Raw genomic sequence first — 109458 nt, forward strand, 5'->3', positions numbered from 1 at the left:
TGCTTCCTGAGGCAACGCCATCACCAGCAGGGGTAGTCCCTCGTTTTAAACGCTTTAAAATCGTCGGTATTTTTAGTATTGGTGCAGAAGTGGATTCGATGATGGGCTATATCGCCTTGAACGATGCATCTACATTGCTGCGTTTACCTGATGGTGCCCAAGGTGTTCGTTTAAAACTAGATGATATTTTCCTCGCACCACAAGTTGCCGATGACATTGTTAAAGACTTGCCTTCAAACTTTTATGCATCGAATTGGACTTTTACCCACGGTAATTTGTTTAGTGCCATTCAGATGGAAAAAGCCATGGTGAGCTTACTGCTATTTTTAATTGTTTTGGTTGCGGCATTTAATATTGTGTCATCGTTGGTAATGGTGGTAACGGATAAAAAATCAGATATTGCGATTTTGCGTACACTGGGTGCTTCGCCTTCAACAATTACCCGAATTTTTATGGTGCAAGGCACCATCATTGGTGTGATTGGTACAGTCTCAGGTGCTATTTTAGGGATTATTTTTGCCTCAAGCATTAGTAGTTTTATTGGTTGGATCAATACCGCATTTGGTCTGAATTTATTTGATGCCTATTTCATTAACTACTTACCGTCTTATTTACGTTGGCAAGATGTGGTGGTCATTGTTTGCTTATCTCTACTTTTAAGCTTTCTTGCGACAATTTATCCAGCATTCCGTGCTGCCAAAACTCAACCCGCAGAGGCTTTACGTTATGAGTAATATTGTCCTCGAAGCCAAAAACATTTCCAAAAGTTTTACTGATGGTAAAACAACAGTAGAAGTGATTAAGAACTTGTCCTTGCAAGTCAAAGCAGGGGAGTTTGTTTCGATTGTGGGTTCAAGTGGTTCAGGTAAAAGTACCTTGTTGCATGTGTTGGGTGGCTTAGATTGTCCAACAGAAGGACAAGTCTTTTTAAATGACAAGCGCTTTGATATTTTGGGTGAAGCTGAACGTGGTTATTTGCGTAATCAGCATTTGGGTTTTGTCTATCAATTCCACCATCTTTTGCCTGAATTCAGTGCTTTAGAAAATGTGGCGATGCCATTGATGTTACGTGCAGGCACCAACTACAAACAATCTAAAGAACAAGCTGAATACTTGCTGAATCGCGTAGGGTTGTCGCACCGCATGACGCATAAGCCTGGTGAATTATCTGGTGGCGAGCGTCAGCGTGTGGCTTTAGCCCGTGCCTTGGTGACTAAACCTGAACTGATGTTAGCTGATGAGCCGACGGGTAACTTAGATCGTAAAACGGCAGTGAAAATTTTTGAGCTGCTCAGTGAGTTACGTCGTGAGTTCAATATGGCCATGTTGATTGTGACGCACGATGAACAATTGGCCCAAGCGGGTGATTCTATTTTGCATATGCAAGATGGGGTTTGGATTAACGATTAGACACTGATCGATAAATTAAAAAAATGATTGAAGCTCACTCCGGTGGGCTTTAATATTGCGCAAAATTAAAAAACTATAAAAATAATGATGCAATTAATCTGTTTAGGCTGGGTCATTGGAATTGCCACGATGGGAAAAACTTTCCCAATCTTACAGTCGTTGCTTATTCCAAGTATTGTTCTTTTTATTCTCGTATTGTTGTTAAAATTAACAGTATTAAAACATGTCCATTCATTGTATTTCAAATGCCTACAACTCTGTATCGGCTTTAGTCTTGGCATAGCGCTGGGCTATAGTTATGCCTATCATCAACTGAATGATCGTTTGCAGTTTCGGGAACAGCAGATAGAACAGGTTGAAGTGATTGTATATGTCAAAAATTTGAATGAATGGGGTGGTCAATCCATACAACAAAAAATTCAGGTGTTGAATCGGCATGCCGAAGCTGTGCAATGGCAAGCATTTCTAAAAAATGAAATGGATTCCAAGCCTCAATTTACACTTGAGCTGGGTCAATACTATCGCTTACAGGGCAACACACGACCTGCACATAGCTATGCAACGCAAGGTACTTTTGATCAAGAGCAATGGTATCTTCAGCAAAATATCATGTCGGGGTTTAAAGTTTCAGCAGTACAAAAGCTGTCTGAACAAGACATTTATGCTTTGGGTTATGCGCATTATTTAAGGCAACAACATTCAGTTTTGAATCAAATACAACTCTGGGTGGAGCAACAACGTCTTGCACTGCGGAATTTTATTGTTCAACAACCTGTACACAATAAAGGCTTACTTTTGGCTTTGTTGACCGGTGATCAAAGTCTACTTCAGCCAGAAACTGAACAATTGTTCCAACGCTTTGGGATGAGTCATTTATTGGCAATATCTGGGCCGCATGTTCTTATTTTTGCTTTACTGCTGTGTTGGAGTTTGCATCAACTGATTTGCCGTTACTGTCCGCAAATTTATTTGAAATACCCCAAGCAATATTTACTGATTTTACCTTTTTGCATGTGCGTATTGTTGTACTGTGCTTTTGTCGGTTTTGAAATTCCAGCACTCAGAACATTATTGACCTGTTTACTGATCAGTGCGTTTGTTTTATTTAAACAAAAAATCCAAGCCTTAAGTATTTTGCTGTTTAGTGCTTCAATTTTACTCATTTTTGATCCTTTTAGTATTTTATCGGCTGCTTTTTGGTTGTCTTATGGCGCGTGTTTTGTGTTGCTGCGTATTTACCAAACGGTGCAGCAGCAAAGTCATCTGGAAGAAATAAAGACTCGGACTCAGGCAATCAAAATCCAGCTGAAAATTTTAATTGAATCGCAGTGGAAAATATTTTTGGCTTTGTTGCCACTGATGCTGATGTTCTTTAAACAAATCGCATGGGTGACACCCTTGAGTAATTTGTTTGCCATTCCATGGATTGGTTTGCTGATTGTGCCTTTAGATATTATTGCGGCATTGTGCTATTTCATTTTTGAACCTTTGGGCGGGTTATTGTTCCAAATCAATGACCTCTGTGTTTCTGGATTACTCATTTTTATCCAAGTGTTAGATTGGATTTTTTCACCGACATTAAGACCGATTGCAATGAATACGTGGACATTACTCAGCTTATGTTTGGGCTTGATGATTCTATTTTTGCCGCGTGGTGTGGTGCCAAAATTTTGGGCTGTTGTGTGTTTTATTCCTTTGATTGCGGTTGATGTAGATAAAAATGATTTTGAATTGACGGTGTTAGATGTGGGACAAGGGCAAGCGATTTTTATCCGTGATCAAGAACAGACCTTAATGATTGATATGGGGGGAAATTATGATGAAAGTAAATTTAGTGTGGGGAAACAGATTATTTTGCCATTTTTATCGGTGAATGGTGTTTCGCAATTGAATCAACTGATTTTGACGCATTTAGACCAAGATCATCGCGGTGGATATGAGTCGATTAAGCATGATTTCCCCATCAAAAAGGTATATTCCAATGAACAGGTAGACGTCGAAAAGAAGAGTCAGTTTGATTATTGTCGTCAAGGGCAACAGTGGCATTGGAGCGAGCGCGTCAACATTACGATTTTATCACCGAAACCTGAGCACTTGGCAAAGGCTAAATTTGAAAAAAATGAAATGTCTTGTGTGGTTTATTTACAGGTAAAAAATGTTCAACCTTATCAAAACTTTTTGTTGATGGGCGATGCAGGCTGGGAAACGGAATATCACATTTTACAGGCCTATCCTGATTTAAAAGTTGATGTTTTAGTTTTGGGACATCATGGTAGTCGACATAGTTCAGCTTATCATTTTCTAAAACAATTGAAGCCAAAATTAACAGTTGCTTCAGCGGGTTGGAATAATCGCTATGGACATCCGAGTGTAATTGTTGAATCTCGTTTAAAAGAATTAAACATCCCATTACTGACCACCATCGAACACGGCAGTATTCGTTTTTTTAAGCAGCAAAACATCATGTCTATCGCATTTGAGCGAGACCGTCAGCAGTGGTTAAAGCACTAAATAATTTTAGTCTGCGCATCTTGGCGACGGATGTCTTCAACTAATTTAAGGGCTTCATTTGTGTTTAAATGATAGATATGATCTAAAGCTGGATTGGCTTTAAAACGCTTATAACTCCAGTGATAATGTTCTGGATAACGACGAATTAAGTTTTCGATGGCTGCTAAAATAACAGCAGTACCCTGATTGGGATTGCCTTGGTAAATTCGATCATCTATAGGTTCAATGTGCATATCAAAACCATGATTATCATTACGCATCGCATATAAAAATAAAGTTTTGGCTTTAGTTTTTTGAATCAGTTTGGCACTTAAATTACTGGTCGCGAGCGGTATGCCAAAATAAGAAATCATTTCTCCACCAAAGTTAGGTGTGTGATCTGGCAAAATAACCGTTGTACCACCTTGTTTTAAAGCTTTAAAAATTTGTCTGACACCCGATTCATCAGTCGGGACGAGGTTCGCTTGCTCACGACTTCGCGCTTCACGTACAAACTGATTGGCGGATTCATTTTTGACAGGTTTATAGAGAATGGTCATTTGGGTAAATTGAGCCAGATAGGCATTCATAATTTCCCATGTGCCAAAGTGCGGCACAATCAGTACCAAACCTTCAGCTGCTGTTACAGCATCTTTGAGTAGCTGCTCCCCAGTAACGGAATGAATACGAGCAATATTTTTATGGTTATCTGCACCCCAAATGCTAAAAAATTCGAAATATGAGGTCAGCTCATTACGAATCGCTTGCGGAATAATCTTCTCATGTTGTTCAGTTGTTAATTCAGGTAACGCAATTTGAAGATTAAGACGAATCGTATCTGACGTTTTTGATATTTTAAGTAAATTCACTAGACCTGCTAAACTTCGAGCAATAAATCTAGAAATTTGAATGGGTTGTCTACTTATAAATTTAAGTAAATGATACGTCGTATTCGGTGAAGTATGGTCAGTCATTGCCTATCGTCAATGTAGAAAAAGAGTCAAAAAGAAAAATATTATAGGGGAAAATATATTGTTTAGGCAGATTTCTATGATTCAGTGTATATAATGAGTTCAATTTAACTCATCATTGGATTATTTTCCATGTCCGATTGGCCGCCAAAACCAGAAAATGACATTCAGAATACACAACATAATACGCAAAATATAACTGGCAAAGAATGGCATATTTTAGAAAAAGCCGTTTTAGCATCGGTAGAAGAACAGCGCCGTGCACGTCGTTGGGGAATCTTTTTTAAATGTCTCACCTTTGCTTATATTCTTTTTGTTTTAGTGTTAATGGGGAAAAGTTGTAGCATATCAACCACCGATCCTACAGCCACCACAACTGCGCATATTGCGGTGGTTGATATTATTGGAACAATTGCTGCTGATAAACAAAGCGTGAATAGTGCAGATACGGTAAAAGCATTAAAGAAAGCTTTTGAAAGTAAACAAAGCCAAGCGGTAGTTTTAAATATTAACTCACCGGGTGGTTCACCAGTACAATCTGATGAAATCTGGCAAGAAATTCAATATTTGAAAAAGGCTCATACTGGTAAAAAGCTGTATGCCGTGATTGGTGATACAGGTGCTTCAGGAGCGTATTATATTGCGTCTGCTGCGGATGAAATTATTGTTAACCCATCCAGTCTTGTTGGATCGATTGGTGTCATTATGCCGAACTACGGTGTGACGGGTTTAATGCAAAAACTAGGTGTTGAAGACCGTACAATGACTTCTGGTGAGAACAAGGCATTACTTTCAATGACCCAGCCTGTCGATGGTGCACAAAAAGCACATGTACAGGGCGTACTGGATAATGTGCATGATCATTTTATCAATGCAGTTAAACAAGGTCGCGGTAATAAGTTGAAATCGCAAGATCCAGCAATCTTCTCAGGCTTGTTTTGGACAGGTGATCAAGCAGTGAAGTTGGGTATTGCAGATCGTACAGGTAGTTTAAATACGCTGAAACGTGAACTTAAAATTGATAAAGCTGTGAATTATACCATTGAATATAGTCCTTTTGATTCGGTACTTGGGCGCATGGGAAGTTCGATTGGTCAGGGCTTTGCTAGCTCACTTTCACAGCAAGTCCAATCTGAACAAACGACAAAATTACAATGAAGCCACTGATTCATTTTGCGCACGCCAATGGCGTGCCATCTCAAGTTTATCAAAAGCTATTTGATTTACTGAAAGATGAATATGAGGTTATTTATGTGCCACTGCTTGGAACTGATAAGCGTTATCCGATTGACAATCATTGGGAAAGCCTAACCAATCAAGTGATTGACAGTATTGTCCGTCAAGCGAAGGGTAGACCCGTCATTGGTTTAGGTCACTCTTTAGGTTCAGTGCTGACCTTTCAAGCAGCGTTGAAACGACCTGAGTTGTTTGAGCAAGTGATTATGCTTGATCCACCGATGATTATGGGTAAAGACGGTTTTGCATTGCATGTTGCTAAACTGTTGAAGCTCAAAGCGGTGGATCGGATGTCACCTGCGGCATTGTCATTGCGTCGTCGTGATCATTGGGATAGTCGTGAGCAAGCAGCAGAATTGCTGCGCCCAAAAGGTTTTTATAAAGACTTTGATGCCGACTGTTTTCAGGCCTATATCGACTATGCTTTAACCGAAGACAAAGTTCGCGGTGGTGTTGAACTCACTATTCCAAAAATGGATGAAGTGAAGGTTTTTAGAACCAATCCATCATTGTGGTGGTTACCTCAGAAAAAAATTCATCTGCCAATCCATATGTTGGTTGCAGAACAAAGTCCATTTTTACCGCGTCGTTTTCCACAGATGGTACAAAAGAAATTTGGGGTGCCTTTTAGCATTACCGCAGGTAGTCATATGTTCCCATTGGAGCATCCCGTTGAAGTTGTGAAATTGATTAAGCAGTTGATTCGGCAACAAGCCAAATAATTGCTATATGCATATTAATATCAATAAAAAACGCATCCGAGGATGCGTTTTTTGAATCTTTAAATCTACTAAAACTTGGCAAATTGCACAGGTTCAAGCATAACTTGACCACGATACAACACAGCCTTTTCAGTATGCTGAATTGCACCTGTACAAATCCATTCCACCACTTGCGGATAAATGACATGTTCAAGCACATGTACTCGGCTTGCCAGTGAATCGGCATTATCATGCACATTCACTTTCAGCACACCTTGCGCTAAAGCTTGACCTGCATCCAGTTCTGCCGTTACATAGTGAACAGTACAACCGTGGAAGACATCGCCCGTATTCAGTACGCGTTGGTGCGTATGCATACCTTTGTAGTTGGGCAATAGAGAAGGGTGGATATTGACCATTTTCCCTTCCCATGCTTGCACAAATTGAGCACTTAAAATACGCATAAAGCCGGCCAGAACCACTAAATCAACATCCCAAGCGAGCAATTGTTGATGCATCACATCATCAAATGCTTCACGGTTGGGATATTGTTTATGTTCAATTACCGCAGTGGCAATACCTGCTTTTTGAGCACGTTCTAAAGCATAGGCTTCAGGCTTGTTGGAAATGACCCCGACAATTTGCCCCGATAGATTGGCATCTATCAACGCTTGTAAGTTACTTCCACTGCCTGAAACAAGGACAGCAATTTTGATCATGCGAAACACATCATGCAAAGATTACGCGAATCTTTTCATCAGCACCGGCAACAGATTCAGCATTGTCGACAATGTGACCCATATTCCATGCTTTTTCGCCAAGGCTAGTCAATAATTCAACCGTTTTATCAGCATCTGCTGCATCAACTGCAATTACCATACCTACGCCACAGTTAAATGTGCGATACATTTCATGCTGTTCAACACCGCCTTCACGTTGAAGAAGTTTGAACAGTTCTGGCCATTCCCATGAAGATTCATTGACAATAGCCTGCGCGCCATTTGGAAGTACACGAGGTAAGTTACCCGGTAAACCGCCACCTGTAATGTGTGCCATTGCATGAACATCAACTTCTTTGCAAAGTTGCAATAATGATTTAACGTAAATACGTGTCGGTTCCATTGCCACATCTGCAAGTGAGCGACCATCTACGATTTGGTTTAAATCGACGTTTTTCACATCTAAAATTTTACGCAGTAAAGAGTAACCGTTTGAGTGTGCACCGCTTGACGCGACACCAATCAATACATCACCAGATTTTACTTTGCTACCATCAATAATTTTGCTTTGCTCAACTACGCCTACACAGAAACCTGCAAGGTCATAATCTTCACCTTCATACATGCCTGGCATTTCAGCAGTTTCACCGCCAACCAATGCACAGCCTGCAAGTTCACAACCAGCACCAATACCTGTTACTACATTGGCAGCAACATCGACATTTAAGTGACCCGTCGCATAGTAGTCAAGGAAGAATAATGGTTCAGCACCACAGACCAGAAGGTCGTTTACGCACATTGCAACCAAGTCTTGACCAATAGTGTCATGACGGTTCAAATTGAGTGCTAAACGTAATTTTGTACCAACACCATCTGTGCCAGATACGAGAACAGGTTCTTCATAACCTTTAGGGATTTTACAAAGAGCGCCGAAGCCGCCTAATCCGCCCATCACTTCAGGACGTGCAGTGCGCTTAGCGACTGATTTGATTCGGTCGACTAGTGCGTCTCCCGCTTCAATGTCGACACCCGCATCTTTATAGCTTAAACCAGTGTTTGGGGAAGTTGAGTTGCTCATATTGAAGTCTCCGCATTCGCGCCGCGATTATACCCGAATATACGAAACTCTTATGTTATTTATGCACCAAAATGCTATCTTTATTCAAATATTTTACTTTCTATAACGAATAAACCTAAAAAAGGCTCGAATCTATGGTTGATCGCACCTTACGTCGTATTTTTATACTCTCAGGGATTGCACTCATCCTCTGGGTTTTGTATTTGCTTAAGCCTGTGGTACTGCCTTTTATAGCCGCATTTTTAGTTGCTTATTTATTTAGTCCATTGGTGGATAAACTTCATAGAATAGGTTTGCCACGCTGGTTATCTATTGGCATTGTTTTTATCGGTATTGGTGTCATTGTTACTTTGGCAATTTGGTATGTTGTTCCATTGGTTTGGCAACAGCTAATCTATGCACGAGACAGTATTCCCGCAGGTATTCATTGGTTGAATTACACCTTTTTACCGTGGGTATCGCAGACTTTTAATGTTGAAGCAATGGAAATTGATACTGAACAGATCTCCAAAGTTGTTATGGAATATATTCAGACCAATTATAGTGCCGATAGTATTCAGAGTGTGGTGTTGCGTGTTGCGCAATCGGGCTTAAACTTTATTCAAATTGGCGGTGTTGTTGTTTTAATTCCAATTATTGCCTTTTATTTCTTGCTGGATTGGGATCGTATGCTGGATAGTTTACGTCGCCTGATTCCTCGTCATTATGAAAAAATCACCTTAGGTATTGTGGGCGAATGTCATAATGTACTGGGCGCATTTGTGAAGGGGCAATTTTTAGTGATGTTCCTGTTAGGTGTGGTTTATGCTGTTGGTTTACAACTGATTGGTTTAGAAGTCGGCTTGATTATTGGGATGGTTGCAGGCTTGGCCAGTATTATTCCTTATCTCGGTTTTGGGGTAGGTATTATTGCCGCAGTGATTGCAACGCTTTTTCAGTTCGGAATTGATTGGACACATTTAGCACTGGTTATTATTGTCTTTATGATTGGACAAGCCATTGAAGGTTATATTCTTCAACCTTTCCTATTGGGCGATAAAATTGGTTTATCACCCGTTGCCGTGGTTTTTGCAGTGTTAGCAGGGGCACAACTTGCAGGTTTCCTTGGTATGTTGATTGCCTTACCTGTTGCAGCTGTGATTGTGGTTTTACTTAGACATGCACGTGAGTCGTATGAAAAAAGCCGATTGTATGACTTATCCGCTGTGGTTATACAGCGTTCTTCATCAGGTGCAATGAGTATGCAAACTGGACAAATAGAGCTAGATATTGAAATTCAATCTGAGGCACTAAAAAATCAGCAAGGTGCTGAAAAATCGAGTAAGATTGAACCATTAGACAATAAAGAACCCTAAGGTCAAAACACATATATGCGTCAACTGCAGCTAGATATAGAACCTCAACTCGATGCTCGAATCAGTGATTTTTCGGGTCCAAGTTGGGGGCATGTTATTGATGCAGTTCGACAGCTACATGCAGGTTTGATGAATCGTTTTTATGTGTATGGTGGTGCAGGTTCGGGTAAAAGCCACTTACTTTCTGCCATTTGTGATTCTTATTTAGATGTTGGTAAATCTGCCATTCAAGTTTCATTACTTGAATTGCTTGATGCACCAACTGAAGCGATCACATCCTTAGACCGCTATGACCTTGTTGCATTGGATGATATTGAAGCGATTAGTGGCGTTCCACATTGGCAAAAAGCAGTTTTTCATTTAATTAATTATAATAATGAGGGTGGAGGGCAGTTGGTTTTCTCTTCCCGTATAGCACCTATAGAATTAAAACTGGAACTTCCAGATTTACAATCACGTTTAACCCAAGCAGTCAGTGTGAAAGTGCCAACGGGCAGTTTATATGCAGATCGCTATGCGCTCGTGACATCGGTATTAACACGTCGTGGTATTCATATTGATCAACAAGTTATAGACTATTTGCTCATGCAAGGACCGCATCAAACCTCTGTTTTATTACAAACCTTAGAGCAATTGATTCAGTTGTTAAAGGGCGAAAAAATTAAAATTAGTCATGCGAATTTAAGACAAATTTATGCCTTAATTGATGAATATCGGTAAACAATAAAAAATCTTGAGAAATTATTAAAGCTGTGACAAAGTACAGCAAAATAGTTCGATGTTGCAGGGAATTTGCAACTAAAGAATAAAAATATATAAAGAACACAAGGAGAAAGATATGCTCAAACGGAGCATAGGCATAGGCATGTTATGCGTTGCAGGACATGCTTATAGCGGCGAAATTAAAGTTACTACAATTGAGGATGTTTCTAAAGATGACACGGAGTGTTCTCTTCGTGAAGCCATTGAATATGTCAATAAAGACTTTGTGGATAGTGGTTATCAGGGTTGCGTGGGGCGTATAAAAGACACGGACTCCAGCATATTATTAGAGAGTAAATTAACCTATAAATTAAACACACACATTAAAATTTCAGCACAGCTCAATTTAAGGACACTTTATAACGATACAACAGGTTTTGATAAGCCTGCTGCTGGCATTAATAATGCCATGATAAAAATGTTGGGTAAGGACAATATTTTCGTTATCGATGATACAAAAAAAGAACTCATCAGCATAAAAATGACTGAAGTGACACTTCAAGGTTGTAATCAGTCTGTGTGTGCCGACCAAGGTGGACTGATTTATAACAATGAATTTCTGACTTTAGAATATGTAAAATTATCGGGTGGTAGCGCAAGACAAGGTGGAGCGATTTATAACTTTGCTGTGCCTGTGGGGCAAGATGCTAAAGAACGTAGTTTTGTAAATATTAAGTACAGTTTATTTGAAAAGAATACAGCAGCTGAAGGGGCGATTCTTTATAGTCAGGTTCCACAATTTAGAATATCAAATTCAGTTTTTCGTGAAAATGAGACGACAGTAGTAAGAGGGGCAAATATATATTCTGCTGCATCTTTAGATGATGCTGCAATTGCTGCTTTTCCTTTAATGACCCATAAAATCGTCAATAGTACTTTTTATAAAAACAAAGGTTTTATCATTAATGTCCGCGATGGCATTGGTTTAAATAATCTTACAGTGGTTGGGAATTCAGCGGGTATTCAATTTAATGCGCCCTTAAAAAAAGCATATCTTGCTAACAGTATTGTGTTGGGTAATCCATACCCAATGACAGAAGATAACAATTGTTATTTTAAGGCTGAGGATAAAAGTTTTCTACAAAACAACCTTGTCGCAAATAGTTGCACATCTGGTGATGGAAACTTCCCAAATAATATTTGGCAAGGGACTGAGCTTATTGCTGGCAATGATTTAGAAGGGAAATGTAAGACTTTAAGTGAAGATCCAAATGCGCTGTTGTGTCCTTATGTTCAATCGGATACTGCTTTTTTAGGATATTTCCGACCACGAATATTGATGAGTTATAAAACCTTATTTGAAAGCTTAATTATTAACAAAGGTAAATTACAGCTTGATTCAACTACAAAAATCGTGGCTTGCGAAACGTCAGATCAACGTGACAATATCCGAGATGACGATCAGCATACCTGTGACCGTGGGGCAATCGAAATTATTGTGCCGAATACGAGTCTAGTTGGTCAGGATTTAATTCTTGGTGATGTTGCCAAAATAAATATTGCCGACAAACTCGGAGATAGTGATTTAATTCCGAAAGAAGAATGTGAAGCACTAAAAGATAAATTAGATGAAAAAGCATTCGGTGAGTCATGGCAGGCTGGCTGTATGCAAGTGATACAAGTCAAGACACCATCAAAAGGTAAACTCACCATTGATGAAGCAGGAAATTTGGTTTATATCCCCCAAGGTTCGTGGGCGGGTGCAGATATTTTTAAGATTCGTTTAGTGACGTCAACCACTCGTTTTCATAAAACTAATCCATACCTTGAGATTAATGTACAAATTGTACAGCAACCCAAAAATGATATGGAAAGCAGCAAAGTGAGTACATCAGGTGGGTCATTTGGATTCTTCAGTCTATTTACAATATTAGGTCTTGTTGGACTGCGCCGATATAAAAATAAGCAAGGATGATCGATGAAAAACTATAAAAAAGGATTTCTCTGTAGCATGATATTGTCTGCAATGTCATTAATGGCGGCAGAAGACAGAACAATTTATGTCAATACTTTTGTCGATGAAAATGGTGATAATTTAAATAATTGCTCGTTGAGAGAGGCAATACAAACGGCTAAAGATAATAAATCACACGGTGGTTGTAATGCCGGTAATACGAGTAATGGTCAAAAAGATATTATTCAGCTTGAAGCGGGTGAATATATTTTAAAAAGTGAGTTAAAGCCAGAAACTGACGTTTTTATTTATGGTAAATCGCCAGCAGATCCTTCAACCAAAAATGCTTTGACGCATAGCTATCCAGCCCTTAAAGCGTTAAAAACCAGTATTAATGCAAATAATACTTCACGTATTTTTAATACTTCAGATACCAATGCAAATCTTAATCTGACTAACCTGATCTTAAAAAATGGTTATTCTGAAAAATTTGGTGGTGCACTATTTGTTGGTGCATCATTAAATATGGTGAATAGCGCAATTTTAAATTCTGAATCCACGCAAGAAGGTGGAGCCATTTATTTTGTTGCGCATAATGAAGGCAAGGAAATTAATCTATCTCAAGTGCTTATACAGGGCAATAAAGCCAAACAAGGTAGTGTTTTGGCTATGGATTGTGAGGCTAATCTGAAAGATACGCAAGCTGTTATTAATATTAGTAACAGCAGTATTGTGAAAAATCGATCAGCAAGCAGTCTAAGTATGATTGAGCTGTGTGGTAATCCAAATTTAAACCTCATCGCAAGCACAATTGCAAAGAACCAAGTCGACAGTGTAAAGGGTAGTATTATTCGTGCGGTAGGTGATAATCATCGCTTGAATTCAAATTACGCATTCACTGCAATAAGCAATACGATTGTGGAAAATGATGCTTATAGTACTTTTTATTATGATGATAATGGTGCAATTAACTTAAGGTTTAATCTTCTAGCGTTTAATAAGGGTAAATCTTGTCGCTATGCTTTAAATAATGGCGATTTAACAGACACAAAACGGACGATTACTGCGAGTCAAAATGCTTTTAGTTCAGAAGGGGTATGTGATTTACCGACAGCGTCAAATGCTGGAACGAATGATTCTAATACCAATGTAAATTTAGGTGCGACGAATATATTCACTGTATTGTCACCTTATCAAGAAGTTTCAGAATATAACTTATTTTTACCTTTGTACTATCCAAAAAACAATCAAAATGAATTGGATTTAGTCAATGTAAATAAGGGTGAGTGTAGTAAAACGGATCAACGAGGTATACAACGAGTTACTGATGGTACGCTGATGTTGAATCCAACCATGAAAAATATTTGTGACATTGGTTCAGTTGAATTGATGCGTTTAACTGCGGCAGATATTACCGATTTATTTAATGATTCATATGTACAACGAATTGATAAATATAAAGGATTGATTGATACAATTAAGGTGGATATTAAAGACCCTAATCGTAAGGACTACTTAATTCAAGATACAGAAGACTTAAAAATATTTGAAGACTTATTGAAATATACCACTGAAAATCAACAATATCGTGCGATTTATGTCGATCCATTTGCATTTGCATTGCCGAATGATGAAGAAGTGCTAAATAGTAATGGTGCGATGCAACCGAAAGCATTAAATGTTGATAATTATAATATTATCACGCAAGAACGTGGTGAGTTGGTTGAAAAAAATGGTGTAGTTGAGTTTGTGGGTGATCCTGATCCAAACTTTAAGTGTGTTTGGAATAGTGATTTGAAGCGAATTATGCTTTATCGCATAGATGGTAAATTGGCAGATTTAACAGGTGCTTCTTATTGTTCCTATACGATTCGCTCTAAGCAAGTCGCAGGTTTGGAATCGACAGGTGTTTTAAAAGCACAATTTAAGAATATTGCACCAATTGCCAAGTCGGATGAATACTCAATTACCCCAAGTTCAAACTCGGTATTGAGTATTAATCCGTTGGAAAATGATAGTGATGATGGTGATGGACCTACGACAAAGTTGAATGCTCCTTATAAAGGTGCATTTTATAAAAATGCAGCTGGTGTGGAGTTGCCAATCCGACTTGAAACCATTCCTGCGGGTTTAATTGTGACTGCCGACCATACTGGCCCCTGTCCTGGTAATGACATCCGTTTTACCTGTTATGGTGGTCAGTTGCATATGCAAGCAAAGAACAATTTTAGTCCATTTGATTATGAGCTGAATTATAATATTTATGATGCAGAAGGCTTAATTTCAAACCAAGCAACAATTTATTTGAAGAATACCGCAAAAAATACCAGTTCTACCGCTTCTGGTGGAGGGGGTGGCAGTATTGGCATCTATAGTATTTTAGGTTTAATGGGTCTTGGCTTGCATAGAGTTCGAAGAAAAAAACAGTAGTAAAGTTAAAATGCCTCATTGAATGAGGCATTTTTTTATAAAAAATTAGGATTTTAAAAATATATAGGTGTTTGTATCCAATCAATATTGGGTGCAAAGTAAGTTGTTTCTTTGGATTTCTATTGGAAATTTAAATTTAAAAAAAGTAACTGATTGTTGATTAGAGGTGAAATTCGAGCCTTTTATCAACAAGTCGTATGCTTGAGCAGGGTTAAATCTAAAGATAATGACCATCGTTTTGATCGTCATTATCTATATTTAATGGCTGATAGACTGAGGTTGTAAATATTTATTAATGTATTCATCTCGAATAGCAGGTCTTTCTTCATGCGTTGCTTTTTGCATGCGTCGACCTAAGTCTTTACGTTCTTGGCTACTCATTTTTTGCCAAGTCTCACGCATTTTTTGCTTTTCTTGTTCGGGAAGTTGGGTAAACCAATCCATACGCTGATGCAAAGCCGAGCCCTGTGCTTCAGGCAATTCCTTTAATGATTGGTAACGTTGAATAAGTGCCCGTTGTTCAGCATCTGATAGCGTTTCCCATGTTTCTGTGACTTGAGTGTCCGCATCTTTAGAAAAAATCCAAAAACGCTCAAAACCTGCAAAACTGGTTTGTAAAAATCCGAGTGCACAAAAAGCAAATGCTAATCTTTTAGCTGCCATGTGGAACTTTATCCTCGCCTAAAACCATCAACATTTCCAAATCTTCAACCATTTGTGGTGAAAGTTTTGGAGTAACAACCACTTGATTTTGCGGTTTTTCGGCCATGTCAATCGAGTTTGGGAATACCACGAACCCTGTAATTGCAGCGGCAAGTGCAAAACCTGACATTTTCCAAAGTCCGTAACGAGAGGCTGCTCGGTCTTGAATTTTTTCAATGACCTGATTCATCACAACTGGTTTGTCTTTATGATGTTGTGCCAGTGCATCGAGTTTGGAAGTAACTTGTTTTAAGAAATCATCTTGTTTCATTCGGATGACCCTCCACCATATGGATTTAAATGTGCTAAAGAAGACCTAAGCCCTTGAATAGCACGGTGATAATGCGTTTTTACACTACCTTCACTGCATTCCATAATTTGCGCAGTGGTGTGTGTATCAAAACCTTCCCAAGCACGAAGCATGAAAGCTTGTTGCTGTCGAACAGGAAGCTTGGCAATCGCTTCTTGTATTTCTTCAGCTGTTACGGCTTGATCAAGAAAATCAAATGGACTAGGCATATTTTCATCAACGATATCATTCAGTTCTATATCGTCGTCATCTAAGCTCACCTTTTTGAAAAAAGAAAAAGGTTGCGCTCGACGGACTTCTTTTCTGCGCCAGTCTTGTAGTTTATGGTTCAAAATGGTGTAAAACAGGGGATACCATTCATCAGTCGATTTCTCAGCATATGCTTTATGTAAGGAAATAAATGCTTCTTGCACTAAATCCATTGCGATGCCTTGTTGACCTTGAGTAGCACTTTCCATCATTACTAAAGCACGTCCAGTCACATCCTGCATAAAAATTTTCAGGCGTTGTTCAGCCGTACTCTTAAGAGTACTTAAGTTTTCCGACTGAGACTGTTTTGGTGCTGAATCCATAGAGATGGAAAATCCTGTCATTGGATACCCACCATTATTTCCATATTCATACATATATAACGTTGGAAATAATGGTTTGGTTGACAAAAAACTTATTATTTTTCTAGCGTAATCTATTTTTAAACATCAATGAACGATGGTTAAAATAAAGTAACGAAAGAACAGGCTTATAAACGTTGACGAACCATCTCAAAGAAACAAATAGAGCCTGCAACAGCAACATTCAATGATTCTTGTCCACCGGGCTGTGGAATAGAAACTGCTTCAGCATGCTTAAGTGCATAATTAGATACACCTTGACCTTCGTTGCCTAGAATCCAAACACATTGTTTTCTCAAACTTTTTGAGTAAAGGCTTTCAGATTGATGTGAACTGGTGACATAAACAGGTATGGTGAATTTTTCTAAAAGGTCTTCTAGTGCAATATTTTCATAGGTTTGCAGGGAAAAATGCGCACCCATCCCTGCACGAAGGACGCGTGGTGACCAAATAGATGCCGAACCTTTGGTGCATACAACTTGTTCAATGCCTGCCGCCGCAGCTGAACGGAGCAAGGTTCCCACATTACCCGGATCTTGGATATTGTCTAAAATTAAGGTGTCTTCTTTAAAATTCAAAGCTTCAGGTGAGCTTGGTAAGTCGACAATTGCCAAACACGCTAAAGATGTACCTAAAGTACTTAAATCTTTATATAAAGATTCACTGATAACAAAGACATAACCATCATAGAGCTCATTGATTTTCTCTAAATCAGGATGGCTCATTGCCACTTCAGTCGTGAAAATAGAATGAATTTTACGATTTTTTGCTAACCATGCAAGAGTTAGATGTGTGCCTTCAAGTACGGTTTGACGCTGTTTTTTACGAAAGGAGTTTTGTTCAATCAATCCACGTAGGTGTTTGATTTTTGGATTGTCTTTTGATTCAAGAAAAAAAGCTGGCATGGGAGAGTTATCCATGGAAGTAAGTGGATACACTCACTTCCATTTTTTAAATTAATGGTGGTAGCTGGTTGCTAATTCAACTTCGTTTTTAGAACCAATGATTACAGGTACACGTTGATGCATTTCAGTGGGTTGAATCTCAAGAATACGAACACGACCCGTCGTAGATGCACCACCGGCTTGTTCCATCAACATACTCATTGGGTTGGCTTCGTACATTAAACGTAGACGACCTGCTTTTTGCGGATCTTTAGTATCGTATGGATATAAGAAAATACCACTGCGGCAAAGAATACGGTGAATGTCACCAACCATACATGCGACCCAACGCATATTGAAATCTTTGCCACGCACGGCTGTTTTGCCATCTTGAAGTTCAGCAATATAGCGTTTTACTGGTTCTTCCCAATGACGTTGATTAGAAGCATTGATGGCATATTCCTGCGTGTCGGCAGCGACTTGCACATGTTCAGAAGTGAGTAGGAATTCTTGAGTTTCTGGATCAAAAGTAAAGAATACAACACCAGCGCCTACAGTCAGTGCCATCATCGTAGATGGACCATACAATACATAACCAGCAGCCACTTGTTCTGTGCCAGCTTGCATAAAGTCTTCAGCTTGGGTCACTGCATTTTTTGCAGGAAGGATAGAAAAAATTGTGCCTACACACATATTGATGTCGATGTTGCTTGAACCATCCAGTGGATCGAACAATACAAGGAATTTACCATTTTCTTGTGCAGGCGTGAATTCATCCAGCTCTTCAGAAGCCAAACCACCGACTTGTGGATGAGCTTTTAACGCATCAATTAAATAATCGTTTGAGATGACATCGAGTTTCTTTTGAGTTTCACCTTGTACATTTTCATGTTCTGCACTACCCAATACACCTGCTAAGGCACCTTTTTGCAATGCTTGATCAATTTTTTTACAAGTATTTGCAATTGTTTCAATTACTTGAGAAAGTTCTGGTGTTAAGTTCCCTGTTTTTTGTTCTAAGAATTGGGAAAGGGTGAGGTATGACATGCTAGGAAAGCTCCAACTAGAAAATGATAAAAAACTATCAAAAGAATATGCGGACTCATTTTAGATGAGAACGAGACAAAAGAACAATTAAACTCGACTATTTGTCGTGATTTTACCCTTGTAAGTTTTGTGGAAAATGCTATGTTGATGTGAGCAGAGGTTATTTAAAAACAGGGATAGGAGCACGGTTATGACAACACAAAAGTTTGATGCGACTCCAACGCCAAATGAAGCGATGAATTTAGACGATATTTCTGCCGAGAAAGTAAAAGAAGCATGGAAGGATTACGAAGCTAAACCTGAATATAAAAAATTCAACAAGCATGATCTGATCGAATCTATGCAAAACTCGCATGAAGAACCGGATACATCTGAAAAAGCTTAAATGCTAATCTAAGTAATTAAGTAATAAGAAAGCGCTCAATTTGAGCGCTTTCTTATTAAAAGTCATTATTTTAATAAGGGTGGAACGGCTTCGTAGTTAAGTTCTACGCGGCGATTTTCTTTCCAAGCGTTTTCATCATGCCCTGCATTAATCGGCATTTCTTTACCATAGCTTACGGCTTCTAATTGGGTTGCTGCAACACCATTGGTGATTAAGAAGCTTTCCACCGCTTTGGCACGACGTTCACCCAAAGCCATGTTGTATTCACGTGTACCACGTTCATCTGTATGACCCGTTAAAGCCACTTTCGAATTTGCATTCGCTACAAGAAATTGTGCATGTGCTTGCAATGTTTGGTAATCGTCATTGGAAAGATCACTGCTGTCATAGTCAAAATGCACCACACGTTTCGCTAAGAATGCTTTGTTTGCGGCAGTTACACCTTTTGAAGACGCACCCGCTAAGTTTTGGGCATTGAGTGCAGCATCTTCACTTAAACCTTCGGTACTTACTGTACCAGCACTGTTCGGGTTTTGACCTGTTTGAATTTCAGCAGCAGGTTTACGGCTTGCACAACCTGTCATAACTAAGGTTGTTGCAAGAACAGGAAGGACCAATAATTTTACTAATTTCATTTTCATCTCCATGATCATCATTGCTTTAAATTAAATTGTTATTTAGGTGCCCAAGCTGGCTCACGAACTTCACCTTGTTCACTGGGTAAATTCATGCGGAAACGACCATCCAGTGACATGATAGATAATAATCCACGATTACCTTCACGCGTTGCATACACCACCATTTGCCCATTTGGAGAGAAACTTGGTGATTCATCCAAACTGGTTGGGGTCAAAATGTTGGTAATCCCTGTATTGATGTCTTGAATGGCAACTTTGTAGTTGCTACCACTTGGACGATGGACCAGAGCGATTTTTTTACCATCTGCGCTTAAAGTACCACGTGCATTAAATGCGCCACGGAAAGTCAGGCGCTTACTTGAATCATCAGCAAAATTATAGCGATAAATTTGTGCTGAACCACCGCGATCCGAGGTAAAAATAAAGGATTTACCATCTGGGGCATAGCGTGCTTCAGTATCAATTGCACTATCATTGGTCATACGCTGTAGTGCGCGTGTCGTTAAGTTCATTTGATAGATTTCAGGATTGCCATGCAGGGATGCGGTAAACAACATGCTTTGACCATCTGGGGAGAAGCTAGGCGCACCATTTAAACCACGGAAGCTCGCGAGTTTTTCACGTTGTCCTGTGGCTAAATCTTGTACATAAATCGCAGGGCGCTTGGTTTCAAATGAAACATAAGCAATTTTTTTTGCGTCTGGTGTCCATGCAGGTGACAGAATTGGATCACGCGAAGTCAGAATAGTTTTGGGTTGTTCGCCATCAGTATCGGCAATTTGTAAAGTATAACGCTGTTCAGGTGTCGCTGGGTTGCGTAATACATAAGCAATACGACCACTAAAGTCACCAGCAATTCCTGTCAGTGCTTGATAAATGGCATCACTAATCATGTGTCCAGCTTGGCGAATACGTGAAGCTGGAACCGTAAGTAGCTCATTGAGTAGATATTGTTGTTTTTCTACATCATAGAGTTGATAGTGAACTTCAAAGCTGCCATTTTCAGTTGTTTTGACTGTACCTGTGACTAAATAGGGAACACCTGCCGTTTTCCATGCCTCTGCATTTGGAGCATTTATACTTGCAGTTGCAGGTAAATTTTTTGAAGCACTTGAAAATTTGCCAGAGCGGTTGAGGTCACTTTCGACAATCGGATAAATGCTTTGATCATTATTGAATGGAATAATGGCAATTTTAGGTGCTGCTTCTGGTGCTTTAGCAATTTCTAAATGCAGTTGGGCATAAGATTGGGTGGCTAAAACTGGGCTTAATGCTGTCAAAATGGTGAGGCAAAGTAGATGTTTACGCGTCATTTCCATCATCCGCTACGTACTCTAAAAGATGTGAATTATTGTGAATTCGGTTGTGTCACATAATGGCATGATTTTAAATTATTAAAAGTACATCATTATGTCAAAACTGTTATAAGACTGTGAAAAGTGAATGAAATTTTATCACCTTTACTGAGCTTAAAATTCAATGTTAAACAGCCATATCAAATTGAATTGATATGGCTGTTTTTTATTTCGCTGTAAAGCTAGAGGTAAATGTTCTGGCTTCACGTCGGGCATCTGGATCGGAAGGCATTGGATAAGGTGCCGCCGCACGTACAGCGGCCTCTACACTGGCTTTCATATCTGGGTCACTTGAGTTGACAATAACAGATTGAACCGATCCACTGTCACTTAAAGTCACACGAGCAGTGGCTTTCTGACCTGATGAACCGTTTGGAATATCCCAAGCGCGTTTAACTTTATTTTCAAAATCACGTTTTGCCGTGGAGGCAATTTTTTTCGCTTCAGCTTTTTTAGTGGCAGCTTCTTCTGTAGCTTGTTTTGCAGCAGATGCTTTAGCTTCCTCAGCAGCATCTGCTCTGGCTTTTTCAGTAGCATCAGCTTTGGCTTTATTTGCAGCATCGGCTTTAGCTTTATTTGCAGCATCGGCTTTGGCTTTATTTGCAGCATCAGCTTTGGCTTTATTTGCAGCATCAGCTTTGGCTTTATTTGCAGCATCGGCTTTAGCTTTATTGGCAGCATCGGCTTTGGCTTTATTTGCAGCATCAGCTTTGGCTTTATTTGCAGCATCAGCTTTGGCTTTATTTGCAGCATCGGCTTTAGCTTTATTTGCAGCATCGGCTTTAGCTTTATTCGCAGCATCCGCTTTAGATTTATTCGCAGCATCAGCTTGAGCTTTATTCGCAGCGTCGGCTTTGGCTTTGTTTGCTGCATCGGCTTTGGCTTTATTTGCTGCATCAGCTTGAGCTTTATTTGCAGCATCGGCTTTAGCTTTATTTGCCGCGTCGGCTTTGGCTTTGTTTGCTGCATCGGCTTTGGCTTTATTTGCTGCATCCGCTTTAGCTTTATTCGCAGCATCCGCTTTAGCTTTATTCGCAGCATCAGCTTTAGATTTATTCGCAGCATCCGCTCTGGCTTTTTCAGCAGCATCGGCTTTGGCTTTATTTGCAGCGTCGGCTTTGGCTTTGTTTGCAGCATCTGCTCTGGCTTTTTCAGCAGCATCGGCTTGAGCTTTTTCAGCAGCGTCAGCCTTTGCTTGATTTGCTGCATCTGTTTTGGCTTTGGCAGCAGCTTGTTGTTCTGTCTGACGCAATGCTTCTGCTTTGGCTTCTTGCACTGCTTTGTTTGTATCAGGTTTTTGGATTGGTGAAGGTGGTGTCACTGGAATAACAGGCGCGGGTTCTACACTTGGTTCCGCTGTTTGTTGGACTTGTTCCGCAACTTTTTCATGTGTTGTTTCTGCTGAATCTGTTTGTTCTAAAGGTACAGGTTCAGGTGGGATTAAATCTTCTGGTTTGACTAATACCATTTTAATTTGTTTAGGGGGCGGGGCAGGTTTACTCATACCTAACAAAAGTAAGCCAGTGATTGCGACCACATGGACAGCAACGGTAAATCCAAGTGCAATGCTTTTTTCTTTAGATGGTGGCTTTTGCATATTTTTCATAGCTTACTTTACAGGCTCAGTCAGTAAGCCAACTTGGCTTAAACCTGCATCTTGAAGTGTAGACATCAGTTTGATGACTTCACCATAAGGGCGTGATTCACTGCCATTAATCAATACAGTTAATTGCTTTTTATTGGCTAAAGCTTGTTCTTGATTGTCTGTAAGCACAGTTTTTAACTCATCAAGCGTCATCACATCATTTTGATGGACTTTATCTTCTAGTTTGATGGTTCCATCCGCATCTAAAGTAACAATAGAGGGTTTGTCTTCAGATTGAATAGGGTTGTTATTTGCTTGTGGTAAGTCAACTTTCACTCCTGTTGTGATCATGGGTGCAGTGACCATAAAAATGACTAAAAGTACCAGCATCACGTCAATATAAGGAACGACGTTCATCTCACTTTTTAGGGGTTTTTTGACACGCTCAAAGCGTCCAGAACGTTGAATTGCCATTAGTCATTTTCCTGTGTAGAACTCACAGTTTGACGTTGTAATAGCGCCACCATTTCTTCAGCAAACAATGCACGGCCTGAATAGACAGTTTCACCTTTGGCTGTGTAATGGTTAAATGCCAATACCGCAGGAATAGCAGCAAATAAACCAATGGCGGTTGCAATGAGTGCCTCAGCAATACCCGGAGCAACTGTTGCAAGTGTGACTTGGTCAACATCTGCCAGACCAATAAAGGCATTCATGATGCCCCAAACCGTACCGAATAAACCGATATAGGGTGCAACAGAACCAATACTGGCCAATGCGCCTAAGCCTTGTTCAAGTCCACCTTGGTCACGACTTAAACCGACACGTAAAATACGTTCAGTACCGTCAATGGTTTGTTGAGTGGTTGCTTGAAATTTTTTGAGTTTAAAAAATTCACCAATGCCTTGGTAGAAAATATCTTCTAAACCCGTACGTTTAGAATTGAGTTGTGCGTTGTTGTATAGCGTATTGAGTTCAGCCCCAGACCAGAAGATTTTTTGAAAATGTTCATCATCAGTCTGGGCTTTTTTATAACTCATATGTAACTTGGCAATCAGATACCAACTGTATAAGGATGCCAGTAGCAGTACCAACATGACCAGTTGAACCACAGGGCTTGCTTGTAAAATAAGATCTGATATGTGTAAAGAAGATTCTAATTGAGTTGCCATAGTTACAATGTGCCAATAAATTTTTAGTCTTGTCCTAACTCTTTTAGAATTAGTTGACGGATTTCCTCAGGAAGCCGTGTTGGACGCATGCCGTCTACACTGATACATGCCAATTCGACTTCACCAGATGCCAGCATGATTTCACCACGATAAATATTTTGTTGCAATACAAAAGATGTTGCTTTACATGAAACAACACTCGCTGTAACCGTAATCAGGTCATCCATAAGGATTGGACGTGAATATTTCACATTTATTTTATGTACTACAAAGTGATAATCTTTTTGATGCCAGTAATGCTCAACACCTGCCGCACGTAACCATTCAGTACGGGTACGCTCCATAAAGCGAATATGATTTGCATGATAGACAATGCCACCTGCATCAGTATCTTCAATATATACACGAATTTGAAATTCGAATTTATTCGCCATGATCTTGTTCCATTTTGGGTTCGGTTTTATGTTTTAAAGCCGTGCTTTTAGGGAGATTTTCATCTTTTGAGATGATGCTGTATTCGCTAAGAGTCAAGCTCTGTATAGCGTGGAAGTTTAGCACTCTGAGCTTTTCCTCCAATGGCACAAGGTTTCAAATACAATTTGAAGCTATATAAAATTATTGATGAACTGGATACACTCTTCTTGTTCTGGGGGAGAACATGCATGAGTCGATATATAAAGTGGTTGATGGCACTGGCAATAGGTTATGCGCTTTGGTTGTATTGGGCTGCACCTCATTCTGCTATTCAGGATTCAACCGATGATCAAGTGGTCGATGGTGTGCATCACAGTGATCAGTTTGTGATGACCAATTTGGCACCCTATGCAGGTGAGTTTCGAGTTTTGTCCAAAGAAAACTATAACTTTGGGCGTGAAGCTGAACTCAGTCCAGTCGATTTTGCTTTAGGCTGGGATCGAATGGCAGATCCTGCGGTTTATAAGCAGCTGTCCATTCGGCAGAGTAACCGTTGGTATTATTGGCGCTATGAAAATACACCACCTATTCCTGTAAATGAAATATCAAGTCAAAGCGCCAATACGCATTTAATTCCTGCAAGCAAAGCCATTGCCAAACAACTGGCGCAAATTGATCAAGATAATTTGATTTATTTAAAAGGGCAGTTGGTTGAAGTAAAGGCCCACGATGGATGGACATGGCGTAGTTCACTCAGCCGTGAAGATACGGGTAATGGTGCATGTGAGTTGATGCTGGTGGAAGAAGTTAGGGTGATTTCTAAGTCTTAGATCTTTTATTTGTTGAATTAAGCAAGAATATGATTTTGTGGAGAGGATAAGCTAATTGAACTTGGTTTCAGGCACTCTTTCTAATGTTGTATGTGATTAATTTTCTATATGGTTTGGTCTATTTACTTTTGACGGGACAAAAGTAACAAAATCCCTCTGTTGGATTGAGGGTATATCCTGAGCAAGCTTTAAGCACTGCTTTAAAGCGTAGCGCAAGTCAATCCAACGGGCGACATCCATGTCGCCTGTCATGTGATTTTTTAAAGTGATGAATTTTTAAAAATAAAATATAAATTTATAATCAAATATTTGGAAAGAAGAAATTAGACAGTTTAGGCATGAGTTATTTGAGTATTTTAAAGATGAATTTGAAAGAGTTACAAAGGGAGAATAAATCTCCCTTTTCTCATTTATCTTTCGGTTCAGGTGGTGTCATCCCAAACTGTAAATACGCCATATTGGTGGCAATACGCCCGCGTGCTGTACGCATCGCATAACCTTGCTGAATCAAATACGGTTCAATGACATCTTCCAAGGTGCCTGAATCTTCTGCCATTGCCGCAGCTAAAGCTTCCACACCAGCAGGGCCACCGTCAAAACGCTCTAACAACATACTTAAATAACGACGGTCTAAAGTGTCTAAACCATCTTTATCAACATTTAACATGTCCAATGCACGTTGCGCCATATCTTGGTTGACTTCGCCAGTCCCTTTGACTTGAGCATAGTCACGAACACGACGCAGTAAACGATTGGCAATACGGGGCGTACCGCGTGCACGCCGAGCAATTTCTTTAGCGCCATCGGCAGTCATGGGAACATCCATTAAACTGGCTGAACGTGACACAATGTGAGTTAAGTCAGCAACCGAATAAAACTCTAAACGCTGCACAATACCAAAACGGTCACGTAGTGGAGAGGTCAGTAAGCCTGCACGAGTGGTTGCTGCAACCAAAGTAAATGGAGGCAAGTCCAGTTTAATCGAGCGTGCACCTGGGCCTTCACCAATCATAATATCGAGTTGGTAGTCTTCCATTGCTGGGTAGAGAATTTCTTCAATCACAGGGGAAAGACGGTGGATTTCATCAATAAATAAAACATCACCTTCTTCAAGGTTGGTTAGCATGGCGGCCAAGTCACCGGCACGTTCCAGTACTGGGCCTGAAGTGGACTTTAAGTTACCACCCATTTCACGTGCAATAATATTGGCCAGTGTGGTTTTACCCAAACCGGGTGGGCCAAAAATTAAAGTATGGTCAAGTGCTTCACCACGTCCACGTGCTGCGCCAATAAAGATTTCCATTTGTTCACGCACCACAGGTTGACCCACATAGTCATCGAGTGAAGTGGGGCGAATGGCACGATCAAAATGATCTTCAGGTTTTTCAGAACCACTGATTAAACGGTCTTGCATAATGATTTAGATTTACCTTTAGGGGCATCAATTGAGTCTGTGATGATTCATACAGTCTCAGATAAATATTTGAGTTTAGATGCCATTGTGTCGGCATAACTTTACTTTTGACAGATGAGCAGTATACCGCGCAAGGTAACAAAACCCTTTTGTTAAATAGAGGACACGTCCCGTATCTCCTATTTAACTGGCGACATCCATATCGCTATTCGTGTAGTGTTAGATTTAAATCTTTTTATCTATTCATTGATTTTAGCGCAGCACGAATAATATCACTGGCTTCAGTAAAATCTGCTTTTACCGCATTAATCAGTTTTTGCGCTTCGGCAGGTTTATAACCCAGTGATTGTAACGCAGCTTCTGCTTCGGCAACGGCTGAATTGGAATTGAATTGAATTTGAGTTGTGGTTGAGTTTACAGAGGTTGAACCTGATGCAAGTGTTTTAAAGCGATCACGCAGTTCAATCATCAAACGTTCAGCGGTTTTTCTACCCACACCCGGGACTTTAATGAGTGTATTAATATCTTCATTTTCAACGGTATGAATCAGCAGGTCGATACTTAAAGTGGATAGGATGCCTAAAGCCATTTTAGGGCCAACGCCGTTGACTTTAAGGAGGGTGCGGAAAATGGTTTTTTCCTGTGCATCTAAAAAGCCATAAAGCAATTGCGCATCTTCACGTACGGTTAAATGCGTCCATAATGTGACTTTTTGCCCCTTTTGTAATTGGCAAAAGGTCGAAAGTGGGGTATCCACTTCATAGCCAACGCCATTTACATTTAATAATACCGTTGGTGCTTCCAAAGCAAACACTTCACCAATGAGACATCCAATCATTTTGATTTTTTCACTTATCTATCGTTCGTTGCATAGTAGTGAGCATTTGTCATAAAGGCAAAATGCTCGGTCATTTTTTTGCTGAAATGATCAGCAAAAGTATTCAATGAAGCTGCATTGTTTTAAATGCTTAGATTAAACCCGCTTTATTACCCTGAAGTTCTTGTGACAAGTTATAGGCCTGATGATCGGAAAACTTCGAGATAACGTCTAGTACCTGCATGATATTTTCATAATGGTTACTTTCAAAATTTACACCTGCGCGTTCTAGCATCGACATTAAGCGTTGTTCTTTGAAACTCAGGGTTTTGTGTGGCGTTGTTAGAGGAATAAAGGCATCCAAAATGTTTTGCAGACTTTGATGAGCAATAATCTCTAACCCTGCCTTTTGTGGATGTTCAAAAATTTTATCGCGGGCTAAATTTTTTGCCCGTTCAATCCCTTGTTCAATATCTTCAGAACAATATTGCAATAAGCTGCCTTTGAGCTGACCAGATAAAATTTCAAAGTGATGTTTGGCAAAGGCTGTAGTGACTTCATCCACCAAACGTTTCATCACACGGCCCCGCAAAGCGGCAATTTTTTGTTGCCATGTTGTGTTAGGTAGCGAAAGTTCTGATGGTTTGCCATAGTCTGCAATCAAATCAAGAAAAATAGGCTCTACTTCTTCATAAGACAACATATTTAAAATAATGCCATCTTCAAGGTCAATCAAGGCATAACAGATGTCATCTGCGGCTTCCAAAAGGTAAGTTAAAGGATGACGGCAATAATGGTATTCGCCCAGTTGAATTAAACCGAGTTGTTCTGCAATCTGTTTAAGGATTTCTTTTTCTGATTGATAGCAGCCAAATTTAGCACGCTGACTGGCAGGGCGATTGCCTTGAGATGCAATGGTTTTAGATAACCATGGGTACTTTAAGTAAGCGCCTAATGTTGCGTAAGTCAGGCGCATGCCGCCATCATTGGGATGATAATCAATTTTAGTCAGTAGACGTAAGCCTTGCGCATTGCCTTCAAATTGGCGTACATCGGCTTGTTCTTCTGCGCTGAGCTTTTCTAAAAAGTTACCGTGCGAAGCATCATCGAACCATTCACGAATCGCATATTCACCAGCATGTCCAAAAGGTGGATTACCAATATCATGCGCGAGGCAAGCCGCTTGAATAATCGCGCCAACATCGGCGGGGGAAATCCATACTGGCAGTTGATCTTTGATTTTTTCAGCCGCTAACATCCCCAAAGAGCGACCAATACAGGACACTTCAAGAGAATGGGTTAAGCGGGTATGAATACCATCGTGTTGTGTCAGCGGGTGAACTTGAGTTTTACGATTTAGTTGTCGAAAGCTCTGTGAAAAAATAATGCGGTCATAATCTTTATGAAATGGGCTACGTGCCTGTTCTGTACTTTGTTTTTTGCTACCAATACGAACTGTTGAAAGCAGTTCAAGCCAACGCATTTGAGTCATTTATCATTATTCAGTTATCGCTTATCAGCATCATGCCAAAAAACTAAAAAAAGCACTAGAGCAGGGCGACATGATTTGTCTTATATCTTGTCGTGTTTTTTGAAGATACTTTTAATTCGCGTTTATTTGGTTTTTTATGAGAGTGTGGCAATGTTAATGGTTATTGATATTGCATGATTTTTGGGCAATGATTCCTGTAATCAGCATTATTTTCTTGAATGAATAGATGAAAGGCGATGTATTAGAGTTCATATCATAGCAGTACAGCATTTTGATCCTAAGTCGCTGGAAATTGCAGCTAAAATAGTCGGGTATTGACTAGGAATATGGGCTTCACAATAGCCCGAAGTACGTTAAATAATATTTAGAAACAAGATATTTATGGATCAGATATAAGGAAAATTCAAAATTTTTAGCTGAAAATTAAAGTATTCTTAATAGATCTTGCTTGAATAGACGGCACATTCGTGAATTTCTATCTAGCTGATTTGGTCAATACGAAGTAGAATATGCGCTCTCTCTAAGTCACATTGGCGGTATGGTCCAAAAGACCTGCCCGTGGAGCCAAAATCAGCATGTTTATCGTGGCCGGTGCGCAAGCACACTCTTCTTTTAAGAAAACTCAACTCTTAAATCGCCTCGCGTCATTGAGTTCTGTTCAATCAATTGAAAGTCAATGGATTTATCTGTTTGATCAAGCGCTCAACGAGCAGCAGCATCAATCTGCATTACAACTATTAAATGACGGTGCTTCTTTTGAAGTTCGCCAAGCCGCAAGTGATGAAATTCAAATTCTTGTCACACCGCGTTTAGGTACGATCTCTCCGTGGTCGTCTAAAGCAACGGATATTTTTGCTAACTGTAATACGCCTATACACCGCCTTGAACGCGGTGTTTTGTTTACTTTAAAAGGTGTTTCTGAAATATCTGCTGAAGTGAAACTTGCGTTACATGACCGCATGACCGAAAGCGTGTTCAATCAAATTGATGATGCTGCTGCATTATTTTCTGAGACTGAGCCAAAACCTTTAAATTCAATTGATATTTTAGGTCAAGGCAAAGCAGCCTTGGTTAAAGCCAATTCTGAATTTGGTTTTGCACTTTCTGATGAAGAAGTTGATTATTTAACCGCAGCATTTACCAAAATGGGTCGTAACCCACATGACATCGAACTCATGATGTTTGCACAAGCGAACTCAGAGCATTGTCGTCATAAAATCTTTGGTTCTGAATGGACCATTGATGGTGAAAAACAACCTTTATCATTGTTCCAAATGATTAAGAACACCTATAAAGAATCTCCTACAGATGTTTTGTCAGCATATAAAGACAACGCTTCTGTTATCGTCGGTTATGACACACAACGTTTTTATCCAAAACCAGATGAAAATGGTCACTACGTTTATAAATATAAGAGCCAAGCTGCTCACATTTTAATGAAAGTGGAAACCCATAACCATCCTACAGCGATTGCGCCATTTGCAGGTGCAGCGACGGGTTCTGGCGGTGAAATTCGTGACGAAGGTGCAACAGGTCGTGGTGGTAAACCTAAAGCAGGTTTAACAGCATTTACCACATCTAACCTGAATATTCCAGGCTTCGAACAACCGTGGGAAGACAACTACGGCAAACCATCTCGTATGGCATCTCCGTTGCAAATTATGATTGAAGGCCCACTGGGTGGCGCTGCATTCAATAATGAATTTGGTCGTCCTGCGTTAAATGGTTACTTCCGTACTTTTGAACAAAATGTAAATGGTGACGTTAAAGGTTTCCACAAGCCAATTATGATTGCTGGTGGTTACGGTAACATTCGTCCTGATCATGTTGAAAAAGATGCAATCCAACCGGGTGACTTGCTCATTGTGTTGGGTGGCCCTGCAATGCTGATTGGTTTAGGCGGTGGTGCAGCATCTTCTGTAGACAGTGGTAAATTGGGTGAAAACCTAGATTTTGCTTCAGTACAACGTGAAAACCCAGAAATGGAACGCCGTTGCCAAGAAGTGATTGATACCTGCTGGCGCTTTGAAGATGCCAACCCAATCGTTTCTGTACATGACGTAGGTGCAGGTGGTGTTTCCAATGCAATGCCTGAGCTTGTGAATGATCACGAACTCGGTGCAGTGTTAAATCTTCGTAAGATTCCTTCATTAGAGCCAGGTATGTCTCCAATGGAAATCTGGTCAAATGAAGCACAAGAGCGTTATGTATTGGCGATTCGTCCAAGCTCGTTGTCATTATTTGAGTCGATCTGTGCACGTGAGCGTTGCCCGTTTGCTGTGTTGGGTGAAGCGACTGAAGCGCGTCATTTGACGGTTGAAGATCCATTGTTTGATAACAAAGCGGTGGATATGCCAATGCAAGTCATGCTGGGTGGTACACCTCGCATGAGTCGTTCATACGAGACAATTGAACGTCAAGGCGATGACTTTGATGCATCAAAAGTTGATTTGAAAGAAGCGATTTACCGTGTTCTTAAAAATCCAACAGTTGCCTCAAAATCATTTTTGATTACCATTGGTGACCGTTCAATTACTGGTATGGTTGCACGTGATCAAATGGTGGGTCGCTGGCAAGTTCCTGTAGCAGATGCTGCGGTAACCACCACAAGTTTAGTCGGCTTTACAGGTGAAGCCATGGCGATGGGTGAGCGTCCTCCTGTTGCCTTGTTAAATCCTGCTGCGTCTGCACGTTTGGCTGTGGCTGAAGCAATCTCCAACATCATGTGTGCCAACATCGAACAGATCAGCGACATTAAATTGTCTGCGAACTGGATGGCGGCAGCGGGTCAGCAAGGCGAAGATCAAGCCTTGTTTGAAGGTGTTAAAGCCATTGGTATGGAAATGTGTCCTGCACTTGGCATTGCAATTCCAGTCGGTAAAGACTCATTGTCTATGCGTACCACATGGAATGATGAAGGGATCGATAAATCGGTGACTTCACCAATGACCGGTGTGATTACCGCATTTGCACCAGTGGGCGATGTGCGTAAAACACTGACTCCTGAATTGAAAAATGAAGATTCAGTCTTGGTACGTATTGACTTGTCTAAAGGTCAGTTCCGTCTTGGCGGCTCGATCCTTGCACAAGTGTATAAAGCGATTGGTTCAATCACACCAGATGTTGATAATTTCGATGAGTTCAAAGCATTCTTTGCTTTAGTTCAAGACTGGAACAACCGTGGCTTAATCAAGGCTTACCATGACATTGGTGATGGTGGTTTGCTTGCAACTGTTGCAGAAATGATGTTTGCATCACGTTTGGGTGTAGCACTACAAGATCAATCTACAGACAGTTTATTTGCTGAAGAAATTGGTGCAGTGCTTCAAATTAGCGCGGCTGATTGGGAAACACTACAAGCAGAAGTTGCAGCATCGATCTTGAAAGATGCAATTGCTGTAGTGGGTACAGTTAATACAACGGATACTTTAACGGTAAATGGCTTGAACTTAGACCGTGCTGATTTACAACAAGCATGGACTGAAGTATCACATCAAATCCAACGTTTACGTGACAATGTTGAAACAGCAGATCAAGAATATAGCTTGATTGCCAACAAAGAACACAAGGGCATCATTGCATTACCAACCTTTGACTTAAATGAACCTGTTGAAGCGCCGTATATCAATTCACGTCGTCCAAGTATGGCAATTTTACGTGAACAAGGTGTCAACGGTCATGTAGAAATGGCTGCGGCATTCGACAAAGTGGGCTTCAATACTGTTGACGTTCATATGAGTGATCTAATTGCGGGTCGTGTTGATCTTGATGATTTTGAAGGTCTGGCAACGTGTGGCGGTTTCTCTTACGGTGACGTTATGGGTGCAGGGGGCGGTTGGGCGAAATCTGTTCTATTCAACCCTAAACTTCGTGATCAATTTGAGAAATTCTTTAACCGTGATGGAACCTTCTCTTTAGGTGTGTGTAATGGTTGTCAAATGCTATCGCAATTGGCTCCCCTTATTCCGGGTGCTGATAACTGGCCGCGTTTCCACCGTAATACTTCAGAAATGTTTGAAGCGCGTGTGGCGAATATCCGCATTGAAAAATCAAACTCTGTCTTGTTAGAGGGTATGGAAGGCTCGATTTTACCAATCGCAATTGCGCATGGTGAAGGTCGTGTCGTTGCAAGTAGCGAGAATATTGCTGCTTTAAATGCAGGCAACCAAGTCAGCCTACGTTATGTAGATAGCTTTGGTAATGCAACACAGCACTATCCATTGAACCCGAATGGTTCACCAGAAGCGATTACAGGTGTAACCTCTGCTGATGGTCGTGCAACCATTATGATGCCGCACCCTGAACGTAACTTCCGTGCAGTTCAGCATTCTTGGAAACCTGAAGAGTGGACTGAAGATGGTGCATGGTTACGTATGTTCCGTAATGCACGTAAATTTATTGGTTAATCTGAAGTAAATTTTTAAAGCCACCTTCGGGTGGCTTTTTTATTTGGTTGTATTTTTTTTAAAATTTTAAATTTTCCTGCTGGACTTGGTTTGGATTTTGCTTTTATATTGGAGTGAAATACATTTTGTATGTTTTATGCGCAATGATGATGCAATATAGACCAAAGATGGTGAACCCAATATAAGTTCAGGATTGAATCTCGAAGTGAGGTGACACAATGCTAAAAACGATGACATATACGAGTGTTGATAAAACAGCGCTGCGTAAGAAAGGCTGGAAGCTATTTGTGGTGGTTGTGAGTTTGCAATTGATCTTTCTAATTTTAGGTTATGCCTTACAGATGTAAAAGAAAAGCCACCGAAAGGTGGCTTTTCTAAAAACCATCTTCTCTGGGAGATAACCACATACTATATTTTTCTTTTAATTGCTGTCTGAAAGATTCATCCTGAATAATAAAATCTATACCTCCATCGTATGGTGAAACTATTATTTTTTTCTCAAAAGAAATGAGGAATGCTTCAACCTCATCATTTGCAATTTTTAATAATAAATCATCATGAAAATTTGGTTCCCATGTGGTTTTGAAATGTAGGGGTAAGTAGTTAAGATCGTTATCCTCACCATCATCAAAAATGATAGGGTCACTTTTATGTAAGTTTAGTATAGGTGATGTGATAAAACTATATGGAAGAGTTTTTCGCATATCGTACTTTGAATTATTTTCATTTCCATATAAATAATTCCCTGTAACAATAAAAATAGATGTTTGCGGATGGAAACAATCAGTAATGATTTGATTGTGTCGTTTCAGTAAGAGTTCATATTCTTCTTTAGTTTCAGCATATCGCTTTGAATCAGGTAAGCTATGAATGCGAAACCATTGCTCTGGAAAGTAATGTGGTAACAAGTGGGGAATAGGTGTTTTTTTTGGAAAAGAGTTATTCCATAGTTGTTCAAAAGTTTGGGTCATCTTTAATTTTTGTTTATTCATAATTAATTTAATATAGCTTAGTATCAGATAAATTTTCCACTTATTAAATCCAATGCTCAAACTGATCTACTACGTTCCAGAATCCCATCTTGAATCTACCAAACTTGCCATTTTTGAAGCAGGGGCAGGCGGTATAGGCAACTATGAACATTGTGCTTGGCAAGTATTAGGTACAGGGCAGTTCAAACCTGTAAAGGGTGCAAATCCATTTGTTGGTGAGTTAGATATTTTAGAACAAGTTGCTGAATGGCGTGTAGAAACAATTGTTGTTGAAGATAAAGCACCTGCCGTGGCAAAGGCTTTAAAAGTAAGCCATCCTTATGAAGAGCCTGCTTTTGAGTTTATTCAAATGATTGATGTTCAATACTAAAAAACTCATGGCGGAGTCTTGCTGTTATGAATTTAAAGTAGGTTTTAACCTTCGGTTCGACCTACTTTTCTTTCGGGAAAAGTAGGCAAAACCATTGTCATCAGCAAAACTCGGCAGAGTCCATCATTTGATTAAACTGATCACAGAAACTTTACGATGTATATTAATCCTGCCTCGAACAGTTGCTGATGACTTTACCGCGTATCGAATGGCCGTTATCTGTTTATATTATGAAATTCAAACCTTTTGAATAAATAAATTACGGTCAAAACGGTATTGCGGGAAGAAGACTCCATCTTCGGCACGTTCACCCGCAGCAATCACCATGACAGGGTATTGCTGATTATTCAGATTTAGAATTTTTTTCACCAAAGGCTCATCAAAACCTTCCATCATACAACTGTCAAAACCATAAGCACGTAAAGCCAGTACAAGGTTTTCACAGGCTAAAGCTGTGGTTTTACTGGCCCAAAGTTTGGCATCTGCTGGATTGAATGCAGTTACAGGCAATTGCTTGTCAAACTGACGTGCAACTTTGAAAGCTACCTTCTTAAAGTTACCTAGGGCATTGAAGTAACCCGTTTTATAGTTATAGGGAATAAAACGATAATACTTTTGTACAGTTGCAGGCGCTTCTGGGAAAGGGAACTCAGTAATGTTCATTTTCGCCATTTCATCTAAACGGTCGGTACGTGCCACACAAACTATCAATTCCGAAGCCGTTTTTGCAGCCAATTGATTCAAACAGGCTTTGACCAATTGCTTTTTTTTCGCTGCCGATTGCACCACATAAAATGTCCACGGCTGTAAGTTTGAGGAATTTGGTGCCAGTAAAGCCAAGTCTAAGCAGTCATCTAACACTTCCGCAGGAATGGCTTTGTCGGTAAATTTACGTACCGAACGACGACTGGTAACAACCTTTTTAAAATTTTCGACATCAATATCCTGCGGTGCAGGTTCGTAATAGCGTTTTTTTTCAGCGTTATTTTGAGACATAATGTTCGCCTAATAGGAATGTATTAAAAAAAATGCAAGGGTTGAAAGTATAAAACCACTTAGCAATTTAAATCACTAAGTGGTTTTTAATTTTTAAGTGCTTAAATTTAGTTAAATTGAGCAAAATCAGGTTTACGCTTTTGCATAAATGCAGCTACAGCTTCAGCCATTTCTGGTGAAGAAACGCGCTGCATAAAGATCACAGCTTCATCATCTACACAGTCTAAAATTTCTTGTAAATTATGTTTCATTAATGCTTTGGTTTGCTTAATAGAAGCCAATGGCAGTGCAGCTAAAGTTTGCGCTTGTTTCAATGCATGTGCATAAACATCATCTTCAATGCTGTTCACCAAACCTGCACTTAAGGCTTTTTCACTGTTAAATTTTTGTGCAGTGAACAGAAGCTCAGCGGCTTTATGGTAGCCCGCTTGTTGAATGAGTAATTTACTTGAAGCACCTTCAGGAGAAAGACCCAGACTGACAAATGGAATTTGGAATAGGGCAGTGTTGTCGCTATAGACTAAATCGGCATGTAATAAAATCGTGACACCAATGCCAATTGCAACACCACGAACGGCACAAATTAACGGTTTAGAGAATTTCGCAGCAGATTTTAACACGACAAATGGCGGTGCATCACCTGCTTTACCTGCCAGTGGCGTTTGAATAAACTGCATGAAGTCCTGCATGTCATTACCCGCACTGAAGTCAGCATCAGCACCACGTAAAATTACCACGCGAACTTCTTTATCTTGATCGGCTTCATCTAAGGCTTTGGCAATCCATAAATAAAGTTCGCCATATAAGGCATTTTTTGCTTTTGGTCGATTAATGGCTAAAGTCAGTACGCCATTTTCTAAATTCGCATCCAAATGTTCATGAGGTTGTTGAATACAACTAAGTGTCATCGTACTATCCTTGCTTTAAAACTTAATTTAATTTTATGGCGTTTATTATGTCGTAAATTGATTTGAGTGGCACAACTCATGAGTCATAAAAAATTTGATCCCTTATGAATTATACCTTTGATTATCTCGTTTTTATTGGTCGTTTTCAGCCTTTTCATTTGGCACATATGCAAACCATTAAAATTGCCTTGCAGCAAAGTCAGTATGTACTTTTGGCACTGGGTTCAGCGCAAAATGAACGCAATATTAAAAATCCGTTTAGTGCAAATGAACGCGAAACAATGATTTTATCTAACTTTTCAGCAGCAGATCAACAGCGAATTAAGTTTGTATATGTTGTTGATGTTTATGATGATAAAAAATGGCAAAAATTGGTGACATCATTGGTCGAAGATGCTGTTAATTTTGAAGATAAAGTGGGTTTAATTGGTCATTTTAAGGATGAATCTTCCTATTATCTTCAACTTTTTCCAGAATGGGAGATGGTTGAACTGGATAGTCTAAAAGATGCCATTTCAGCGACTCCGCTGCGTGAAGCCTATTATCGTGGGGAAATAGTCGAATCTGCTTTTCCACTCGGAACCAGTGAGTTTTTACACAAATTTCAGCAGACAGCGACTTATCAACAATTGCAGTATAAATACCTAACACAAGATAAAAGCAATCTTGAAGAATATTAAGTAAGCTTTTAGGTTGGGGCAAAAAATTGCAACGATCTAGGAGTGGACAGGATGAATATCACAGCCACAATAAAAAGTGTCTTAATTGCTGGCGCAATGAGTCTAAGCATCGTTGCGCAAGTCAATGCACAGGAGTGGACACTTACAGCACAAACCTATGTCGGTTTTGATATTAAGTCGATGGGTTTTTCTATAGTGAAAGGGAAGTTTGGGCAGGTTCAGTCCAGTATGATTTTTGACCCTAAAGCACCACAGAATGCTTCGGCAGCGTTTGTATTGGATATAAATAGCCTGAGCTTGAGTAAGCCGTCACTGAGAAATTTGATTTTAGGTGAAGATTTATTTTATGCAGAAAAATACACGACGGCGACTTTTAATAGTCAAGAATTTATATTCTTAGGCAATGATCACTACAGTATAAAAGGTGATTTAACTTTGCGTGGCATCACTAAACCCGTAATCCTAGATACGTTTTTAAAGCCCAATACAAAAAATCCGCAACTCATTGATGTTGAAGCTAAAGCAGTGGTTAACCGCAGTGACTTTGGCATGAAAAAAGCATTTGGTGGTATAGGAGAAAAGGTGAGCATTAAGGTATCTGGACAATGGCAAGTCAAATAACACAAGATTATTCAGCGCAAAATCATTCACCTCAAAATTAAAGAACCTTGTATTGCAGCTTTTTTATGCTTGATTCATTTTAAGATGTGCTTGTTGTAGTAAGGTCGTTGTTAGTTTTTCGAGCGCGACAGATTGTTGTTTCCAATGATGCCAGTACAACCTAATGTCAGTGCGAAATTGAGGAAGAATTTCAATGAGTTCAGCAGTTTCTAAGCGTGAACCGATTTGATAATCTGGTAGCATTCCAAAGCCAAGTCCAAGATAAATGGCTTCTGCAAAGGCTGCCGCAGATGGAATATAGTGATGTGGATAAGTTTCAGGGGTTAAGCCATAGTGCTTTAAAATAATATCGGTATGGATCTGGTCTTTATTATTATAAATAACGGCAGGGGTTATTTTTAGATTTTCACGGTTTATACCATTTGGAAACCATAGGTGTACAAATTGTGGCGTTGCCACCATCCGATATGTCATTGTTCCTAAGGGTTCTGCAAGGCAACCTTTCATTGCAGTAACTTCAGTTGAAATACAGGCATTTACTACCCCTGTTTCTAATAAATGATGGGTCTGTGTTTGGTCATCTACTTTTAGATGAAGCACAATTTTGTCAAGAATCAGAGTTTCTTGAATGGTGGAAAGCAGCCATGTTGTTAAAGAGTCATCATTGATTGCAATATTGAGCCGATAAAAATGCGAACTTGCTGATTGTCCTGTTAGTTCCTGAATTAGGTTGTGTTCCAGTAATCGGCTGTGTTGTAAGTAATGTAATAGCGATTGACCAGCTTGGGTTACTCGGCACGGGCGTTCACGTAGAATGAGCAAATGTCCTAAGGTCTTTTCGAGACTTTGCACGCGTAAAGTCACCGCAGATGCTGTAATACATAAGCGTTCTGCTGCTAAATCAAAGCTGCCTATTTCTGCGACAGCCAGAAAAGCATCACATTGTTTACTATTCAGCATAATTTTGATCTCGTTTTTTTCATTTGCAGTAACGAATATAAACTAAATAAAATTTAGTTAAATTGATATTTTCTTAATTATATTTAGTTTTGTGTGAAAGCATCGATAATGCATTTCAGCGAAAAAAGCATGGAAAAAGTGGATGCTACATACATATCTACAAGGTTTTGCAATAGGTTTAAGTCTTATTGTGGCTATTGGCGCGCAAAATGCATTTGTACTGAAACAAGGCTTAAAGAAACAAGCCGTATTCTGGGTTTGCTTTGTGTGTGCGCTTTCGGATTCTATTTTAGTGGTGCTAGGCATAACTGGTTTTGCGACCATGATACAGGTTTATCCTGATGTGGTTGGTTTTGCCAAATGGGCTGGAGCTGTATTTTTATTGTGGTATGGATTACAACACGCCAGACAAGCCTTTAACTCGAATCAGTCATTGCATGCTGGTTCGCAGAATGAAATGCAATTAAGTAAAATTATTATGGTGTGTCTGGCTTTAACTTGGTTAAACCCACATGTCTATTTAGATACGGTGGTTTTAATTGGATCTATTTCGACTCAATTTGAGCAAACCAAACTATATTTTGCTTTGGGGGTAATCACGGCTTCTTGGTTATTCTTTTTTAGTTTGGGGTATGGTGCTCGAGTATTAATCCCTGTCTTTGCAAATCCTAAAGCATGGAAAGTGTTAGATGTTGTTATTGCACTGATTATGTGGAGCATCGCAATTTCTTTAATGATGAGTAGCTAAAGCTAAAAGCCTAAAACGAGTTTAGACTTTTAGCTATGACATTTAACCAGCCTGTAAGACTTTTAAATCTTGCAAAACTTGTTCTGCATGACCTGCTGCTTTGACTTTACGATATTCTTTGACCAGTTTGCCATTATGGAAAATAAAGGTTGAGCGCTCAATACCCATCACTTTTTTACCATACATATTCTTTTCTTTAATGACATCAAAGAGTTTACATAAGACTTCTTCTTTGTCGCTAATTAAATTAATGCTCAGTGATTGCTTTTCAGTGAAATTTTGATGTGCTTTTACCGAGTCACGTGAGATACCCATAATTGTGGTATTTAATGCTTCAAATTGATCTTTCAAAGCAGAAAAATCGACTGCTTGTGTCGTACAACCTGGTGTTGAATCTTTTGGATAAAAATACACAATCAGCCATTCTGATGGAAGGGTAGATAAGTTCACTTCGCCAGTGGTTGCTGGGAAGTCTTGATTTGGCAGTTGAATATTTTCAGTCATGCTTTAATCCTTGATTAAAATGAATTGTTTTCTAATTCGAGTGCTAAAAAGGCATAATTTTCATGATATAGAATATCACCTTTGCGTACAGCAATTGGTGCTGTAAATAAAGGCCCATCAATTACGGTGCTGTGAAATTCACCGCCTTCACCACAAGGATCAATCCCTCGATTTTCTAATTCTTGAATATAATCCAAGGTTAAAATTTTTCCTAAATCATCAACTTTCATGCCTAAGTTAAGGTTAACAGTCACAATCATGGTCTTAAAACCAAGCTGAATGAATTCTTCAATCACTTCCCGATGTGGCCGTTCCCAAAGCGGCATACAGAGTTTCAACCCAGCTTGTTGAGTAATGCGATCATGCCAACAACCATGTTCAGGCATATCTAAATCACCTGTGACTAAAACGTCTGCACCTTGCTGTTTGGCATGTGCCAACAATTTTAAAAATTCAGTCTCATAGTCATTCCAACTTGAAGATGCAGTAATGATGGGTAAACCTAAGGCATTGGCTTGCGCTTGAATGATATCCATGTTCATGGCATGGGAACGTGAACGTAGTCCTTGCTCTTCAAGCATCACGATTAAGCCAATAGCTTTACCGACCTGCATCGCGTGATACAAGGCGAGGGTGCTGTCTTTGCCACCGCTATAAGACACGATAAATTTTTCTTGAGTCGCGTTGGTTTTCCATTGATGTTGCATACATTATCCATAGCTAAAAAAGCCTGCAATAGCAGGCTTTTAGGGGCATTAATAAACTTATTTTTTAGCTTGAGCAGCCTGTGCAGCTTTCATTGCTTCTTCAGTTAAGCTTTTAAGCTTGCTGGTTAGTTGTGGGCCAAAACAAGTCTGTAGATCTTTATTTTGCTTTTGTACAAAAGCTAAAGTAGCAGGGCTTTTCTTTTGGTTAATGGTACTTTGGATTTCCCATTTTTGAGCATTGGTTAATTTACCGTCAGCTTCAACCGCACAAGTACAATATTTACTAACTTCTGCTGCTGATAATTTTTTACTTTTACCAGTTTCATCTTTACAAACATTAATTAAAGCCGATTTTACATTGGTGCTTTTATATGCTTCCTGAAGTTTGTTTGATTCAGCAGCATGAGAAGCAGTTGCCATCATTGCAACAGCAGAAACGAATGTAGAAAGAATAATGTTTGATTTCAAATTTTTCATAAACTGTACCTTGTTAAGACGGTATATAACGTGTTGGATCTGTGATACCTGCATCAACAAAACCTTGCTTACGTAAGCGGCAACTATCACACTTGCCACAAGCACGCCCTAGGTCGTCTGCTTGGTAGCATGACACTGTTTGACTATAGTCTACGCCATGTTCTATACCTAAGCGAATGATATTTGCTTTGGATAAATGTAACAAAGGTGTTTCAAATTTAAGAGGTTTTCCTTCCACACCAACTTTAGTTGCAAGGCGCGCCATGGTTGCAAAAGCATCAATAAATTCAGGGCGACAGTCTGGATAGCCTGAATAATCAACGGCATTGATGCCAATGATAATTGCTTCTGCACCAAAAACTTCTGCGGCAGCAAGCGCGTAGGAGAGAAAAATGGTGTTACGTGCTGGAACATAAGTTACAGGAATACCCACTTGTTCTTGTTCAGGGACATCAATACTTAAGTCTGTTAAAGCAGAGCCACCTAAGTTACCTAAATCAATATTAATGACACGATGTTCTACACCCGCACGTTGGGTTAATGCACGAGCAGCATCAAGTTCAGTGGTCGAACGCTGACCATACATAAAACTGATAGCAATACATTCATAACGTGCTTGCGCCCAAGCCAAACAAGTCGTTGAGTCTAAGCCGCCAGATAACAAAACTATGGCACGAGGGCGCATATTAAAATCTCCATATAGATATATTTTAAGAACAGAAATAGATTAACGACCAGTTTCGTCATTCCAAAGCAATTTGTGTAATTGCAATTGGAAACGAACAGGGAGATGGTCTTCTAAAATCCATTGTGCTAAATCACGGGCAAGTTGCGGTAAGCGAACATTACCTTTCTCAACGGCAAAGGCAGGAGAGAACCAAACAGTGCTGACTTTATCCACCAATTGATACTGCTCAACTTGCTGTTTTGACCATTCATAATCTTCGCGATTACAAATCACAAATTTGATTTGATCATGCTGAGTTAAATGATCCAAATTACTGAGTAAATTTCTTTTTTCTTCACCAGAGGTGGGTGTTTTTAAATCAAGCACTTTAGAAATACGCGGGTCAACTTTAGAAACATCTAAAGCACCACTGGTTTCTAAAGAGACTTCGCAGCCTAAATCGGCAAGGCGTGTCATTAAAGGAAGAGCATTGGGTTGAGCAAGCGGTTCACCGCCAGTCACACAAATATAAGGGGTTTTAAAATCGAGCGTTGTTTGAATAATCTGCTCTAAAGATTGACGTTCACCACCTTCAAAAGAATAAGTGGTATCACAGTAAGTACAACGTAAAGGACAACCGGTTAAACGAATAAAAACCGTCGGTAAGCCCGCAGCATTGGCTTCACCTTGTAATGAATAGAAAATCTCCGTGATACGTAAACCCGCAGACGGATCAGAAACAGGAATAGTAGAAGATCGAAGAGTATTCATAACAAAAATTTACCGCACCAAACAAATGAGAGAGTATAAAAACAAAAATCTCTACGCTCATGTTTGACCGTAGAGATGAGGAGCGATAGCTCCGCAAGAAAATGAATAGAAAATTAGTCTTCGCGTAATAAATCGTTCAGGCTTGTTTTAGCGCGAGTTTTCGCATCAACTTTTTTCACGATAATCGCAGCATATAAGCTGTAAGTACCACATTTCGATGGAAGGCTACCGGCAACAACAACCGAACCAGCAGGTACGCGACCATAATGAACTTCGCCAGTTGCGCGGTCATAAATTTTGGTTGATTGACCAATAAATACGCCCATTGAAATGACAGAACCTTCTTCAACGATCACGCCTTCAACGATTTCAGAACGTGCACCGATGAAGCAGTTGTCTTCAATAATCGTTGGGTTTGCTTGTAATGGCTCAAGAACACCACCAATACCTACGCCACCAGATAAGTGTACGTTTTTACCAATTTGTGCACACGAACCTACAGTTGCCCATGTGTCAACCATTGTACCTTCGTCAACATAGGCACCAATGTTCACATAAGATGGCATCAAGATCACACTTTTAGCTTGGAAGCTGCCTTTACGAGCAACAGCAGGCGGTACTACACGTACGCCAGCAGCCTGAAATTGTGCTTCAGTCCAGCCTTTAAATTTAGTGTCTACTTTGTCATAGAAACGAAGATCACCAGACTCGATTGGTTTGTTGTCGTTCAATTTGAAAGATAACAAAACTGCTTTTTTAAGCCATTGATGAACAATCCATTCACCATCGATTTTTTCAGCTACACGAAGTGTGCCGTTATCTAGGCCAGCAATCGCTTCTTCTACAGCATTACGAATTTCTACAGCGCAATTTGCTGCTGTGAAATTTGCACGATCTTCAAAAGCTTGTTCAATGATTGTTGAAAGCTGAGACATGATCTTCCATTTCCAAAAAAATTTTCAAGATTTTACACTATATTGAGACAAGAATAGATGAAAAAGTCGCTTTAGATCGGAATTAATTATTAAAGGTGAATGGAGTGATATAAAAAAGGAAAAACAGATTATTTAACGAACAATAAAAAATTAATAATCAAAAATGAATTGTATCAAAAAATAACAAAAACTAAGCAAAATTAGAATAAAAGTTAATCAAATTTTATTTTATAGTCCAGATATAGAAAACATGATTAATGATGAAAATAATTTTTTAAGGAGATATACAATGAAGACTTTACACACGCTTCTTGCGGCAACTGTATTGACCGCTATTGCAGGAACAGCAATGGCTGATGAGACAGTCGTACAAGATGGTTATGCATTTGATCGAAATCAACTTGTGCCAACAGGTATTCGTGCTGAAGTGGGGACAACGGGCTATGGTGGTGCCTTACTTTGGACTGCAAACCCATATGTCGGTTTAGCATTGGGTTATAACGGTGGTGATATTTCTTGGTCTGATGATTTATCAATCAACGGTACAAAATATGATATGGAAATGGACAATAAGGTTGGCTATTTAAATGCTGAAATTCGTCCTTGGGGTGCGAGTGGAAATCGTTGGGCACAAGGCGTATATATGGCTGCTGGTGTAGGTTACATCGATAGCCAATATGATCTTGATAAGCGTAATAAAAATTCTGAAGGTTCAATTAAAGTTGATAATTCAACCTTTACTGGCCCTGGTGGTGTACAAGGTCATCTTGCTTATGAAAATGATATTGCACCATACCTAGGTTTTGGTTGGGCACCAAAAATTAATGAGCGCTTTGGTGTATTTGGTGAAGTGGGTGCCTACTACACAGGTAATCCAAAAGTTAACTTAACTGCATATGGGGACTTAACAAATGGTAGTGGCGTATTGATTGGTGATGCTGTTGCTGCTGAAGAGCAAAAAATTGCGAATGATAATAAATACGAGTGGATGCCAGTCGCTAAACTTGGTGTAAGTTATCACTTCTAATTTTAAAATCTCATTCTAAAAAAACGAGCTTCGGCTCGTTTTTTATTTTAAAGATCAAATATTTTACGTTAAAAACGATAGCCCATTTTTATGCCATAAGCTAAGGCATGGTTATTGTTCACGGAAGATAGCGGTTTAAACAAACTGCCTGAACCATTTGGGTCTTGTTGAACTTTGGCTTTGTTCAATTTGAAGTATTTAACTCCACCTGCAATAAATAAATTAGAGTGAATCTGATAAAAACTTCCGAGACCTAAGCTATAAAAACCATTTGAAGGGCTTAGGGTTGAAGCTGGATTACCAATGCCGCTATCACGCCCTATATCTATAGTGGATGTCCATTTATCGTTTAATACATGGGCAAGACCTAGCGTTGTTGCCCACTGGTTTTTTTGATAATCCACCAACATGACAGGGCTACTACTACTTGAACTGATCAAGGGTGAAGCAATTTTAAAATTTTGCCAATTGACCCAACGTAGTGAAGCATAAATTAAATTATGCGCTGTTATACCAGATTGAAACTCAAGGTTGACGGATTGAGGTGTTTCAATCGTGGTGTTTTGATTTGAGCTTAAATTAAGCAGAGGTATTGTTGGCGTGGTAGTCGTTTGTTCATTAAAGGGTTGTTTATGTCGAATTTTAGCGCGATAAGTGAGGGATGTTTTAAGTGCATATTCAGGAATTTGATAGCTCATTCCTAGAAGCCAACCATGAGCAGTATCTTTTTGAATGTCTCCTTTATAGTCAATTAATAAACCCGATGATTGCCCCGAAATTTTTAACTGTGTGGTTAAGGTTTGATAGCCTAAACCTGCATAAAAATTCAAAAAAGGATTGGGTTGATAACCTAAAAGAGAGGTTAGATTTTTGGTGTCTAATTTAAATTGAGTCGCATTGATTAAATCGGAGGGGCTGGTCGGAACAGGGGCTAAAGTGTAACTGACATTTGTCCCAAAGGGTTGGTCGTAAATGAAACCAAAAGACCAATTGGGATGGAGTTGTAATTTTAAGCCTGCGTTAAAAAGCACATATTGTTGGACAAAATTTGGGGTGGAAATTTCTGTCAATATAGTGGGATCATTAGCTTCTGGTCGGTAAATGTTGCCTGAAACATTGGCATCTACAATTGCGCTTGAAAACTCGAAGTAATTGTTGGATTCTAAAAATGAAGCAATACTTTGGTTAGACGTTTCAAGGGCAGCGGAAAATACTTGTGTTGGCAAAAAAATGCACATACTTATACAAAGTGCTGTAGCTTTCATAGAGAGCCCCAAATGAAAGAATAAATTTGCTTAGATCGTGGGTGTATGAAACTGAATTACACACGTTGTCATTGAATATTTTTTATTCAGTGTTGATACTTTATGCTGTTTTGTTTCATCTGGGCAAGCAGAGTTTTAACATTGTTTATACTAGGGGCTGTTGACATTTTATAATATTAACTGGTTAAGCCCATAACCAAATAAAAATATAAGCGAGAGTAAAATTTTTTCATAGCTCTGTCTAAGTTTGTCATATCGAGTGGTTATAGCGAGAAGTAGATGGGTTTGGTGATTCAATTCTACTTACTCGCTATTTTTTGCACAGCAAATGCCAATAGACCCTAATTTCAACAGGCTTTATTTATAGCCAATTTTAAATGTTGCTAAGAAGCGATTTGGTTGATTAGCATCAAAAGCCACGTGGTCGAGAGGGCTGGTTTGTGGGGCTTTTATAAAGGCATTATTTTTTAGTGTTGGGAACTGTGTTACTTGCATTTTCCCTTCATCAATTAAGGCTTGGGCCGCTTGTGTATAGATGTCTGGACGATAAGCTTGCTTAGCCGTTTCTAGATACCATTGATCTGTTTGGCTCTTGCTGATTTGACCCCAACGACGCATTTGGGTTAACCACCATACTGCATCTGAATAATAGGGGATGCCATACTGTCCAGCAAAGAAAGTATGAAATGATTTTGCTGGACGAACATCGCCTGGTTCATACTCAAATACACCTGTCATACTATTGGCAATAATGTCTTTATCAACACGGATATAATTATCTTGAGCAATAATTTCTGTGGCTTCTTTACGGTTTGCATAGTTGTTTTCATCTAACCAATGCGAAGCTCGGATTAAAGCTTTAACTAATTTAAGGGTCGTGGTTGGGTTTTGTTGTGCAAATGTTTTGGTTAAACCAAATACTTTATCAGCACCATTTTCCCAAATGGCATCTGAAGTAATTACCGATACACCAAAGCCTTTTTTAACTGCTTTTTGATTCCATGGTTCACCTACGCTATAGCCTGAAGTTACACCTTCGACCATCGTTGATACCATCTCTGGTGGAGGAATAACGGTTAAATCTACATCAGAGCCAATGTGACCACTTGTATCATTGTGTGCAGGATCATATGTTCCTGGATGAATTCCACCCGCAGCAAGCCAATAGCGCAGCATATAGTTATGTGTACCCATCGGAAAGGTCATGCCTAATTTAAACAATTTTTGTTGCTGCTTATATTGAGCAATGATAGGTTTTAAACTGCTGGCACTGATCGGATGTTTGGGTAGATTATGTTCCATCGCAACATTTTTTTTCATTTCATTCCAAACATTATTTGAAACAGTAATCGCGGCACCATTATAGGACAGAGTAAAAGGGGTAATGATTGGGGTTTTATGTGCTGATGGATCAATGAGTGATGCTAAAGGCATCGCAGCGAGCATATGGGCTGCATCTAGTTCACCTTTTTCTACACGCTGGTAAAGCACACCCCAACTAGATTGTGCTTCGAGTTTGACATTCAGACCTTCATCTTTAAAAAAGCCTTTTTCGACAGCAATGGCTAAAGGTGCCATGTCGGTCAATTTCACAAAGCCGATTGTGAGGGTTGTTTTTTCAATCGCTAAAGGGCTTGCGGCAGCTTCTTGATCAGGTTCTTTTTGACAACTGGTCAGTAAAAAACTGAGTCCCACTAAATAGAGTATAAGAAAAACTTTGTTTAATAATATTTTTTTCATTAATTTACCGAATTTTATAGTGGATTGAACGCCTTCAAACAGCAAGATAGATGCCAGATATTAGCTAAAGATAGAGAAATTGAATGTCGAGTTTTTTATGAAAAATAAACAGGAAATATTATTGGAAAAAGTGTGTTTAATTGGCTTGAGCGTATTTGCAGGCTAAAAAATTTAAATTTAGGATTATTTGATGATCTAAGTCTGTCAGGTTATGGAATAGACCCCGAACTTAATTTGGGCATTTTTAAACAATATGCACATTTTACGTTCGCTGAATATTTTTATGCGTAAAAAGAGAGCGCTAAGTTGTTTATAAATAAGGTGCTTTTGGATTTTACTTACGCGCTATTTTTTGCACAGAAAATGTCAATGACTCTATATTTGATAGCATTAAAATTATGCATCATTATTTTGATCAATACACCGTTCAAGAAAAATGGTCATTAGAATTAAAAAAGGGATATTTTTATATCCCTTATGTTAAACAATAATGTGACTTTTAATCTTCTGGGTAAGCCACTCTTTTTAGGGCTTTAATATCCGCTTCTGGTGAGCAAAGTGAAATAAACTCATAACCATAACCGCGGAGTAAATGACCTTTACGGACTGCAATCCAAGTGGTATTGACTCCAAAAATATCCGTTGGGATTTGTTTTAAACGGTAATCACGTTCAGTATCGTAAGCAACATTATTGACAATACCAACCCCCATATTCAGTTCGACATAGGTTTTAATCACATCGGCATCTAATGCTGACATAACGATATCGACATCAATGCCGGCATCTTCAAAGGCTTTATCAATTTTTGAACGACCCGTAAAACCGCCATGGTAAGTAATAATTGGATAGTGAGCTAAATCTTCTAAAGTAATATCAGTTTTATTGGCGAGTGCATGGTTTTGTGGAACGATAATGCTGTGTTGCCAATTATAGTAAGGCACACTGGCAAGGTTATCTTCTGTGGTTAAAGATTCAGTTGCAATGCCAATGTCAGCTTCGCCTTGAAGCAACATTTCAGTAATTTCAACTGGGCTGGCTTGTTGTAAAATGAGATGAACTTTTGGAAACTCTTTTTTAAATTGGTTCACAATAGGCGGTAATACATAGCGTGCTTGCGTATGTGTGGTGGCAATGGTTAGTGTGCCTTCATCGACACGGTTAAAGTCATCTGCAAGGCGTTTAATATTGTCAGCATCAACCAACATCCGTTCAACAATCCCCAGCAAAGACTGACCCGGTTCAGTTAAGCCTAATAGACGTTTACCTTTACGAATAAATAGCTGTACACCCAGCTCATCTTCTAAATCTTTAATATGTTTACTCACACCGGATTGTGATGTGTAAAGTGCTGCTGAAGCTTCCGTTAAATTAAAATTTTGTCTAACAGTTTCTCGAATAATTCTTAATTGTTGGAAATTCATAATGCTGTATACCTTAAAAATAGAATGGGGCTTTTTTGCCCCATCGATGTGCAATTAAGCAACGTCATTGGCAAATAAATGTAACGCTGTTGGGCTTAACCACACCGTTTGATTCGGTTTAAATTGATGTAATTTTACTTCATCTGAACTAAGTGAAATTTCAATTAAATTCCCTTGGCGATCTTGCAGTTCGGCAAGCACTTTACCCGCAATCCAGATTTCACGTAAAAAAGTGGCTTGGATGGCATTTTCTTGTGGAGTCGCATGAATGTGCAGTTCATTTGGACGGGCAAAAGCAATAATTTTACCTTGTGGTGCATCTTTTACTTGTGGCAACTGAAGACGATCTTCACCAATGTGAATAATACCTTGCTGGTTTTGACCTTCAAAGCGATTGGCTTGACCCAGAAAGTCGAAGACGAAAGGTGTTGCCGGCTTTTCATAGACTTCACGTGGTGAGCCAATTTGTTCCACATTGCCTTTATTCATCACAATAATTTGATCCGCAACTTCTAACGCTTCTTCTTGATCGTGTGTGACAAAAATTGAAGTAATATGCAATTCGTCATGCAAAGTACGTAACCAGCGACGAAGCTCTTTACGGACTTTAGCATCTAAGGCACCAAAAGGTTCATCCAGCAATAGCACACGTGGTTCAACTGCGAGTGCTCGCGCCAAAGCAATACGTTGACGTTGTCCGCCAGATAACTGTGCAGGGAAACGGTCAGCCAAAAAGCCCAATTGAACCAGATCAAGTAAACGTGTAACACGTTTTTTAATTTCGGCCTCAGAAGGACGAGTCGCGCGTGGACGGACACGCAAACCAAAAGCAATATTTTCGAACACAGTCATGTGGCGGAAAAGTGCATAATGTTGGAATACAAAACCAACTTGACGTTCACGTACATGCACATCAGTAGCATCTTCGCCTTCAAGGATCACTTGACCACCATCTGCCGATTCTAAACCTGCAATAATGCGCAGTAGCGTGGTTTTCCCACAACCTGAAGGGCCCAGTAATGCAACCAATTGACCTTCTGGAAAATCCAGTGAAATGTTATTTAGTGCATGGAATGCACCAAAGTGTTTTTCAATATTTTTAACTTGAATACTCATGATGTCATTCCTTAAGAAACTGTTGCATCTTTATTACGTTTACTTTGATTTTCTTGGCGAATCTCAACCCATGCTTTTAAAATAAGGGTCACAATGGCGAGCAGAGCCAACAGCGATGACACCGCAAATGCAGCACTAAAAGTATATTCGTTATAAAGGATTTCAACGTGTAAAGGTAGCGTATTGGTTTCGCCACGAATATGTCCAGAAACCACAGATACTGCACCGAATTCACCCATTGCACGTGCATTACACAGAATCACGCCGTAGATTAAACCCCATTTAATATTTGGTAAGGTCACTTTCCAGAACGTTTGCCAGCCTGAAGCACCCAGTACAATCGCAGCTTCCTCTTCCTCTGTCCCTTGTGCTTCCATTAACGGAATCAGTTCACGTGCAACAAAGGGCACAGTAATGAAAATGGTGGCGAGCACAATTGCAGGTGTTGCATATAGGACTTTAATATCATGATCCATCAGCCAGCCGCCGATCCAACCTTGAGAACCGAAAATTAATACCAACATTAAACCTGCAATTACAGGTGAAACTGAAAATGGCATGTCAATAATGGTGGTTAAAAGAGATTTTCCACGGAAGTTGAATTTCGCAACAGACCATGCTGCCGCAACTCCAAACACCACATTTAAGGGCACAGCAATTGCCGCCGTAATTAAGGTCAGTTTTACCGCAGACAAGGTATCTGGATGCACCAACGCTTGGAAGTAAACGCCAACACCTTGTTTAAAGGCTTCAACGAACACCAAAATCAAAGGTAAGATTAAGCAACTCATAAAGAAAATCAGTGCAATGGTGATGAGCGTGTAACGTACCCAAGTGGGCTCACGGGTCGCATCACGAGATTGCAGCTTTTCTGCTAAGGCATTGCTATTGGTCATTAAGCTCATGGCGCAGTTCTCCCTGTACGACGGCTTGCCCATGCTTGTAGCAAGTTAATCAGGAATAAAATAGCAAATGAAAGAACCAACATGACTACGGCAATGGTGGTTGCACCGGCGTAATCATATTCTTCTAAACGAGAAATAATCATCAAGGGGGCAATTTCCGTTTCAAACGGTTGGTTACCCGCAATAAAAATAACCGAACCATATTCACCGACACCGCGCGCAAAGGCCAAAGCAAAACCGGTGAGTAATGCTGGAAATAAAATCGGCATAATGATTTTGGTCACAATTTGCAAACGGTTAGCACCCAATGCTGACGCAGCTTCTTCAAGTTCAGTTTCTAAATCGCTTAAAACGGGCTGTACAGTACGCACCACAAACGGTAAGCCAATAAAGATCAATGCCAATGTGATACCAATAGGTGTATAAGCCACTTTAATCCCAATTGGTTCTAAGTATTGACCAATCCAACCTGTTGGTGCATATAAAGATGTGAGTGCAATACCTGCTACTGCTGTAGGTAGGGCAAAAGGTAAATCGACTAATGCATCAACAATACGTTTACCAGGGAAGGTATAACGCACCAAGCACCATGCCAGTAATAAACCAAACACCACATTGATTAAGGCTGCAATAAGTGCAGCACTAAAACTTAACTGCAAAGATTTTAGGATACGTTCTGAACTGAGAATTTCCCATAGACCATCCCATCCAATCCCCAATGATTTAATAAACACCGCGGACAATGGAATAAGAACAATTAATGATAAATACGCTAGGGTAAAGCCTAAGGAAAGACCAAATCCTGGCAGCACTCGGGATCGCTGCGACATGACTACTCCTTAAAAGAGCGAAAGCTGACCAATAAAGTCAGCGAAAATAAAAGTTTAATTGGCACAAGCATAATTTGCAGACTTCAAATTGCAAATTTAAAAAAGCACTTGCTATCATCAGTAAAATTGATGTGTTGCAATACATTTTCTGAAATTAAGTAATCATAGATTTCAGGAAAGGCACCAAAGCCAGAAGCAACATTAATATGTCCGACTTGACCTAAATTAATCGGATTGAGTTTCCATGCTTTGGCTAAGCATTTTGCATCTGCAAAATTTAACCAAGGATCATTTTCACTAATGAGTAATGTGGTTGGAACAGCAAGTTTGAGTTGATGAAAATAGCGTTGATAATCTTGCTGGCTATCACGTGAAAAACCAGCTTCACCAAAACGTGCAGGATTAGCAGGAGCCACCAAAATCAAATTTTTAATTTTTTGATTGAGTTCAGGATGCTGAGCCAGTGCTGCAACTGTGGTGAGACAGCCAAAACTATGTGCAACAATTTGAATGTCATTTTGGATCGGGCGCACTGTATTGACAAATTCGCTTATCCAGTCTTGCAAGATGGGTTGATTCCAATCTTGCTGTTGTACACGTGAGCAAGACATGAGTTGTCGTTGTAACCAAGATTGCCAGTGGGCAGGTTCACTGCCTCCAACGCCTGGCACAATAACGGTATGAATCATGTCTTTGCTCCAATGAATACTGTTGAATCAATAATGGCTTATTGCGTATTGTTTGCTTTTACAATTTGATCGAAAATTCCGCCAGTTTCGAAGTGTTTTTTCTGCACTTTGCTCCATCCACCAAATTCTTTATCAATAGTCACCAGCTTTAATGGCTTAAATGTGGTGCTGTATTTTTTCAACACTGCTGCATTACGTGGACGGTAATAATTTTTGGCTGCAATGTCTTGACCAAGAGGTGAATACAAGAAATTCAAATAAGCTTTTGCAACATTGGCATTGCCATCTTTCTGAACATTTTTTTCAACAATTGCCACGGGTGGCTCAGCTAAAATAGATAAAGAAGGCGTAATAATTTGGAATTTACCCGGTTGTTCGCGGACAGCTAAGTAGGCTTCATTTTCCCAAGCCAGTAATACATCGCCAATACCGCGTTCAGCAAAGGTTGTGGTTGAACCGCGAGCACCTGAGTCCAAAACTTTAGTTTGTTTATAAATTTGACGTACAAAGTCATGTGCTTTTGCTTCATTACCACCCGGTTGGTGTTTAGCCCAAGCCCAAGCTGCCAAATAGTTCCAACGTGCACCGCCGGAAGTTTTTGGGTTTGGGGTCACAATTTCGACGCCCGGTTTAACTAAATCACCCCAATCCTTGATCTTTTTAGGGTTGTCTTTACGCACCAAGAAGACAATGGTTGAGGTATATGGGGTTGAATTTTGTGGGAATTTTTTTTGCCAATCTTTAGGGAGTAAATTGGTTTTTTCTGCAATCGCATCAATGTCTGCTGCTAAAGCCAGTGTGACAACATCTGCATCTAAACCATCAATCACTGCACGCGCTTGTTTACCTGAACCACCGTGTGATTGTTTGAAATTAAGCTCTTGTCCAGTCGATTTTTTCCAATATGTACCGAACTCTTTATTGAAGTTTTCATAAAGTTCACGGGTTGGATCATAGGACACGTTTAAGAAATCTTTGGCTACAACATTCAATGATGAAACAGAAAGCAGTGCAGCAACGATCCCAAGTTTTAATTTTGAAAAGCGCATGTGTTTTCCTCAATAATTTTTAGATGTTTGGAACATGGGCTGAGAATAGCGCTATCTTTTATGCGTAAAAAATAATAAAAAATGAACTTTATATGAATAAAAGAGATATTAAACAGATTAAGCTGTTCTTAAACTAGGTCATCATTCACAGGATGTTTTGAAATGCTCAGTTTTAAGAATGCGCAGGAAATAAGCGAGGTCACATTATTGGATCGTGCTTTTCATTATGGTGATGGTTGTTTTAGTACAGCACGGATTAAGCATGGCAAAATTGAACTTGAACATTTGCATATGGCACGGTTAGGTTTAAGTTGCGAACGTCTGCTGTTACAAGCCGATTTAAAGTTAATTCAAAAAAGTTTAGTTTTACTGCAACAGCAATATTTAACCGTGAATGGCACACTTAAAATTGTGATTAGTCGTGGTGATGGTCAGCGTGGTTATAGCTTGCCTGATCATCCTGCTGATGTATGGGTATTTTTTTATCCCAAAGCGGTGGATGATTTTCAAGTTGAAAAAATTAAATCGGGTCTATTACAACAAGTTTTAGGTTTAACCATGCCCAGTTTGGTTGGTTTAAAAAGTCTGAATCGGTTGGAACAAGTTTTGTTAAAACATGAGGCAGATCAGAAAGGCTGGACTGAAGCATTGGTCACTGATGTACAAGGTTCGGTGGTTGAAGGCGTCAGCAGTAATTGCTTCATTCGTTTAAACAATACATGGATTACCCCAGAACTTCGTTATAATGGTGTGCATGGTGTGATGCGTGCCGAGATTTTATCTCGTATGCAGCAACAGGGAATTGCATGCGAACAGCGCTTTATTGATCTGGAAGAAATTTCAAAATTTGAAAGTCTGTTTTTCTGTAATGCCTTAAGTCCAATGAAAGTCGTGACTGAATTTCAGCAGCGACCTTTGAATGTTCAAGCCTGTATTGAACTCTTTAATATCCTTCAATTGAATCAGATTCGTTAATATGTCCACCACAAAGCAAAAATCAAAAAAGAAAGCAGCAAAAGTATTTCCTTTGAAAGGCTTGGTTATTTTCATTGTCGGTCTTATTGTGCTGGCTTCAATCATCCTATGGTCAAGTTTATTTAAGTCCTATCCTATTGAAGGCAAAAAACAGATGCTCGCGATTGGAGCAGGTGGCACTTATTCAGGTTTTATTGATCGTTTAGCCAAAGAAGATAAAATCAGTTTTCCAATTATTCTAAAGCTTTATCAAAAAATTATGATTCATGACACCTTAAAAGCGGGTGTTTATGAAGTTCATGCAGGAATGTCAGTGCGTCAAGTCATGGAGATGCTGTCGAATTCTGAAAATGCACAAATGAATCGTATTTTGGTGATTGAAGGCACGACGTTTAAACAGTTGATTGAAAGCTTAAAAAAAGATGATTTAGTCACGAAAGAAGTTTTGAATCTTCCTCAAGATCAAATGCTGAAAGCCTTAAATATTCCGTTTAGTCATCCTGAAGGGTTGTTTGCGCCAGATACCTATTTCTTTGCCAAAGGTGAAACAGATAAAAAGATTTTGACTGATTTATATCACCGTCAAATGAAAGCATTGGATGCAGCATGGGCAAATCGTGCAGCTGATTTACCGTACAAAGATAAATATGAAGCCCTAATTATGGCTTCAATTATTGAAAAAGAAACCAGTCTTGATCGTGAGCTAGAACAAGTTTCTGGCGTGTTTGTGCGCCGTTTAAAAATGGGCATGCGTCTACAAACTGACCCTACCGTAATTTATGGTATGGGGGATCGTTATAATGGCAATATCACCCGTACAGATTTACGTACACCTACCGCCTATAATACCTATACCATTAATGGCTTACCGCCAACCCCAATTGCGTTACCAAGTCAAAAAGCAATTGAAGCAGCCATGCATCCAGATAGCTCAAATAATATTTACTTTGTGGCAACGGGCAATGGCGGACATACATTTACGGCAAGTTTAGATGAGCATAATCGTGCAGTGCAGGATTACTTATCCGTTTTAAAATTGAAGAAGGAATGATGGATGTTTATTAGTTTTGAAGGCACTGAAGGTGTCGGGAAAACCACACTCATTCGTAAAATTTATGAATATTTAGAACAGCAAGGTCAAGCGGTGCTGTTGACGCGTGAGCCGGGTGGGACACCGATGGCAGAACAAATCCGTTCGCTGTTGCTGTCGGTCAATCATGAAGAAAGTATGTCCAATGATACTGAGCTGCTTTTAATGTATGCCGCACGTGCACAACATTTACAACAAGTGATTATACCCGCCTTAGTGGCAGGGAAAACTGTGCTATGTGATCGTTTTACCGATGCCAGTTTTGCTTATCAATGTGCAGGTCGAGGCTTAAGCCGTGAAAAACTGAATGTGTTGAATCAAAATTTTGTTTCGCATATGCCAAATATTACTTTCTGGCTTGATGCACCAATTGAGTTGGGGATGACCCGTGCAAGAGAGCGTGGTGCATTGGATCGTTTTGAACAAGAAAAAGTCACTTTTTTCGAAAAAGTCAGAGCAGGTTATCAGGAATTATTTGAACAGTATCCTGAGCGCATGAAACGGCTAGATGCAACTCAAACGCCTGAACAGGTGTTTGAACAGGCTGTGGCTTATCTGAAGTAGCTTGTTTTAGACTAAAAAAAGATCAAAAAATCAGTGCTTAAGGTGAATGATTCTTTTATATTCAGAGTCATCATGGATGAAGATGAAACGTAAATGAAAAGTACCAAGGCAGAGATTGTTTCTTTTTTACAGGCTGAATTTCCACAAAGTCTTGAGAAATGTGAGATAGAAACCGTGACTGAAAAAGGAGCATCCATTATTTATTATGTGGGTGCTGCTGATTTACGACCGGGCGGAACGGTGTCAGGGCCAACGATGATGACCGCTGCCGATTATGCGCTTTATATTGCAATATTGGGTGAGATAGGCATAGTGGCTTTGGCGGTGACCACCAATTTATCAATCCATTTTTTAAGAAAACCGTCAGCAGAACAAAATATTCGTGCAGTTTGCCAATTAATGAAAGTTGGTAAAGCGCTGATTGTGGGTGATGTCTGGTTATATTCTATGGATTTAGATGAGCCAATCGCACATGTTGTCGGAACATATTCCATACCACCACAGCGATAAATATATTCTATATAGACTTAAAAAGCCGAACAAAAATGTTCGGCTTTTTTATGGATTTTATCAGCGCTTAAATTTACGTTTCTGCATTGACCAAGGGAGTTTCTGTTTGAAAGTTTGGTGGCAGTAATATGGTTTTACGTAGCTCAGCGGCAAGTTCAGGATAGTCTAAGGTAAAATGTAGACCGCGTGACTCTTTACGTTCCATGGCGCAGCGTACAATCATCTCAGACACCAGAACTAAATTACGTAGTTCAATCAAGTTCTTACTCACTTGATAGTCATGATAATACTCATTAATTTCTTGTTTAAGCATTTCAATACGGTGCAAAGCACGTTCTAGGCGCTTGGTGGTACGAACAATGCCGACATAGTTCCACATGGTCTGACGTAGTTCATCCCAGTTTTGCAAAATGACCACATCTTCATCTGGATTAGTGACTTGAGAATCATCCCAAGCAGGCACATTGGGTGAGACATAGTCGGAGTTAAACTGGCTTTCGATATGTTTAGCCGCACTCATCCCATAGACAAAACACTCTAAAAGTGAGTTGCTTGCCATTCGATTCGCACCGTGTAAACCTGTATACGAGGTTTCACCAATGGCATATAGTCCTTCGAGGTCGGTCTGACTGTGTTTGTCGACCACAACACCACCACAGGTATAGTGAGCGGCAGGAACGACAGGAATCATCTCTTTGGTGATATCAATGCCCAATTCTAATAAGCGAGCATAAAGAGTCGGGAAGTGCTCTGTGACAAATTCAGCAGATTTATGCGTAATGTCGAGCCAGACATGACGAATCCCTAAGCGCTTAATTTCATAGTCAATGGCACGTGCCACAATGTCGCGTGGCGCAAGTTCAGCGCGTTCGTCAAAACGCAGCATGAAACGTTCACCATCTGGAAGGCGTAAATAGGCACCTTCACCGCGCATGGCTTCAGTAATCAGAAATGAACGTGCTTGAGGATGGTAAAGGCACGTTGGATGAAACTGGTTAAATTCCATATTGGCAACACGGCACCCAGCTCGATATGCCATGGCAATACCATCACCCGTTGCGATATCAGGATTTGAGGTATAGAGATAGGCTTTCATCGCCCCACCACAGGCCAAAGCAATGGAGGGAGCTAAGAAGGTGTGTATTTTTTCAGTTTTCTCATCTAGAACATATAAGCCGAGTGCACGATTCTTTACCTCTTCTAAGCCCAGTTTTTGTGAGGTAATGAGATCAATCGCAATGTAGTTTTCAAAAATGGTAATATTTTTCTTTTCTTCAGCGCGTTGTACTAAGGTGGTTGAAATAGCACGACCAGTTGCATCTGCTGCATGAATAATGCGTCGCTGTGAATGCCCACCTTCACGGGTTAAATGCAATTGTTCTTGTTCATCTAAGGTGAATTGAACGCCATGCTTTAACAGGAAATCAACCGAAGGTTTTCCACCCTCTACCGTTTGTTTGACTGCTTCTAGTTCACATAAGTGCGCACCTGCGATCATGGTGTCATCAATGTGCTGTTCAATTGAATCGGTTTCATCTAGAACCGCAGCCACACCGCCTTGCGCGTAAAATGTACTTGCATCTGTTAAAGCCGATTTTGCCAAAACTGCAATGTTGAAATGATCAGGAAGTGACAAAGCCAGACTTAAACCTGCGCCGCCACTTCCCACAATGATCACATCAAAATGATGCGTTAAGTTTAAATTAGACATGTCCATCAGCTAATTTGAAAAAAAGTTTGCTAATGACAACGCTTTTTTGATCAAAAAACAAGAGCTAATATGCTAATGTATGATGAGAAAAAGCAATAAGCCAACACAATTTTAAGCAATCTTTAAGCTGTTGTTTATACAAATATAATCAAACATATTATTACTTAAGATAGACAATTTTTATGCTAAAAACTATTTACAGACATTTATAACGCAATGGAGCACATGCTTTACATGAAAAATCGCTATGTACAAAAAGGAATATATGCTGCTGTTTTTACAATGGCAGCGGTGCAAACACAAGCAGCATCTACAGTCGACTTTTCTAATTTAGTTGAGCAAGTGAGTCCTGCTGTTGTGAGTGTAAATGTCGTTAAAAAAATGACACAGGAAGAATTATTACAGCAGCAAGTTCCTGAAATTTTGCGTCGTTTCTTTGGGAATCAAGTGGTTATTCCGCAACCCAAAGCACCACAAGAAAAAACAGCGTATGGCAGTGCATTCTTCATTAGCAAGGATGGTTATTTGTTAACTAATCATCATGTGGTGGAAGATGCATCAAAAGTCACCATTATGTTAAGCGATCGTCGTGAAATTGATGCGACAGTGGTTGGCAGTGATGAACGTACAGATGTTGCGCTCCTTAAAGTAAAGGGTTCAAATTTTCCTGAATTACGGACGGGCAGTGTTGATCGACTTCGAGTAGGAGAACCTGTACTTGCCATTGGTTCGCCATTTGGTTTTGATTATTCTGCTTCTGCCGGCATTGTCAGTGCCAAAATGCGTAACATGATGGGTGAAACTTCCGTACCGTTTATTCAAACTGACGTTGCTTTGAATCCGGGGAATTCAGGTGGCCCATTGTTTAACCAAAATGGTGAAGTGGTTGGGGTCAATTCACGAATCTTTAGTGGAACTGGCGGATATATGGGCTTGTCTTTTTCCATTCCGATTGATGTGGCGATGGATGTCGCAGACCAATTGAAAAAGAATGGTAAGGTCACGCGTTCATACTTAGGTGTGATGCTGCAAGATATCGATCGTAACCTTGCTGAATCTTATAATTTACCAAAACCAGAAGGTTCATTGGTTACACAAGTGACGCCAAACTCACCCGCAGCTAAAGCTGGCTTTAAGTCAGGTGATGTGATCTTAAAATATAATGGTTCAGCAATTTCAAGAACATCTGATTTATTGAATTATTTAAATCGAACTTTGCCAAATCAAGTCATTCAGTTACAAGTTCTACGTGATGATAAAATACGTAATATTTCAGCCACATTAACCACAGCTCCAGATGATACTCCTGCAAAAGCAGAACAAACAGCGCAACAAAAAGGGCCTGTTTTAGGGGTCACGATTCGTAATTTAACAGCCAATGAGCAATCACAGCTGGATGTTAAGGGCGGGATTCTGGTACAAGAAGTGAAGTTAGGAGGGATTGCTGCGCAATCACGCATGATCGCAGGGGATATCATTACTCAAATTAATAATAAAACCATTCTCAATAGTGATGATTTTATTAAGTCTGTTTCTGAATTGAAGAAAGGTTCAATTGCCCGTGTTTCGATTATTCGTCAAGATCAACATGCAATGTTGGGCATGCGTATTGAATAACAGCATGTGTGTTCTGATTTGGAATTGCTACAGCTTAAAACCACTCTAAAAATGAGTGGTTTTTTTATATTTTGCAATTTTACTCGATCTCAAAATTACGTAGACTGTTTAGCTTGAACGAAATTTTCCAAAGAGTAAGGATCGTAAAAATAGATGAGTACAGTTTTTGATTTAGAAATGACCGTTCAAGCAGAACATATTGATCGTTTGGGGCATGTCAATAATGTCGTCTATATGCAATGGATGCAGGAAGTTGCCACGGCACATATTGATTCCTTAGGTTTGGGGTTGCAGGAATATCTTGAATTGAAGCATGCGATGGTGGCTGTGGAGCATCATGTGCAATATCGTAAGGCTGCGTTTGAAGGCGAAACAATTATTTTAAGAACATGGTTGAATGAGATTAATGCACTGTATTCATTCCGCCAATATGTTTTCTATCGCCCGCAAGATCAGGCTGTTTTATTTTCAGGAAATACCAAATGGGCTTGTGTCGAAATTGCAACTGGTCGACCAAAAAGAATGTCTCCGACATTTACTCAAGCTTATCAACCGCTGGCTGTGGATATTAATCCCTTAGATTTTACCCATATTGATTTGAAAAATGAGTAGCTAACTCGATTTGAATTAAAATCAAAAAGCTTGGATTCAATAGATGTCCTGCGATTTAGCCATCCATACTTTGATGGGTATAATTTGTGGGATACTTTTGTAGAAGAATCGGACTATTTTTAAAAGCTCTATGTATTTTTGACTATCTACTGCTTATACTGTGCAACATCTTCGGAATATCCTTTTTTGCACGTCATAAATACTGTGTTCATTTATAAGTATGTGATTGTGTGTTTTGATTTAGAGTAGTTTATGGCAGTTGCTAAAAAGTCAGTTAATATCAACAATATACGAAATTTTTCGATTATTGCGCATATCGATCATGGTAAATCGACGCTTGCCGATCGCTTTATTCAAACCTGTGGTGGTCTGCAAGCTCGTGAAATGCAAGCTCAAGTTCTTGATTCTATGGATATTGAGCGTGAGCGTGGTATTACCATTAAAGCAGCTTCAGTCACGCTTTATTATACCCATCCCAATGGTGAAGAGTATCAACTTAACTTTATTGATACTCCAGGACACGTTGACTTCTCTTATGAAGTGTCGCGTTCATTGGCTGCGTGTGAAGGTGCATTACTTGTTGTCGATGCTGCACAGGGTGTAGAAGCGCAATCGGTGGCTAACTGCTATACTGCAATTGAACAAGGATTGGAAGTTCTTCCTGTCTTGAACAAAATTGACTTACCTCAAGCTGAACCTGAGCGTGTCATTCATGAAATTGAAGAAATTATTGGCATTGAAGCAACAGATGCACCAACCTGTTCGGCAAAAACAGGTTTAGGTGTTGAAGGTGTTTTAGAAACGCTAGTCAATGTAATTCCTCCACCGGTGGGTGATCGTGACGCAGCATTACAGGCCTTAATTGTTGACTCTTGGTTCGACAACTATTTAGGCGTTGTATCTTTAGTTCGTATCAAACATGGTCGTATCCGTAAGGGCGACAAGATGTTGGTAAAATCGACAGGTCAAACCCATATTGTGACTTCTGTAGGGATCTTTAACCCTAAACATACTGAAACGGGTATGTTGGAAGCCGGTGAAGTTGGTTTTGTGATTGCTGGGATTAAAGACATTTTTGGTGCGCCAGTGGGTGATACTTTAACGCTGTCAACCACGCCAGATGTTGCTATTTTACCTGGATTCAAAAAAGTTAAACCGCAGGTTTATGCAGGTCTTTTCCCGATTGATGCCAGTGATTTTGAACCATTCCGTGAAGCATTACATAAACTACAAATTAATGACTCTGCTTTATTCTTTGAACCTGAAAGCTCTGATGCTTTAGGTTTTGGTTTCCGTTGTGGCTTTTTAGGCATGCTGCATATGGAAATCGTACAAGAACGCTTAGAACGAGAATATGATTTAGACCTTATTACGTCTGCACCGACTGTAATTTACGAATCATTAATGAAAAATGGTGAAACGATTTATATCGACAGCCCATCAAAAATGCCAGATGGCTCGATGGTTGAAGATTTACGTGAACCGATTGCTGAATGCCATATTTTAGTACCACAAGAGTATTTAGGTAATGTCATGACGTTATGTATTGAACGTCGTGGTATCCAAAAAGAGATGAAATTCTTGGGCAATCAAGTGTCTTTGACCTTTGAAATTCCGATGGCTGAAGTTGTGATGGACTTTTTTGACCGCCTGAAATCATGTTCGCGTGGGTTTGCATCTTTAGATTATAGCTTTGTACGTTTTGAAAGTTCGTCATTGGTCAAAGTTGATATTCTGATCAATGGTGAAAAAGTAGATGCTTTGGCCATGATTTGTCATCGTAATGATGCGCGTCACCGTGGTATTGCACTGGTGGAAAAAATGAAAGAGTTGATTCCACGTCAAATGTTTGATGTCGCTATTCAGGCTGCTATTGGCGCACAAATTATTGCGCGTTCTACAGTGAAAGCCATGCGTAAAAACGTATTGGCGAAGTGTTATGGTGGTGACGTTTCACGTAAGAAGAAACTATTGTCTAAGCAAAAAGAAGGTAAGAAACGCATGAAGCAAGTGGGTAGTGTTGAAATCCCACAAGAAGCGTTCTTGGCTGTATTGAAAGTCGACAGATAATAAGGTTGAGGATATAAACCCATGGATTTTGATTTTAATTTAATCCTTGTACCAGCGACATTAATTTTCTTTTTGGTGTGGTTGTTGGATAAGTTTGTTTTTAAGCAAAGACAAACTCTAGGCAAGGGTAATGAAAACTTCATTATCACATGGGCGTATGACTTTTGGCCGGTGTTGGCTGTCGTCCTGATCTTACGTTCATTTTTATATGAGCCGTTTAATATTCCATCCGATTCTATGGTGCCGACTTTAGAAACAGGTGATTTTATTTTGGTCAATAAATATCAATATGGTGTACGTTTACCGATCGTGAATAAAAAAGTGATTGATGTCAGTGAGCCAGAGCGTGGGGATGTCATCGTCTTTCGTTATCCACCACAACCGACTATTAGTTATATTAAACGTGTAGTGGGTTTGCCAGGGGATCATATTGTTTATGATCACGGTCAATTGACCATTAATGGACAGAAAGTTGCTAAAGTTCCTGTTGAATTTAGTCGTGAAAAAGATATTTTAGATACACCAACATCGATTTATCATAAAGAAACACTGGGTAAGCATACCTTTACGATGCGTGAGCTTGAGGGTGTGAATGTTGCACGCCAAGCGCCATTTATCAATTATCTTGAAAATGGTAAATACTCGGCTGAAAATGGTTTATATTGGGAAGTCAAAGTTCCAAAAGGTCACTACTTTGCGATGGGGGATAATCGCGATCAAAGTGCTGACAGTCGTTTTTGGGGCTTTGTACCAGAGGAAAACTTAACAGGTCGTGCATTCTATATTTGGATGCATAAAGAGCCTGGGTTTAAATTGCCGTCATTTAGTCGTAACGGTAAAATTGATTGAGCATGATTGGAAAAATAACAAATGCCTAGAAATCAACAAGGTGCATCATATATTGGGGTTTTAATTGCAATTATTGGTTTTGCTTTTTTAGCAAAAATTGTGATTGCTGTTTGGGCACCCTATTGGGATGATCGAGTGATAGATGGTCAGATTGCAGAGTTGCTGCAAAGTAGTCCAAAAGATATTTCACCTTCTGAATTTGAATCTAAGATAGCGCAGCGTTTCGACATGAATGGGATACGTGATATCAAGTTTAAAGATATTGCGCAAGTCATGAATACTGATGGGCTACAAGTGAAAAAAGATTATGAGATAAGAAAGCCTTTCTTACTCAATATAGATTTAGTGTTAAAGTTCGAGAAAAGTTTTGATCAAAGGTCAGTCCAAACTAAGTGATATGCACTTAGTCAGCCGTATCGGTTATCAGTTCAAACAACCTGAATTATTGCAGCTTGCACTGACACATCGATCGGTTAGTCATAAATCTAACTATGAACGTCTAGAGTTTTTAGGTGATTCATTGTTAGGCATGATCATTGCCCATTATTTGTATCAAGCCTACCCTCATGAAAATGAAGGACGTTTAACGCGTATGCGCGCCACATTGGTTCGCCAAGAGGCATTAGGTAAAATTGCAAACGATTTGAAACTTGGCCCATGTTTGATCTTAAGCACAGGTGAGTTGAAATCGGGTGGACATCATCGAGAATCTATTCTTGCTGATACTGTAGAAGCGATTATTGGTGCAATTTATGTCGATTGTAATGATTTAAAAGTCCTGCAAGCGATTGTACTAAAATGGTATGTACCATATTTAGACCATATTGAGCCTACAGACCAACTCAAAGATCCTAAATCACGCTTACAAGAATATTTACAAGCACGTAAAAAGCCACTTCCTGTTTACGATGTGGTGGATATTCAAGGTGATGCTCCCAATCAGCATTTCAAAGTGGAATGTATTATTGATGGCTTACCTGTGTTGTATGGTGAAGGATCAAGTCGTCGCTTTGCTGAACAAGCAGTAGCGGCAGATATTTTAAAACAATTGGAGCAGTAGCTTAAATGACTACACATTCTGATCACAACGATGCTGATCACGAGCCGCAAAGCAACGGCAATGACCTAATTAATGATTTTTTTAGTTCACAAGGGACAACGATTCCAACAGATTTTAAAAGTGGATTTGTTGCCATTGTTGGACGACCAAACGTTGGTAAATCAACGTTAATGAATCATATTTTGGGTCAGAAACTTTCGATTACTTCACGTAAACCACAAACCACACGTCATAAAATTGTGGGGATTGATACACGTGAAAAATCTCAGGCTGTATTTGTTGATACACCAGGGATGCATAAAAAAGAAGTCCGTGCCATCAATAAAATGATGAACCGTGCAGCAAGTTCGGCATTGCGTGATGTCAACTTGGTATTGTTTGTTCTGGATGCTGATAAATGGACTCAAAATGATGAGCTCGTTTTGGAAAAACTGAAGAATGCTGAAATGCCAGTGATTCTGGTCATCAATAAAATTGATACACTTGAAAATAAAAACCATGCATTACCGTTGATTCAAGAGCGCGCAAAATTAATGAATTTTGCCGAAATTGTTCCTGTTTCTGCACTTCGTGGTGCGAATTTAGATCATTTACGTGACACGATTGAACGTTACTTGCCGTTCCAGCCACCTTTATATGCGCTAGATCAAATTACTGACCGTTCAGAGCGTTTCCTTGCTTCTGAAGTGATTCGTGAAAAAATTATGCGTCAATTGGGTGAGGAATTGCCGTATGATTTAACCGTGCAAATTGAGTCATTCAAGACTGAAGAAGCCACGATTAATGAAAAAACAGGTCGCCCAAAAGCAGCATGTACTTATATCGATGCGACTATTTTTGTGGATCGCCAAGGTCAAAAGGCCATTGTGATTGGTGAAAAAGGTGCGAAGCTGAAAAAAATCGGTATGGATGCACGTGCTGATATGGAAAAAATGTTTGAACAAAAGATCATGCTGACACTTTGGGTGAAAGTGAAAGGCGGTTGGTCTGATGACGAACGTGCATTGAAAAGTTTAGGTTATAGCGACATCTAAATTTTATTCGGTAATTTTTTATAGGAAGAGTAATGATGAAAGTATTGGCAGTTATAGCATGTGTTTTATTCCTGCAAGGCTGTATTCATAAACTTGTTACTGTTCCTGTAAAAATTGCTTATAAAACCACGAAGGGTGTAGTGAAAGGCACTGCTGCTGTTGTGGGTGCTGTCATTCCAGATGGTGATGACGAAGATACCGATACAGACTCTAAAAAGAAAAAAGATTAGATTTTATTATTCATGCGCAATGAAATATTGCATGGCTATTTAATCCATCATCGTAAATATCGAGAACGAAGCCATATTGTGCATTTGTTTACCCAAGAGCATGGGCGTATCGATGGTATTTTAAGACAAACTCCACCGCCACAATATCAACCGATTTGTTTGCAGGCATCGGGTAAGTCGGATCTTAAAAATTTTACCAAACTTGAAATTGTCAATCAGCCCGTTTTTTTCTTTGGTGATGCGTTTTTTTCTGGATTTTATTTGAATGAAGTCATTCTTCGTTTATGTCCAGCCGAAGTGGAAATGCCACAGACTTTTGTGCTTTATCATCAAACTTTACAACAGTTACAATTGCTGGCACAGCAGGAAAATCCCAATCTTTTTCTTAGACAAATTTTACGTCAATTTGAACATGCGCTTTTAGAAGAACTCGGTTATGCACTCGACTTTACGACTGATGCTCAGCAACATGATATTCAAGCAGCACAACATTATTTATTTCAGCTCAATGATGGTTTTATTCCGACAGCACAGCAATCACGTGCAACCTTAACGGGGGAGCAAATTCTCTCAATGCGTGATTATGAAAAGGGTAGGGATTTTAACCGAGAGCAGTTACAATTGTTGGCTCAACTGTATCGGCAGATGATCAGCTCTCTTTTGGGAGATCGACCGCTTAAAAGCCGGCAATTGTGGATTCAAAATACTCAATCCCAATCTTAATCTCAATTTTAATCATCGTTAGGTAACTGTTATGGCTGCATTGCTTGGTGTAAATATTGACCATGTGGCGACATTGCGACAAGCGCGCGGAACCACTTATCCAGATCCAGTGAATGCTGCATTGATGTGTGAACAAGCGGGCGCAGAAGGAATTACCTTACATTTACGTGAAGATCGTCGTCATATTCAAGATGATGATGTCCGTCGTATGCGGCCGTTATTGAAAACGCATATGAATCTGGAAATGGCTGTGACCGCTGAAATGGTGGAATTTGCCAAAGAAATTAAGCCGCAACATGTTTGCTTGGTTCCAGAAAAACGCCAAGAAGTCACCACCGAAGGCGGTTTGGATGTGTTGGGGCACTTTGAAGAAGTCAAAGCAGCGACACAAGCCTTAACGGCAATTGGTTGTGATGTGTCTTTGTTTATTGATGCGGATATTGCACAAATTGATGCGGCGATTGCTTGTGGCGCACCAACCATTGAATTGCATACTGGTGCTTATGCGGATGCAACAACAGTTGAAGCACAGCAACATGAACTTGAGCGTATTGTTCAGGGTGCAGAATATGCAGCAGCCAAAGGTTTAGTGGTAAATGCAGGACATGGTTTAAACCTTGAAAATGTCACGCCTATTGCACAAATTGCACAAATTCATGAACTCAATATTGGTCATTCTATTATTGCCGATGCAGTATTTGTGGGTTTGGCTCAAGCCGTTCAACAAATGAAAGCTGTTATTAAAGCAGCAAGATAAGTTTTTAGAATTATGTCATTAATAAATTATGATGATCTCATGAAGCCAGTTTTGGGCTTCTTGGGATGTGAAACACCTCAAGCATGGCTCGATGAAGCGCTGAATAACTTAGAGTTACTTATGCAAGATCATGCCAATTGTGAAAAAAAAGCAGCAGGTACAGCGATGAATCTGATGTTTCGCTACACATTTTTTACAGATTTACAGGTTAAATTGGCACAGCTCGTGCGCGAAGAAATGTTGCATTATGAGCAAGTGCTTGAATTGATGACCAAGCGTGGGCAGGAGTGGCAATCGATTAGTGCAGGTCGTTATGCGGGTGGACTACGTAAAGAAGTCCGTACTTATGAGCCTGAAGCTTTAATTGACATTATGATTATTGGCGCTTTTGTGGAAGCACGTTCATGCGAGCGTTTCTATGCACTCGCACCGCTGGTAGATCAAGACTTAGGTAAATACTACCGCTACCTTCTCAAGTCTGAATCTCGTCACTTTGAAGATTATTTGGCATTGGCATTGGATGTTGCTCAAACGTCAAAGTTAAAAAATCCTAAAGAGGATATTCAGCAGCGTATTGCGCACTTTCGTGAAGTTGAAAAAAATCTGATTTTAAGTCCAGATGATTTATTTCGCTTCCATAGTGGTGTGCCGAGTCAAGCAGCTTAGTCTATAGTTGTTCAAAAAATCCTCTATTTGAATAGGGGATTTTTTATATCTGGGCATTTTTTTAGTCTTAAAAAAATGCCAACCTAAATGAATTAGATTGGCATCGGTGATTTTGCTTATTTTTTAATCTGGTACAAATTAAGCTTCGATGGTTTGTATGGCAATTTTTTTCGCAGGATCGGCTTTGCGACGTACCGCTGGAACGGGCTCACCATAATATTGACGATCAGCAAAGTAGCTTGAACGCACCATAGGTGCAGCCCAAATATTTTTGAAACCGAGTTTTTGACCGTGTGCGGTATAGCGTTCAAATTCTTCAGGGGTTACAAAACGGTCAAGCGGTGCATGCTGTTTAGACGGTTGTAAATACTGACCGATGGTGATGTAGTCCACATTATGTGCGCGAAGGTCATCGAGCAGTGCCAGAACTTCTTCTTCAGTTTCACCTAGACCAACCATCAAACCACATTTTGTTGGAACATCAGGGCAGTATTCTTTAAACATTTTCAGTAAGTTCAGGGAATGCTGATAATCTGAACCTGGACGCATTGCCTTATACAAACGTGGCACGGTTTCAATATTATGGTTGAATACGTCTGGCGGACATTCGGTCATAATACGCAGCGCAATATCCATACGACCACGGAAATCGGGTACTAAAATTTCTAATAAGGTTGTTGGACTAAGGGCACGTGCTTCTTGAATACAATCGACAAAATGTTGTGCACCGCCATCGAGTAAATCATCGCGGTCTACCGAAGTAATGACCGCATATTTCAATTTAAGATTGGCAATGGTTTCAGCCATATGGCGCGGTTCATCAGGGTCTAATTTATTTGGGCGACCATGTGCAACGTCACAGAACGGGCAACGACGGGTACAGATATCACCCATGATCATGAAGGTTGCTGTACCACCACCGAAACATTCAGGTAAGTTCGGGCAAGCTGCCTCTTCACAAACGGTATGTAATTTTTGTGCGCGTAAAGTGGTTTTAATGCGTTGAACTTCATCTGGAGCCGCCATTTTGACGCGAATCCAATCCGGTTTACGTGGCGTTTCAACCGTAGGTATAACTTTTACAGGTATACGAGCGACCTTTTCTGCGCCACGAAGTTTAACACCCTGTTCAGGTTTACGGTTTTCAGACATAGTCAACTTTTCCACTGTTTTAGACGGGGAGATGCTAAAAAAAGCTCTTTTATTATAGCGAATTTGAGTCTAAATAGGGTGAAAACGGTATTCATTTAATAAATGTGGTTATCATGCAATATATGCTAGGTAAATACACCAAATGAGTTGTGTTTCAGTCATAATATGCAGAAGATTGGCGACAGAATTGATTAAAGGAGCGTTGAATGCCACGTAAAAAAGAGGTCGTTAGCGGAACTTTCGTTAAATACGATGCGGTAGTTCTCGGTTCAGGCCCTGCTGGTGAAGGCGCGGCAATGAAACTTGCTAAATCAGGCAAGCGTGTTGCAATTATTGATATGCGTGAGCAGTTAGGTGGTAACTGTACGCATGTGGGTACTATTCCAAGTAAAGCATTGCGTCAAACAGTATCGAGTATTATCCGTTACCAACGTGATCCAATGTTCCAAAAAGTGGGCGACTGGAAACAGTTCACCATGAAGCAAGTATTACGCAATGCCCATAAAGTGATTCAACAACAGGTTGATACACATTCACGTTTTTACGACCGAAATAAAATTAATATTTATCATGGCCGTGCATATATCCAAGATAAAAACACAGTACTGATTTTTAGTGATGATGGGATTAAAGAAACCATTATCTTTAAACAGTTGGTGATTGCGACAGGTTCGCGTCCATATCGTCCATCTGTACTTGATTTTAATCACCCACGTGTATTTGATTCGGATAAAATTTTGGATTTGGATTTTCCAATTCAAAAAATCATCATTTATGGTGCTGGTGTTATTGGTTGTGAATATGCATCGATTTTTATTGGACTCGACCATAAAGTAGATTTGATCAATACTCAGCCTAAATTGTTAAGTTATCTTGATGATGAAATTTCAGATGCCTTGTCTTACCGTTTGCGTGAACAAGGGGTATTGATTCGTCATAACGAACAAATTGATCACCTTGAAACATTTGATGATCACGTGGTCATGTATTTACAAAGTGGTAAGAAAATTAAAGCCGATGCTATTTTATGGTGTAACGGTCGTTCGGGTAATACCGATGGTTTGGGTCTGGAAAATGTTGGTATTACGCCAAACAGCCGTGGTCAAATTACGGTGAATGATCAATACCAAACTGAAGTGGAAAATATTTACGCTGCGGGTGACGTAATTGGTTGGCCATCCCTTGCTTCTGCTGCTTATGACCAAGGTCGTTGCGCAGGTGCAAATATGAGTGGTGAAGAAGGCGTTAAACCTGTAACAGACATTCCGACGGGTATTTATACCATTCCAGAAATTTCTTCTATTGGTAAAACTGAACAACAATTGACTGAAGAAAAAATTCCTTATGAAGTCGGTCAAGCATCTTTCCGTCATTTGGCCCGTGCACAAATTACTGGGGATACTGTCGGTGAATTGAAAATTTTATTCAACCGTGACACTTTGGAAATTCTAGGTGTGCATTGCTTTGGGAATAATGCTTCAGAAATTATTCACATTGGTCAAGCAGTGATGAATAGTGGTAACAATACAATTAAGTATTTTGTTGAAACCACGTTCAACTATCCAACGATGGCAGAAGCGTACCGTGTTGCAACTTTAAATGGTATGAACCGTTTATTCTAAGTCTGATTTAAGTCTTAAATTGAAAACCCGTAAGTAAATGCTTGCGGGTTTTTTTTATGAATCATAAAAATTAACTTATCCTGAGGTGAGATATTCAGATTGGCTTTGCTTGTAATTAGATCAGGGCATCTTGAGGTTAAGTTGTTTTTATTCTTCTAAGATGCCCATTCTGTAATGAAAGGAAAAGGATTAGAAAGGTCGCCCACCAGCCAAACTAATGCGTTTAAGTAAACGACGCTGATCTGAAGGGAATGGTTGTCGTGAGTGAAGGGTGACTTGGTTATCCCAAAACACGATATCACCTCCCTCCCATTGATGTTCATAACGGAACTCTGGTTTGAGTAAGTGTTCACGTAGCTTTTGAATTAAAGCATTGCCTGCCTGATCTTCATAATTGACTAATTCTACTTCTGAACGTGTATTGAGCCAAAGTGCTTTACGTCCAGATTCAGGGTGAGTGCGCACTAGGGGATGTGGATAAGCATGTCCAATAATGGGTTGATCTTTAAAACGGTAATAGGGTGTGTCGCCATAACCACCCGTACCTTTATTGTTTTGTGAGCGGGCAAAAGGGTTGTAAGTAATTAGTTGTAATTGATCAATCTGGTTTTGGGTGTCCTTACCTAAAGCGTTATAAGCTTTAATGGTATTGAACCATGCGGTTTGTCCACCATCTTCGGGAAGTTCTATCGCATAGAGTAACGAGCCGAAAGAGGGTTGCGGTGTCCATTGGTGATCTGCATGCGGGGAAAGTTCACCATGTCCCGTGTAATCGCCTTGGCCAACAGCATTCGAGACTGGAATCACATCGGGTGGGGTGCCAGTATCAGACTGTGTTGCCAGTACAGGATTATCTGCGCTTGGGCGGAAAATAGAGCCAAAATAACTGGCAAAAGCTAAGTATTGAAAATCATCTAAGCTTTGCTTTTTAAAGATTAAGATTAAATGCTCAGCAAGGGCTTGTTTCAGTCGGTGAATGGTTTCACCTGCTTGAGCTTTGCGTGCATCTAAACCGAAAACCACTGCACCTAATGCTTCATCGTGGAGAGGGATAATAGTGATTTCTTCTGGATTTTGAAGTTGTTCTGCCTGATGCCAGCGAGGAGCATCATGAATGGCTTGTGATAGTTGGGTCAGGCTGGTCATTTTTTTCTCAAGTTATTTTACTGTGAAAAAAATTTAATCAAAAATGATGCAAATATAAAATCAAAAGAATTGCTAAGCTTATGAAATAATGAATAAAAAATCTAAATAAATGATTTTAAAACTTTTAATATAAACAGCAAAATAAAGTCATTTTTTTGCTGTTTTAGCTGCTGATTTTGAAGCATTAATGTGGGCAGAAAGCTTGATTGAAATATATAAAGAGTTGTGGGGTTTTGAACCACAACAGAATAGCAAGGCTGAGTAAGCCAATAACGGCTAGCGCAATGATGCTTTTTAAACCGAATAGAGAATCAGTCATGAATCACGGCCTCTTCATTGACAAAGAAATGTACCAGTACACCCAGTAAACTCAACGCGATTGAAAACATCCAAACTGCATTATAGTTGCCAGCCATATCATGATTGACACCACCTAGCCAGCCACCAAAAAATGAACCGATTTGATGAGTAAAAAAGATTAGACCACTGAGCATGGAGAGGTATTTAACCCCAAACATATTGGCCACAATGCCGTTGGTCAGCGGTACGGTAGACAACCACAATAAGCCCATGATGACACCAAAAGCGTAAACTGTCCAAACGCTCAAAGGCAACAGTAGAAAAGTAATAATGGTAATGCCACGGAGACCATATAACCACATGAGTAGATGTGGCTTGGAGTATTTTCCACCGAGCCAACCCGCACTATATGTTCCGACAATATTAAACAAACCGACCAAGGCAAGGAAAATTGTACCTGTGGTGGCATTAAAACCATGATCGATCAAATAACCGGGTAAATGTATGCCAATAAAAACCACTTGGAAACCACAAACAAAAAAACCCAAGGCCAAGAACCAAAACGGCTGATGATTTTTGACAATAACCAAGATCTGTTTAAAGCTTAAACTGGCTTTATTACTATGAGCCGAGGTATGCGGAGCGACATACATTGGTGCTTTTAACATCCATGCCAATGGGATAATCAAGGCAATTAAAATTGAACTGACCACTAAGGCTGCTGACCAACCAATGTTTTGTAACAGCAATAAGGTCGAAGGCAGCATAATAAACTGCCCAAAAGAGCCTGCTGCACTGGCAATACCCATGGCAAGGCTACGTTTATCTGGGTGGGCTGCACGTCCAACGGCTGAGAGTAAAACAGGAAATGAGGTTGCAGATAACGCTAACCCCAGAATTAAACCGACACTTAAATTTAACAGTAAGCCTGTGGAGCTGAAGGCCATCAGCAATAAGCCTAAACTATATAAAGCACCGCCCACAGCAACGACAATTTTACTACCATATTTGTCAGCAAATGCCCCTGTGATGGGTTGTACAGCGCCCCAAACTAAGTTCTGCATGGCAATGGCAAGACTGAAGACATTATGCCCCCAACCAAATTCATGACTCATTGGAACCAGATATAGACCAAAGGCATGACGTACACCCAGTGATAACGCCAGAATGAGCGCGCTTCCAATTAACATGTAAATAAGAGGTTTGGAAAAACGTGTATCTGACATAACTCATCCATGATGTAAATCTAATGTCGCTATGTTATTAGATTATGAATAGGGAAGCGATTAAATAAAATTTAAACAAACGATAAAATTAAGTTATAGAAAATTTGAGTCAGATAAAAAAGACGATTTGAAATCATCTTTTAATCAATAAAAACTTAGAAGCGAATACCAACGCCTGCATAAACCAATAATGGGTTAATTTCAATATCGGCTTGAGATCGAATTAACTCACCATGAGTTGCATCTGTGACCGTAATTGTAGTTTCATTTTTCATGTGCGCATACGACACTGAACCGACTGCAAACCATTTATCATTAAAGTCATAAGTAAAACCAACAGTGGCGATAGGGGTAATCACATCGGTTGTTTCTAGGTCAACTTGAGGATTGGCTTTACTCTTTTTCCCTTCTAAGGAAGCTCCAGCATTGCCTTCTTTAATATTGGCAATCATGTGACCCGCCGCAATTAAGTCTTGTTCTATTTGTGGGTTAATTTCCAGTGCATTGAAGTATGCATATATGACACCTAAGCCCACATAAGGACGGAATTTATTTACACCCGTTTTACCAAAGTGATATTGGAATTCAAAGGCTGGTGTCCAAGCACGTGCGGAAGCCGCAGGGCCATGTGCTTCTAAATCGGTAATAAAAATATTATTTTTAAGATCAATGTTCAGAAATTCTAGAGGAAGCTTGCCAATTTGTGGCGTGGCAACTGCTGAAAAAGGAGCATAAATTTTTCCTTTACCTTGTAAGTCAACTTTTGGTGGAATGCCTGCTTTAATTTCAAATGAAACATGATCGCTAAAGAAGTAATTGGTCATCATGCCCAATGTCGTAACATCATCTGCTTCAAGTCCTGTTCCTTGTGCTTCCCAACTTTCTAAACCACTAATTTTAGAAGAGCCACTCAGATCTGCGGGTAAGTTGCCGCTTGTAAAAAATCCCAAAAATTTTAAGGCGGCTGCAAGTCCTGCTTGGTCAACATCTGGATTTAGATTGTTTAATACGGTATCAACTTGAATGTCCCCATTTTTGGACACTTCACCATTCTTAATGGCTGTATTCACTTGGAAGGCTTGAGCTTTACCTTGCGGCATAACATGTAGCGCACCTACAGAAACTGAAAAGCGTTTAAAGCCATCACCATCTTTTAAGCTAAAATAAGGGGAATCGGCATGACTAATTACAGGTAAGGACGCAAGAGATGACATAATATAAAGTAACGATTTTTTCATTCAGGGACTCCATGTCCATTTTGTGTTTATAAGTTTTTTCTTTGATTTTTACGATTATATGAACGGAAAAAAAGTGAACAGTTATTGAAGAATATAAATATAGTTGTGTTCATGTAAAAAAATAGATTATTTGTTTCAATAGCATAGAAAATAATAATTTTATGTAACTGCATATTTTTAATTTTTGGTTAAATTGCTATACGTTTAATATTGAAATAATGATTGTTTTATTTATATATTTTTAACGTATTTTGAGGACTGATATAGGTTGTTATCACAAGGTCAGAAAATCTGATTAAACCAATAATACAGCCATGTTGGACTTTAGCGTAAAACGAGGTCTAAACAATTTGACAATCCGATCTCGCACTTGAGGGCATTTTTCCGTACAATACGGCTCATAAATTATTGAGTGAATCACATGAGCACCCAAAATACTCCCAAGAAAAAACCATTAGTCAATTTGCCTTTTCCTGTTAAAAAAGAAAATGAGCAAAATCTTGATGAAGTGTTAGATGAAGTGCGTCCCCGTCCAAAACGTTATGCGGATCGTACATGGATGCCACCTCGCGGTACACGCCGTTCGATGGGAAAGCGTTAAGCTTTCAAAGAAAAAGCCATGGTGTGACCATGGCTTTTTCTTTGAGTGTTTCTTGAGTTTTAAAATATTATGGCGTGTTTGTTCTGCGGTTGTTGTTAAGATAATACGCTCTTTTTTCTTGATACATTGCCATATCAGCACGTTTGAGCATGTCTTCCATGCGTTCCCCATCTTTGTTGGTTGCATAACCAGTGGATAGGTTAAGAGGCTGAAGAGAATAAAATTGATTATCGACAAATAACAGTTCTTGCAAACTTTGCAAACAATTTTGGAGCGCAGCTTCATCGGCACCAGGCAAAAGAACCACAAACTCATCTCCACCAATGCGACATGCAGAATAAAGCGTTTGCTGAACCAATTGGGTTAAGATATTGCCCATACGTTGTAATAAACTATCACCAACATCATGTCCTAAAGTATCATTGAGTTCCTTTAGTCCATTCATATCCATAAAAATGCAGGACACAGGGCGTAGCATATTGCGTTCTAAACGATTTATTTCCGTTGTATAAAAAGCACGGTTATAGAGTTTGGTCAGTACATCGTGCTTGCCTAAATATTCAAGATAGTTCTCAGCCTTTTTTCGAGCGGTAATATCGGTAAGTGCAACTTGAACCATTCCCCAGTCATTAAGATAATCTGGAAATACGGTAAATTGCAGCAATACATGGCGGATACTGCCATCGAGTGCATAATTAATGGCTTCACGATGATGATGAATATTGCCATTCCAAAGCTCAATTAATTGTTCTCGAAAGGTTTTAACCATTTCTTGAGCAAAAACTTTGTGTATATTTTTATATAAAACATCTTTATTCGGAGCACCAAATAAATCGAGTGTTGCCTGATTGACATCAATAATTACAATATCTTTAATACACTCATTGATAAAATCATTATGCACATCCAAAAAAGTCTTAAAGTCTTCAATCCCTAAAGCACGGACGTTATCTAATTTTGTTTTGATACGACTAAAATCCTCCACCCAGAGAGAGGTCGGTGAATACATAAAGCGTGCTTCTGCCAAATGGCGGCTTTTTTCTTCAAGACGACAGGCTTCAGTGTAGGGTGTGATATCTTCAGTGGTAATCAATAACAGCGATAAATCATGTTCATGCCCTGGGAGTACGATCCCTTTGAGCTGAATATCAAGACGTTCACCCGTTAGGGTATAGTTCACCGCAGAGTTGGAAAAATGCGTTTCACCATTCCACAAAGCCATCAGTTCTTTGATATGGCTTTTGGTCATGTCACCTTTAAACACCAAACTAAGATTTTGGGATAAATGTTCAAAGTCTTTGGCTTGATAGAGTTCAAGTGTTTTGGAATTTACTTTTAATAATTTAATTTTCCTTGCACAGTCAAGAATACGAGATTCATCTTCTTGTAAAAAACTGAAAAGATCTTGGACACCCTGTTCACGCCAAATATCAAATTGTTTTTTTATGTCGCTATAGTCTTCAAGCCACATTGCAATTGGCGATAGTTCAAAAAAAGGCGAATCCAATATTTCCATTGAAGGAGCTCATCATTTTTAGATCAATTTAGGCGTTGAGTATAAAACGAAAAAAATATTTTTTTAAAAGAATGTGATAATTAAAATGTAATTTTTAACAATTGAGGTATTGGTCATTGAATCTTAAATATCAATATGAGCCAATGTAGACATTGGCTCATATTGATTGATGTTGTGTAGCTGCTATTTAGCGACTTTGCTTCCGCGCTTTATTTTCAGCTTTGGGTGCAGGGATTTCTCGTTCACCTTGCCAAACATCAATAAAATCTTTTTCGTTGATGTTGTAAAGTTCCAATAAAGCTAAAATAACCCCACCAAATAACATCGCACCTTCAGATTTACTTTGCCACTCGAAAATTTGACCGTTTAAGGTGTGCAAAATATCTGAAATTTCAAAAATGCGATCACGTCCATTACTGTCCGTTGGGTACATTTGAGTATGTAAAATAATTCTTGCCGCACTTTTTTCACTTTCGGATAAATCGAGTTGATTGATCACATCTTCATCAGCAGTTGAAAAAATAATTGCATCATTAAATACCGTTCTTAAAAAATGGCGTGTCAGTTTTGGCAGTGCTCTTTCTACAAAAGGACGGAAGGAACTTGGGAAAATGACATTATGTGAAATGCCTTTAAACATTGGCGCAATTTCTTCAGTTTTATAACCCGCAATGCCACAACCAATCGAGGTAATGAAATAGGTCATTTTGGGATGATTTTTGGTGTAAATCTTAAAATCATCAATATAATGCTGAATTTGCGACAAGGGCATTTGTTGTAAATGTTCATTCATGGTCGGAATAGCATAGCTTTGACCTGACCAACCTCGACCCACACCTTGCATGGCACCAAAGTGCGCTAGAGCCGTATGTGCTGCACCATCTGCATGGTTGCCTGCCATATTGCTGCCGAAAACAAACACAGTGTCCTCAGGTAAGCTTTTTATAATATTTTCATCGTGATAGAGATATGACATAGGCGGATGCAATCGTGATGGTCTTTCTTCATGTTGCAATTGAAATGACAGATGGTCAAGCGAAAGATCAGCATTTTTAAAATTAGCATAAAGGATGGCGTATTTAGGGCGATATACATCTGATTTTGCACTAAAAATAGAGCTAATATTTCAATTGAATTCATCTGGGTTGCATACAAATGGTTAAATGCAATATCAACCTGATTTCGTTCTCATGGTTTTGTTGAATGGGCTAAATACAGAAATATAAGGCGACTGATATTGCATGTAGATTTTTAGCCCTCATACTATCAACGTTATGTCGTTGAAGATGGATACTATGCAGGATAGTCAGCAACCTTTTGAATTAGTGACCAGCTATCAACCCGCTGGGGATCAGCCACAAGCCATTGAAAAATTAGTCAGTGGCATTGAAAAAGGCTATCACGATCAGTTGTTATTAGGAGTCACGGGGTCGGGGAAAACCTATACCATGGCCAACGTGATTTCCCAATTACAACGTCCAACGATTGTGATGGCGCATAATAAAACCTTGGCTGCACAGCTTTATGGCGAATTTAAGTCCTTTTTTCCCAATAATGCGGTTGAATATTTCGTCAGTTACTATGACTACTATCAGCCTGAAGCTTATGTTCCATCGTCCGATACGTTTATCGAAAAAGATTCTGCCATTAATGATCACATCGATCAAATGCGTCTTTCAGCAACGCGTACTTTATTAGAACGTCGTGATGCCATTATTGTGGCATCCGTTTCTGCTATTTATGGTTTGGGTGATCCCAATGCTTATATGAGCATGTTGCTGCATATTGTACAGGGCGATCGTATTAGCCGTGACGACATTATTCGTCGTTTGGTCGAGATGCAATATACCCGCAATGAACTGGAATTCTTGCGCGGTACGTATCGTATTCGTGGCGAAATTATTGATATTTTTCCTGCCGAATCAGATCAAAATGCCATTCGTATTGAACTGTTTGATGACGAAGTGGAGTCGATCCGTTGGTTTGATCCGTTGACTGGAAAACTGGTGCGTAAAGCGCCACGGGTGACAATTTATCCAAAAAGTCACTATGTCACACCGAAAGATAATTTACACCGTGCGATTGGCACCATTCGTGATGAACTGAAAGAGCGTTTGGCATTCTTTAAACAACACGACAAATTGCTTGAAGCACAACGTATCGAACAACGTACCCGTTACGATTTAGAAATGATGCAGCAGTTAGGCTATACCAATGGGATTGAAAACTATTCCCGTCATTTATCAGGTCGTCCATCGGGTGAAGCACCGCCTACCTTATTTGATTATCTTCCTGATGATGCTTTATTGATTATTGATGAATCACATGTGACTGTTCCGCAAATTGGTGCCATGTATAAAGGTGACCGTTCGCGTAAAGAAAATTTGGTCAATTATGGTTTTCGTCTGCCCAGTGCCTTGGATAACCGTCCCATGCAGTTTGAAGAATGGGAGCGCATTATTCCAACGACCATTTATGTCAGCGCAACACCTGCAAAATATGAGTTGGAAAAATCAGAGCAAATTGCAGAGCAAGTGGTTCGTCCTACAGGTTTGATTGATCCAGAAATTGAAGTTCGTCCAGTACTGACGCAAGTCGATGATGTGCTTTCAGAAATCAATCTGCGTAAAGATTTAGATGAACGTGTTTTAGTCACGACCTTGACCAAACGTATGGCGGAAGATTTAACCTCTTATTTAAAAGAATATGGGGTGAAAGTCGCGTATTTGCATTCAGATATTGATACGGTTGAGCGTGTGAAGATTATTCATGAATTACGCTCTGGTGTGCATGATGTTTTGGTGGGGATTAACTTATTGCGAGAAGGTCTAGATATGCCAGAAGTCTCTTTGGTGGCTATTCTAGATGCAGATAAAGAAGGCTTTTTGCGTTCAGAGCGTTCACTCATTCAAACCATTGGTCGTGCTGCACGTAATGTGAAAGGAAAGGCGATTCTGTATGGTGACCGAATAACTGACTCCATGCAAAAAGCGATTGATGAAACAGATCGTCGTCGTGCTAAACAAATGGAATTTAATCGAATTCATGGTATTACCCCACGCAGTACCAAGCGTCAAAATAAAAAAGACATTGATACCGGTGAGGTACTGACGGATGATCAAATTGATGGCAAAGTTTCTGATCAAGCCCGTGCTTTAAGTGCCGATGAACGGCATATTTTGGCCGATCCTAAATTGCTGGCAAAACACATGTCTAAACTGGAAAAAGAGATGTTAAAAGCATCGAAAGAATTACAGTTTGAGCAGGCAGCACGTTTGCGTGATGAAATTGTGCGTTTGAAAGCCCAAATGTTGACCTAGATTGAAATCATGATTTTATCTTCAAGAATCATTACATAACGCTACAGTACGGCTGAAAAATACTCGTTATTTTAATGGATATTCATCATTAAATAATATGATTTTCTTAATCAGGTATTTTTTATGGTTGCTAAAAATCTTCCAAAGGCAGGTTTTACACTTGCTAAAATTGCAGTGGGTGGGGTTGTGTTGATTGGTCTGGGTGCTGCAACACTGGCATATGCACAGACCAAACCATTGCAAACTGTAGACAAAGTTCAGTTAGACCGATATCTGGGGGTTTGGTATGAAATTGCGCGTAAGCCGATGTACTTTGAAAATAAGTGCAATCGTGATGTTACAGCGACCTATACTTTAAATGAAAATGGTAATGTCATCGTAAGCAACCGTTGTTTGAGTAAAGATGGGCAGTTACAGCAGTCGATTGGCGAAGCCTTCGTGCAAAATGCACCTTTTAATACCAAGTTAAAAGTTAGTTTTTTACCTGAGGCAATTCGCTGGTTATCTGTAGCGCGCGGTGATTATTGGATTTTAAAAATAGATGATGATTATCAAACCGTATTGGTTGGTGAACCACGGCGTAAATATATGTGGGTATTGTCACGTTCAGCACAGCCAGATCAAGCGGTGGTCAATGAATATTTAGAATATGCAAAATCAGTCGGCTATAACTTGACCGATCTTATTCATACCAAGCAAACGCACAATAATCTTAAAATATTAAATTAATCGGTTTTTGCATGAGTGGTTTATGCGGCATTAGATGTACTTTGTAAAGCCTAAATAAAACCACGCTTATTTTAAAAAATAAACCATGTACAGGTTTATTAAGTGCTGTCAGTGATCTTATAAAAAACCATGTTTCGGCATTGTTGCCAGCCAGCTAAAGAGTTTTGTAATAAACTCCTTAGCTTTTTAGTTCTTCACAACGGAGTCTTATATTTTTGAAATCAAGTATTTGGAGCTCATTTATTACTTTGGATAAGCCCAAATGAGAAGCCTCAAAATATATTTTGAGTTCGCAAGAAAGGCATCTTGCGGCGCAGTGCGCCTCATCCGCAAAACTCGCCAAATACCTTTTACTAATTAATAAATCGCAGAAACTTTACTTTTTCAATCTTGCGGTGTATACACCTCATGCCTCGAACAGTTGCGGATGACGTTTCCGCGTATCAAATAACATTATGAATTTAAAAAATAAAAAACCAGTCAATTTCTTAATTGACTGCCATTAATTTTTCCGCATGGTTTTTTATTGAATAGTCAAATTGAAAGGTGAATGATCAAGTTTTATCAGAGTGAAATGTTTATAATATACATGACATAAATTTAGAGGTGAAAGATGTATAAAGGCGTAGCATTGTCTGTATTGGCATCTATCACTTTTGGTGTTCTGTATTTTTATACCCAATTTTTAAAACCACTCGATAGTGAACAAACTTTTGCTTGGCGTATGTTAGCAACACTGCCATTCCTGACTTTATTTATGTGGTGGACGGGTGATTTAAAATATATCGCCGAAATTTTTAAACGTATTTTTAAGCAACCTGCTTTGTTTATTTGGTTGATCATCAGTTCAGTAATGTGTACCTCACAGCTTTGGCTGTTTTTATGGGGGCCAATGAATGGACGCGGTTTAGAAGTCTCATTAGGCTACTTTTTACTGCCCTTGGTGATGGTGCTGATAGGTTGTGTGATTTACAAAGAAAAGTTGTCCAAATGGCAACTTGCCGCAGTGCTATTTGCCTGCATGGGGGTTGGACATGAATTATGGCGTATCGGCAGTATTGCATGGGAAACTGCTTATGTTGCGGTGGCTTATCCTGTTTACTTCTTCTTAAGACGTGCTTTTAAAACGGATCATTTAGGTGGTTTCTGGTGGGATTTATTTTTAATTCTACCTGTTGCGATTTACCTAGCAACGCTTTACAGCGACTCATTTAACTTGATTGCACAGTTTCCCCACTTAATTCTGGCGATCTTGGGCTTGGGTTTTTTAAGTGCATTTGGACTGGGGAGTTATATGCTGGCGAGTCGTTATTTACCTTTTGTCATCTTTGGATTATTAAGCTATTTAGAGCCTATATTGCTTGCTTTTTCTTCCATTATTCTAGGTGAAAGAATTAAAGCAGCTGAATGGTTTACTTATATTCCAATTTGGTTTGCGGTGTTACTGCTTATTGTTGAAGGTTCGATTCACCTAGTTAAACAGCAGCAAAAACAAAAAGCCTTGTCTAAAAATCTTGAAAATTACCAAGAGCGCTTAAAGTAATCGTTTTTATCTTTTGGGTGTTGTTTGATAAAACAACATCTGAGCTTAATTGAGCCTTTTCATCAGAAATAAAACTTTTAAGTGCTTTTGATATGAGAATCATGAAAATAATTACAACTATTTTTTCAATTTATAATGAATATGTAGGAAAATAGCCAAGTCTGGATCAGCTTTTGATTCAAACTTCTCGATAATTCCTTTACAATTGTCGGGTTTTGAAATTTATGCCTAGATATACAATTAATTAGAGGACGTATCTGTGAGCAAAGACACTATCATCGCCCTACATGCAGAGCACCAAGGTCGCTGGAAAAACCGTGAAGAAATCGCGGAACATATGATTGCCTTAATTGGTCAGTTATATCGTGAAAAAAATATCGTGACTTCTGTATTCGGTCGTTCTTTAGTTAACCGTTCAGTAATCCAAATTTTAAAAGCGCATCGCCGTACACGTGTTATGGACGTTGAGCTTTCAGTTGTTCATACTTTTCCAATCTTAGAAGCATTGGCTAAAGTTGAAAATATCGGTTCTGCTGAAATCGATTTAGGTAAACTAGCCGTTGAATTTAATGAAAAAGGCGGCGATATCGACGCTTTTGTTGCGCAAGCAGTAGAATCGTTAAAAGGCAATGCTGAAACTGTTGAACCTAAAGACGTTGTTCTTTATGGTTTTGGTCGTATCGGTCGTATCCTTGCACGTTTAATCATTGGTCAATCTGGTCTTGGTCGTGGTTTAAATCTTAAAGCCATTGTGGTTCGTAAATCATCTGATGGTGATTTAGAAAAACGTGCGTCTTTATTGCGTCGTGATTCAATTCATGGTCCATTTGCAGGCACAATTTCTGTAGATGAAGCCAATGAAGCGATCATTGCCAATGGTAACTTTATCAAAGTTATTTATGCATCTAGCCCAGCTGAAGTGGATTACACTGCTTATGGTATTAACAATGCTTTAGTCATTGATAATACTGGTAAATGGCGTGATGCGGAAGGTCTTGCTCAACACTTGAAATGCCCAGGCGTTGCTCGTGTGGTATTGACTGCGCCAAGTAAAGGCGAAATGAAAAATGTCGTTTATGGCGTAAACCATACTGATATTTTAGATGAAGACAAAATCATCTCTGCTGCAAGCTGCACTACAAATGCAATTACACCAGTATTAAAAGTGTTAGATGACAAATACAAAGTGATCAATGGTCACGTTGAAACTGTTCACTCTTTCACTAATGACCAGAACTTAATCGACAACTATCACAGTGCAGATCGCCGTGGTCGTGCTGCGACTTTGAACATGGTTATTACTGAAACTGGTGCTGCTAAAGCGGTTGCAAAAGCACTTCCTGCACTTAAAGGTAAGTTAACAGGTAACTCTGTACGTGTTCCTACACCAAACGTATCATTGGCTATTCTTAACTTAACCCTTGAGAAAGAAGTTGATCGTGAAGAAGTGAATGAATACATTCGTCAAATTTCAATCAATTCAAGCCTTCAAGGTCAAATTGGTTATACAAATTCGACTGAAGTTGTATCTTCTGACTTTATTGGTTCACGTACTGCGGGTGTATTTGATGCGCAAGCAACCATCACTTCAGGTACGCGCTTAACGGCTTATGTTTGGTACGACAATGAAGTCGGTTATAGCTGCCAAGTATTACGTATTGCTGAACAAATGTGTGGCGTAAGCTACCGCAAAATTCCTGCTGAAAAAAATGCATAATTTGTAAAGCAGTAAAAAAAGAGCCTCATATGAGGCTCTTTTTTTATATCTGATCTTTAAGGAGGGCTTTGTCTTTTTTGTAGCAAGTCAGCTTTCAAAAAGTTTCCCTCTTGAAAAAGAACAAGGGACTTATGAATGGAACAATTACGATGCCGTTAAAATTGCAGCAACTTGTGCTTTAATCGGTGTAGTTGGATGCCCAATCAGTTGTTCTAAGTCTTTACTGTTACTAAACATAGCGCCTTTTTCAGTTTGTATATCTGCATCGACAATCACATCGACCAAGCCAGCAGGTAAGCCAGCTTGTGTTAAAGCTTGAGTGTAATCTTCAGCACTGAGGTTTTGATAAGTGATTTCTTTTCCTGAAACATCAGCAATATCACCTGCTAAATTTGCCAATGTGAAGCTGGTTGAACCTGCAAGTTTATAGGTTTTATTTTCATGTCCAGATGTAGTGAGCACTTTTGCTGCGGCTTCAGCATAGTCTGCACGTGCTGCTGAACTAATTTTTCCTTCGCCTGCTGCACCATATAGCGTACCGATTTCCACGGTATGATTGACACCCGCTAAATAGTTTTCACTATACCAATTGTTACGTAAGAACGTGTACTGCAAGCCGCTGGCTTTAATGAGGCTTTCAGTTTCACGGTGTTCTTGTGCTAAACCGAGCGGAGAATGATCGGCATTCAGCAAACTGGTATAGGCAATATAAGGAACGCCTGCCTGTTGAGCCGCATCAATGACCGCTTTATGCTGCGGTGTACGACGACCCACTTCATTGGCTGAAATAAGCAACAGTTTATCAATGCCAGATAATGCCGAAGCTAAAGTTGCAGGTGTGTCATAATCAAAGAGACGCAGTTCAATTCCTTGTGCTTTTAAATCGGCAGCCTTGGATTCATTTCGAACCAATGCCACAATATTGCTTGCAGCGGTATTTTTTAATAGTGCATGAATAACCAATTGACCGAGCTGACCAGTTGCACCTGTGATTGCGATTTTCATTTGACTCACCTTTAATTTGTTTGTTTTGCATACTTGATGTTTTTATCTTAATATACTAGCTTACCTAATGTAAGTACGTACCTAAAAGTAAGTTTATTTCGGTTTGGAGAGAAATGATGAGTAACTATGCAACGAGTAATTTACTTGGACAAGTTTTATCCAGTGAGTGTCCTTCACGTGAAATATTAGAACACTTAACCACCAAATGGTCTGTGTTGGTTTTGCGCTGTTTAAGCGATGGTATCCATCGTTTTAGTGAGTTAAGACAGCGTATAGACGGGGTCAGTGAAAAAATGTTGGCTCAAACTTTGAAGGTTTTAGAGAAAGATGGCTTTCTCATTCGTACTGTTTATCCTGTTGTGCCTCCAAAAGTTGAATATCAGCTGACTCTTTTAGGCTCACAAGCCGCGGAAAAGCTGAATCATTTGATTGGCTGGATTGAACATAATTTGCCTGAAATTATGGAAAACAAACAGTATGCTACGCCATCATTGTAAATATTGCTTGAGATGATCATGCCTGAGTTTTGCGAAGATGTATAAGCTCTAAAGATCTTCTTGAATCCTATAAAAGTTAAAATACGCATGACAAGAAGAATAAAAAAAGACTTTATTTTTACGAGCAGATTTGGAAAAAAGGTTAAGTCGGATTTATCGCACAGCGAAAATCTATCAGGGTGTTTCGGGTCTATAGCGTAAAGATGGATAAACTTATTGTTTCTCCAAAAGGCTTATCTTTAACCTGATTTTTAATTTTTACCTCATCTTAAAGTGAAGGTGTAATTGAAGTGCAGCTCAATAGAAAAATCAAAATTGGCGTGATCTATGTTGGGGCAGTGTGTATAGCAATACGCTGCTAGTGTGCTTTAAATTGGTCGCGATTTTTTCAAGTGAAGTCCGAAATATAGGCTGAGCTGTAGAAGGATGGTCTAGGCATGACTAAAAATCATGTAATGCTGAATAATACTATTCGAGAAATTCTTTAAAATATGGCAGAATATGCGGTTTTAAAGTATTTAGAGGATTGGCAGTATGCGCTTTGTTGATGAAGCAGTCATTACCGTAGAGGCTGGCGACGGTGGCAATGGCGTAGCCAGTTTTCGCCGTGAAAAATTCGTACCATTTGGTGGTCCAGATGGTGGTGATGGTGGGCGTGGTGGCTGCATTTATGTTGAAGCAGACAATGACACCAGTACACTCGTAGATTATCGTTATACACGTAGATTCCGTGCGGAACGTGCTAAAAATGGTCGTGGTGCGAACTGTGCAGGCCGTGGCGGTGAAGACACCATATTAAAAGTTCCAGTAGGAACAACCATCGTCGATGTAGAGTCTGGCGATATCATTGGCGATTTAGTCGCTGATGGCCAACGCGTCATGGTTGCCGCGGGTGGTCAAGGTGGTTTGGGGAATACTCACTTTAAATCATCGACGAACCGTTCACCGCGTAAATGTACTCATGGTATTAAAGGTGAGTTCCGTGAAATTCGTTTAGAGCTTAAAGTTCTTGCGGATGTTGGCTTACTGGGTATGCCAAATGCAGGTAAATCGACCTTTATTCGTGCTGTATCGGCTGCGAAACCAAAAGTTGCAGATTATCCGTTTACTACAATGGTGCCTAACTTAGGTGTGGTGGATGCCGATAGCCATCGTTCATTTGTAATGGCCGATATTCCAGGTCTGATCGAAGGTGCTTCTGAAGGTGCGGGTCTTGGTATTCGTTTCCTTAAACATTTGGCACGTACGCGTATCTTGTTGCACATTATTGATGTTCAACCAATTGATGGCTCAGACCCAGCATATAACGCGAAAGCAATTGTGGAAGAATTGAAAAAATTCTCTCCAACTTTAGCGAAATTGCCAGTGGTATTGGTGTTGAATAAAGTCGATCAACTTGAAGAAGCAACGCGTGAAGAATGGTGTCAGCACATTCTTGATGAAATTCAATGGGAAGGTCCTGTATTCCAAACTTCTGGCTTGATGTCGGAAGGTACGAAAGACGTTGTGTATTACTTAATGGATGAAATTGAGCAACAACGCGAACGCGAAGTTGAAGATCCTGAATACGCTGCGGCAATGAAAGCATTCCGTGATCAGCTTGAAGCTGAAACACGTGAACAAACCATTGCAGCGAAAGAAGCCTATCGTGAAATGCGTCGTCAACAACGTCTTGAAGGTCTGTTGGGAGACGACGATGAAGATGATGAAGATGGCGATGATAGCGATATGGAAGTGTTTTACGTACGTTAAGCTCTGAAATACGAGTAACTGAGGACAAGATGATAGAAGTGGTGGATGGGCAACGTCAGCTCAAGGATTGCAAACGAATCGTTGTTAAAATCGGATCATCTTTACTTACAGCAAATGGGCAAGGTTTAGATATTGCAGCAATTTCGCATTGGGCGAAACAAATTGCAGATCTACACAATGCAGGACATGAGATTATTCTCGTGTCTTCAGGTGCTGTGGCTGAAGGTATGGTTCGAATGAAATTGACCAACCGACCCACTGATTTACCGAGTCTTCAGGCATGTGCTGCTATTGGGCAAATGGGCTTAATTCAAACATGGTCGAGCGTATTGGAAAACCATGCTATTCAAACGGCACAAGTTTTATTGACCCATGATGACTTAGCAGACCGTCGTCGTTATTTAAACTCTTGCGATGCTTTACAGCATTTAATTGATTGGCGTGTGATTCCTGTCATTAATGAAAATGATACGGTGTCGACGGATGAAATTCGCTTTGGTGATAATGATACTTTGGCTGCGATGGTTGCAGGTCAAGTGCACGCCGATTTGCTTATTATCTTAACCGATCAGCAAGGCATGTTTGACTCCGACCCGCGTTCTAATCCAAATGCGAAGCTGTTCCATACGGTTCGCGCATTGGATGAAAGCCTATTTGATATGGCTGGCGGTGGTGGTAAATTTGGTCGTGGTGGTATGTTGACCAAAGTTCGTGCCGCACGTTTAGCAGCCAAATCAGGTTGTCCAACGCTGATTGCGAGTGGTGAAAGTGCTCAAGTACTTGCTCGCTTAATGTCTGGCGAGTTGCTCGGAACATTATTTATTACCGACAATGATCGTATGACTGCACATCAACAGTGGTTAGCAGCGCATTTACAAACAGCTGGTCGTTTGGTCTTGGACGATGGTGCGGTAAAAGCGATTAAAGATAATCACCGTAGCTTATTACCAGTCGGGGTAAAAGCGGTGGAAGGACATTTTGATCGTGGTGATGTGGTTGAGTGCGTTGATAGTCAAGGTGGTCGTGTCGCAGTGGGTCGAGTCAACTTTAGTTCTCGTTCTGCTGAAATTGTGAAGGGTTTATCCTCAGATAAAGTTTATCAAGTTTTAGGTGAAGCGCGTTCTTTAGAAATGATTCATCGTAACCATATGGCCATTTACTAAAAATTTCGTTATTAAAAATCCCGCTTTCGAGCGGGATTTTTTATGTGAGTTGAAAATTATTTGACATAACCTTTTTCAATCAGCGGTTTAAACAGCGAATGATGTATTTTTAATACAAATGGCATAATTATCATTTTGTATCGATTCCATAAGGCTAAACCGAAATAATTTAATATAAAGGCTAGGAAAAAAGCTCCAAGCATATCTAAAGGGAAGTGCACGCCCAAATAAACCCGAGACCATGCAACCAGCCATGCTATTACAATCAGGATTACACCAATGGAGCGTTTTGCAGAGAAAAAATATGAAAAGGCAATACTACTGAAAATCAGCATATGGTCACTCGGGAAAGAGCCATTGGGCGAATGGTAAATAAGGGTACGCCCAACATCCATCATAAAAGGACGTGGATGATAAAAACTATGAGAAATGATTTGGCTGATCGATAGTGCCACACAAGTAAAAATGAAGGCTTTAATGATTTGTTTTTTAACTTGAAAATTCCCTCTTAGCCAGAAAAATGCAAAAAACATGATCATGATATAGAACAAATCATTGGCGATGAAAATTGCAAAATTAATCATCCAATCGCTGGCATGATTCGATGCATTAATCCATTCAAAAAGGCTAAGATTTAATTCGGTGAGAGACATAATGAAAATTGATGCAAAGAGAAAAATAACGGGTTAATTTAGCAGAATCACTTAATTAGGACATAAAAAAAGACCACAGATTTGTAGTCTTTTTGGGAGAACTGGTCTAAATGCTTATTTAAACTGAATTGTACCGTTTGCATTTACAGTTATTTTAGATTCACCCGCAGCAACATCTTGAGCATCTGCTGCTTCAGCGCCTGAAAATTTTGCCATACTCGCACGCATCATGATGGGTTGTGGGTAAGTATTATTGGTATTTAAATTTAGATTAACGAGGTTATATCCTGATTTATTCCACGCTTGACTTAAGGTTAGGGCACGTTGTTGGAAGTTTTTAGAAGCTTCTACCATTAACTCATTTTCAACTTTTTTGCGTTGGGTATCAGAAACACTGAAATTAATGGATTGTGTTTGAAAATTTTGTTGCAGTTCACTGACCAATTGGCTAGCAGCTTTAAAGTCAGTACTTTCAATTTGAATTTCGGCACGACCACGCCATTCTTTGAGTTTACGGCTATCGTTGTCATAAATTGGATAGGTGGTTTGAGAACCCGTTTCAACCTTCACTTGCGGGTATTTCTTGGCTGAAGCCATGGCTTGATTCATTAATTGTGTAATTTGTACAGCCAGTTCAGCGGGTTGTTTATTGCTTTTTTCAATGTATAAAACAGCATGCATTTCATCATTAGAAACTTTGCGAGCTGCTTCTGCTTGTATGTTGACTAGATTATAATTGAGTTGTTCGTTTTGTTGAGCAAAAGCAGGTGTCGTTAAAGTAGATGCTAAAATTAAAGATGAGAGAGTTAAGTAACGCATTTTTTGACCTATTTTTTGTAAGTAGAGTTGGAATCTAGATTGATGATCTTAAAGTGTGTTTATGTTGGATTTGAGCAGATTTTGTGGTGGCTTTGTAAAAACAGATAAAATTAAATAAATTGCATTGCTCAATATAACTAAAACAAAATTATATACTTATGAGTTAATTTACATGAAATTTAACTGCATTATAATTTATTTTCAATAAAAGCATAAAAAAATGAGGTTTTCTTTCTCCTGTCACAATGTAAGATGAGAATTCAACTTATAGATTAGCTTGATTTTTTTTAATGAAATAGGACGGATAAAGTGCCGAAAGTTGTTTATTTTTCAGAAAAATTCGGTATCATCCGCCCTCTAGTTATGACAAACAAATTTAAGTCTAACTAGATTCTATAAAGCACCGAGTCAAAGGACCACAAGTCACCCGACTTATTTCTTTCAACCCATATCAGAGATGGTAATTCGATATGAGCGTTTCTTCTGTAAATCCTGCCCCTAATTCTACTAACGAATACTATTTGACTCGCCAAAGCCAAATGGAATCCAATGTTCGTAGCTATCCACGTAAATTACCGTTAGCGATAGCAAAAGCTTTAGGCTGCTGGGTTACTGATGTTGAAGGTACAGAGTACCTCGATTGTTTGGCTGGGGCAGGGACTTTGGCTTTAGGCCATAACCATCCTGCGGTTATTCAAAGTATTCAAGATACTTTAACGAGTGGTCTCCCATTACATACTTTAGATTTAACAACGCCTTTAAAAGATGCATTCACTGAAGCATTACTTGAACAATTACCTGGTGGTAAAAAAGAGTATTGTTTACAGTTCTGTGGCCCATCTGGTGCAGATGGTACAGAAGCAGCAATTAAATTGGCGAAGACCTATACAGGTCGTAGTTCCGTGATTAGCTTCTCAGGCGGCTATCACGGAATGACGCATGGCGCTTTAGCCATGACAGGTAACTTATCTGCGAAAAATTCGGTAAATGGCTTAATGCCAGGCGTACAGTTTATGCCATATCCGCATGAATACCGTTGCCCACTGGGTCTTGGCGGTGAAGCAGGTGTAGATGCCTTAACTTACTTCTTTGAAAACTTTATTGAAGACGTAGAAAGTGGTGTAACTAAACCTGCAGCCGTGATTCTTGAAGCTATTCAAGGTGAAGGTGGTGTAGTTACAGCACCAACCAAATGGTTGAAAAAGATCCGTGAAGTCACTGAAAAACATAATATTGTGTTGATTCTTGATGAGGTTCAAGCAGGTTTTGCCCGTTCAGGTAAAATGTTTGCTTTTGAACACGCAGGCATTGAACCTGATGTTGTGGTGATGTCAAAAGCAGTAGGTGGTAGCTTACCGCTTGCAGTTCTTGGTATTAAGCGCAAATTTGACGCTTGGCAACCTGCGGGTCACACAGGAACTTTCCGTGGTAACCAATTGGCGATGGGTACTGGTCTTGCAACAATCAACACCATTAAAGAGCAAAATCTTGCGCAAAATGCACAAGAACGTGGTGATTTTTTACAAGCTGAATTTAAAAAATTAGCTGTAGAATTCCCATGTATCGGTAACGTACGTGGCCGTGGCTTGATGTTGGGTGTTGAGATTGTAGACGAACGTCAAACAGCAGATCACATGGGTTCATTACCAGGTGATTCTCAATTGGCAGCTGCTATCCAGACCGCTTGTTTCGATAACAAATTGTTGTTAGAGAAAGGCGGTCGTAACGGTACTGTAATTCGTTTACTTTGCCCATTGATTATTACGCATGAAGAATGTGTAGAAGTTATGGTTCGCTTTAAGAAAGCCATTGCTGAAGCACTAGTTGCTGTACGAGGCGCATAATGGTTGATTTTGCAGAACATCGTAAAGCATTACTCTGCAATGATGCTCAATCCATTGCTGACTACGAGTCAGCAATGGGTGAGGCGACTAAAGCAGTCGCAGCATGGTTGCACAATGACAAAATGTACACAGGCGGTAGCATTAAAGAGCTACGCAGTGCAATTGCGTTTAACCCTTCAAAAGAAGGTTTAGGTGTACACAAGTCGCTTGAACGTATGGTGGAGCTTTTCCTCAATAAAAGCTTGAAAGTACATCATCCGCACTCACTTGCACATTTGCATTGCCCAACGATGGTTACTAGCCAAATTGCGGAAGTGCTCATCAATGCAACCAACCAATCGATGGATTCATGGGATCAAAGCCCAGCGGGTTCATTGATGGAAGTTCAATTGATTGATTGGCTTCGTCAAAAGGTTGGTTATGGTGCGGGTCAAGCAGGTGTGTTCACTTCTGGCGGTACACAGTCTAATTTGATGGGTGTATTGCTGGCACGTGACTGGTGCATTGCGAAAAACTGGAAAGACGAAAACGGCAAGCCGTGGTCTGTTCAGCGTGATGGTATCCCTGCGGATGCAATGCGTAACGTCAAAGTTATTTGTTCTGAAAATGCACATTTCTCTGTGCAAAAGAACATGGCAATGATGGGTATGGGTTTCCAATCGGTTGTGACTGTCCCTGTGAATGAAAATGCACAGATGGATATGGATGCCTTGGAAAAAACCATGGCTGATCTTCAAGCAGCGGGTAAAATCGTGGCATGTGTGGTTGCGACGGCAGGTACAACCGATGCTGGCGCGATTGATCCATTGAAGAAAGTACGTGAAATCACCAACAAATATGGCGCGTGGATGCATATTGATGCGGCATGGGGCGGTGCACTCATTCTTTCGAATGACTACCGTGACATGTTAGATGGTATCGAATTGTCTGATTCAGTGACTCTTGATTTCCATAAGCATTATTTCCAAACCATTTCTTGTGGTGCGTTCTTGTTGAAAGACGAAGCGAACTACCGTTTCATGCATTATGAAGCTGAGTACTTAAACTCGGCTTATGATGAAGAACACGGTGTGCCAAATTTAGTGTCGAAATCACTACAAACGACGCGTCGTTTCGATGCGTTGAAATTGTGGATGACCGTTGAATCATTGGGCGAAGAGCTTTATGGTTCAATGATCGACCATGGTGTGGTTCTAACGCGTCAAGTTGCTGATTATATCAATGCAACGGATGGTTTAGAGATGTTGATTGATCCACAATTTGCTTCTGTATTGTTCCGTGTGATTCCTGAGGGTTATCCAACAGAATTGCTTGATACATTGAATCAAAACGTCGCAGATGAATTGTTTGCGCGCGGAGAAGCGAATATTGGTGTCACTAAAGTCGGTCAAGTTCAATCCTTGAAAATGACCACTTTAAGTCCAGTAGCGACTTTAGATAACGTGAAGAATTTGCTTAACCTTGTGTTAGTAGAAGCAGATCGTATCAAAGGGCCAATTCAAGCTGGTACTTATGTGACAGCAATTGACTAAGCGCATGTAAGCATTTTAAGTTAAAAGAAAAGCCAGTTTTATAACTGGCTTTTTTGTATAAGTTAGGGGGAAAAGCATAAAAACATCTCTTTCTACGCTTTGATCATTGCAATAGCATTCTCTAAAGTAAGCTGTTGATCATAAAATTTGTATATAAAAACCCTTATTCATATGATTATTCATTAATTTAAAAGTGTTAAATCAATCAATTTTACATGATCAGTGGATGATAATATTGCTTTTTTAAATTGCTTTAATGGATGGGTTTTTGCGCTTAAGTCATTACTTTTATTCTGTATTAACTTGATTAAAAACAAGGTTAGTCACACTGCTAAAAATTTATAATGAGCAAAAATGAGGTTATAAATATTGCAGCATACATATTTTCCAATGTTGAGCGAATTTATAGATATGTATTTAAAAACGGTAGGCTGGTGACTTTTTTAATTTTAAAATTAAGCTGCCCAGATTGGGCTGAAGCCAATTTTTCCAAGTAATTTTCGATACATATTCGGGTGGTGATCTGTCAGAAAATATGCTTTTATAGATTAATTTATAGTCAAATATTCGGTGTGGTTTACAGTAAATAGGTGCAAATAATCATGTTCGCCAAGTCATCATAGCTAATATTGCATTGATCATGAGCTGTATAAAACATTGTAGAATGATCTTTTGTCATAAACATCCTCTTTGAATCTGTCTCTAAATTTTTAAGTCAAAACAAAGTTTTATGTATTTTTATAAAGTGCGTGAATATGCTGAGTAGCTGCATAAATTTACTTAAAATATACAGATCATTAAAGTGTCATAAAGCTGTAACTTCATTGTCATATTTTAAACTCAAAATGCAGAGATCGAAAAAGTACAAAACTTTATAAAAAAGTAGCGTACTTCAAAATTGCATCTAATGAAGAGAGAAAAGAATGCGCTTAAATCACCTCGCACTTGCTTTAGCAGTTTCAGGAGCAGTTGTAGCAACAACAGCAAATGCAGCTCGTGACACAATCCAAATCGCTGGTTCTTCAACTGTTTTGCCATACTCAAGTATTGTTGCAGAAGAGTTTGGTAATACTTTCCCACAATTTAAGACACCTGTTGTTGGTTCTGGTGGTACATCTGGTGGTTTAAAGCAATTCTGTCAAGGCGTAGGTGATAACACGATCGACATCGCTAATGCATCTCGTAAAATTAAAGATACTGAATTAGCGGCATGTAAAAAAGCTGGTGTGAACCAAATTATTGAAGTAAAAGTCGGTTATGACGGTATTGTGTTTGCATCTAACTCAAAAAAAGCCGCTTATAAACTTCGTCCACAACATGTATTTGCAGCACTTGCAGCACAATTACCATCAAATGGTAAGTTAGTTGCAAACCCATACACGCATTGGAATCAAATTGACAAATCACTTCCGAATGAACCAATTACATTGGTTATTCCAGCTTCTAACCATGGTACGCGTGAAGTGTTCCAAGAAAAAATGGTTGAAGCAGGTTGTGAATCTTATACATATTTCAAGAATTTAGACAAAGATGCACAGAAGAAAGCATGTTCTACTTTCCGTAAAGATGGCAAAGTGATTGAGATTTCAGGTGACTATACTGAAACATTAGCACGTTTAAAGACTTCTCCAAGTGCAGTTGGTGTATTTGGCTTAGGTTTTTATGATCAAAACCGTGACAAATTACGTGTAGCGACAGTAAACAATGTTGTACCATCAGAAAAAACAATTCTAAATGGTTCTTACCCTGTATCACGTCCATTGTTCTTTTATGTGAAAGGTGAACACCTTAAATCAATCAAAGGTTTACAGCAGTACTCTGAGTACTTCTTAAACAAAAAAGTTTCAGGTAAAGGTTCTAAATTAGAAAAAGCGGGTCTTATTTCAATGTCTGATAAAGAACGTGCAAAAGTTCTTGCAGATTTTAAAGCAGGCAAAGCTGTTAAGTAATTAGGATGAATAAGCTGGTGCTAGGAGAGTTCTTAGCATCGGCTTTTTTGCAAAAATAAGGTTTTTTCAAAGCATGAAAATTGAAAAAATGCCGGAGAATACATGAATCTGCTACTCATAGGTGTGTTATTGGCATTGGTTGCCGTAGCCTATCAAATCGGGTTATCTAAAAGCCGTAACCTAGCAGGTAAGGGAAATAACTCTGCGAAGTTGCACTCTCGTCCCGGATATTACGGTGCACTGGTTGCTTTATGGTGTGGTATCCCTGCTTTTTTAATTTTACTTGTTTGGAATCTAGTTGAAGCCAATGTTTTACAATATTTAATTTTACAAAATGTTCCAACAAATATTACCGCAAATTTAGATGTCGCGGGTATAGATGTACTGATTGATCGTATCAAAGCAATTGCTTCTGGTTTTGGTGTGAGTGACACACCTGCAGCTTATGAAGTTGCAGCAGCAGAGCATTTGGCTAAGTTCGAAAAAGTAAGTGAATTGGCCAAGTTTGCTGTCGTCATTTGTGCTGCAATGCTCGGTTTGGTTTGGGCGAAGAAACGGGTCAGTCAAAATTATCGTGCACGTAATCAAGTAGAACGTACCATCAATGTTATTTTGATTTTATGTTCAGGGGTTGCAATTCTGACAACGATTGGCATTGTGATGTCAATGTTTAAGGAAGCGGTTCATTTTTTCAATTTTGTTTCTCCAGTTGATTTTTTCTTCGGAACAGAATGGAACCCTGGTTTTAGTACATCGGGTAATGCTGAAGGAAGTTATGGTTTATTGCCACTGATCTGGGGCACACTGATGGTCAGTGGTATAGCCTTACTGGTTGCCGTACCATTGGGTTTAATGATTGCGATTTACTTGGCGGAATATGCATCGCCAAAATTTAGATCTTGGGCAAAACCCGCCATTGAAGTATTAGCAGGTATTCCGACCATCGTTTATGGTGTATTTGCACTGATGGTGATTGGACCCGCTTTAAAATTAATTGGTGAAGTGATTGGTGTTGAAATTAATGTAACCAGTGCTTTAACAGCAGGTTTTGCAATGGGGATTATGATTATCCCATTTGTATCTTCACTTTCAGATGACATTATTACTCAAGTCCCACGTTCACTACGTGATGGTTCTTTAGGTTTAGGCGCGACAAAATCTGAAACGATTCGTCAAGTGGTACTGCCTGCCGCATTACCTGGGATTACAGGTGCATTTTTATTGGCTGTATCCCGTGCTGTCGGCGAAACCATGATTGTGGTGCTTGCGGCAGGAAATAGCCCACTACTGCATGTTAATCCTTTTGAGGCCGTATCGACAGTTACCGTAACGATTGTGAAGCAATTAACGGGTGATACAGATTTCGCAAGTCCTCAAGCCTTGGTGGCATTTGCACTCGGTTTGACCCTGTTTGTAATTACGCTGTGTCTTAATATTGTAGCACTCTATATTGTGCGTAAATATCGTGAGCAATACGAATGAGTACATCAAATACATCTCCAGCGGATCAAAATGTATTTGATCCTCGTGCAGCTGCGGAATTACGCGAAAAACGTAAAGCTAAAATTGCAAGTTCATTGTCAAAGCGTCATCGTAAAGAAAAAACATTTCGCTTTGTCGGTTTCTCTTCCGTGGTCATCGGACTTGCTTTTGTCGCTTTATTGTTTGGTAGTATTTTGTATAAAGGCCTTCCAGCATTTTGGCAAGCCAGTATGACGGTTCCTGTTTATTTTGATCCTACATTGATTGACACTGGCCCTAGACCAACTCAGAAAGTTGGCGAGTCTCCAGCACTCTACCAAGAGCGTTATGTAGAATGGCAAACTAAAATGGGGATGGTTGATTGGGATGCTTTGATTGCCAATGGTTTAATCACCAAAGATCCATCATTAGCCAATTATCGTGATGAATTGGGTAGTTTATATACCAGTTCAGAAGCTTATCGAATTCGAGATATGGTCTTTAAAGATCCATCTTTAATTGGTGAAAAAGTTGAATTGAATTTATTAGCAGATGCCAATATTGATGTCTGGTTAGCGGGGAATATTGATCGCTCATTACCAGATGATCAGCAACAATTAAGCCCAGAAATCCGTCAGCTTTCTGATGATCTTGCTGCAAAAGGAATTATTCAGCGTACATTCAATACGCAACTTTTTACCAATCCAGATTCGCGCAGTTCACCTGCAACAGCAGGTTTGGCGGGTGCATTCATGGGCTCATTGTTCATGATGCTAATCGTGATTTTTATCTCGATTCCATTGGGAGTGGCAAGTGCGATTTATCTAGAAGAATTTGCACCTAAAAATTTCATTACCGATATTATTGAAGTGAATATCAATAACCTTGCGGCTGTACCATCCATCGTCTTTGGTTTGTTGGGGGCTGCAATCTTTATTGGTTGGATGCATTTACCTATTTCTGCACCGTTGGTGGGTGGCTTGGTTTTAAGTCTAATGACACTGCCAACCGTGATTATTACGACTCGAGCTTCGTTAAAAGCAGTGCCGCCATCTATCCGCCAAGCAGCTTTGGGAATTGGTGCATCACGGATCCAAACAGTTTTCCACCATGTTTTACCTTTGGCTTTGCCTGGAATCATGACGGGTTCTATTATTGGTGTCGCACATGCTTTAGGTGAAACCGCACCATTGTTATTGATTGGGATGAGTGCATTTGTTGCCAATATTCCCGTATCACCTTTAGATCAATCAACGGCTTTACCCGTCCAAGTTTATTTGTGGCAGGGCAATGAATTACGTAACTTCTTTGAAGGACGTACTGCTGCTGCGATTATTGTCTTACTGGCGCTAATGGTAGGTTTAAATAGCCTTGCGATTTGGTTACGTAAGAAATTTGAAGTGCGCTGGTAGAGAGGGCAATATATGAATACTGTAACTGCATCAAAAACAAATTCCTTAGAACAGGACGAATCAGTGAATCAAGAACAGAAACAATTTATCTCTCCCGAAGTGGATAAAAAACGTCAAGGGACTTCATTTGTTTCTCAATTTGATACCCAAACTTCGGCAAAAAAAGACGCAAAAACGGCTAATGTGAAAATTAGTACTTCAGATGTACATGTATATTATGGCGAAGCAGAAGCAATCAAAGGGATTGACCTAAATATTTATGAAAATGAAGTGATTGCTTTTATTGGCCCATCAGGTTGTGGTAAATCGACTTTTTTACGTACTTTAAACCGTATGAATGACACGATTGACTCGTGTCGTATAACCGGTAAAGTGATGTTAGATAATCAAAATATTTATGATCCAAACCTTGATGTAGTTTTACTGCGTGCACAAGTGGGGATGGTATTCCAAAAGCCAAACCCATTTCCGAAGTCCATTTTTGACAATGTCGCTTATGGTCCAAAACTTCACGGTCTAGCACGTGATAAATATGACCTTGAGGAAATTGTTGAAAACAGTTTGCATAAAGCGGGTCTTTGGAATGAAGTGAAAGATCGTTTAAATCAGCCAGGTACAGGTTTGTCTGGTGGTCAGCAGCAGCGTTTATGTATTGCACGTACCATTGCGGTGAGTCCAGAAGTGATTCTAATGGATGAGCCATGTTCTGCGCTTGATCCAATTGCAACGGCAAAAATTGAAGAGCTGATTTCAGATCTTTCTACACAATACACCATTGCAATTGTGACTCACTCAATGCAACAAGCAGCGCGTGTTTCTGACCGTACTGCTTACTTCCATTTAGGTGATTTAATTGAAGTAAATGCAACTGAAAAAGTCTTTACCCAGCCAGATCATCAATTAACAGAAGCGTATATTACAGGTCGTTTTGGTTAAGACTTGGTTTCGTTAAAAAAAGAGCCTTATGGCTCTTTTTTTATGTCATAAGATTAGAAAATATTGATGAAAATCGTAAAGATGAATTTTAAAATTAAGAACCAAACTAAAGCTAAAGTGATGGCATTGTAGTGCTTACTTATTTTAATGGTAACTAAGATAATTAAGCCATAACAGATTAAAAAAATTAAGCTATCAATATAGTGTCCAGTTACTTTGGCTGTCATCAATCCATAAGGAATGAGCAATAACAGATAAATACTAAAAAGGGGCATCCAAATAGGGAGGATTTTAATCGCTTGTTGCCAGTGTTTTTGCTGAATTAGTTTAAAAGCATATTTGAGTGTACTTATACGGTTATCTTGAATGCTAAGTGAGAAAATTATTGCTATGCCGTAAATTAAGGTCATATAAAATAATAAAGATTGAACATTAACGAACCATAGACTTTGATAGGTCCAGAGAATAATAGGCAATAATAAGGTGGAAATGAACCAGTATAAATTGCTCGATTTTAAATGTAATTTATACGCGCTACTTTGCCAAACACCTAAACTGATATAGATCGCGAAAATAATAAATAAGCCAAGTAGAGGGTTTGAATTTAATGAAATGAGGCCAGCATCTGAATCGATCAAGGATAAAAGTTGCTTCCCAAGGTGTAGCATATTGCCCACAATAAAGGTATTTATGACCAAATATAATAAAATACAGTGCAGTAATGAGCCTTGCCATTCAGATTGTGAACGATTGAATTGTAGATAATTGATTAAGAAAATACTGGCAATCATCCAACTATGTAAAATATAGAGGCTCCATTGCAAAAGTGGAGATGAAAAAAAGTCTGAAAATCTAGAATCACCGTAAATGATGCCAATACTAATGAGGGTGGTGCTTACTAGAATGCTGATCCAAGCTAATACAGGTGCAGTGATTAAGCGTGTCCACGTCATTTGCCAAGCACTAAGGGAAGACATCCTCAATTGATCCCAAACATGCGATTTAATATCGCTGCTGATACTACGTTTGATTAAAATAATGAGCACAAAATTTGAAATAATATAAGCAATATTTCCGACGATAAATAAGTAATTAAAAAACTGACTCGGATTGGTTCTAAAATTATTAGAGTTATATCCCCAGAAAATAAAAAAAGCATAAAGTGTCATGACGCCAAAGATTAAGGCGGGGCTAAAATTGAGCCATAAAAGGCGTTGATGTTCAGCATTAATTCTAATTTTAGGGACTTTTATCGGTGGTTGATTCATTTTATTGTTCTCCCTGAAATAAACTATTGCGGTAACTTTGTAATAAAGATTCTTTCAGTGGTTCTAGTCCAATTAAAGGCAACTGTTGTTGTACTAAATAACGTATAAGCTCAACTCTACATTGCGCCTGACTAGAAATAGTGGCCGTCACTTGAAGTTGATTAAATTGTAAGTTTTGGATATGAGGTGCTTGTTCAATCAGTATTTTAGCTTCAGGGCTAATTTCTGAAAAACGTAAAAGAATGGGAAGCGTTGCATCAAGGATTGAATGATGCATGATTTGTTCATAAGACTCTAAAGTCTTATGCTGCTTAATTTGCCCCTCTTGAATTACCAGCATATGCGTACAATATTCATCAAGTTCAGATAAAATATGACTGGAAATTAAGAGCGTCATGCCTTCATCACGAAGTTGCTTGAAGAGTTGTGAAAGCTCATAACGTGCTTCTGGGTCTAAGCCACTGGCAGGTTCATCTAAAATTAATAATTTGGGACGATGAATAATCACTTGCCCGATTCCAACACGTTGTTTTTGTCCCCGCGATAAATGTGCGACTTTATCATTTAATTTATCGGTTAAATTTAACAACTTCGCAGTAGAAATAAGGGTGTCTTTTAATTGCTCATCTTGAATGCCTCGAGCCGATGCAGCATATGTCCAACATTGTAGAACAGTTAAATTTTCAGAAAGTCCAAAAATATCAGGTAAATAACCAATTTTAGTATAACTTTGTCTCGGGTTATCTAAAATGCGCTGATTGTCGAGTAAAACAGAACCTTGTTGTGGGATTTCCAAGCCTGAAATACACCGCATTAATGTTGATTTTCCAGCCCCATTAGGTCCAATTAAACCTGTAATAGTGTTACTGTCTAGCTGAAGGTTTATGTCATATAAAACTTGTTTATTTTCATAATAAAACTGTAAATTTTGAATATTGATCATTCAATGACTCATTAGATTTGTTTAGGACGTTTTTAATTTTTATCATCATAATAGATTTACTTTTTTATTTCATGCCTTGTTGAGGGGGGAAGAAATCTATTAATTAGAGTAAAGGATGCAATCTGCTGAGGTCTTAGTGATCCTAAAGTATGGCTGAGAAAATTTTGCTTGAAGAAAATACAGTTGAGCTATTGAATTTTGCCTTAAAAGACCACATCTTAAGAACATAAATATGAATATATGAGTTTGATACCTTTATGTTATTCCACACCCCGAAATTACCTGCTGAAATTCGAATCAGTCATTTAAATGCGCGTGTAAATGAACAACGTAAAAAAATTGCGCAAACCACAGCGTCTAAATTTGAACTATTACAACTTACTCAACAGCTTTCAAAAGAAGCACGCTTACGTAAAAAGAATAATCAAAAAGTTTATGTACTTGATTTTAAGGGCGATACAGCGGCATCTGCTGTAGAAAGTTTACGTGAAGAAATTACCTTAATTTTAGCAACTGCAAAAGTGGGACGTGATCGAGTGGTACTTCGCTTGGAAAGTCCAGGTGGTATGGTGCATGGTTATGGTTTAGCGGCTGCACAACTGGTACGTTTACGTGATGCTGGGTTTAACTTAACCATTTGTGTGGATAAAGTTGCAGCCAGCGGTGGTTATATGATGGCATGTATTGCTAACGAAATTGTTTCTGCGCCATTTGCTGTGGTGGGCTCAATTGGTGTGGTTGCTCAAGTACCGAACTTTAATCGTTTGTTGAAAGAACATCATGTCGATTTCGAACTATATACCGCAGGTCAATTTAAACGTACGGTAACGATGTTTGGTGAAAATACGGCTGAAGGTAAAGCAAAATTTGAAGAAGAATTACAGCAAACGCATGAACTATTTAAGCACTTTGTTGAAAAATATCGCCCACAATTGAATGTTGAAAAAGTGGCTACAGGTGAGCATTGGTATGGTAAAGATGCACTTGAGTTAAACTTGGTGGATAAGCTACAAACTTCAGATGAATATTTGCTGAGTCTATTGGCACAACACGATGTTTATGTGATTGATACACGTCGTAAGCCAACTTTGGGTGAGAAGTTAGGCTTACAAGCAGCACAAATTGCAGATGGTTTAGTGCCTGCGGTTATGAATAAAATCATGGAAACTTTAGCAAATAGCAATTCAAGCTTAGTCCAAATGCGTGATCCGAAACTTTAATTCATTTAAGCTTTAGATTGCATTAAGCCAGTGGTCAAACCCTCCACTGGCTTTTTTATTTTATGCTGTACCTTGTTTATCTTTGATTAGAATAACTGCGCCAGAAATAATCGCGCCAATGGTTGCCAGCAACATATCTTGATGAGCATCCCAGATATCTCCTTGTTGTCCATTATAGTTTTCCGCATCTTCAGGAGATAAACCCATCGCAATCCACCATTCAATCCATTCATAGATGAGGCTGCTTGCCATGACAAATTGAATAATCAGTAGAAATAAAACCCATGGTTTTAGGCTGGGAAGCCAGACTTGAAATAAGCGATAGAAAAAAGGATACAGTAATACGCCATAAGCAATATGAACTAAACGATCGTACATATTACGTGACCAGCCCATAAATTGGTTTAAATCAAAATTGAATACTTCTTTAATCCATTCATTGTAAGGCACATAAGAATATAAATAGTGTGCACCCAGAATGTGAATCAGTAAAAAGCCAAGGTATAAAGTAAAGCTGTAAAAGCTTAGTCCAATTTTTTTAAAACAAATGAACAGGGCAATCAGCATCAATACTGTACCAATCTGATGCAGTATATAAGAGGATAATTCGAGCGGTTGAATACTTGCAATAATAATCGCAATGGCTAAAAAACCTAAAAGAAGCCAGTGTTTTAAGCTGAATTGGTATTCAATCATCTTGTTATTTTCGACTATAAAGTATTGGAATTATAATGAAAAAGCGAAGCCGAAGCTTCGCTTTTTGGTACTAAAATTTAATTAGATTTTAGCAATTAAATCTTTAATTTGTTTGGCTTGTTCAGCAGCATTACCTGTATAGGTGGCAGGCGTCATTTCCGCTAAACGTGCACGATCCGCAGCAGGAACAACTGCAAGCTCATGACCATTAACGAAGTCCACCATCATTTCACGCGTCATGGCTTGACCACGAGTAAGGGCTTTTAATTTTTCGTATGGTTTTTCTACATTGTAACGACGCATAACGGTTTGAATTGGTTCAGCCAAGACTTCTTGAGCATGGTCTAAATCTTCAGCAATACGCGCAGCATTTAGCTCTAATTTACCAATACCTTTTAAGCACGCATCAAATGCAATTAAGCTTTGTGCAAAACCAACACCCATGTTACGAAGCACTGTAGAGTCAGTTAAGTCGCGCTGCCAGCGAGAAATAGGCAGTTTTTCACCCAAGTGAGCCAATACTGCATTGGCTAGGCCTAAGTTACCTTCAGAGTTTTCAAAGTCAATTGGATTGACTTTATGCGGCATTGTTGAAGAACCAACTTCACCTTCTTTTAAACGTTGTTTGAAGAAACCTAAAGAGATATAACCCCAAACGTCACGGTTAAAGTCGATTAAAATAGTGTTGAAGCGACGTAACGCATCAAAAAGTTCCGCCATGTAATCATGTGGTTCAATTTGCGTGGTGTACGGGTTAAATGCTAAACCTAAAGATTCAACAAATGCTTGTGAATGCGCAGGCCAGTTAATGTCTGGGTAAGCTGAATAATGCGCATTGTAGTTACCTACAGCCCCATTGATTTTACCCAAAAGTTCAACATTGTTAAATTGCTTGATCTGGCGAGCAAGGCGGTAAGCCACGTTTGCCATTTCTTTACCCAAAGTGGTTGGGCTTGCTGTTTGACCATGTGTACGAGACAACATAGATTGTTCAGCATGTGTTTCAGCCAAAGTCGCAATTGCATCGATAATGCTTTGCATAGAAGCAACAAGAACATCACGACCATTTTTTAACATAAGGGCGTGAGACAAGTTATTGATATCTTCAGAAGTACATGCAAAATGAATAAATTCACCAGCATCTTTTAATTCATCAATATGCGCAATTTTTTCTTTTAGGAAATATTCAACCGCTTTTACGTCGTGGTTGGTGGTACGTTCAATCTCTTTAATGCGGTTTGCATCGTCTTCAGAGAAATCAGTCACGATAGCATCTAAAGCAGCATTGGTTGCTGCTGAGAAAGCTGGAACTTCAGTGATTTCAGGACGGTTTGCAAGCGCTTGTAACCAACGCACTTCAACAGTCACACGAGCATGGATTAAACCAAACTCAGAGAGGAAAGGACGGAGAGCATCACATTTGCTCGCGTAGCGTCCATCTAATGGAGAAAGTGCGGTTAAAGCGTTCATATAGATTCCTTGGATTTTGGAATTAAACCGAAACGAAAGCACGTCACAGATCAGATTTAAACCACCTGATACTGTAAACGAGCAAGATCTTGAATATCTTGGAGCAGCTTACGCTTACTGAAAATCATGCCCCATGAACTGCCACCCAACTGACGCCATAAATGTGCCATTTGTAAGCCAGTAAAGAGGGAAGCGCGAATACGATTGGTGTGAGAAGCGTCTTTGAAGGCTTCTGCATTGCCTTTCACCATAATGCGTGGATTAATTTGTCCCGCAGTTTCAATATAGGTCTGGGCAAGGTTGGCAATAATGCTGGGATGCAGATAATTATTGTCAAAGAAAGACAGTTGTTTCAGAATTTTCTGTTGAGACTGTTCAATAATCTCGACAAATTTAGGATTGCCATAGACTTTTTTTTCTAACTGCAATAGTGCCATAGCATAGCTCATTGGCAATTTAGTGTTAGGGAGTTTAGGTAAACGCGACTTAGGAGACGTATTAAATGGTTGTGTAATACTATTTTCTAGCGTTTTTAAGCCTAAAGAAAGATCGGCAAGTTGATTAAAAAAATACAGTGTTTGACAGGATTCATTGGCACTTGGGCGGATATTTAGGCTGGCTTTGATGAGTTTTTCTAAGTAGAAATTACCACTTTCACCCATACTTTGCTGCCCCGACATGGCAGTCATATGCGTCAGCTGTGTCGCTTGAAACACAGCTGCTAATGCCAAAGCTCTATTTTGGCGAACATTCAAAGTTTGAGGCTGTTGAAAGGGTAACTCAGCCATGCCTATCGCTTCCTTTTAAATAAAATCAGGTTTTGGCGCATTGGTATGATGAATCACACCGCCACCTAAACAAACTTCATCTGCGTAGAACACTACACTTTGTCCTGGAGTCACCGCACGTTGCGGTTCATCAAATTCAACCCGTACACCGTTTGGTGAATGAGGATCTTTAAATAAGACACAGGCTTGATCAGGTTGGCGATAACGCGTTTTAGCCGTACAACGGAAACCTGTTTCAGGAATCTCTTGTTCGCCAGCCACCCAGTCAATTACTTCACTCCAAAGTATTGTACTTTGCATGAGTGGATGTTCATGACCTTGACCAATCACGAGGCGGTTGTTTTCAATATCTTTATAAAGAACAAACCATGCACCTTCAGATTCGCCTTTTAAGCCCCCTAAACCGATGCCACCACGTTGACCGAGCGTATAGTACATTAAGCCGTGATGTTCACCAACCTCTTTACCCGTATCTAGTAGAATTTTTCCAGCTTGTGCAGGTAAGTATTGTTTTAAAAAGTCATTAAAGCGACGTTCACCAATAAAACAAATGCCCGTTGAGTCTTTTTTCTTGGCGGTGGCTAAACCCAGTTCTTCTGCAATTTTGCGAACTTCAGGTTTTTCAATTTCACCGACAGGGAACAATGTTTTATTAATTTCACGACCATGTACCGCATGTAAGAAATAGGTTTGGTCTTTATTGTTGTCTACACCACGTAATAAAGGTGCATATTCATCACCTTTAGAATTGGTTTGGGTTTCACCACGACGGCAATAATGACCTGTAGCAATGAAGTCTGCACCCAGATTCACTGCATGATCTAGAAATGCGCGGAACTTGATTTCTTTATTACATAAAATGTCAGGGTTTGGGGTGCGACCCGCAGCATATTCAGCCAAGAAGTGCTCAAATACACGATCCCAATATTCCATTGCAAAGTTAGCAGTATGGAGCTTGATGCCAATCTTGTCACAAACAGCTTGTGCATCGGCAAGATCTTCCATTGCAGTACAATATTCCGTGCCATCATCTTCTTCCCAGTTTTTCATGAAAAGTCCTTCAACTTGATATCCTTGTTGAAGAAGAAGTGCTGCAGAAACAGAAGAATCTACACCACCAGACATACCGACGATGACACGTTGTTGCATAGGATTAGGCATCCAAATTTGAAATTAAAGGAGAGTTTTGGTGCTCATAAACGAGCGATAAAGGATATTTCTGACCAGATAAAGCATCTTTTACGGCTTTAGTCACTAAGGGACTACGTGCGCGTGCAGACTCAACAAGTTCATCTAAAGTCATCCATACCGCACCAACTATATCTGTATCGAGTTTAGCTTCAGGATGATGTTTAACATCACGCGCTAAGAAGCAAAAACGGTAATAGGTGCGGTCGGGAAACATTGGCGGTGTATAGGTGTATATACCGAGCAATGATTCAATTTCGATTTCATAGCCAGTTTCTTCCATGGTCTCGCGAATAGCCGCTTGGATAATGGTTTCGCCACATTCAACATGACCCGCAGGCTGATTGAATACAGTATGCGTAACACCTTCAGTATGTTCTTCAACAAACAGGAATTTTCCGTCTTTTTCAACAACTGTGGCTACGGTAACGTGAGCTGTCCAAGCGGGCATAAAAAAGAACCATGGGAGTAAAGTGGTATTCTACAAAATTTAGGGCGTGGTGGCTATGTTGATTGCTTTTTTCTTTAAGCGTTTGAAATAGACGATAACTCACTATAAATATTAGCTTATCAACCATTATGAAGTAATGGTTAAATAATAGGCGTTGAACGCGACTATTCACATAAAAAGCCCAATCGCTGAGGACAGGGCTTTTTACTGCATCACAATTGATTGATTTAAAAGAAAATAAAGGAGTTATTTCGTATAAGGTGTATTATGTTAATTTTAGATTTTATTAATACTAGAGAAAATTTGATAATAGCTTTAAATGTTCTTAATGCGACAGAAACAATATAAATGCTATATTGAAAACTCATCCATTTCAGGACTGATCACATGCTCAATTTTTCTATCATGCAAGACGAAGGTATCCTTATACTCAGGCCTGATTCGCCTTTGAGTAAGGAAGATTTTGACAGCCTCAACGTTGATGTAAATACTTATCTCTCCAAGCACCCTAAACTTCATGGCGTAATGGTTCATGTAAAAGCTTTTCCTGGGTGGGAAAACTTTGGGGCATTCATTGCTCATGTGCACTTTGTTAATGAACACCACAAGCAGGTAGAACGTATTGCATTGGTGACCGATATTCATTTGCCCAGCATGGTCGAATTGTTGGCTAAGCATTTCACATCAGCCGAAATCAGGAAATTCCCCTTTACCGATGAGGTAAAGGCTCTGGAGTGGCTACAGAGCGTATGACAGATTTGGGCCGATTTTGAATGGTTCTGTCGCCTTAAGGAACGTTTGATTTATTTTTAATATTATACTTTTAATTATACAAGCACTTATAAATAATTATTCATTTAACATGAAATGTCTTACATGAAATTTAAAAAAATATAGTAAAAATGGGGGCTTAATGCTCCCATTCTTGATTTCGTATAACGTGTATTATGTTAATTTTAGCAAAACTTAACTTTTTGATGTTAAAGAATTAGATTCTTTTCTAAGTAAGAATCATTATATCTAACATAAAATCAGGTTATACAACTTTAGAAGGACTAACTAGAAAACCTATGATTGAACTAATAAAGGAATTATTCGGAAGTGAAAATTTAACTGCTTTACATGTAGCATTAATAAGTGTTTTTGTTACTGTAAGCACATTTTTTCTTACTAGCTATTTTAAAAATTTATTTGAAAATAGTCTTCATGCTCGTAAGCTCAATACACAGCATAGACTTGAAGAGCAAAAAAAAATTAAGGAAGAAATTTCAAAATATAAAATTCATTTATTAACGCTATGTGAAGATCTTGATCATAGATTTTTGAATCTTGAAAAAAACCATAGTGAAAACTGGATAATGGTTAACTCAATTTTTAACGAAAAGGAAAATTATTATTTTCATTCAACAATTTATAGATTTTTATGCCTATATTTTTGGATTAAAAAAGCCCAAAAAAATATGATTTTTTTAGATACAACGATTGCTTCTAAGAAAGACTTAGAGTTCATAATATTTTTAAAAATATTTCCAAATATAATGTGTGATTTAGACTTTATTCTTGGTCCTACTGCTAATCCAAATAGTGAAGGTGATCATTTTTTTAAAAATATTTTTGAGGCATTTCCTGACTGCATTTTAGATAATGATATGCCCAAATCTTTTGAAAAATATAATGAGGATCTACAAAATCTACAAGAGAACCTCAAAAAATTATATATTTATTTTGACGGTATTTCGCCAACAGAAAGTAGAAATCGGTGGGATAGGATTCATTTTTTACATTTGACAGTCATTCTTTTTTTAAATAATTATGGCTATGATTTTCAAAAAACTAATAAAGAACAGCTTCTAGAAATTCTACGTCATCCAAAGAGATCAATTTATCTTGAAAATTACTTAAATTATTTGAAAAAATATAAATTACATAATAATAAGGAAGTAAAAAAATTAATTAAGTTATTAAAAATAATATAAAAAATATTTTATGATATCGAATAGTAGTGAATAAGATAACTACCAATTTTATACATATTATTTTATGCGCTTTATTTTATGCGCTCTAAATAGTGATCTAACACAGAGTGTAAGCCCCAAGTAGAAATGTCCGGTTTCTCCAAAGTAAAAATGTCCGCTTTTAGAATACTCACCTAGAGATTTTCTGAGCGGGCTGTTTAATATGTTGGTGTCTATGTCGGATAAAGAACTTAAACGATTGTCAGTCTTACAAGAAGTCTGTGATCGACGCATAACGCAATCCAAAGCCTCCCAGCTCTTACAACTATCAGAAGTCAGATCCGGCGCCTAATTCAAGGATACAAAGCACAAGGTCCTGCTGCATTAGCC

At 39.3% G+C, this 109458-nt stretch carries 104 protein-coding genes and 1 pseudogene (1 of these 105 cut by a window edge); 52 read left to right on the forward strand and 53 right to left on the reverse strand.

What is annotated here, in order from left to right:
• The 3 genes from B9T30_RS10455 to B9T30_RS10465 form a co-directional block, all read left to right on the forward strand.
• Positions 1-734 carry the 3' portion of a lipoprotein-releasing ABC transporter permease subunit gene (locus B9T30_RS10455; protein ID WP_074946404.1) on the forward strand. It extends 502 nt beyond the left edge of the window, so only the last 734 of its 1236 coding nucleotides appear in the window; its start codon lies beyond the left edge, outside the window; the stop codon is at positions 732-734.
• Positions 727-1410 carry a lipoprotein-releasing ABC transporter ATP-binding protein LolD gene (lolD, locus tag B9T30_RS10460; RefSeq protein WP_086184925.1) on the forward strand — a complete coding sequence of 228 codons (684 nt, stop codon included), beginning with the start codon at positions 727-729 and terminating at the stop codon, positions 1408-1410. Before B9T30_RS10455 ends, lolD begins: the two co-directional genes overlap by 8 nt.
• An 84-nt stretch (positions 1411-1494) precedes the next feature.
• Complete coding sequence (locus B9T30_RS10465; protein WP_086184926.1) at positions 1495-3921, forward strand: DNA internalization-related competence protein ComEC/Rec2; 2427 nt, start codon at positions 1495-1497, stop codon at positions 3919-3921.
• On the opposite strand, the gene B9T30_RS10470 is transcribed toward B9T30_RS10465, so the two are convergent.
• Complete coding sequence (locus B9T30_RS10470) at positions 3918-4874, reverse strand: lysophospholipid acyltransferase family protein (protein WP_086184927.1); 957 nt, start codon at positions 4872-4874, stop codon at positions 3918-3920. The two genes, B9T30_RS10465 and B9T30_RS10470, sit on opposite strands and share 4 nt — an antisense overlap.
• Positions 4875-5003: 129 nt before the next feature.
• Here B9T30_RS10470 and sppA point away from each other — a divergent pair, with 129 nt between their 5' ends.
• Positions 5004-6029, forward strand: a complete 1026-nt coding sequence (gene sppA, locus B9T30_RS10475) for a signal peptide peptidase SppA (RefSeq protein WP_086184928.1) — start codon at positions 5004-5006, stop codon at positions 6027-6029.
• Positions 6026-6829 (forward strand): alpha/beta fold hydrolase, encoded by an 804-nt coding sequence (locus tag B9T30_RS10480; protein WP_086184929.1) that lies wholly within the window; start codon positions 6026-6028, stop codon positions 6827-6829. The genes sppA and B9T30_RS10480 overlap by 4 nt, the downstream gene beginning before the upstream one ends.
• 68 nt (positions 6830-6897) lie before the next feature.
• Here B9T30_RS10480 and purN read toward each other — a convergent pair whose 3' ends face one another.
• Positions 6898-7527: a phosphoribosylglycinamide formyltransferase gene (purN, locus tag B9T30_RS10485; RefSeq protein WP_086184930.1), complete on the reverse strand. Its 630-nt coding sequence runs from the start codon at positions 7525-7527 to the stop codon at positions 6898-6900.
• Between the two features lie 10 nt (positions 7528-7537).
• Positions 7538-8605 carry a phosphoribosylformylglycinamidine cyclo-ligase gene (gene purM / locus B9T30_RS10490; protein ID WP_086184931.1) on the reverse strand — a complete coding sequence of 356 codons (1068 nt, stop codon included), beginning with the start codon at positions 8603-8605 and terminating at the stop codon, positions 7538-7540.
• Positions 8606-8739: 134 nt separating this feature from the next.
• Here purM and cxpE point away from each other — a divergent pair, with 134 nt between their 5' ends.
• The 4 genes from cxpE (at position 8740) to B9T30_RS10510 (ending at position 15046) form a co-directional block, all read left to right on the forward strand.
• Positions 8740-9960, forward strand: a complete 1221-nt coding sequence (gene cxpE / locus B9T30_RS10495) for a chloramphenicol efflux transporter CxpE (RefSeq protein WP_086184932.1) — start codon at positions 8740-8742, stop codon at positions 9958-9960.
• A gap of 15 nt (positions 9961-9975) precedes the next feature.
• Positions 9976-10680 (forward strand): DnaA regulatory inactivator Hda, encoded by a 705-nt coding sequence (gene hda, locus B9T30_RS10500; RefSeq protein WP_086184933.1) that lies wholly within the window; start codon positions 9976-9978, stop codon positions 10678-10680.
• Between the two features lie 118 nt (positions 10681-10798).
• Positions 10799-12637: a rhombotarget A gene (gene rbtA, locus B9T30_RS10505; protein ID WP_086184934.1), complete on the forward strand. Its 1839-nt coding sequence runs from the start codon at positions 10799-10801 to the stop codon at positions 12635-12637.
• A gap of 3 nt (positions 12638-12640) precedes the next feature.
• Complete coding sequence (locus B9T30_RS10510; RefSeq protein ID WP_086184935.1) at positions 12641-15046, forward strand: CSLREA domain-containing protein; 2406 nt, start codon at positions 12641-12643, stop codon at positions 15044-15046.
• A 258-nt stretch (positions 15047-15304) separates the two neighbouring features.
• Here the strand turns inward: B9T30_RS10510 and B9T30_RS10515 are convergent, their stop codons facing one another.
• The 5 genes from B9T30_RS10515 to B9T30_RS10535 all read right to left on the reverse strand — a co-directional run bounded on the left by B9T30_RS10515 (position 15305) and on the right by B9T30_RS10535 (position 18600).
• Entirely contained in the window at positions 15305-15709 is a 405-nt protein-coding gene (locus tag B9T30_RS10515) for a DUF3106 domain-containing protein (protein ID WP_004648331.1), read from the reverse strand.
• On the reverse strand, positions 15699-16019 hold the full coding sequence (locus B9T30_RS10520) for a hypothetical protein (protein ID WP_086184936.1): 321 nt from the start codon (positions 16017-16019) through the stop codon (positions 15699-15701). Before B9T30_RS10520 ends, B9T30_RS10515 begins: the two co-directional genes overlap by 11 nt.
• Complete coding sequence (locus B9T30_RS10525; protein ID WP_086184937.1) at positions 16016-16630, reverse strand: RNA polymerase sigma factor; 615 nt, start codon at positions 16628-16630, stop codon at positions 16016-16018. Before B9T30_RS10525 ends, B9T30_RS10520 begins: the two co-directional genes overlap by 4 nt.
• A 167-nt stretch (positions 16631-16797) precedes the next feature.
• On the reverse strand, positions 16798-17574 hold the full coding sequence (locus B9T30_RS10530; RefSeq protein WP_086184938.1) for a TrmH family RNA methyltransferase: 777 nt from the start codon (positions 17572-17574) through the stop codon (positions 16798-16800).
• 51 nt (positions 17575-17625) lie between these two features.
• Positions 17626-18600 carry a class 1 fructose-bisphosphatase gene (locus tag B9T30_RS10535; protein WP_086184939.1) on the reverse strand — a complete coding sequence of 325 codons (975 nt, stop codon included), beginning with the start codon at positions 18598-18600 and terminating at the stop codon, positions 17626-17628.
• Positions 18601-18790: 190 nt separating this feature from the next.
• On the opposite strand from B9T30_RS10535, the gene B9T30_RS10540 reads away from it, so the two are divergent.
• Complete coding sequence (locus tag B9T30_RS10540) at positions 18791-18985, forward strand: NF038105 family protein (RefSeq protein ID WP_086184940.1); 195 nt, start codon at positions 18791-18793, stop codon at positions 18983-18985.
• A 65-nt stretch (positions 18986-19050) separates the two neighbouring features.
• Here the strand turns inward: B9T30_RS10540 and pal are convergent, their stop codons facing one another.
• The 6 genes from pal to ybgC all read right to left on the reverse strand — a co-directional run bounded on the left by pal (position 19051) and on the right by ybgC (position 24169).
• On the reverse strand, positions 19051-19620 hold the full coding sequence (pal, locus tag B9T30_RS10545) for a peptidoglycan-associated lipoprotein Pal (RefSeq protein ID WP_086184941.1): 570 nt from the start codon (positions 19618-19620) through the stop codon (positions 19051-19053).
• Positions 19621-19658: 38 nt separating this feature from the next.
• Complete coding sequence (gene tolB, locus B9T30_RS10550) at positions 19659-20942, reverse strand: Tol-Pal system beta propeller repeat protein TolB (protein ID WP_167356302.1); 1284 nt, start codon at positions 20940-20942, stop codon at positions 19659-19661.
• A gap of 202 nt (positions 20943-21144) precedes the next feature.
• Positions 21145-22584: a cell envelope integrity protein TolA gene (gene tolA / locus B9T30_RS10555; protein ID WP_086184943.1), complete on the reverse strand. Its 1440-nt coding sequence runs from the start codon at positions 22582-22584 to the stop codon at positions 21145-21147.
• A 3-nt stretch (positions 22585-22587) separates the two neighbouring features.
• A complete protein-coding gene (tolR, locus tag B9T30_RS10560; protein WP_086184944.1) occupies positions 22588-23037 on the reverse strand; it encodes a protein TolR in 450 nt (149 codons plus the stop codon).
• A complete protein-coding gene (tolQ, locus tag B9T30_RS10565; RefSeq protein ID WP_086184945.1) occupies positions 23037-23735 on the reverse strand; it encodes a protein TolQ in 699 nt (232 codons plus the stop codon). The genes tolR and tolQ overlap by 1 nt, the downstream gene beginning before the upstream one ends.
• A 23-nt stretch (positions 23736-23758) precedes the next feature.
• Positions 23759-24169, reverse strand: coding sequence for a tol-pal system-associated acyl-CoA thioesterase (ybgC, locus tag B9T30_RS10570; RefSeq protein ID WP_004648345.1), 411 nt, complete (start codon positions 24167-24169; stop codon positions 23759-23761).
• A gap of 228 nt (positions 24170-24397) precedes the next feature.
• Between ybgC and B9T30_RS10575 the strand changes: the two genes are divergently transcribed.
• Complete coding sequence (locus tag B9T30_RS10575) at positions 24398-24979, forward strand: hypothetical protein (protein ID WP_086185019.1); 582 nt, start codon at positions 24398-24400, stop codon at positions 24977-24979.
• 406 nt (positions 24980-25385) lie between these two features.
• Here B9T30_RS10575 and ruvB read toward each other — a convergent pair whose 3' ends face one another.
• The 3 genes from ruvB to B9T30_RS10590 form a co-directional block, all read right to left on the reverse strand.
• Positions 25386-26393 (reverse strand): Holliday junction branch migration DNA helicase RuvB, encoded by a 1008-nt coding sequence (gene ruvB / locus B9T30_RS10580; protein WP_074946380.1) that lies wholly within the window; start codon positions 26391-26393, stop codon positions 25386-25388.
• 235 nt (positions 26394-26628) lie between these two features.
• Positions 26629-27231 carry a Holliday junction branch migration protein RuvA gene (ruvA, locus tag B9T30_RS10585; protein ID WP_086184946.1) on the reverse strand — a complete coding sequence of 201 codons (603 nt, stop codon included), beginning with the start codon at positions 27229-27231 and terminating at the stop codon, positions 26629-26631.
• A gap of 130 nt (positions 27232-27361) precedes the next feature.
• Positions 27362-28702 carry a deoxyguanosinetriphosphate triphosphohydrolase gene (locus B9T30_RS10590; RefSeq protein ID WP_086184947.1) on the reverse strand — a complete coding sequence of 447 codons (1341 nt, stop codon included), beginning with the start codon at positions 28700-28702 and terminating at the stop codon, positions 27362-27364.
• 575 nt (positions 28703-29277) lie between these two features.
• Here B9T30_RS10590 and purL point away from each other — a divergent pair.
• Positions 29278-33108: a phosphoribosylformylglycinamidine synthase gene (gene purL, locus B9T30_RS10595; protein ID WP_086184948.1), complete on the forward strand. Its 3831-nt coding sequence runs from the start codon at positions 29278-29280 to the stop codon at positions 33106-33108.
• 218 nt (positions 33109-33326) lie between these two features.
• Positions 33327-33455, forward strand: coding sequence for a KGW motif small protein (locus B9T30_RS16800; protein ID WP_004648351.1), 129 nt, complete (start codon positions 33327-33329; stop codon positions 33453-33455).
• Between the two features lie 27 nt (positions 33456-33482).
• Here the strand turns inward: B9T30_RS16800 and B9T30_RS10600 are convergent, their stop codons facing one another.
• Entirely contained in the window at positions 33483-34100 is a 618-nt protein-coding gene (locus B9T30_RS10600; RefSeq protein ID WP_086185020.1) for a hypothetical protein, read from the reverse strand.
• Between the two features lie 52 nt (positions 34101-34152).
• Here B9T30_RS10600 and B9T30_RS10605 point away from each other — a divergent pair, with 52 nt between their 5' ends.
• Positions 34153-34470, forward strand: a complete 318-nt coding sequence (locus B9T30_RS10605) for an NGG1p interacting factor NIF3 (RefSeq protein ID WP_086184949.1) — start codon at positions 34153-34155, stop codon at positions 34468-34470.
• A gap of 237 nt (positions 34471-34707) precedes the next feature.
• On the opposite strand, the gene B9T30_RS10610 is transcribed toward B9T30_RS10605, so the two are convergent.
• The gene (locus B9T30_RS10610; protein ID WP_086184950.1) at positions 34708-35466 is read right to left on the reverse strand and encodes a nitroreductase family protein; all 759 of its coding nucleotides are present in this window, start codon (positions 35464-35466) and stop codon (positions 34708-34710) included.
• Between the two features lie 107 nt (positions 35467-35573).
• The gene (locus tag B9T30_RS10615; protein WP_086184951.1) at positions 35574-36374 is read right to left on the reverse strand and encodes an enoyl-CoA hydratase; all 801 of its coding nucleotides are present in this window, start codon (positions 36372-36374) and stop codon (positions 35574-35576) included.
• A gap of 104 nt (positions 36375-36478) precedes the next feature.
• On the opposite strand from B9T30_RS10615, the gene B9T30_RS10620 reads away from it, so the two are divergent.
• Both B9T30_RS10620 and B9T30_RS10625 read left to right on the forward strand, forming a co-directional pair.
• A complete protein-coding gene (locus B9T30_RS10620) occupies positions 36479-37054 on the forward strand; it encodes a nicotinate-nicotinamide nucleotide adenylyltransferase (RefSeq protein ID WP_086184952.1) in 576 nt (191 codons plus the stop codon).
• A 51-nt stretch (positions 37055-37105) separates the two neighbouring features.
• On the forward strand, positions 37106-37675 hold the full coding sequence (locus B9T30_RS10625; protein ID WP_086184953.1) for a YceI family protein: 570 nt from the start codon (positions 37106-37108) through the stop codon (positions 37673-37675).
• A gap of 63 nt (positions 37676-37738) precedes the next feature.
• Here B9T30_RS10625 and B9T30_RS10630 read toward each other — a convergent pair whose 3' ends face one another.
• Positions 37739-38635: a LysR family transcriptional regulator ArgP gene (locus tag B9T30_RS10630; protein WP_086184954.1), complete on the reverse strand. Its 897-nt coding sequence runs from the start codon at positions 38633-38635 to the stop codon at positions 37739-37741.
• A gap of 142 nt (positions 38636-38777) precedes the next feature.
• On the opposite strand from B9T30_RS10630, the gene B9T30_RS10635 reads away from it, so the two are divergent.
• Positions 38778-39383, forward strand: a complete 606-nt coding sequence (locus B9T30_RS10635) for a LysE/ArgO family amino acid transporter (RefSeq protein ID WP_086184955.1) — start codon at positions 38778-38780, stop codon at positions 39381-39383.
• A gap of 42 nt (positions 39384-39425) precedes the next feature.
• Here B9T30_RS10635 and B9T30_RS10640 read toward each other — a convergent pair whose 3' ends face one another.
• The 6 genes from B9T30_RS10640 to dapD form a co-directional block, all read right to left on the reverse strand.
• Positions 39426-39887: a peroxiredoxin gene (locus B9T30_RS10640; RefSeq protein ID WP_086184956.1), complete on the reverse strand. Its 462-nt coding sequence runs from the start codon at positions 39885-39887 to the stop codon at positions 39426-39428.
• A gap of 14 nt (positions 39888-39901) precedes the next feature.
• Positions 39902-40594, reverse strand: a complete 693-nt coding sequence (locus tag B9T30_RS10645; protein WP_086184957.1) for a diphthine--ammonia ligase — start codon at positions 40592-40594, stop codon at positions 39902-39904.
• 57 nt (positions 40595-40651) lie between these two features.
• On the reverse strand, positions 40652-41071 hold the full coding sequence (locus tag B9T30_RS10650) for a hypothetical protein (RefSeq protein ID WP_086184958.1): 420 nt from the start codon (positions 41069-41071) through the stop codon (positions 40652-40654).
• A gap of 13 nt (positions 41072-41084) precedes the next feature.
• Positions 41085-41756: a 7-cyano-7-deazaguanine synthase QueC gene (gene queC, locus B9T30_RS10655; protein WP_086184959.1), complete on the reverse strand. Its 672-nt coding sequence runs from the start codon at positions 41754-41756 to the stop codon at positions 41085-41087.
• A 42-nt stretch (positions 41757-41798) separates the two neighbouring features.
• A complete protein-coding gene (gene queE, locus B9T30_RS10660) occupies positions 41799-42509 on the reverse strand; it encodes a 7-carboxy-7-deazaguanine synthase QueE (RefSeq protein WP_086184960.1) in 711 nt (236 codons plus the stop codon).
• Between the two features lie 113 nt (positions 42510-42622).
• The gene (dapD, locus tag B9T30_RS10665) at positions 42623-43444 is read right to left on the reverse strand and encodes a 2,3,4,5-tetrahydropyridine-2,6-dicarboxylate N-succinyltransferase (RefSeq protein ID WP_086184961.1); all 822 of its coding nucleotides are present in this window, start codon (positions 43442-43444) and stop codon (positions 42623-42625) included.
• Positions 43445-43733: 289 nt separating this feature from the next.
• Here dapD and carO point away from each other — a divergent pair, with 289 nt between their 5' ends.
• Positions 43734-44471 carry an ornithine uptake porin CarO gene (gene carO / locus B9T30_RS10670; protein ID WP_086184962.1) on the forward strand — a complete coding sequence of 246 codons (738 nt, stop codon included), beginning with the start codon at positions 43734-43736 and terminating at the stop codon, positions 44469-44471.
• 68 nt (positions 44472-44539) lie between these two features.
• Here carO and B9T30_RS10675 read toward each other — a convergent pair whose 3' ends face one another.
• From B9T30_RS10675 to B9T30_RS10710, 8 genes are all read right to left on the reverse strand, one after another.
• The gene (locus B9T30_RS10675) at positions 44540-45736 is read right to left on the reverse strand and encodes an outer membrane protein transport protein (RefSeq protein WP_086184963.1); all 1197 of its coding nucleotides are present in this window, start codon (positions 45734-45736) and stop codon (positions 44540-44542) included.
• 357 nt (positions 45737-46093) lie between these two features.
• Complete coding sequence (locus B9T30_RS10680; RefSeq protein WP_086184964.1) at positions 46094-47476, reverse strand: CmpA/NrtA family ABC transporter substrate-binding protein; 1383 nt, start codon at positions 47474-47476, stop codon at positions 46094-46096.
• A gap of 499 nt (positions 47477-47975) precedes the next feature.
• Positions 47976-48899, reverse strand: coding sequence for a CysB family HTH-type transcriptional regulator (locus B9T30_RS10685; RefSeq protein WP_086184965.1), 924 nt, complete (start codon positions 48897-48899; stop codon positions 47976-47978).
• A 54-nt stretch (positions 48900-48953) separates the two neighbouring features.
• Positions 48954-50015: a sulfate/molybdate ABC transporter ATP-binding protein gene (locus tag B9T30_RS10690; protein ID WP_086184966.1), complete on the reverse strand. Its 1062-nt coding sequence runs from the start codon at positions 50013-50015 to the stop codon at positions 48954-48956.
• 11 nt (positions 50016-50026) lie between these two features.
• On the reverse strand, positions 50027-50920 hold the full coding sequence (gene cysW, locus B9T30_RS10695) for a sulfate ABC transporter permease subunit CysW (RefSeq protein ID WP_086184967.1): 894 nt from the start codon (positions 50918-50920) through the stop codon (positions 50027-50029).
• Positions 50917-51750, reverse strand: a complete 834-nt coding sequence (gene cysT / locus B9T30_RS10700; RefSeq protein ID WP_086184968.1) for a sulfate ABC transporter permease subunit CysT — start codon at positions 51748-51750, stop codon at positions 50917-50919. The genes cysW and cysT overlap by 4 nt, the downstream gene beginning before the upstream one ends.
• Before the next feature lie 83 nt (positions 51751-51833).
• Positions 51834-52439, reverse strand: coding sequence for an alpha/beta hydrolase (locus tag B9T30_RS10705; protein ID WP_086184969.1), 606 nt, complete (start codon positions 52437-52439; stop codon positions 51834-51836).
• Positions 52440-52477: 38 nt separating this feature from the next.
• Positions 52478-53488, reverse strand: a complete 1011-nt coding sequence (locus B9T30_RS10710) for a sulfate ABC transporter substrate-binding protein (RefSeq protein ID WP_086184970.1) — start codon at positions 53486-53488, stop codon at positions 52478-52480.
• 162 nt (positions 53489-53650) lie between these two features.
• Between B9T30_RS10710 and pabC the strand changes: the two genes are divergently transcribed.
• From pabC to B9T30_RS10730, 4 genes are all read left to right on the forward strand, one after another.
• Positions 53651-54463: an aminodeoxychorismate lyase gene (pabC, locus tag B9T30_RS10715; RefSeq protein ID WP_086166015.1), complete on the forward strand. Its 813-nt coding sequence runs from the start codon at positions 53651-53653 to the stop codon at positions 54461-54463.
• Position 54464: 1 nt separating this feature from the next.
• On the forward strand, positions 54465-55514 hold the full coding sequence (gene mltG / locus B9T30_RS10720; protein ID WP_086184971.1) for an endolytic transglycosylase MltG: 1050 nt from the start codon (positions 54465-54467) through the stop codon (positions 55512-55514).
• Positions 55515-55517: 3 nt separating this feature from the next.
• Positions 55518-56117: a dTMP kinase gene (tmk, locus tag B9T30_RS10725; RefSeq protein ID WP_086184972.1), complete on the forward strand. Its 600-nt coding sequence runs from the start codon at positions 55518-55520 to the stop codon at positions 56115-56117.
• A 93-nt stretch (positions 56118-56210) separates the two neighbouring features.
• Positions 56211-56627 (forward strand): PaaI family thioesterase, encoded by a 417-nt coding sequence (locus B9T30_RS10730; protein WP_086184973.1) that lies wholly within the window; start codon positions 56211-56213, stop codon positions 56625-56627.
• A gap of 73 nt (positions 56628-56700) precedes the next feature.
• Here B9T30_RS10730 and nadB read toward each other — a convergent pair whose 3' ends face one another.
• Complete coding sequence (gene nadB / locus B9T30_RS10735) at positions 56701-58344, reverse strand: L-aspartate oxidase (RefSeq protein WP_171264157.1); 1644 nt, start codon at positions 58342-58344, stop codon at positions 56701-56703.
• 228 nt (positions 58345-58572) lie between these two features.
• On the opposite strand from nadB, the gene B9T30_RS10740 reads away from it, so the two are divergent.
• From B9T30_RS10740 to B9T30_RS10790, 11 genes are all read left to right on the forward strand, one after another.
• Positions 58573-59955: a Do family serine endopeptidase gene (locus tag B9T30_RS10740; protein WP_086184975.1), complete on the forward strand. Its 1383-nt coding sequence runs from the start codon at positions 58573-58575 to the stop codon at positions 59953-59955.
• A 153-nt stretch (positions 59956-60108) separates the two neighbouring features.
• Complete coding sequence (locus tag B9T30_RS10745; protein WP_086184976.1) at positions 60109-60567, forward strand: acyl-CoA thioesterase; 459 nt, start codon at positions 60109-60111, stop codon at positions 60565-60567.
• 252 nt (positions 60568-60819) lie between these two features.
• The gene (gene lepA, locus B9T30_RS10750) at positions 60820-62637 is read left to right on the forward strand and encodes a translation elongation factor 4 (protein ID WP_086184977.1); all 1818 of its coding nucleotides are present in this window, start codon (positions 60820-60822) and stop codon (positions 62635-62637) included.
• Positions 62638-62658: 21 nt separating this feature from the next.
• Positions 62659-63486 carry a signal peptidase I gene (gene lepB, locus B9T30_RS10755; protein ID WP_086184978.1) on the forward strand — a complete coding sequence of 276 codons (828 nt, stop codon included), beginning with the start codon at positions 62659-62661 and terminating at the stop codon, positions 63484-63486.
• A gap of 21 nt (positions 63487-63507) precedes the next feature.
• The gene (locus tag B9T30_RS10760) at positions 63508-63882 is read left to right on the forward strand and encodes a DUF4845 domain-containing protein (protein ID WP_086184979.1); all 375 of its coding nucleotides are present in this window, start codon (positions 63508-63510) and stop codon (positions 63880-63882) included.
• The gene (gene rnc, locus B9T30_RS10765; RefSeq protein ID WP_004648388.1) at positions 63854-64546 is read left to right on the forward strand and encodes a ribonuclease III; all 693 of its coding nucleotides are present in this window, start codon (positions 63854-63856) and stop codon (positions 64544-64546) included. Before B9T30_RS10760 ends, rnc begins: the two co-directional genes overlap by 29 nt.
• A 5-nt stretch (positions 64547-64551) precedes the next feature.
• Complete coding sequence (era, locus tag B9T30_RS10770; protein ID WP_004648389.1) at positions 64552-65580, forward strand: GTPase Era; 1029 nt, start codon at positions 64552-64554, stop codon at positions 65578-65580.
• A 32-nt stretch (positions 65581-65612) separates the two neighbouring features.
• Positions 65613-65810: an NF038104 family lipoprotein gene (locus B9T30_RS10775; protein ID WP_074946321.1), complete on the forward strand. Its 198-nt coding sequence runs from the start codon at positions 65613-65615 to the stop codon at positions 65808-65810.
• Positions 65811-65822: 12 nt separating this feature from the next.
• Positions 65823-66533: a DNA repair protein RecO gene (gene recO / locus B9T30_RS10780; RefSeq protein ID WP_086184980.1), complete on the forward strand. Its 711-nt coding sequence runs from the start codon at positions 65823-65825 to the stop codon at positions 66531-66533.
• 31 nt (positions 66534-66564) lie between these two features.
• On the forward strand, positions 66565-67290 hold the full coding sequence (gene pdxJ, locus B9T30_RS10785) for a pyridoxine 5'-phosphate synthase (protein ID WP_086184981.1): 726 nt from the start codon (positions 66565-66567) through the stop codon (positions 67288-67290).
• Between the two features lie 12 nt (positions 67291-67302).
• On the forward strand, positions 67303-67956 hold the full coding sequence (locus tag B9T30_RS10790) for a tRNA-(ms[2]io[6]A)-hydroxylase (RefSeq protein WP_004648394.1): 654 nt from the start codon (positions 67303-67305) through the stop codon (positions 67954-67956).
• 138 nt (positions 67957-68094) lie between these two features.
• Here B9T30_RS10790 and lipA read toward each other — a convergent pair whose 3' ends face one another.
• Positions 68095-69108: a lipoyl synthase gene (lipA, locus tag B9T30_RS10795; protein ID WP_086184982.1), complete on the reverse strand. Its 1014-nt coding sequence runs from the start codon at positions 69106-69108 to the stop codon at positions 68095-68097.
• A 206-nt stretch (positions 69109-69314) separates the two neighbouring features.
• Here lipA and sthA point away from each other — a divergent pair, with 206 nt between their 5' ends.
• Positions 69315-70730, forward strand: a complete 1416-nt coding sequence (sthA, locus tag B9T30_RS10800) for a Si-specific NAD(P)(+) transhydrogenase (protein ID WP_074946312.1) — start codon at positions 69315-69317, stop codon at positions 70728-70730.
• 189 nt (positions 70731-70919) lie between these two features.
• Here sthA and B9T30_RS10805 read toward each other — a convergent pair whose 3' ends face one another.
• The 4 genes from B9T30_RS10805 to B9T30_RS10815 all read right to left on the reverse strand — a co-directional run bounded on the left by B9T30_RS10805 (position 70920) and on the right by B9T30_RS10815 (position 74640).
• Positions 70920-71876 (reverse strand): TauD/TfdA dioxygenase family protein, encoded by a 957-nt coding sequence (locus tag B9T30_RS10805; RefSeq protein WP_086184983.1) that lies wholly within the window; start codon positions 71874-71876, stop codon positions 70920-70922.
• A 184-nt stretch (positions 71877-72060) separates the two neighbouring features.
• On the reverse strand, positions 72061-72195 hold the full coding sequence (locus B9T30_RS16805) for a hypothetical protein (protein WP_264754380.1): 135 nt from the start codon (positions 72193-72195) through the stop codon (positions 72061-72063).
• Entirely contained in the window at positions 72188-73402 is a 1215-nt protein-coding gene (locus B9T30_RS10810) for an MFS transporter (protein ID WP_086184984.1), read from the reverse strand. Before B9T30_RS10810 ends, B9T30_RS16805 begins: the two co-directional genes overlap by 8 nt.
• A 155-nt stretch (positions 73403-73557) precedes the next feature.
• Positions 73558-74640 (reverse strand): OmpW/AlkL family protein, encoded by a 1083-nt coding sequence (locus B9T30_RS10815; protein WP_086184985.1) that lies wholly within the window; start codon positions 74638-74640, stop codon positions 73558-73560.
• A gap of 421 nt (positions 74641-75061) precedes the next feature.
• Here B9T30_RS10815 and B9T30_RS10820 point away from each other — a divergent pair, with 421 nt between their 5' ends.
• A complete protein-coding gene (locus tag B9T30_RS10820; protein ID WP_086165995.1) occupies positions 75062-75241 on the forward strand; it encodes a hypothetical protein in 180 nt (59 codons plus the stop codon).
• Positions 75242-75308: 67 nt separating this feature from the next.
• Here the strand turns inward: B9T30_RS10820 and B9T30_RS10825 are convergent, their stop codons facing one another.
• Positions 75309-76757, reverse strand: coding sequence for a sensor domain-containing diguanylate cyclase (locus tag B9T30_RS10825; protein ID WP_086184986.1), 1449 nt, complete (start codon positions 76755-76757; stop codon positions 75309-75311).
• A 187-nt stretch (positions 76758-76944) separates the two neighbouring features.
• Positions 76945-77733, reverse strand: coding sequence for a hypothetical protein (locus B9T30_RS10830; RefSeq protein ID WP_086184987.1), 789 nt, complete (start codon positions 77731-77733; stop codon positions 76945-76947).
• Between the two features lie 319 nt (positions 77734-78052).
• Here B9T30_RS10830 and uvrB point away from each other — a divergent pair, with 319 nt between their 5' ends.
• From uvrB to B9T30_RS10850, 4 genes are all read left to right on the forward strand, one after another.
• Positions 78053-80077, forward strand: coding sequence for an excinuclease ABC subunit UvrB (gene uvrB / locus B9T30_RS10835; protein WP_086184988.1), 2025 nt, complete (start codon positions 78053-78055; stop codon positions 80075-80077).
• 123 nt (positions 80078-80200) lie between these two features.
• Entirely contained in the window at positions 80201-80806 is a 606-nt protein-coding gene (locus tag B9T30_RS10840) for a lipocalin family protein (protein WP_086184989.1), read from the forward strand.
• A gap of 613 nt (positions 80807-81419) precedes the next feature.
• A complete protein-coding gene (gene rarD, locus B9T30_RS10845; protein WP_086184990.1) occupies positions 81420-82349 on the forward strand; it encodes an EamA family transporter RarD in 930 nt (309 codons plus the stop codon).
• Positions 82350-82608: 259 nt separating this feature from the next.
• Positions 82609-84066, forward strand: a complete 1458-nt coding sequence (locus tag B9T30_RS10850) for a glyceraldehyde-3-phosphate dehydrogenase (protein ID WP_086184991.1) — start codon at positions 82609-82611, stop codon at positions 84064-84066.
• A gap of 144 nt (positions 84067-84210) precedes the next feature.
• On the opposite strand, the gene B9T30_RS10855 is transcribed toward B9T30_RS10850, so the two are convergent.
• Positions 84211-85071 (reverse strand): SDR family oxidoreductase, encoded by an 861-nt coding sequence (locus tag B9T30_RS10855; RefSeq protein WP_086184992.1) that lies wholly within the window; start codon positions 85069-85071, stop codon positions 84211-84213.
• Positions 85072-85187: 116 nt separating this feature from the next.
• Here B9T30_RS10855 and B9T30_RS10860 point away from each other — a divergent pair, with 116 nt between their 5' ends.
• The 3 genes from B9T30_RS10860 (at position 85188) to proB (ending at position 88483) form a co-directional block, all read left to right on the forward strand.
• Positions 85188-85568, forward strand: coding sequence for a winged helix-turn-helix transcriptional regulator (locus B9T30_RS10860; RefSeq protein ID WP_086184993.1), 381 nt, complete (start codon positions 85188-85190; stop codon positions 85566-85568).
• 534 nt (positions 85569-86102) lie between these two features.
• A complete protein-coding gene (gene cgtA / locus B9T30_RS10865; RefSeq protein ID WP_086184994.1) occupies positions 86103-87320 on the forward strand; it encodes an Obg family GTPase CgtA in 1218 nt (405 codons plus the stop codon).
• Between the two features lie 29 nt (positions 87321-87349).
• Positions 87350-88483: a glutamate 5-kinase gene (proB, locus tag B9T30_RS10870; RefSeq protein WP_086184995.1), complete on the forward strand. Its 1134-nt coding sequence runs from the start codon at positions 87350-87352 to the stop codon at positions 88481-88483.
• A gap of 56 nt (positions 88484-88539) precedes the next feature.
• Here proB and B9T30_RS10875 read toward each other — a convergent pair whose 3' ends face one another.
• Positions 88540-89136: a phosphatase PAP2 family protein gene (locus B9T30_RS10875; RefSeq protein WP_086184996.1), complete on the reverse strand. Its 597-nt coding sequence runs from the start codon at positions 89134-89136 to the stop codon at positions 88540-88542.
• Positions 89137-89250: 114 nt separating this feature from the next.
• Entirely contained in the window at positions 89251-89955 is a 705-nt protein-coding gene (locus tag B9T30_RS10880; RefSeq protein WP_086184997.1) for an SIMPL domain-containing protein, read from the reverse strand.
• Positions 89956-90425: 470 nt separating this feature from the next.
• On the opposite strand from B9T30_RS10880, the gene B9T30_RS10885 reads away from it, so the two are divergent.
• From B9T30_RS10885 to pstB, 6 genes are all read left to right on the forward strand, one after another.
• The gene (locus B9T30_RS10885; protein ID WP_086184998.1) at positions 90426-91799 is read left to right on the forward strand and encodes a diaminobutyrate--2-oxoglutarate transaminase; all 1374 of its coding nucleotides are present in this window, start codon (positions 90426-90428) and stop codon (positions 91797-91799) included.
• Positions 91799-93331 (forward strand): pyridoxal phosphate-dependent decarboxylase family protein, encoded by a 1533-nt coding sequence (locus B9T30_RS10890; protein ID WP_086184999.1) that lies wholly within the window; start codon positions 91799-91801, stop codon positions 93329-93331. The genes B9T30_RS10885 and B9T30_RS10890 overlap by 1 nt, the downstream gene beginning before the upstream one ends.
• A 923-nt stretch (positions 93332-94254) precedes the next feature.
• Positions 94255-95280 (forward strand): substrate-binding domain-containing protein, encoded by a 1026-nt coding sequence (locus B9T30_RS10895; protein ID WP_086185000.1) that lies wholly within the window; start codon positions 94255-94257, stop codon positions 95278-95280.
• A gap of 102 nt (positions 95281-95382) precedes the next feature.
• Positions 95383-96762 carry a phosphate ABC transporter permease subunit PstC gene (gene pstC, locus B9T30_RS10900; RefSeq protein ID WP_086185001.1) on the forward strand — a complete coding sequence of 460 codons (1380 nt, stop codon included), beginning with the start codon at positions 95383-95385 and terminating at the stop codon, positions 96760-96762.
• A complete protein-coding gene (pstA, locus tag B9T30_RS10905) occupies positions 96759-98153 on the forward strand; it encodes a phosphate ABC transporter permease PstA (RefSeq protein ID WP_086185002.1) in 1395 nt (464 codons plus the stop codon). Before pstC ends, pstA begins: the two co-directional genes overlap by 4 nt.
• Before the next feature lie 12 nt (positions 98154-98165).
• The gene (gene pstB / locus B9T30_RS10910; RefSeq protein ID WP_086185003.1) at positions 98166-99089 is read left to right on the forward strand and encodes a phosphate ABC transporter ATP-binding protein PstB; all 924 of its coding nucleotides are present in this window, start codon (positions 98166-98168) and stop codon (positions 99087-99089) included.
• A 53-nt stretch (positions 99090-99142) separates the two neighbouring features.
• Here pstB and B9T30_RS10915 read toward each other — a convergent pair whose 3' ends face one another.
• Positions 99143-100357, reverse strand: a complete 1215-nt coding sequence (locus B9T30_RS10915) for a hypothetical protein (protein WP_086185004.1) — start codon at positions 100355-100357, stop codon at positions 99143-99145.
• Position 100358: 1 nt separating this feature from the next.
• A complete protein-coding gene (locus B9T30_RS10920; protein WP_086185005.1) occupies positions 100359-101300 on the reverse strand; it encodes an ABC transporter ATP-binding protein in 942 nt (313 codons plus the stop codon).
• 257 nt (positions 101301-101557) lie between these two features.
• On the opposite strand from B9T30_RS10920, the gene sohB reads away from it, so the two are divergent.
• Entirely contained in the window at positions 101558-102520 is a 963-nt protein-coding gene (gene sohB, locus B9T30_RS10925) for a protease SohB (protein ID WP_086185006.1), read from the forward strand.
• Between the two features lie 60 nt (positions 102521-102580).
• On the opposite strand, the gene B9T30_RS10930 is transcribed toward sohB, so the two are convergent.
• From B9T30_RS10930 to B9T30_RS10950, 5 genes are all read right to left on the reverse strand, one after another.
• Positions 102581-103216 (reverse strand): DUF2238 domain-containing protein, encoded by a 636-nt coding sequence (locus B9T30_RS10930; RefSeq protein WP_086185007.1) that lies wholly within the window; start codon positions 103214-103216, stop codon positions 102581-102583.
• 81 nt (positions 103217-103297) lie between these two features.
• On the reverse strand, positions 103298-104686 hold the full coding sequence (gene purB / locus B9T30_RS10935) for an adenylosuccinate lyase (RefSeq protein WP_086185008.1): 1389 nt from the start codon (positions 104684-104686) through the stop codon (positions 103298-103300).
• A gap of 56 nt (positions 104687-104742) precedes the next feature.
• Entirely contained in the window at positions 104743-105474 is a 732-nt protein-coding gene (gene hflD / locus B9T30_RS10940) for a high frequency lysogenization protein HflD (protein ID WP_086185009.1), read from the reverse strand.
• Positions 105475-105489: 15 nt separating this feature from the next.
• On the reverse strand, positions 105490-106623 hold the full coding sequence (mnmA, locus tag B9T30_RS10945; protein ID WP_086185021.1) for a tRNA 2-thiouridine(34) synthase MnmA: 1134 nt from the start codon (positions 106621-106623) through the stop codon (positions 105490-105492).
• A gap of 4 nt (positions 106624-106627) precedes the next feature.
• Positions 106628-107113, reverse strand: coding sequence for an NUDIX hydrolase (locus B9T30_RS10950; RefSeq protein WP_086185010.1), 486 nt, complete (start codon positions 107111-107113; stop codon positions 106628-106630).
• Between the two features lie 387 nt (positions 107114-107500).
• Here B9T30_RS10950 and B9T30_RS10955 point away from each other — a divergent pair, with 387 nt between their 5' ends.
• The 3 genes and pseudogenes from B9T30_RS10955 to B9T30_RS16355 form a co-directional block, all read left to right on the forward strand.
• The gene (locus tag B9T30_RS10955) at positions 107501-107866 is read left to right on the forward strand and encodes an STAS/SEC14 domain-containing protein (RefSeq protein WP_086185011.1); all 366 of its coding nucleotides are present in this window, start codon (positions 107501-107503) and stop codon (positions 107864-107866) included.
• Between the two features lie 317 nt (positions 107867-108183).
• The gene (locus B9T30_RS10960) at positions 108184-109089 is read left to right on the forward strand and encodes a hypothetical protein (protein WP_086185012.1); all 906 of its coding nucleotides are present in this window, start codon (positions 108184-108186) and stop codon (positions 109087-109089) included.
• 214 nt (positions 109090-109303) lie between these two features.
• A pseudogene (locus B9T30_RS16355) lies at positions 109304-109458 on the forward strand (helix-turn-helix domain-containing protein); the annotation flags it as partial.

Origin of the sequence: Acinetobacter sp. ANC 4973, from assembly GCF_002135275.1 — a bacterium.
GTDB classification, from domain to species: Bacteria; Pseudomonadota; Gammaproteobacteria; order Pseudomonadales; family Moraxellaceae; genus Acinetobacter; species Acinetobacter kyonggiensis.

Coding starts and splice junctions, on each gene's coding strand:
- lolD (WP_086184925.1), top strand. CDS start 727: ATGAGTAATATTGTCCTCGAAGCCAAAAACATTTCCAAAAGTTTTACT.
- B9T30_RS10465 (WP_086184926.1), top strand. CDS start 1,495: ATGATGCAATTAATCTGTTTAGGCTGGGTCATTGGAATTGCCACGATG.
- B9T30_RS10470 (WP_086184927.1), bottom strand. CDS start 4,874: ATGACTGACCATACTTCACCGAATACGACGTATCATTTACTTAAATTT.
- sppA (WP_086184928.1), top strand. CDS start 5,004: ATGTCCGATTGGCCGCCAAAACCAGAAAATGACATTCAGAATACACAA.
- B9T30_RS10480 (WP_086184929.1), top strand. CDS start 6,026: ATGAAGCCACTGATTCATTTTGCGCACGCCAATGGCGTGCCATCTCAA.
- purN (WP_086184930.1), bottom strand. CDS start 7,527: ATGATCAAAATTGCTGTCCTTGTTTCAGGCAGTGGAAGTAACTTACAA.
- purM (WP_086184931.1), bottom strand. CDS start 8,605: ATGAGCAACTCAACTTCCCCAAACACTGGTTTAAGCTATAAAGATGCG.
- cxpE (WP_086184932.1), top strand. CDS start 8,740: ATGGTTGATCGCACCTTACGTCGTATTTTTATACTCTCAGGGATTGCA.
- hda (WP_086184933.1), top strand. CDS start 9,976: ATGCGTCAACTGCAGCTAGATATAGAACCTCAACTCGATGCTCGAATC.
- rbtA (WP_086184934.1), top strand. CDS start 10,799: ATGCTCAAACGGAGCATAGGCATAGGCATGTTATGCGTTGCAGGACAT.
- B9T30_RS10510 (WP_086184935.1), top strand. CDS start 12,641: ATGAAAAACTATAAAAAAGGATTTCTCTGTAGCATGATATTGTCTGCA.
- B9T30_RS10515 (WP_004648331.1), bottom strand. CDS start 15,709: ATGGCAGCTAAAAGATTAGCATTTGCTTTTTGTGCACTCGGATTTTTA.
- B9T30_RS10520 (WP_086184936.1), bottom strand. CDS start 16,019: ATGAAACAAGATGATTTCTTAAAACAAGTTACTTCCAAACTCGATGCA.
- B9T30_RS10525 (WP_086184937.1), bottom strand. CDS start 16,630: ATGGATTCAGCACCAAAACAGTCTCAGTCGGAAAACTTAAGTACTCTT.
- B9T30_RS10530 (WP_086184938.1), bottom strand. CDS start 17,574: ATGCCAGCTTTTTTTCTTGAATCAAAAGACAATCCAAAAATCAAACAC.
- B9T30_RS10535 (WP_086184939.1), bottom strand. CDS start 18,600: ATGTCATACCTCACCCTTTCCCAATTCTTAGAACAAAAAACAGGGAAC.
- B9T30_RS10540 (WP_086184940.1), top strand. CDS start 18,791: ATGACAACACAAAAGTTTGATGCGACTCCAACGCCAAATGAAGCGATG.
- pal (WP_086184941.1), bottom strand. CDS start 19,620: ATGAAATTAGTAAAATTATTGGTCCTTCCTGTTCTTGCAACAACCTTA.
- tolB (WP_167356302.1), bottom strand. CDS start 20,942: ATGGAAATGACGCGTAAACATCTACTTTGCCTCACCATTTTGACAGCA.
- tolA (WP_086184943.1), bottom strand. CDS start 22,584: ATGAAAAATATGCAAAAGCCACCATCTAAAGAAAAAAGCATTGCACTT.
- tolR (WP_086184944.1), bottom strand. CDS start 23,037: ATGGCAATTCAACGTTCTGGACGCTTTGAGCGTGTCAAAAAACCCCTA.
- tolQ (WP_086184945.1), bottom strand. CDS start 23,735: ATGGCAACTCAATTAGAATCTTCTTTACACATATCAGATCTTATTTTA.
- ybgC (WP_004648345.1), bottom strand. CDS start 24,169: ATGGCGAATAAATTCGAATTTCAAATTCGTGTATATATTGAAGATACT.
- B9T30_RS10575 (WP_086185019.1), top strand. CDS start 24,398: ATGAGTCGATATATAAAGTGGTTGATGGCACTGGCAATAGGTTATGCG.
- ruvB (WP_074946380.1), bottom strand. CDS start 26,393: ATGCAAGACCGTTTAATCAGTGGTTCTGAAAAACCTGAAGATCATTTT.
- ruvA (WP_086184946.1), bottom strand. CDS start 27,231: ATGATTGGATGTCTCATTGGTGAAGTGTTTGCTTTGGAAGCACCAACG.
- B9T30_RS10590 (WP_086184947.1), bottom strand. CDS start 28,702: ATGACTCAAATGCGTTGGCTTGAACTGCTTTCAACAGTTCGTATTGGT.
- purL (WP_086184948.1), top strand. CDS start 29,278: ATGTTTATCGTGGCCGGTGCGCAAGCACACTCTTCTTTTAAGAAAACT.
- B9T30_RS16800 (WP_004648351.1), top strand. CDS start 33,327: ATGCTAAAAACGATGACATATACGAGTGTTGATAAAACAGCGCTGCGT.
- B9T30_RS10600 (WP_086185020.1), bottom strand. CDS start 34,100: ATGAATAAACAAAAATTAAAGATGACCCAAACTTTTGAACAACTATGG.
- B9T30_RS10605 (WP_086184949.1), top strand. CDS start 34,153: ATGCTCAAACTGATCTACTACGTTCCAGAATCCCATCTTGAATCTACC.
- B9T30_RS10610 (WP_086184950.1), bottom strand. CDS start 35,466: ATGTCTCAAAATAACGCTGAAAAAAAACGCTATTACGAACCTGCACCG.
- B9T30_RS10615 (WP_086184951.1), bottom strand. CDS start 36,374: ATGACACTTAGTTGTATTCAACAACCTCATGAACATTTGGATGCGAAT.
- B9T30_RS10620 (WP_086184952.1), top strand. CDS start 36,479: ATGAATTATACCTTTGATTATCTCGTTTTTATTGGTCGTTTTCAGCCT.
- B9T30_RS10625 (WP_086184953.1), top strand. CDS start 37,106: ATGAATATCACAGCCACAATAAAAAGTGTCTTAATTGCTGGCGCAATG.
- B9T30_RS10630 (WP_086184954.1), bottom strand. CDS start 38,635: ATGCTGAATAGTAAACAATGTGATGCTTTTCTGGCTGTCGCAGAAATA.
- B9T30_RS10635 (WP_086184955.1), top strand. CDS start 38,778: ATGCTACATACATATCTACAAGGTTTTGCAATAGGTTTAAGTCTTATT.
- B9T30_RS10640 (WP_086184956.1), bottom strand. CDS start 39,887: ATGACTGAAAATATTCAACTGCCAAATCAAGACTTCCCAGCAACCACT.
- B9T30_RS10645 (WP_086184957.1), bottom strand. CDS start 40,594: ATGCAACATCAATGGAAAACCAACGCGACTCAAGAAAAATTTATCGTG.
- B9T30_RS10650 (WP_086184958.1), bottom strand. CDS start 41,071: ATGAAAAATTTGAAATCAAACATTATTCTTTCTACATTCGTTTCTGCT.
- queC (WP_086184959.1), bottom strand. CDS start 41,756: ATGCGCCCTCGTGCCATAGTTTTGTTATCTGGCGGCTTAGACTCAACG.
- queE (WP_086184960.1), bottom strand. CDS start 42,509: ATGAATACTCTTCGATCTTCTACTATTCCTGTTTCTGATCCGTCTGCG.
- dapD (WP_086184961.1), bottom strand. CDS start 43,444: ATGTCTCAGCTTTCAACAATCATTGAACAAGCTTTTGAAGATCGTGCA.
- carO (WP_086184962.1), top strand. CDS start 43,734: ATGAAGACTTTACACACGCTTCTTGCGGCAACTGTATTGACCGCTATT.
- B9T30_RS10675 (WP_086184963.1), bottom strand. CDS start 45,736: ATGAAAGCTACAGCACTTTGTATAAGTATGTGCATTTTTTTGCCAACA.
- B9T30_RS10680 (WP_086184964.1), bottom strand. CDS start 47,476: ATGAAAAAAATATTATTAAACAAAGTTTTTCTTATACTCTATTTAGTG.
- B9T30_RS10685 (WP_086184965.1), bottom strand. CDS start 48,899: ATGAATTTCCAACAATTAAGAATTATTCGAGAAACTGTTAGACAAAAT.
- B9T30_RS10690 (WP_086184966.1), bottom strand. CDS start 50,015: ATGAGTATTCAAGTTAAAAATATTGAAAAACACTTTGGTGCATTCCAT.
- cysW (WP_086184967.1), bottom strand. CDS start 50,920: ATGAGCTTAATGACCAATAGCAATGCCTTAGCAGAAAAGCTGCAATCT.
- cysT (WP_086184968.1), bottom strand. CDS start 51,750: ATGTCGCAGCGATCCCGAGTGCTGCCAGGATTTGGTCTTTCCTTAGGC.
- B9T30_RS10705 (WP_086184969.1), bottom strand. CDS start 52,439: ATGATTCATACCGTTATTGTGCCAGGCGTTGGAGGCAGTGAACCTGCC.
- B9T30_RS10710 (WP_086184970.1), bottom strand. CDS start 53,488: ATGCGCTTTTCAAAATTAAAACTTGGGATCGTTGCTGCACTGCTTTCT.
- pabC (WP_086166015.1), top strand. CDS start 53,651: ATGCTCAGTTTTAAGAATGCGCAGGAAATAAGCGAGGTCACATTATTG.
- mltG (WP_086184971.1), top strand. CDS start 54,465: ATGTCCACCACAAAGCAAAAATCAAAAAAGAAAGCAGCAAAAGTATTT.
- tmk (WP_086184972.1), top strand. CDS start 55,518: ATGTTTATTAGTTTTGAAGGCACTGAAGGTGTCGGGAAAACCACACTC.
- B9T30_RS10730 (WP_086184973.1), top strand. CDS start 56,211: ATGAAAAGTACCAAGGCAGAGATTGTTTCTTTTTTACAGGCTGAATTT.
- nadB (WP_171264157.1), bottom strand. CDS start 58,344: ATGGACATGTCTAATTTAAACTTAACGCATCATTTTGATGTGATCATT.
- B9T30_RS10740 (WP_086184975.1), top strand. CDS start 58,573: ATGAAAAATCGCTATGTACAAAAAGGAATATATGCTGCTGTTTTTACA.
- B9T30_RS10745 (WP_086184976.1), top strand. CDS start 60,109: ATGAGTACAGTTTTTGATTTAGAAATGACCGTTCAAGCAGAACATATT.
- lepA (WP_086184977.1), top strand. CDS start 60,820: ATGGCAGTTGCTAAAAAGTCAGTTAATATCAACAATATACGAAATTTT.
- lepB (WP_086184978.1), top strand. CDS start 62,659: ATGGATTTTGATTTTAATTTAATCCTTGTACCAGCGACATTAATTTTC.
- B9T30_RS10760 (WP_086184979.1), top strand. CDS start 63,508: ATGCCTAGAAATCAACAAGGTGCATCATATATTGGGGTTTTAATTGCA.
- era (WP_004648389.1), top strand. CDS start 64,552: ATGACTACACATTCTGATCACAACGATGCTGATCACGAGCCGCAAAGC.
- B9T30_RS10775 (WP_074946321.1), top strand. CDS start 65,613: ATGATGAAAGTATTGGCAGTTATAGCATGTGTTTTATTCCTGCAAGGC.
- recO (WP_086184980.1), top strand. CDS start 65,823: ATGCGCAATGAAATATTGCATGGCTATTTAATCCATCATCGTAAATAT.
- pdxJ (WP_086184981.1), top strand. CDS start 66,565: ATGGCTGCATTGCTTGGTGTAAATATTGACCATGTGGCGACATTGCGA.
- B9T30_RS10790 (WP_004648394.1), top strand. CDS start 67,303: ATGTCATTAATAAATTATGATGATCTCATGAAGCCAGTTTTGGGCTTC.
- lipA (WP_086184982.1), bottom strand. CDS start 69,108: ATGTCTGAAAACCGTAAACCTGAACAGGGTGTTAAACTTCGTGGCGCA.
- sthA (WP_074946312.1), top strand. CDS start 69,315: ATGCCACGTAAAAAAGAGGTCGTTAGCGGAACTTTCGTTAAATACGAT.
- B9T30_RS10805 (WP_086184983.1), bottom strand. CDS start 71,876: ATGACCAGCCTGACCCAACTATCACAAGCCATTCATGATGCTCCTCGC.
- B9T30_RS16805 (WP_264754380.1), bottom strand. CDS start 72,195: ATGACTGATTCTCTATTCGGTTTAAAAAGCATCATTGCGCTAGCCGTT.
- B9T30_RS10810 (WP_086184984.1), bottom strand. CDS start 73,402: ATGTCAGATACACGTTTTTCCAAACCTCTTATTTACATGTTAATTGGA.
- B9T30_RS10815 (WP_086184985.1), bottom strand. CDS start 74,640: ATGAAAAAATCGTTACTTTATATTATGTCATCTCTTGCGTCCTTACCT.
- B9T30_RS10820 (WP_086165995.1), top strand. CDS start 75,062: ATGAGCACCCAAAATACTCCCAAGAAAAAACCATTAGTCAATTTGCCT.
- B9T30_RS10825 (WP_086184986.1), bottom strand. CDS start 76,757: ATGGAAATATTGGATTCGCCTTTTTTTGAACTATCGCCAATTGCAATG.
- B9T30_RS10830 (WP_086184987.1), bottom strand. CDS start 77,733: ATGTCATATCTCTATCACGATGAAAATATTATAAAAAGCTTACCTGAG.
- uvrB (WP_086184988.1), top strand. CDS start 78,053: ATGCAGGATAGTCAGCAACCTTTTGAATTAGTGACCAGCTATCAACCC.
- B9T30_RS10840 (WP_086184989.1), top strand. CDS start 80,201: ATGGTTGCTAAAAATCTTCCAAAGGCAGGTTTTACACTTGCTAAAATT.
- rarD (WP_086184990.1), top strand. CDS start 81,420: ATGTATAAAGGCGTAGCATTGTCTGTATTGGCATCTATCACTTTTGGT.
- B9T30_RS10855 (WP_086184992.1), bottom strand. CDS start 85,071: ATGAAAATCGCAATCACAGGTGCAACTGGTCAGCTCGGTCAATTGGTT.
- B9T30_RS10860 (WP_086184993.1), top strand. CDS start 85,188: ATGAGTAACTATGCAACGAGTAATTTACTTGGACAAGTTTTATCCAGT.
- cgtA (WP_086184994.1), top strand. CDS start 86,103: ATGCGCTTTGTTGATGAAGCAGTCATTACCGTAGAGGCTGGCGACGGT.
- proB (WP_086184995.1), top strand. CDS start 87,350: ATGATAGAAGTGGTGGATGGGCAACGTCAGCTCAAGGATTGCAAACGA.
- B9T30_RS10875 (WP_086184996.1), bottom strand. CDS start 89,136: ATGTCTCTCACCGAATTAAATCTTAGCCTTTTTGAATGGATTAATGCA.
- B9T30_RS10880 (WP_086184997.1), bottom strand. CDS start 89,955: ATGCGTTACTTAACTCTCTCATCTTTAATTTTAGCATCTACTTTAACG.
- B9T30_RS10885 (WP_086184998.1), top strand. CDS start 90,426: ATGAGCGTTTCTTCTGTAAATCCTGCCCCTAATTCTACTAACGAATAC.
- B9T30_RS10890 (WP_086184999.1), top strand. CDS start 91,799: ATGGTTGATTTTGCAGAACATCGTAAAGCATTACTCTGCAATGATGCT.
- B9T30_RS10895 (WP_086185000.1), top strand. CDS start 94,255: ATGCGCTTAAATCACCTCGCACTTGCTTTAGCAGTTTCAGGAGCAGTT.
- pstC (WP_086185001.1), top strand. CDS start 95,383: ATGAATCTGCTACTCATAGGTGTGTTATTGGCATTGGTTGCCGTAGCC.
- pstA (WP_086185002.1), top strand. CDS start 96,759: ATGAGTACATCAAATACATCTCCAGCGGATCAAAATGTATTTGATCCT.
- pstB (WP_086185003.1), top strand. CDS start 98,166: ATGAATACTGTAACTGCATCAAAAACAAATTCCTTAGAACAGGACGAA.
- B9T30_RS10915 (WP_086185004.1), bottom strand. CDS start 100,357: ATGAATCAACCACCGATAAAAGTCCCTAAAATTAGAATTAATGCTGAA.
- B9T30_RS10920 (WP_086185005.1), bottom strand. CDS start 101,300: ATGATCAATATTCAAAATTTACAGTTTTATTATGAAAATAAACAAGTT.
- sohB (WP_086185006.1), top strand. CDS start 101,558: ATGTTATTCCACACCCCGAAATTACCTGCTGAAATTCGAATCAGTCAT.
- B9T30_RS10930 (WP_086185007.1), bottom strand. CDS start 103,216: ATGATTGAATACCAATTCAGCTTAAAACACTGGCTTCTTTTAGGTTTT.
- purB (WP_086185008.1), bottom strand. CDS start 104,686: ATGAACGCTTTAACCGCACTTTCTCCATTAGATGGACGCTACGCGAGC.
- hflD (WP_086185009.1), bottom strand. CDS start 105,474: ATGGCTGAGTTACCCTTTCAACAGCCTCAAACTTTGAATGTTCGCCAA.
- mnmA (WP_086185021.1), bottom strand. CDS start 106,623: ATGCAACAACGTGTCATCGTCGGTATGTCTGGTGGTGTAGATTCTTCT.
- B9T30_RS10950 (WP_086185010.1), bottom strand. CDS start 107,113: ATGCCCGCTTGGACAGCTCACGTTACCGTAGCCACAGTTGTTGAAAAA.
- B9T30_RS10955 (WP_086185011.1), top strand. CDS start 107,501: ATGCTCAATTTTTCTATCATGCAAGACGAAGGTATCCTTATACTCAGG.
- B9T30_RS10960 (WP_086185012.1), top strand. CDS start 108,184: ATGATTGAACTAATAAAGGAATTATTCGGAAGTGAAAATTTAACTGCT.